The sequence below is a fragment of the Limisphaerales bacterium genome, assembly GCA_014382585.1.
Classification (GTDB): Bacteria; Verrucomicrobiota; Verrucomicrobiia; order Limisphaerales; family UBA1100; genus JACNJL01.
This window is the reverse complement of sequence record JACNJL010000050.1, coordinates 1-107,967: the sequence shown is the minus strand read 5'-3', so window position 1 is coordinate 107,967 and position 107,967 is coordinate 1. Positions and strand designations below refer to the sequence as shown.

Here is a 107,967-nt window from a genome sequence, read left to right as displayed (position 1 = left end):
CAGTTGGCTCGCCGCGGAGGGCACGGATGAGGAACAGACCGACGGCATGATCACCACTGAAGCTATCAAGTTGATGGCGGCTAAAAAGAAGGAGCCGTTTTTTCTGGGGGTCGGTTTCTTCCGTCCGCACACACCGTATGTGGCGCCGAAGAAATATTTCGAGATGTACCCGCTCAAGGACATGCGCCTGCCGTACGCGCCCAAGGGCGATCGCGATGACATTCCCACGGCCGCCTTCGCGCACAACTGTCCTGTGCCGCATTACAACTTGGACGAGCTGACGCTACGCAAGGCGCTGCAGGCGTACTACGCAACCATTTCGTTTGTGGACGCGCAAGTCGGCCGGCTGATGGCCGCGCTGGATCAATTGGAACTGGCCGACAACACCATCGTCGTCCTGTGGAGTGACCACGGGTATCACCTCGGCGAGCACAACGGCATTTGGCAAAAGCGCACGCTCTTCGAACAATCCGCCCGCTCACCGCTCATCATCCGTGCTCCCGGCATGAAAGGCAACGGCACCGCCAGCACACGCATCGTGGAGTTCGTGGACATTTACCCGACGCTGACTGATCTCGCCGGATTGAAAAATCCAAAAGGATTGGAAGGCCGCAGTCTCAAGCCATTGCTAGAAAATCCCCTCGCCGAATGGAACGGCACGGCCATCACGCAGGTGCTGCGCCCGGCAGACAAGCGATTGGCCAAGCCCGTGATGGGCCGCAGCATCCGCACTGACCGCTGGCGTTATAGCGACTGGGCCGAAGGCAAGGCCGGTTTGGAACTCTACGACCACGCCGCCGACCCGATGGAATTCAACAACCTCGCCCTGAAACCCGACGCCGAAGCCAAGGCCGTCATGAAACGCCTCCGCAAACTTCTCGAGCCCAAAGCCAGCGGCAAAGTGCCGACGACCCCGTTCAACCCGAAGCGGTTGTGATGACAAAAAGCACACGCACGTGTTGACATTCGGCACACGTGGGGTAAATTATCTGGGTGTTCGATTGGTCGGATGAAAAGGATGCCAAGCTGCGCCGTGAGCGTGGGGTGGGGTTTCAGGAAGTGGTTTTCCACATCGACCAAGGGGATGTGTTGGAGGTAGCCAAGCATCCGAACCAGCGGAAATATCCGGGCCAAAAAATTTTATTCGTCCGGATTGATAACTACATTTACTTGGTGCCTTGCGTGGAATCGGCGGGAAAGACATTTCTGAAAACGATCATTCCCAGCCGGGTTGCCACACGCCGCCTGCTGAAAGATCAAGATGAAGAAACTGGATAATTACGAGAAGGAACTGCTGCAATTGGAGAAGGATGGCCTGCTCGAAAGCATTGCGCCCAATGCTCGCGAGCAGCGCAAACTTCAGGAGGCGGCGCGCAACACCTTGAACAAGGATAAGCGGATTAACATTCGCATTTCCGCGCGCGACTTGGCGTCACTCCAGCGCCGCGCCAACCGTTTTGGGATGCCGTATCAGACGCTGATTTCCAGTGTGCTGCATCGGTATGTGTCCGGTGAATTTGAAGGCGAGCAACGGCAGTAAAATGGTGGTAATCCACCCGCTTCACTCACTTGCCAGCACCCACCGAAAACCAAAATTGTTAACTCGTTTATGAGGCCCGAATTTCGGCGATGAGATGACAATAGGCTGGCGGGATAGATGCCATACCGAGATCCGCCGCGCATAACGCGCAAGTGGGTGGAATCGCGAACGGCGGGAATTGCGGTGGAGTTTTCGATTGAAGAATACGCGGCCGAATTGGTGCGGGTGGTACGAGAGCGCGTTCGTTCGGGGAAATTATGAATATCCGGTTGCAAAACAGACTAGACTGGTCTAGTTTGTTTGCATGAAAGAGGTTGGGCTGTATGAGGCGAAGACGACGCTGTCGGCGCTGGTGGCGGGAATGGAGGCGACCGGCGAAGGGGTGGCATTGACGCGGCACGGGAAAGTGGTGGCGGAGCTGCATCCGCCCGTGGGCCGGGCGCCCAAGCGGGGTTGCCTGAAATCGACTTCATTTCGGATGGCTCGAGATTTTGACGCGGATGCCATGGGCTTTGAGGATTTCTTCGGTGATGAGCCGGTGGTTTTGCAGGCGGCTGAACCGAAGGGGAGCTACAAAACCAAACGCAAGGGCAGTCGGTGACCGAGCAGGTGGTGGATACGAATGTGCTGCTGTTTTTTGTGCAGGGGCATCGGAGTTTGCCGCGGCGGGCGGCGCGGTTGATTGAGGATGCGTCGCGGCGATCGGTGGTGTCGATGGCGAGCTTGTGGGAGATCTCGATCAAGGCGAGCTTGGGCAAATTGAAGTTTGAACACGCGGATGATCCGGACTTGCCGGAGCTGTTGCGGTCGCAGGGCTTTGACGTGCAGCCGATGAGCTGGGCGGTGATGCAGCGGGCGGCGGCTTTGCCTTGGCATCATCGTGATCCATTTGACCGCTATCTGGCGGCGGAAGCGTTGTCTCGGGGTGCGCCTATATTATCCACGGATGACAAGCTGGATTTGTTTGGCGTGGAGCGGATTGGCGACTAGATTTCGTTGATGCGCATTTTTCTTTTTTTGATTTTCATTTTGGGAGTGACGATTCGCGCGGCGGATTCGTTGCCGCCGCTCAAACAAGTGCCGCAGACTGTGGCGGCGCTTTGGGCGGATTATGATCCGCGGAAGGAGCCGTTGCGCACGGAGGTGGTGCGGGAATGGGAAGAGGATGGCGTGGTGGTGCGGGTGGTGCGTTATTTTATCGGGTCGTTCAAGGGGAAGCCGGCTTGGATGGCGGCGTTTTATGCAGCGCCTAAAGGCGGTAAGAATTTGCCGGGCGTGTTGCACATGCACGGTGGCGGGCAGCGGGCGAATTTGCATTTGGTGAAGTATCATGCGGGGCGCGGCTACGCGGCGTTGTCGGTGAACTGGGGCGGGCGGGCGATGGAAGGGGCGAAGCCGGGTGAGGCGAACACGGACTGGGGCGCGGTGGATCCAACGCAGAATAATGTGCCGGGATATTTTAATGTATTGCCGGGTAAACGTTTTTTGGATGCGCAGGAATCGCCGCGGAATTGTAACTGGTTTTTACTCACGATCGGCTGCCGGCGCGGGCTGACGTTTCTGGAGCAGCAACCGGAGGTGGACGGCAAACGGCTGGGCATTCGCGGGCATTCGATGGGCGGCAATCTCACGATGTACGTGGCGGGCACGGATGCGCGCGTGAAGGTGGCGTCGCCCTCGGTAGGCGGCACGGGATTCCGGCTCGATCCGTACTATCATGTGCCGCCACAGATTCGGCGGGTCACGGGTGATCGTGAATTGTTCCGGCGCACGATGGGCTATCAGTTTTACGCGCCGCGCATTAAGGCGCCGCTGCTGCACTTGGGGGCGAGCAATGATTTCCACGGGCAGATGGATGCCACGTACGCGACCGGCGCGCGGGTGCCAAAGGAGGTGCCGCAGCGGTTTGTGTTCGCGCCGCATTTCAATCATCGCTTCAATCCCGAGGAACAAGTGGCGCGCATTCTGTGGTTGGATCAACATTTGAAAGGCGGCGTGACACTGCCGGACACGCCGAAGAGCGAATTGGGATTGGGCAAAACGGCCGTGTTGTATGTCGACCCGGCGAAGGGGTTGCCGGTGAAGCGCGTGGAGATTTATTATTCGGTGGATCCCGATCCGCGCTCGCGTTTTTGGCGCAGCGCCGATGCGCTGAACCTCGGCGGCCATTGGCAGGCGGGGTTGGAATTGGAGACGTTGGCCCGGCCGTTGTTTGCCTTTGCCAACGTGTATTATGCGTTGCCCAAGCCGGTCAGTCTGCCGCATCACGGGGATGTTTCGGAGGTGTGCATCAGCTCGCAGTTGCATGCGTTGAAAAGCGAAGCGCTGAAGGAAACGCGCGTGCGGCCGATGGGCGTGCCGGAGCGGGTGATCGATGATTTTCAAAACGGCTTTCGCGATTGGTACACGATTAATGGCAATCATCGTCCGCTGTGGCAGCATTGGACGCGTAAGGTGACCGACCCGAAATGGCGCGGGCCGCAAGGCGCGAAGCTGGCGCTGACCATTCAAAGCGAGCAGCCAAATGTCCTCGGTGTGGTGCTGCACGAAAACACCTGGCGGCAGTACCGAGGCAAAAAACGGACGTACGTGGCCGAGATGAAACTGAAAGGCGGCAAAGCTGAGACCTTGTCGCTGGCGTTGACGGATTTTAAGAATGTGACCGATGGCGAGCCGCTCAAGAACTGGGTGCAGCTGGATGAACTTGGCCTCGTGGCCAAGACCACGCTTCGCGGCGCGAAACCGGTGGAAGTGGCCGCTGAACCTTGGCAGGGCCCGCGCCCGGTGTTTAAGCGGTTGGAGTGGGTGCTACCGGTGAAGGATTGACGTAGCGGCCCGCGCAGGCGCACAAATGGACATGCGCTTTTTATTCTGTTTCCTTTTTCTGCTGCACTTGAGTGTGTCCGCCGAGGACAAACGACCGAACATTATTTTCCTGCTGTCCGACGATCAGGCCGTACGTACTATGGGCTGCTACGGTGCGCCGGGCGTGCAGACGCCGCATCTCGATCGGCTGGGTGCGGACGGGATGATCTTCGACGCGCATTACGATACCACTGCTATTTGCATGGCCAGTCGGGCGAACGTGATGACGGGGATGTTCGAGTACAAAACCGGCTGCAACTTTGAGCATGGCACGATGTTGGAAGGGCATTGGCGGCGGAGTTATCCGGTGCTGGTGCGGCAGGCTGGGTATCGCACGGCGTTTGCGGGCAAGTTTGGGTTCGAGGTGAGCAAACAGCCGGGCGGTAAGGACAAGTGGCTGCCTGCGTCGGACTTCGATCGCTGGGGTGGCGGTCCGGGCCAGACGAGTTTTGTGACGTCGAAAAATGCTTCGATGAAGGCGTACGCGAAAAAATGGCCGCACGCGACCTTGTCCTACGGTGCCTTTGCGCAGGATTTCATTCGCGATATGGCGAAAGACGCCAAGCAAGGTCAGGCGCCGTTTTGTTTGTCGATCAGCTTCAAAGCGCCCCATCGGCCGGTTGATCCGGATCCGAAGTTCGATCATGTGTACGCCGGCAAGAAATTTCCCAAGCCGGCCAATTACGGTCGGGCTGCGGGTAACCATTTTTCCAAGCAAAGCACCATGGGCCGGCAGTACGAACGGTTTGGTAGTTGGGATTACGACAAGAATTACGATGGCGTGATGGCGAAATATCACCAGCAAATCTACGCCATCGACGTGGCCGTGGGCATGATCCGCGATGCGCTCAACGAACATGGAGTGGCGGATAACACGGTGATTATTTACACTTCGGACAACGGGTTCCTGTGCGGTTCGCACGGGTACGGCTCCAAGGTGTTGCCGTACGAGGAAGCCTCGCGTGTGCCGTTGTTGATGTTTGATCCGCGCCATTCCAACAGTGGCAAACGTTTGCGCTGCGCCTCGCTCACGGGCAACGTGGATTTTGCGCCGACACTCCTCGAACTGGCGGGCCTGCCCGTGCCGCAAAACATGGACGGCCGCAGTTTGCTGAAGCTCTACAACGATCCGAAAGCCGAGACGCATCAGTCATTGCCGTTGATCAATGTGTGGGGCCCGAAGGCGGTGCACAGCTACTCGGTGGTGACCAAGGATTGGAAATACATTTATTGGCCCTACGCTGAGGGCGAACTGGAGGCGGCCGATGAACTCTATCATCTCGCTAAGGATCGCTTGGAGCTGAACAATGTACTTCGCGATAGTGACGCCCGGGAAGCCCTCGCCGAGATGCGCAAAACCTACGATGCCGCCGTGGCCGCGTGGAAGAAGGAGAGCGTGCCGTATCACAGCTACAAACAGTACGGCATCATCTTCGATCGCCACGTGAAATGGGCCGAAAAACGTGAGGCGTTTCTGGGTCGGCAAAAATGAACGTGGAGGCTTGATTTACTCCGGATGTTCCATCACACTTTTGGACATGGAGAATTTCAGTCCGAACCGGCGGCAATTTCTGAAAGGCGCGGGAGTGGCGATGGCGTTGCCCTTGCTGGAATCGTTGCCAGAAGTGCGCGCGGCGCAGAAGGCCGCCCGGGCCAAGGGGCCGGTGAAGCGGTTTGTTTGTTTGTCGAACAATTACGGCATTTATCGGAAAGGATTTTTCCCGAGCACGGCAGGGGCAGACTATGCGCTAACGCCGACGCTCAAGCCTCTGGAACGCCATCGCAAGGATTTCACGGTTTTCTCCAATCTGGACCACGGCAACACGGGCGGGCATCAGGGCGTGCCGGTGTTGCTCAGTGGCGTGCGGCCGCACTTGGCGGCGGGCTTTCCGGAGGGGAACATCAGCCTCGACCAGAAGATGGCCGAGCATGTCGGCGCGGCCACGCGGTTTCCTTCGCTGACGGTCCGGGTGAATGAAGGAAATCTCACGAGCTTCACGCGCACGGGCGTGCAGGTGCCCGCGATTGATTTACGGCAAACCTATCGCGCCTTATTCCTCGAAGAAGCGGCCGCGGACAAGGCCAAGCAACGGCAGCAATTCAAGCTGCACGGCAGTATTCTCGATGTGGTGCTAGAGCAGGCGAAGGGCGTGAAGGGCCAGCTCGGCAAACAGGATCAGCACAAGTTTGAGGAATACCTCGAGTCGGTGCGGTCGCTGGAAAAGAAGATCGTGCAACAGGAACCGTGGGTGGACCGGCCAAAGCCGAAGACCGACCATCCCGAGCCGCCGCAAGGCAAGGGCACGGAGGCGGACTTGAAGGCGATGGTGGAGCTGATCGCGTTGGCGATCCAAACCGACTCTACGCGCGCGATTACTTTGTCGTCCGGTTTTGTGAATGGCGATTTTGGATTGAACGGAGGGTACCACGGCTTTTCGCATCACGGTAATCGCGACAGCCACACGGCCGCGCTGATGAAGATCGAGGCGAACATGACTGCGCAGATGGCGCACCTACTCGACCTACTCAAGGCGCAGGAGGATCCGATCAACGGGGGCACGTTGCTGGATCACACGATGGTCTTTTTCGGCTGCGGCATGGCTACGGGCACGCACTCCACGCGCAACCTGCCACTGCTGCTTGCTGGCGGCGGCTTCCGGCATGGTGAGTCGAAGATCTATCCGGAAGAGGACCCCCGGCGCGTGCCGGCGGCGAACCTGTTGCTGTCCATGCTGCAAAACTTCGGTGTGGAAGCCGACCGCTTTGGCACCAGCACCGGCACCCTGACCGGCTTCGAGCGGCAGTCATGACGCGGAACGTTCGTTTTCGGACTCGCAGGCTCGTCCCTCCATTTTTCATTGAGGTCGGCCGCGCTTGGCTTGGAGGGACGAGCCTGCGAGTCCGCCAGCGTCTTGTTGCCTTCGCAGGGCTGGCCTGCCTTATAATCCCGCTGGGCTCCGCTCGCGCCGATGACGCCCTCAAGGCGCTCAAGCCGTTTTTGCGCACGCACTGTCTTGAGTGCCACGGGCCGGATAAGCAGAAGAATGAAATCCGCTTCGATACGCTCGACACAGACCTTAGTGACCGCCGTACGCTGGAGATTTGGCAGGATGCGCTGGATCAACTGAACCTCGGCGAGATGCCGCCCAAGAAAGCTGCGCAACCGGAGCGCGCGGATACTGCCAAGTTTATCGATGCCCTCAGTGCGCGGCTGGAGTTGGCGTATGCCCAGCGCAAAAGCACCGGCGGCCAAACGGTCATTCGCCGCCTGAACCGTCTCGAACTGCGCAATACCCTGCGTGATCTGCTTTATCTGAAGGGCGCAGCGTACCGGCCCGGAGCGGTGAGCGGGTTGGTGGACAATAACGGCAACGGGCGGGTGGAACGTAAGGGCAACGATCCGGTGCGGTTGTTTCCTGAGGACGAACTGGACGAGGGCTTTGCCAACATCGGCGACCGGTTGGTGATGTCTGATTTTCTGCTGAAGCTCACGCTGGGTGCCGCGGAAGAAACGCTGGCGGCCGCCACGCACACGGGCCCTAAGCCGGACACCACGCCGCGCGTATTCCCCGCACCGTTTGTGCAGGGTCGCAAACTGGGCCAGCGCACGATCGAGACCGTCGCGCGCGAGGAGTTTGACAAGGAATCCGACCTGCTCACGCAGCGTTATTATGAAGGCTCCGATGGTCGGCTGATGCCCCGCGAACTGGGCGGCGGCGTGAGCACCGCGGCGCGTTATCGCGTGACGGTGGAGGTGTCTGGCCACAACCAAAAACATCCGTGGGATGAACTGGCCAAGACCGACCAGAGTAAGCCGTTTGAGATCGGCCTGCACCTGGCCGATGTGCGCAATGGCGGTATCGGCGGTCCGACATCGCATGCCGTGCAGGTGTGGCAATTGCCTGGTGACGGCAAGCGACGGACGTTCAGTGCCGAGGTGTGGATTGATGACACCTGGACGCCGTGGGTCGGCTGGGAGAACGGTCCGTACGACCGCAACTTTCGCGCCGAGCGGTTGGTGGAACAATATTATCCGGCGCAATTCAAGCCGCGCCCCGATCGCAAGGCGGTGCCGAAGGAAGTGTACGACGCCTGGCCGGTGGAGATGGCGCGCGTGCTGCTCAAGGCGGGCTATGCCGGGCCGCATGTTCGCATTTACAGTCTAAAGCTCGAGCCGCTGATCGATCAATGGCCGCCGCGCAGTCACACGGCGTTGTACGGCACGGGGCCGGTGGGCGAGGCAGATGTCGAACAGCTGTTGCAAACCTTCGCCACGCGGGCGTGGCGCCGGTCGGTGACGGACGCGGAGGTGGCGCCGTACGTGCAGCTCGTGCGCGGCATGATGGCGGATCCCAAGGCGGGGCAAAACAAGGCGCTGGGTGCGATCAAGGATTTGAAATACCGCGTGTATCATGGCAAATGGACCCGGTTACCGAAGTTCGACGAGCTGAAGCCGGCGGCCGAGGGCGCGTTGGCCGGTGGGTTGATCGATCTTCGCCCCGCGCGCAAGCCTGAGCATTACGGCATGGTGTTTGAGGGCCGCCTGGAAACGCCGGTGGCTGGTGAGTATGCGTTTGAGCTGGCGTCGGACGACGGTTCGCGGCTTCTGATCGGTCGCCAAAAAGTCATCGAGCACGACGGCCTGCACGGCGCCTCCAGCAAGCGTGGTAAGGTGCAATTGGCCAAGGGCACGCACGTCATTCGGCTGGAGTATTTTGCCTATGGCCAGCCCAATAGCTTGCGCTTGGCGTGGAGTGGGCCGGGCATTGCGAGTTCGCCTTTGTCGGTGACGCAAACCGCGCCGCAGCAAATTGTCGGCAACCCCGATGAAGCCCGCGCCATTCGCGCGCTACAGGCTGGTTACACCGCGCTGTTGTGTTCGCCGCGCTTTTTGTATCTGCGCGAAAATACCGGCGACCTCGACACCCACGTGCTGGCCTCGCGCCTCAGTTATTTCCTGTGGTCGTCCATGCCCGACGAGACGCTCTTCCGACTCGCGGCAGAAAACAAGCTGCGCGAACCGGCCGTCATGCGCGCGCAAGTGGAGCGGATGCTCAAGGATCCACGCGCCGAGGCGTTCGAACAGAATTTCACGGCTACGTGGTTGCGGCTTGATAAGCTCGGCAAGATGCCGCCGGAGAAGGGCGGTCCGTTTCGTTTTTATCACGACCGCAGAATGGAGCCGATGCTTTCCAAGCAGGCCACGGCGTTTTTTGCGGACGTGCTTGCGCGTAACGAACGCATTACCACCTTCATCCATTCCGATCACACTTTCCTTAACGCCCATATCGCCCGCTGGATGTACGGTCGCGACGACGTGCCAGGCGAACGCATGATTCGCGTTCCCACCGGCGATCCGCGCCGCGGCGGAATCCTCACCATGCCCGCGGTGATGACCGCCACCGCCAATGGCGTCGACACCTCACCCATCGTGCGCGGTGTGTGGCTGCTGGAAAACATCCTCGGCACGCCGCCCGCGCCGCCGCCGCCCGATGTGGAACCGCTCTCGCCCGATCTACGCGGAGCCAAGACCATCCGCGAACAACTCGAACGCCATCGTAACCACGAAGCCTGCGCTAGTTGCCATCGCAAGATTGATCCCATGGGGTTCGCCTTTGAAAACTTCGACCCCGTTGGCCGATGGCGCACGCACTACCGCACCGACGGACGGCCGCAGATTGATCCTGCCACCATGCTCCCCAATGGGGATGAACTCGCCGACATCGTCGCCTTCAAGCAAATGCTCCTCAAACGCGAGCCGGATTTCGCCCGGTGTCTCACTGAGAAAATGCTCACCTACGCCACCGGCCGTCGGTTGGAACCGATTGACCGCGGCGAAATCAACCGCCTCACCACCGCTCTCGCCCAAAACGGCAACCGCCTCCGCGACCTCGTCCACCTCATCGCCACCAGCGAGATTTTCCTGCAGAAATAGCGCCGGAGTGCGGTCAATGGTTCGGCACAGTCCTCGCTTGCCTTGAGCGGATCCATCCCTGACGCTTTGCGACGCATGAAAACGCATCGCTTGTTTCTACTGTTATCGCTCGTCTTTGCCCTCGATGTGGTGGGCGCCTCGAAGTTTGCCATTCCGGCCACGGATAAGGGGTTGCCGGGTGAAGGGCCGATCCGCCGTTATGAGTGGTTCCAGAAATTGTGGGAACGCAAACGCAGCGGCTGGGCGGAGCGCGTGAAGACGGATCAGGGGGCGTTGGTGTTTCTGGGCGACTCCATCACGCAAGGGTGGGGCGATCAATTTCGCGGGCATTTCAAAAACGTGCCGGTGGCCAATCGCGGTATCAGCGGGGACACCACACGCGGCGTGCTCATCCGATTGAAGGAGGATGTGCTGTCGCTCAATCCCAAGGGCGTGGTGATCCTGATCGGTACCAACGATCTCGAGGAAGGTGCCGCACCGGAGGTCATTGCCGCCAACCTCAAGCTCATCATTGCCGCGCTCAAGAAACACAATGCTACGATGCCGATTATTCTCTGCAACACGTTCCCCAGTTCGGCTTCCAAAAAGCGTCCGGCTGATCAGATCAAGAAGATCAATCAGCTGTACTTCGCCGCCGTGAAAGGCGATCCGCAAGTTACCGTACTCGACACGTGGATGCTTTTTGCTGATGCGAAGGGCGACGCCAAGAAGGCGGAGTTTCCCGATTTGTTGCACCCGAACCAGACCGGCTACGACAAATGGGCCGCCGCCCTGCAACCGTTGCTGGCGACGCATGGGTTTGTGGAGACGCTCAGCCCGGCGTTTGAAGCGGAAGCCGGTTTCGTTCGCATTTTCAACGGCAAAGATCTCACCGGCTGGGGATTCCGGAATCAGCGCACGCAGGAAAAGACCGCCATCTTTGACGGCAAAAAGGCCAGCAGCGACGGTCGTTACCGCGCGATCAACGGTCGCCTTGTGGTGACCACACCGCCCGAGGGTCGACGCATTCAGCAGCTCTGGACCACGCGCGAGTTTCCCAAGAATTTTATTTTGAAACTCCAGTTCCGCGCCACGCCCAATGCCGACAGCGGCGTGTTCATTCGGCGACCGCAACTGCAGTGCCGCGACTACATTCTCGCCGGGCCGTGGAAGGAGCTAAAAAAATACAAGCCGCAGGACTGGAACGAAATTGTGGCCGTGGTTAAGGACGGCGTCGCCCACTGCACTTGCAATGGCGAAGTGCTCAACGCCGAATTTAAAGTGCCCGCTACTGGCCCCATTGGCCTCGAAGGCGATCGCGGCCAGATGGAATACCGCAACATTCGCGTGAAGGAATTGAAATAGCTTCGAATGGATTTGGGCATTGGCGGGTCTGATCAGCGCGAACAGTTATGAGATTCATTGGGACAGCAGTGGCTTGGGGGATGTTGGGCGGACTGGCTTGGGCGGCGACGCCGAAGGCGGATTTGGATGGGTTTCGCAAGACGGTTGAGCCGGTGCTGAAACGGGCGTGTGTGAGTTGCCACGGGCCGGACAAGCAGAAGGGGAAATTTCGCGTGGACACGCTGGACCCCGACTTGCTGAAAGGAGAGGACGTGAGCTGGTGGTTGGAGGTGTTCGGCGTGATCGGCAATGGCGAGATGCCGCCGGAGGATGCCGAGGTGCACTTACAGGATGCCGACCGGGCGGTGGTGATCGATTGGCTTTCCCGCGAGATCCAGCAGGCCTCGCGCGTGGCCCGCAGCGCACAGGGGCGTTCGTCGTTCCGTCGCCTCACTCGCTACGAATACGACTACGCACTGCGCGATTTGCTAGGGCTGGACCATTCGCTGGTGGATCGGTTGCCGCCGGAGACGGCCTCGGAGGATGGATTCAAAAACAGCTCGGAGCTGTTGCAGATGTCTTCCATGCAGTTTCAAACCTATCGCGAGATTGGCCTGAAAGCATTGCGACGGGCGATCGTGACCGGTGAACGGCCCAAGACGGTGAAGTATGTGTTGCCGTTGGAGAAGTTATTCGAGCAAACCGCCAAGTCCCAGAAGGCCAAGGTCTTTCGTCGAGACGATGAGAAATACGCCAATCACCGCAAGCGCGCCCATCTGCTGAACCGGGAGACGGGTGTGGGCGTTCCTTTTTCCGGCGGGATGTATCGGCCGCTGGACGATACGGCGGCTGTGCAGGTTCAGCCCTCTTCCAAGGTCTACATGGAGTTGCCGCGCAATAACGAATGGAAGGTCGGGTTGGATCGGTTTCTACCAGACGCGGGCACGATGCGGATCAGCATTCGGGCGGCGCGATCCACCGAGGAACTGAAGGGAGACGCCAGTTTGCAGTTGGGGTTCAGCGCGCACACGAGCAACAATGCGAATTTCTCAAACGTGATCAGCGAGCGGGATGTGCTCGTCAAGGCGCCGGCAGGCAAACCGGAGTTCGTTCATTTCGACATTCAACTGGCCGATATTCAGCGCAATCCATTTCGCAAACTGGAAACCACATTCCCGCGGCGTGATGAGTTTCTGCACATTCGGAATGTGACTCTGGTGAACGGGCTGCACGTTCAGTTTGATCACGTCGAGATCACCGCGCCGTTTTACGCGCAATGGCCGCCCAAGACGCACACGGCGATTTTCTTCGAGACCGGGAATCGCGGAGACGAGGCGGTGTATGCGCGCGAGGTGCTGGAGCGGTTCATGGGGCGTGCGTGGCGTCGATCGGTCGCCCTACCGGAAGTGGCTCGGTATGTTAAATTATTCGACGAATACCGGCCGCAGTTTGAGTCGTTCGAAGGCGCGATGGTCGAAGTGTTGGCCACGGTGCTGGCGCATCCGGAATTTCTCTACCTAGCCCAGCGCGATGCCGGGGCGCCCAAGGCGGCGCCCTCGGGGATCAACGAATTTGAATTGGCAGGCCGGTTGGCGGTGTTTCTCTGGTCGAGCATTCCGGATGAGTCGTTGCTTGATCTGGCCCGTCGAGGGAAATTGCGGGAGCCCAAGGTGTTGGCCGTGCAGGTGGACCGCATGTTGGCTGATCCGCGCGCCAAACGGTTCACGCGGCATTTCGTCAGCCAATGGCTCGGGCTGGACGGCCTGAACAGCGTAGACCATATCCGGGATGATCAGCTCAAGAACGCCATGGCAGACGAGCCGGTTGCCTTTTTTGAAAATGTGCTGCAGGCCAATGGCAGTGTCATGGATTTCATTCATTCGGACTACGTGGTGGTCAACGCCAAGCTGGCGCAGCATTATCGGATTCCCGATGTGCACGGTCTGCATTTCCGTAAGGTAGCCCTCGAGGCCCGGCACCAACGCGGCGGATTGATGACCGGCGCGGCAGTGTTGGCGATGAACTCGGACGGCAAGGATTCTCATCCCCTCAAGCGCGGCGTCTGGATGCTGGAACGCATGCTGCACGATCCGCCGCCTCCGCCGCCGCCCAATGTGCCCGAGGTGGATCTCGCCGATCCGGAGATTGCCAAGATGACCTTGAAGGAGCGCATCGCCGATCATCGCGATGATCCCGCCTGTTATTCCTGCCACGCACGGATTGATCCGTGGGGGATCGCGTTTGAACACTACGACGCGATGGGATCCTTCCGCACCACGATCAAGGGCAAGCCGGTGGACGCCACTTCGAAGTTGTTTAACAAGCAACCCTTGGCGGGCATGGACGGCCTGAAGGAATACCTGCTCGCCGAGCGACAGGATCAGTTCGCCCGCGCCATCACGCATAAGCTGACCGCCTACGCGTTGGGTCGGCACCTGACGTTTGCCGATCGCGCGGATGTGGAGGAATTAACGACGCAGTTCAGGACGCAGGGCGATCGGCTTCGCGATCTGGTGCATCTACTTGTTCAAAGTCGCATTTTTAACTCCAAATAACGGGCCAATATCAGTATACTATTCATGAGATGAGGACATCCATCGCAAGCGCATTCACACGCAGAACTTTTCTGCGCGGAACTGGCATCGCTCTGGCTTTGCCTTGGCTCGAGACTTTTGCGGCAGATGGCCGGAAAGCCAATGCAACGCCGAAGCGTTTTGTCAGCGTCTATCATCCCGATGGCGTCGGGGTGCCCATTCGGAAAGATCCGGCCTGGAAAGACTGGAGCTGGTTCCCACACGGTGGCGAAAAAGATTTCCAACTCACCAAGGTGCTCGATGTCCTCGAACCGCTGCGCAAGGACATTACCATCTATTCTGGTCTCTCTCACCCAGCCGTCCGGCGCGTGCACGGTCACTCCAATGCCGACCAGTATCTGACCGGCGCGGACACCAAGGGCCACGGTCCTTATAAGAATTCCATCTCGCTGGATCAGCTCTACGCCGAGCACATCGGCGACGCCACCCGGCACGCTTCTCTGGTGATGTCCACCAACGGCGGTATCGGCGGTCCGCGCGGTGCGCAGACGCAGTCCTTTAACCGGGAAGGCCGCGCCATCCCGGCGATGAACAAGCCCAAGCAAGTCTTCGACCTGCTGTTTGTCGCCGATGGCAAGGAAGCCGCCGGCCGATTGGCCCGGAGCAAGAGCGCTCTGGATTTGCTGATCGAAGACACCCGCTCGCTCGGACGCAAACTCTCCAAGCGCGATCAGGAAACACTCCAGCAATATCTGGACTCCGTCCGCGACACCGAGGTTCGACTCACCAAAGCCCGGCACTGGTTGGACACGCCGTTGCCGGACATCGATTCGGCGAATCTGCATCTGGAAGCCGGCCCCGCCGAGGCCAAGCAGTATTTCCAGACTATGTACGACCTGATCTACCTCGCTTTTCTGAGCGACTCCACCCGTGTGGCGACGTTCCAGCTTGGCCGGGAAAACGGCGGTGGCCCGCACGATCTGCTTTCCAAGGCCGTCGATCTGGGCGGCGCGCATGGCCTGACGCATGCCGTGAAGAAAACGAACGGTTGGCAAAACCTCGGTACCTATAACCGCTATCAGATGGAAGAATTCGGGCGCTTCGTGAAGAAGCTCAAGGATACGCCCGAACCGACCGGCAAAGGCAACATGCTCGACAACACCTTCGCCATGCACGGCTCGGCCTCCAGCAGTTTTCACCTCTCGCGGAATTATCCCATCGTCTCCGCGGGCGGCAAAAACCTCGGCTTCAATAACGGCCGCTACCTCCAGTACGTCAGTCTGCTTAAAGACGGCAGTCTGCCCGGTGCCGGCGTCATTAGCGACGCGGGTTGGCGCGGCACGGCCAAGGAGGAAGATCAGCCGTTGGGTCACCTGTTCGTCAGCGTTCTCCAGCGGCTCGGCGTCGAGACCGACTCCTTTGCCGGATGCACGGGCACGCTGAACCGCATGTAAGCCGATTTCGGTGACAATTTCTCCAGTGAACTGAAGGCACTTGCCTTCGGGGACGTCCAAGTCATCCTCTGCACGAATCCGTCCGTAGTAAATTGCTATTGGCGGGCAAGCAGTCACGATGATGAGTTCACTACAACGCTGCGCTTGGCGTGTCGGTTTCCCCCTTTGCGTTCTCGGGGTCTTGGCGATGTTATTATTCGGCTCGAGCCCATTGACGGCGACCGAAGCGCCCAAGGCGAACCTGGATGTTTTCCGCAAGGCGATTTGGCCGGTGTTAAAGGCGTCTTGCTTGGAGTGTCACGGGCCGGATAAGCAGAAAGCGAAGTTTCGGGTGGATGCCTTGGATCCGGATTTGCTGAAGGGCAAGGATGTGAGCTGGTGGCTGGAGGTGCAGGGCGTGTTGACCAATGGCGAGATGCCGCCGCCCGATTCGGATGTGAAGTTGGCCGATGCCGATCGCGTGAAGGTGGTTGATTGGCTGGCCGGGGAAATCCGCGCGGCCTCAGAGGCGCGACGAGCGGAGGGCGGTCACACCACGTTCCGCCGGATGACGCGGTACGAATACAAATACGCGATGCAAGATCTGCTCGGATTGCCGCATGACTTTTCACGCGATCTGCCGCCGGAAACCTCGTCGGAGGACGGCTTCAAGAACAGCTCGGACATGCTGCAAATGACCGCCGGGCAATTCGCGCAATACCGTGCGCAAGCACGGCGGGCACTGGAACTAGCCACAGTGCGCGGCGACCGACCGGCACCGGTATATTATGGGCTGAGCATGCGCGGGTTCACCGAACGTTTTGAGGCAAAGTACGCAGCCGCAGTGAAGCGCACGCGCCAGAAGGTGCAGGAGGAAGGGATGCCGGTGGCGGAGGTGTTAAAAGCGGAGAAGGAAAAATTCTCGCTTAATCCCGGCGGGGCGCACTTCAAGGATTTAGTGACTGGGCAGGGCGTGCAGACGAAGTGGGCATACCACGGCGCGAAGTACGCGTGGAAGCCGGTGGCCGAGCGGCCGACCGTGCCGCCGGTTTCGCCGGATGTACTGGTGATGCCGGCGAACTCAAAGTTTATCATCGATGTAGGCGACGGATTGCCGGACACAGGCATCATGCGCGTGCGCATTCGGGCGGCGCAGGAAATGGTCCGAGGCAAAAAATTTCCGACCTTGCGGCTGCATTTCGGTAATCAGGCGAGCAACGACTCGCGCGTGTCTGTGGCGGTCGGCGGGCAGGACCTCACCATCGATGCGCCGCCGGGCAAGCCGCGCTTTTATCATTGGGACGTGCCGCTGGCAGAGATCCCGCGCAACGCATTCCGGCACATTCAACAGCTCGGGCAATTGCCGAACCCGGCCGAATTCATCGAGCTGCGCAACACCTCCAGTACGGCGGTGGGGTTGGTGATTGATTACGTGGAGGTCATCGCGCCATTGAATGAACAATGGCCGCCGGAATCGCACACAGCAATTTTCTTCGCGAGCAAACAGCAGTCGGATGAAACAAAATACACACGCGCGGTATTGGAGTACTTCATGCGCCGGGCTTGGCGTCGGCCGGTGAGCGCTGCGGAGGTGGATCAGAAAATGAAATTATTCAAAGCGCTGCGGCCGCAGTGCGAGGATTTTCAGGAAGCGGTGGTGGAAGTGCTGGCCACCGTGTTGGCCTCACCGAATTATCTGTACCTCGGCCGCGCCCAAGCGAAAGACGCGCCGCGCATTTCGGACCATGAACTGGCGAGCCGGTTGTCGTTTTTTCTCTGGAGCAGTACGCCCGATACCGTGCTGATGTACTTGGCCGAAGCAGGGAAACTGTCCGATCCCAACGTGCTGGAGCAGCAGGCGCGGCGATTGCTGGCCGATCCGCGCGCCGCCCGGTTTGCGCGGCATTACACGCGCCAATGGCTGGGCATGGAGCAGCTGGATTTTGTGAAGATCGATGCCAAGGCGCACGGCAAAATGGATCCGCTCCTGCTGGAGGCAATGAAACAGGAGCCGGTGGCGCTCTTCACCGAGATGCTGCGGGCCAATCGGCCGGTTACGGAGTTTCTTCATGCCGATTACGTGTTGGTGAACGACCGGTTGGCGCGGCATTACGGCGTGCCGGAGGTGTACGGCGATCAGTTCCGCAAGGTGACAATGCCACCCGGGATCCGGCGTGGCGGTCTGCTCACCTCCGCGGGATTGCTGGTGATGAATTCGGACGGCAAAGATTCGCACCCGCTCAAGCGCGGCATTTGGCTGCTGGAAAACCTGTTGCACGATCCGCCTCCGCCACCGCCGCCGGCCGTGCCGGAGATTGATCTGGCCGATCCGGAGATTCTCAAGATGACTCTCAAGCAGCGCATGGAGGATCACCGCAGTGATCCGGCGTGCATCTCGTGCCACTCGAAGATCGATCCGTGGGGCATCGCGTTTGAAAACTTTGACGCGCTCGGCCAATGGCGCGACAAGATCGGTGATGAGTCGGTCGATGCCGCCAGTGTGTTGTTCAACAAGGACGAGCTGCGCGGCATGAAAGGGCTGAAGGATTATCTGCTGGCCAATCGACAGGATCAGTTCGCGCGCGCCATGGCGCACAAGATGGCCGCGTACGCCTTGGGCCGGCCGCTGACCTTCGGCGATCGCGCCGAGGTGGACCGCATTACCGCCGCCCTGCGCAAGCGTGGCGACGGACTGGCGGACCTGGTGTTTCTGATTGTGAAAAGTGAATTATTTCGGCAAAAATAAGTCGGAGATTATGGGGTGATGAACGTGAATTTATCGACATTGGATCGGCGGAAATTTCTCCGCGGCGCTGGGGTGGCGCTGGCGTTGCCGTGGCTGGAATCTTTTACCGGCGCGGCGCAGTCCCCGGGGCAGCGCAAGCGGCTGGCCTGTTTTTATCTGCCGGACGGCGTGCCGATGCCGCTGGAGAAGGATCCGGCGTTTCAGGACTGGAGTTGGTTTCCGCATGGCAAGGGCAAGGATTTCAAGCTCACCAAGTGCATGGAAACGCTGGAGCCGTTGCGCAATGAGCTGACCGTATTTTCTGGCCTGTCGAATCCCGCGCTGCGCCGGGTGCATGGCCATGCCAATGCCGATCAGTTTATCACTGCGGCGGATACCGGCGCTGATGGCGATTATCACAATAGCATTTCGCTCGACCAGGTGTTTGCCTCGCACGCCGGCGAACACACGCGCCACGCCTCGCTGGTGATGTCCACCGATGGCGGCACCGGTTCGCCGCGTGGCGCGCACACGCTCTCCTTCAACGCCCAGGGCCGGCCCATTCCCGCTGAGCACAAGCCCAAGCGCATTTTTGATATGCTCTTTGTGAAGAACGGCCCGGACGCAGCCCGCCGTTTGGCGCTGAGCCAAAGTGCGTTGGATGATTTGTTGGAGGACGCGCGGTCACTGAATCGGTCGCTCTCCAAGCGCGATCAGGAAACACTCGCGGAATATTTGCAGTCCGTGCGCGATACCGAGATGCGGGTGGCCAAGGCCAAGCGGTGGCTGAATATCCCCATGCCCAAGGTGGACACGGACCATCTCAAGCTTGATGTGACGCCCGAGGATCCGCGCAATTTCCTGCGCACCATGTACGAACTGATTTATCTCGCGTTCAAGACCGACACCACGCGCGTGGCCACCTACCAGCTTGGGCGCGAAAACGGCGTGGGCGTGAGTGATTATCTGGCGCGTGCCGTGGGCTTCAAGGCCGCTCACTGGCTGACGCATGAGGTAAAGAAACCCGGCGGCTACAAAAATTTTGGCGTTTATTGCCGCTTCATCAACGAGGAACTCGGCCGCTTTGCTAATCGACTCAAGGCTACGCCCGAACCCGGCGGAGAAGGCAACATGCTCGACCACACCGCCATCCTGTTCGGCTCGGCCTCCAGTGCGTTCCATCTGTCGCGCAATTATCCGCTGCTACTGATCGGCGGCCGCAAGCTGGGCTTCAAGCACGGCCAATACCTCAAGTACGGTCGGGGTAACCAAAAACACCAATCGACTGCCGGTATCGACACCGACGCGGGTTGGCGCGGTGAGATGAACTTTAGCGAACTGCCCACCGCCAATCTCTACCTCACCATGCTCCACAAGCTCGGCGTTGAGGCGAAGCGTTTTGCCGGTAGCACGGGCACCTTGAGCGAGGTGTAGGCAGGCTAATGGATATGTTTCGGGGAGCCTTCAAAACGAACATACCGGCACTGGCGTTTGCCTTGTGGTCGGTCGGTTCGGTCGTCGGCGCGGATGAGGCGGCGCTGCGGGCGGATGCCCAGAAGGTGTTCAAGGAGAAGGTCGGCCCGTTCGTCAACAAGTACTGCACACGCTGCCACGGTTCGCGGGCGAAGGCGGGGATCAATCTTCAATCGGCACTCAAGAATCCGGGCGGCGAGTCGGCGTCCCTGCATTGGAAGAAGGCGGTGGCCAACGTGAAGGTGCACGATATGCCGCCGGAGGATTCCTCCAAGAAACCGACCGACGAAGAACGACGGCAGTTCGTGGAGTGGATCGGCAAGCTCAAGTATCTGGCGCCGCGCGATCCCGGGCCGTTTGTGATCCGGCGCCTGACCAAGGCGGAGTACGGGAACACGTTGCGCGCCCTGTACGGAGTGTCGCCGTCGGTCACCGACAGCCTGCCCGACGAGGTGGTGGGCGAGGGGTATCTTAATTCCATTTCTCCGCTGCAGTCGGAGCTGTTTCTCGAGGTGGCCAACAAGGTGGTCGGGCAGGTCATGGCAGCGGCCGGTCAAGCGCCCACGGAGGTTCAGAAACGGCTCTTTGGCGAGACGCCGTCCGAGGGCGCGGATCTTCGTAAGGCGGCGCGGCAAGTGGCGCGTTCCTTGGCGCGCGATGCGTACCGACGACCGCCCACCGAGAAGGAGTTGGACGTGCTAGTGGGTATCTTCGAGCTGGGACAGGAAAACAAGCTGGATTACATGGCGTCGCTGGGGCTGATGTGGAAGGCGGTCCTGGTTTCGCCACAATTTCTCTTTATCACACCGGCAGGCGCAGTGGACTCAAAGGAATCCATCGTGCCGCTGGACAATTTCCAACTGGCTGCCCGGATTTCCTATTTGGTGTGGTCCGCGCCGCCGGACGCTGAACTGGCCGCCCTAGCGGATCAGGGCGCGTTGCAGAAGCCCGAGGTGTTGCGGGCGCAGGTGAAACGAATGTTGAATGACCCGCGCGCGCGGGCGTTGTACGATGGATTCGGCGCCCAATGGCTGAAGGTGGATGGACTGGACCGGCAGGTATTCGACCCGGACCGATTCCCGCAGATCACGCCGGCGCTGCGACAGGCGATGATGGAGGAGCCCCGTCTGTTTTTTGAAAGCGTGCTGCGCGAGAACCAACGCATCGTGAGATTCGTGGACAGCGACTACACCTTCCTGAACGAGCCGTTGGCCAAGTTGTACGAATTAAAGCAGGACGTGCCGGGGCCCAAGATGCGACGAGTCCAGCTGGCCAATCCTAACCGGGGCGGCATCCTCGGCATGGCGGCCACGCTATCGGCCACGTCGTTCCCCAACCGCACCAGCCCAGTGAAGCGTGGGGTGTGGGTGCTGGAACAGGTGCTGGGCGAGCGCGTGCCGCCGCCACCGGCTGACGTGCCTGAACTCGAAGAGCAGGAGCATCAGGACGTGAAGGGCCTGACGCTGCGCCAGCGGACGGAGCTGCACCAATCCGAAGCCACCTGCCGCAATTGCCACAAGGTGCTCGATCCGATCGGCTTCGGCTTGGAGAATTTCGACGCCATCGGCCGTTGGCGCGTGAAGAACGATGCCGGCGCGGCGATTGATTCGGCGGGAAAATTGCCCGGCGGAAAAGACTTCTCCACGCCCGCAGAATTGAAGAAGCTGCTTGCCCAGCGCGAAGCGGATCTCGCCCGGAACCTGACCGAACGCCTGATGGCCTACGCGCTGGGCCGCCAGTTGGAAGGCTACGACGAGGTGATCCTCGATCAGTTGATGGATCGGATCGCCCGCGACGAGTATCGCGTGCAAACGATTGTCACCGAGATCGCCACCAGTTATCTGTTCACCCATCGCCGAGTTAAACAATGAAAACCATGCATCAAAAATCTTCTGTCGATCGCCGGACCTTTCTGAAGGGCGCGGGTGTTTCCCTCGCGCTGCCGTTTATGGATTCCCTCGGCTGGGCGGCCAATTCCAAGGCTGCCGCCAAAGCGCCTGTGCGGCTCGCCTTCATGTACATGCCGCACGGCGTCATCATGGACCAGTTTTGGCCCAAGGATCAGGAAGCGTTTCGCAACGCCGCGCCGCCTATCCTCAAGTCGTTGAAGCCGATCATGAACCAATGCCTGATGATGAAGGGCATTTCCGGCGTGCCGATCTCGCCGTTCAATGGCGCGCCACACGCGCTGGAGCTGTCCACCTGGCTCACCGGGCGGTTGCCCGATCCTGATACGCGCGGACGCGTTAACATCTCCATTTCCGCCGACCAAATCATGGCCAACTACGTGGGCGCCCACACCTTGCTGCCGTCGCTCGAGCTGGCCACCATGCCGCAGACTTGGAAGGAAAATCAGGAAGGCCTGCATGAGGGGTACTACAACCACTGCAGCTACCGCTCGCCCACGCAGCCTGTGCCCGCCGAGACCGATCCGCGCAATGTCCTGAACCGCCTCTTCGGTAAGCGCGGTCAGAAAGGCAAGGTCACTCAGGCGAATCCGCTGGACCGGCAGATGCTCGACCGAGTACTGGGCGGCGCCCGGGAATTGCGCCGGACGCTATCCAAGATTGACCAGCAGAAGCTCGACGAATATCTCGATAGCGTACGCTCGGTGGAACGGCGCATCGCCGCCATCGAGACCCGCCAGCAGGAGGCTGCACTGGAGAAGAACGGCGTTGGCCCTTCCAAGCGCCACGCCACTGACTCGGCGCCTATCGAGGTGAAGATCCCCGAGGGCGACAAGCGCAGCGAGTACATGCAGGTCATGTGCGACCTCACCGTGCTGGCGTTTCAAACCGACACCACGCGGGTGAGCACCTACGTGGGGTCCCGCCCCAACGGCGCGTCCTACCCCGAGTTGGGCTTCAGTAACCAGCATCACTCGCAGACACACTACGGCAGTGATCAGGAAAAAATCGGGAAGGTCGCGGCCATTAACGAATTCAACGTTGCGCAGTTCGCCTACATGGTGAAGAAGATGCACGCGCTCAAGGAAGGCGAGGGCACGTTGCTCGACAACTGCATTATGATGTGGGGCTCGGGCCTCGAGGACGGCAACAAGCACCGGCGTGACAATCTCCCGTTCATCATCGCCGGTAAAGGCGGCGGCAGCCTCAAGACCGGCCGGTTCCTGTCTGGCATCAAGGGGAATCAGGGCGATCTACTCACTACCTTGCTCGCCTGCGCCGGCGTACCGCTCGACCGCCCCATTGGCATTGCCACGCAACAGATTCACCAAATGAAGGCCTAATGGTTCGCAACCGAACCGCGAGGAAAACGCTTTCATGGATTTGCTGACCCAGGGACTGGTGGGTTCGGCGGTGGCGCAGTCGTTTGCCGGCCCCAAGGCGCAAGGTCGGGCGGTATGGTACGGGGCAGTGGCCGGCATGGCGCCGGACTTGGACGCGCTCATTCGATCGTCGGCCGATCCCTTGCTGAACCTCGATTATCACCGGCACTTTTCCCATTCACTGGCCTTTATCCCCGTGGGCGCCACGTTCGTGGCCTTGTTGATCTGGGGGCTTTCGCGGCGGCGATTCGATTTCCGAGAAATTTGGCAGGCCTGCATGTTGGGTTATGCAACGCACGGGCTCCTCGATGCCTGCACTAGTTACGGGACGCACCTTTTGTGGCCGTTTGCGCTGGAGCGGGTGTCGTGGAATCTCGTTTCCATCGTGGATCCGCTGTTTAGTTTGCCGCTGTTGATCCTGCTCATTCTTGGAGTGAAACGCCGGCAAGTTTGGTTTCCGCGCGCGGCCTCCATTTTTTGCCTGAGCTATCTGTTGTTTGCCCTCACGCAACATCGCCAGGCCGAGTCCGCGCAAGCCGCCTTGATCGAACAGCGCGATCACGCGGCCGACCGGCAGATTGTGAAGCCGAGCATCGGTAATGTGTTTCTGCACCGATCGGTTTATCTGCACGAAGGCGTGTATCACGTGGATGCCATTCATGTGTTCCCCGGCTTGGCGCCCAAGATATATCCCGGCGGCGAAGTGGCGGCTTATGGACTCGGAGATTCCGATCCCGCGCCCGGCGATTCCTCGCGGCTGGCCCAGGATGTGGCCCGCTTTGAACGCTTGTCCGATGGCTTTTTGGGGCAACATCCGGAAGCGCCCCATGTGATCGGCGATGTCCGATACGGGATGCTGCCCACTTCGACCGTTCCGTTATGGGGCATTCGAATCGATCCCGCCCAACCGGAAGCGGCTGCGGAGTTCGTTAAATTTAGAACCATCGATCCCGGCGATCAGGAGGCATTTTATGGAATGCTCTTCCGCCGCGCGCCCTGATGGATTGACTACCACAGCATTCGGCCGAATGATTCGCGCGTGAAACCGTTCATCTCCATTCCCGCCCTAGCGCTCGCGGGGTTGCTTGCCACAACGCTGATGGCGGCCGAGCCGGTTCGCCATTGGAAACTGGATGGCCCGAAGGCATCTGACTTTGCGGTGAAAGGCGGCGAGGTGAAACCGGCCGGCGGCGCGCGCGGGCAATCTCTGGTAATGGATGGCGCGGCGGTGCTGGAGGTCAAGGATTCGGCGAAGCTCGGCCATGGACCGGCGGGCTTTACGCTGTTGGCTTGGGTGAATCCGTATACGCTGAAGGCCGGTCAGCAGATGATTGCGGCCAAAAACGTGTACTCGAAGAACCAGCGCGAATGGGGCGTGATGATCGACAAGGACGGCCGGTTTCGACTCTACCTGCGCCAGAGCGATTGGCAGACCGTTGCCGCCGCCACGCCGCCCAAGCCCGGACATTGGCATCAGATCGGCGTGGTGGTGACGCCCCAGCGCGCTGAGCTGTGGCTCAACGGCAAACGCGAAGGGGTGGGGGAATTGGCGCGGCCACTGCCGCCGACCGCTGCTTCGCTCACCTTGGGCGGCGTGAACGACAACGGACGCATTTGGCAAAATCTCTTTGGCGCGTTGGATGAGGTACAGTTCTTTGATGCGCCGTTGTCCGCCGAGGCGATGGCCGCGCAGTACCGGCCGGTGGCCGCCACCCACGTCGTCCCCAAACATCAACCGCTCGGCGGCGACGTGTTTCCGTTGTGGAACGGATCGCCTTTGCCGCCAGATCCGGCGCGCATTCCGTTTGCCGATGGCATCGTGCATCGCACCATTCACCGACCGGCCGAGGACGGTTATAAATTTCTGCACGGCGCCGCCATCGTGATGCACAAGGGTGTCCTGTACGCCAACTGGGCCAACAGTCCCACCAACGAAAACGGTCCGCACGAAACCCTGCAGGGCCGCCGCTCCAAGGACGGCGGCAAGACGTGGAGCCCGCTGGAGGTCGTCGGCCCCGGCTTCGATGGCGCGGACCGGCACAGCCACGGCGTCCTGTTCCGGCACCGGGGCGAGCTGTGGACCATTTGTTCGCGCTTCGGCACGGGCGAGCCGGGTGGCAGGCGTTTTCGGGGCCTGCGCGGCGAGGCCTTTGTGCTCGATGAAAAGACTGATCAATGGAAAACCCGCGGCATAGTCATGCGCAACTGCTGGCCCTACGACGAGCCCGTGCGTATGGGCAACGGCAGTTACGTCACCGGGGGTCAGGACAAGGATGGCTATCCCGTGGTGGCCGTCAGTCGCGGCGACGATTTCACGAAATGGGATTCCGTGCTCATCCCGTTCCCGCCGCAGCTCCAGCCGAGCTTTGCTGAAACGACCGTCTGGGCCAATGGCGCGCACGTGCTGGCGGTCATCCGCGGCGGCGCCGGCGTGGCTTGGGTGTCCACCAGCGAGGACCACGGCAAGACCTGGGCCAAGGCTCGCCCGAGCAACCTCCCCATGCCCCGAGCCAAGGCCTACCTTGGTCGGCTCAGCACCGGTCAGCTTTACGTCATTTCCAACTATCGCAACCGCGACACGCTGTGCGTTTCCGTCGGCAAGCCCGGCGAAAAAACCCTCAGCCGAATGTGGCGTCTGCGCCACGGCAAGTCCGTCCCACCGCGCTTTCCCGGCGCCGCCAAAGGCAAGCAATGGAGCTACCCCTACGCCCACGAACACGACGGCCAGCTCTACGTCGTCTACTCCATCGGCAAGGAAGATTGTGGCCTGACCGTGGTGCCGGTGGCGTCCTTGGCGCATCCGTAATTTCACCGTTGAATGTCGGCGGGTTTCTTTCCATGCTCCCGCCACCGGATTTAATTCATATGAAACACACTCGTATTGCCTTGGCCTGTCTGCTGGCCGTTTTCTTGTTTGCCGTGGAAACGGCTTCCGCCGCCAAGCCCAACTTCGTGATTATCTTCGCGGATGACCAGGGGTACGGAGACTTGAGTTGCTTTGGCTCGAAGACGATCAAGACGCCGAACATCGATCGCATCGCCAAAGAGGGACGGAAGTTCACGAGCTTCATGGTGGCCTCGCCGGTGTGCACGCCCTCGCGGGCGGCGTTGCTGACCGGTTGTTATCCCAAGCGTGTGGGCATGCACCAGCACGTGCTGTTCCCTGCCTCGACCAAGGGGCTGAACGCCAAGGAGCACACCATCGCCGATCACTTGAAAGGGCAGGGCTATGCCACGGCTTGTTTCGGTAAATGGCATCTCGGGCATCACAAGGAAACGCTGCCGACGGCCAATGGCTTCGATACGTACTACGGCATCCCGTACTCGAACGACATGAACCATCCCGACAACAAGGGCAAACCGCGCGGCGGTTGGCAGGGCATGGACCTTCTTTGGGCCGATCCGGAATCCACGCTTACCAAATGGAAGACCCCGCTCTACGAGGATGAGAAGATCGTCGAACTGCCGGTCGACCAACGCACCGTCACGCGCCGTTACACGCAGAAGTCCATCGATTTCATTAAGACTAACAAGGACAAACCGTTCTTCGTGTACCTGCCGCATTCCATGCCGCACATTCCGTTGTATGTGCCCGATGAAATCCGCGATCCTAACCCGAAGAACGCCTACATCAATGTCATCGAGCACATCGATTCGGAAGTCGGCCGCCTGCTCAAAACGTTGGATGAACTGAAACTCGCCGACAACACCTACATTATTTATACGACGGACAATGGCCCGTGGCTGCCGTTCCTGCACCATGGCGGTTCGGCCGGTCCGTTGCGCGACGGCAAAGGCACCACCTTCGAGGGCGGTCAGCGCGTTCCGTATGTGATGCGCGGCCCCGGCATTCCCGCCGGCACCGTGTGCGATGAACTCACCGGCACCATTGATTTACTCCCCACCATCGCCGCCCTCACCGGCAAACCTTTGCCCAAGAGCAGAAAGATCGACGGCCTGGACGTGACCGGCCTGTGGAAAGGCACCGCCCAAAAATCCCCGCGCACGGAATTTCTCCATTACACTTCCCGCGGAAACATCGAAGGCCTGCGGAGTGGAAGCTGGAAACTGCTCGTGAAAAAACCGCGCCGCGCCAACAACCGCCCGCCGCAGATTTTCCTCTTCGACTTGGCCAAGGATGTCGGCGAAAAAAACAACCTCGCCGAAGCAAAGCCCGAGGTCGTCAAGCAACTCCGCGCCCGCATGGAAACCCTCGACGCCGAGATCACGAAGAACGCGCGGCGGCCGTGGTTCAAGAATTGATTTGTGAATTAGACGACCGCTTACGGACTCGCAGGCTCGTCCCTCCAACCCCTCACAATGGAGGGACGAGCCTGCGAGTCCGCCTTTAGTTTAGCGTAAGTTCAGCGCCGCCGTTTTTTATTGGACCTCTCCCCCGCCACTGGCCTTCGGTTCCCGGAAGAACAGGGCGAAGATAATCAGCACGCCAACTGAGAGATATGCCGGCACGGGCCAAATGCTGGCCCAGTCGTGAAAAGTCTTTTCGGTTCCCTCAACGATTTTGACGTATTCGTATTTTTTCAAAACCGCCCCGGCGAGCATCGTGCCGACGAAAGCACCCACGCCCCAGAGAATGAACGCGATGAAGCCTTGGCAGGCGGCGCGGATTTTTGGGTTGGCCTCATCATCAACATAAAGTTGCCCGGCGATGAACAGAAAATCGTAGCACACGCCGTGCATCAGGATGGCCCCAAAGATGAGCGGGGCCGCGAGGGTGGTGGCGCCGACACTGGCACCGAGGCAAAAGTAGCGGGCAGTCCAGGCAAGGATGCCGAGGAAAATGGTTTTCTTATAGCCAAACTTTTTCAGCATGATGGGCAGGAAAAACATGAAGATAATATCTGAGACCTGTGCTAGGGACGTCTTTACGGCGAGGTTGGTCCAATCCAGTTCCGCCAAGAAAATGCCCAACATGACAAAATAAAAATAAAGCGGGATGCAGATCAGAAACATGCAGCCAATGAAAATTGCGAAAGAGGGTTTTTTCATCAGCGCCAGCGCATCGAGGCCGAGCAGTTCACTGAGACTAATGTTTTCGGCGGTTTTCTTGGGCGGGGTGTGCGGCAGTTTCAGCGAGAAAATCGCCAAGCCGATGGAGACGCCTCCAGCGAGGTAGAACTGAATGGAGGATAGTTCGCCGTCCAGCAGAAATGATAGTGTGAACAACCCGCCAATCCACCCGGCCGCCGACCACAATTTCACACGCGGGTAGGCGGTCTTCGAGTCTTCAAGATGGGTGAGCGCGAGGGAATTGCCCAAGGCAAGCGTAGGCGTGTACAGCGCGCAATAAAGGATGAGCGTGGAGTAAAACGGCAGGAAAGTGGTGAGGCTCGGCAGCAGACAGAGGAGACCGCCCCCAATCAACGAAAACACGGCGAGCAATTTCTCCGAGGCAAAATAGCGGTCGGCCAGAAGCCCCACGAGGAAGGGCGAAATCATCGAGCCGATAGCAAATGCACTGTAAGCCGCGCCCACTTCCTGTCCGTCGAACTTGAGGGTATTCGTGAGATAGGCGCCCATGGTCACATACCAACTGCCCCACACGAAATATTGGAGGAAATTAAAGAACGACAGTTTGACTTTGAGTTGGGTCTGCATGGCGGCGGTTACCCAATCTTGTACGAAGCCTTGCCCGGGATGGCGGTGCGAATGCTGTGCAGGTGCGCGCCGCTTGTGATGTAGAGCGTGCGCAGGTCGGAGCCGCCGAAGGTGCAGTTGGTGAGGGTGTCGGTGGGGGTTTGGCGAAAGGCGATGAGTTTGCCCTGCGGCGAGATGACGTGGATGCCCGGACGGGTGTCGAGGGTCTCGCTGGTGCGGCGCGTCTTGTGCAGGCCGGCGGCGACGTAGAGGTTGCCCTCGGCGTCAATGCACATGCCATCGCCACTGCGTCCGGGATAAAAGTTGATGTGCGTGCGGCGATTGGAAAGTTGCCCGCTCTGGTCGAGGTCGAAGGCGAGGATGCTGCGGTTGCGGTTGGCGTCCGGATGCGCCTCGATGAGGTACAGCGTCTTGCCGTCGGGCGCGATGACGATGCCATTGGGCATGTGCACCTTGGGCCACGCCAGCGGCTGGTGCAGCTTGCCAGTGGCGAGGTCGAGCCGATAGACGGCGTTTGGATTGCCCTTCTTCGGGTCGGGCGTGCCGGGGCGGCTGGTGAAAAACAACTTGCCACTCGCGGTCAGCTCGAGGTCGTTCGGTGCCGCCAATGGAAAGTCGTTGAACTTATTTGCCAACACTGAAATTTTCCCGGTGGCCAGGTCCGTTCGCGTCACGCGCCCCGCTCCGCCCTCGCACGCGAGCAGCCGTCCCTTCGGGTCAAACAACAACCCGTTCGCCTTGTTCGATTTCTCGCGGAACGTCGCCAGCTTTTTCCCCTTCACCGACCACCGCAAAATCTTCTCCATCGGCACATTCGTAAAAAACACATCCCCATCCGCCCCCACCGCCGGCCCCTCCAAAAACACTTTCCGATCCTCCACCGTCGCCAGCGTCTTCACCTCGCCAAGAAATTTGCCACTCTTCAATCCGGCATACTGCCCGCTGATGCCTGCGGCACGCGCGGGGGTGTGGATGGCGAAAGCGGCGGTCGCGCTGGAGGTTTGGAGAAATTTACGGCGGGAAAGTTTGCGATGGAATTTCATGGCAGCGCCCAAGGCTACTGGGCTGAGTAGCGGCGTCAAGGCTGCCGATGATTGACCGCACGTGATATTTCTGGAAAACTCGCGCTATGAAACGCCTTTTGCTTTTTGTGTTCGCGTGTTTCGCGCTCGATGGTTTCGGCCAAGGGAAAATTCAGTGGCACGATGTCACGCAATGGGGCGTGGAAGGCCGCGGTTGGGGTGATCAGGATCGGGTGCGGTGGTTTGACCGGTTCCCGGCGAAGGCCGAGGAGACGGTGACCAAATCAGTGTGGAGCTTGAGCCGGCACAGCGCGGGAATGATGGTGCGGTTTAAGACCAACGCCAACGCCATCCAAGCGAAATGGAAAGTGCTGAGCCCGAATCTCGGCATGGCGCACATGCCACCGAGCGGGGTAAGCGGGCTGGATTTGTACGCGCGCGATGCGAAAGGGAAATGGCGGTGGGCCGCCGCCACGCGACCGAGCAAACAGGAGATGCAAGTCACGCTGCTCAGCGGCATTGCATCGGGGTTGCGCGAGTACGCGATTTATTTGCCGCTGTATAATGGCACGGAGTCGCTGGCGATTGGTGTGCCGACGGGGGCGAAGTTTGAACGGCTCGCGCCGCGCAAGGCGAAGCCGCTGATTTTTTATGGCACGTCCATCACGCACGGCGCCTGCGCCTCGCGGCCGGGCATGGTGCACACGGCGATCCTTGGAAGGCGGCTGGAAATGCCGGTCATCAATATTGGCTTTTCCGGCAACGGCAAAATGCACAAGGAAGTCGGTGACCTGATGGTGGAGGTGAATGCCGCCTGCTACATCATCGATTGTCTGCCGAACATGAACGCGGCGATGGTCACCGAGCGGTGCGCGCCTTTGGTTCGGCAGCTTCGCAAGGCGCGTCCGCACACGCCGATTTTGCTGGTGGAAGACCGTCGCAACGCCGGTTCGTGGCTGACGCCGGCGCGAGCAAAACATCACGATGACAATCACGCTGCATTGCAAAAAGTTTTCAGGCAATTAAAATCCGAAGGCGTGAAAAACCTCCACTACCTCGGGGGCGACTTGCTGCTGGGCGACGACGCCGAGGGCACCACCGACTCCTCCCATCCCAACGACCTCGGCTTCTTCCGCCAAGCCAACGCCTTCGAACCCGTGCTGCGCAAGGCATTGAACATTGAATGAGCGTAGATGCTCATGACGCACAGGGTTTTTTACCCTGCTCATCTGTGTTTAAATCATTCTGTTTTTCTTGTGCTACGCACGGGTGTGCGGGATGCTTCGCGACTCTATGAAACACTTTTTGATTTTTGTTGCATTTATGTTTGCGGTGTCCGTTCAGGCGGCGAAGCAGAATATTGTAATTTTTTTGGCTGATGATATGGGCTATGGGGATGTGCAGGCGCTGAACGCCAATTCGAAAATTCCCACGCCGCATCTCAATCGGCTCGCAAAGGAGGGGATGACGTTTTCCGATGCGCATAGTCCTTCGGCGGTCTGCACGCCCACGCGGTATGGAGTTATCACTGGGCGGTCTTGCTGGCGGTCGCGGTTGAAGCGCGGGGTGCTCGGCGGATACAGCGCGCCATTGATTGAAAAGGATCGGCCGACGGTGGGTTCGGTTTTGCAAAGCGCGGGCTACCATACTGCGGCGATTGGTAAATGGCATCTTGGGATGAATATGACGCGCCGCGAGGGTGCCAAGCCGGGGCCGGAACGTTGGGATGGCGATGGCAACGTGGATTACACCAAGCCCATCGCGGATAGTCCGATCACGCGCGGTTTTCACGAATACTTCGGTGTGAGTGCGTCGCTGGATATGGCGCCGTATGTTTGGATTGAAAATGATCGCTTCGCAAAGGCACCGACGATTCAACAGGCGGCGGTGAAGTTCCCCGCGTTCATTCGCAAAGGTCCGCGTTCGGATGACTTTGAATTTGAAAAAGGCCTCGATGTGTTGGCCGCGCGCGCGGCGGGATTTCTTGAACGGATGGCGAAGGAGGAAAAAACTTTCTTTCTTTATCTGCCGCTCACTGGCCCGCACAAACCGGTGACGCCGCATCCGCGTTTCAAGGGCAAGACCGGCCTTGGCCCGTACGGCGATTTTGTGATGAACGTCGACGACACCGTCGGCCAAGTGCTCAAGGCGCTGGACGAAACCAAGCTCGCCGATAATACACTCGTCATATTCACCAGTGACAACGGGTCCTTCATGCATCGAATTGACGGCGAGCCTGATCACGTCACTGAACCGGGCAAACAACAATACAATTCCAAACACCACACCGCCAACGGCCCGTGGCGCGGCACCAAAGCGGATATTTGGGAAGGGGGCCATCACGTACCATTCTTCGTGCGCTGGCCGGGCAAGGTGAAACCGGGAAGCCAAAGCGCACGCGTAATCACACACACAGACCTCTTCGCCACTGCGGCCGCTGTGGCAGGCGCGAAGATTCCCAAGGGCGCGGCAGCGGACAGCTTTAGTTTTTTGCCGTTGTTGTTGGGCGATGAGAAAAAATATTCGCGGCCACCGGTGATTCATCATTCTTCCGGTGGAATGTTCGCCATTCGCGATGGCGATTGGAAGTTGGTGCTCGGCAATGGCTCGGGCGGTCGTCAACAACCGAAGGGCAAATCATTCGGAATACCCTATTTTCTAGCGAATATGAAAACCCATCCGGATGAACAAAAGAATTTCGCGCCCCAGGAAAACGGAATCGTCGAACGCCTTGAGCGTACCTTCCAAAAAATCCACAAAACAGAACAACGCTGAGATCGATTCGAGGAAATGCCCAATTTAGTGAGTATTTTTGAATACCTGCAAATGTGACTCAGTCTCAAATAATGCTTGCCTTGCCATCGGTTTTGCCCGATGTCTGGGTCGCTTTCGCACGATGGCAACGATTTTGGACATGCCCGCGCAGACGCGCACGCAGTCAGCCGACACGCTGATTTGTCACTGTTATCAGGTGACGGCATCGAGCATTCGCGAGGCGATAGACGAGGGCGATGCGGAAACCATTGCGGAGGTCACGCAACTGACGGAGGCCGGCAGCGGTTGCGGCAGTTGCCAGTGCCGCATCCAGCGGCTGATCGCGGGTTTGCCGGCGGAGTGCGGGCCGTGCGCGTTGTGTCCCGGCTGCGGGCACATCCAAACGCTGTGCCATTGCAAGGCGGCGTAGTTTTTTTCTGGGAATGAGTCTCGGTAGCAGACATTTTTATTTTTTCACTCGCCCAAACTGTGCTACCGTGCTGGCTTGTGTTTATTGAAAACGAATTAACCGCGACTCACCGCGGCAACCATTAAAGAATTATGAAGGGTAACGAACAAGTCATTGAAGCATTAAACGCCGGGCTGACCATTGAGTTGACGGCGATCAACCTATATTTTATCAACTCCAAAATGTGCCGCGACTGGGGGCTCAATAAGTTGGCGGATCATTTTCACGCGGAGTCGATTGAGGAAATGAAACACGCGGACGAGGTGATCGACCGTATCCTTTATCTGGACGGCGTGCCGGCAATCTCCCGCTACCATGTCATCAACGTGGGCGACACGCCGCAAGCGCAAATCGAAAACAGTCTCGAGCTGGAGACAAAGGGCGTGGCGACTTACAATGAGGCCATTAAACTTTGCATTGAGTTGAAGGATGCCGGCAGCCGCGAGTTGATGGATCGAATGGTGGTGGAGTCCGAAGACAGCGTGGACTGGGCCGAGGCGCAGCTGGACCTCATCCAGATGACCGGCCTCGAAAATTATCTCTCGCAGCAAATGCACAAGGCCGGCGGTTGAATCTTACCGCTTCTTTACGTGCAGCAGAATAGGCTGTGACACAATGCCTTTTTCGGAACCTGTGCGGAGGTGGAAACGGCGGGTCATTTCAGGCACCCATTTGTCAGCGGTGATGAAAAATTCGCGTTCGGTTTGGCCTTCAACGATGAGTAAACCGCTGAGGCCGATGTTATCCACATAAATCCCGTGGGGGAGGTTGCGTCCGGAATCGTGGCTGCCAAAGCTAACGCGGCCTTTGGTTCCATTGCGTTCGATCACCACCCGGGCCGAAATAGTTTCGCCCGGCGCAATAGTCAGCTCGAGCGGTTCGCCCGGCGCAAGTTTCCCGCTGGCGGGCAGGACTTGCACTTGAAGCTTGGGCTGGGCGATGAGTTTCAAGCCGCTTAGATTGTTGACGGGATGGATGACGTCTTTGCCGTTGATGCGGGCGGTGGCAGTGACTTTGGCAAAGCTAGCGGGGGCGGCGTCGGCAAAGGAGAGGGAAGTCTCCGCGAAGCCGGGGCCTTTCCAGCCGACATATAATTCTTCCATTCCCGCCGCCTCAAGGTAGCTCACGCGGATAGCGTGTATTCCCGCCTTCAAATCTACTTTGCCGCTTTTTCGCACATTGCCGTGGAGGCCGTCGTTGTCCACGATTTTTTTGCCATCAATAAATAGCAGAGACCCGTCATCGGATGCCAAAATAAATTCGTAGCTGCCGTCCTTCGGGATTTTAATTTGGCCTTCAAATTGCATTCCAAAATTGTCCTCACGATCGGCGGGTTCAATGTTAAAAAAACCGTGTTTCAATTCGCCGATCTTGACCGGCTTGAGCGCGCTCCAATCGGGAACTTTGGGCCAGGAGCCATGGAAGAGTTTCCACGTAAGTTTGTCGATCGCAGGATTGGGCGTTATCGGTTTGGGCGTGCCCGGCTTTCCGGGAGCGTGATACACCGCGCCGTAAGCCTGTGTTTGTCCCGCCTCAATGGTGAGGGGCGTGGTGACGCGGAATCCTGCCGGCACATCGGTGATGTCTACGCGGATGGGGCCATTGAAATGATCCATCCGCACCGCGCGCACGCTGAATTCGCGGCCGCTGCCTTTGGGGACGTCGGCAATGCCGCTGAGGCTCACGGAAAAATTCGGTCGTCGCGGGCGGATGGTGAGCGTGTATTTGTGGTCCTTGCCCTGCGCGCCACGCACATCGGAAACACGCGCGATAAATTCTCCGTCTTGAGGCGCGGTGAACGTGAGCTTCGAGTCTTTGCCCAAGCGCCGCTGGCTGTCGTCGTCGTTTTCAAAATAAACTGGGAAGGTCGGCAAGCCGTTGGCCGGCGGTGTGATGCCCGCAGCTAAGGGTTCCACAATGTACGCGAACTGCCCCAACGGGTGTGCCAGCGGCGTGGTGTCAAAAAATGTATGCCGCGTGCCGCTACCGGGGTAAACAAGGTATCCGCTGTCGGGCCCGCGTGGGTAATGCCAAAGCTTCACCACTTCGCCATTGAGATAAAGAAACTGGTTCAGCGTCATTTCGCGCCACTTAAACACGCGAAAATCGCCGGACGTGCTGGAGTCTTTACCGCGAAAGGTAAGCCACGATTTGCGCACGGCTTGCAGTCGCACGCGTTCGATGGGCGCGCCGGTGGCGTCGAGCACTTCCACTTTGGAATCAAGCGGCGACTTGCTGCGCGCGGCGTTGATTTCGAGCACCCACTGTTCGCCGGCTTTGGCGCGAAACCGAAAGAGATCGGGGTCATCAAGAATCACACCGGAAATTTTTGCGGGCAATCTAATGGCCATCGCGGTCTTTGGCGCGTTGTTGGGTTCCTGTTCAGTGAGCTCCACCAATGATGCCTCGGCGATGGTCGTGTGTGACTGCGTTTGAGTGACGGCGGTTTGGATGGCGCCGGTGTTGAGTTGGAGCTGCGCGGTCGAACCATCCATCCGGCCAACAATCAGCGATTTTCCATCGGGCGCAAAGGCAAGGGCGGAGACCACGTCAGATTGATGGGCAAAGGTTTGTGCAGGGGTGAGGTTTGGTAGTGTCCAAATTTTTATTATGCGATCGGCCGAGGCGGTGGCGAGGCGTTGGCCGTCGGGGCTGATGACCAGGTCGGTGATTTCATCCTCGTGCGCGAACCGCACGCGCACGAGCGGATTAATGCGCGGCTTTGTTTTGCTCATCCAACGCCAAAGGCGGATTTGTTTGTCGGCACCGGCGGCAATCACAAATTGGCTGTCCGGCGTGAACCTCACGATAAATTGTTCGCCCGTCGGCTGCCCAAGTGTGTCGAGGCGTTGGCCGGTTTTTGTGTTCCAAAGTTTTACCGCCGAATCGCCACCCGCGCTAGCGAGCACGGTGCCGTCCGGACTAAATGCAATGCCGTGCACCGCGCCGTTGTGCCCTTCCAAGGTGCGAATCCGTTGGCCGGTGTTTACATTCCAAAGTTGAATCAACCGATCATAACCCGCCGTGGCGAGCACGTGATCATCTGGCGAAATCTCCGCGCCATAAAGCGTATCGCGATGGCCTTCGCCGAAGGTGCGCACGCGTTTACCGGTTTTGAGATTCCACAGAACCGCTTCACCGCGCAAGCCGACCACGCCGGAGGCGGCCACTAAAAAATTCTCATCCGATGAAAATGACAACGCATTAACTTTGCCTGAGTGTCCAGTGAACGCGCGTTTGCCAACCAGCACTTTGCCATAAAACGCAGTCGACCGAATGCCGCCGCGCGACATTGCCAACGCGGTGACCGGAGGCTTCGCCGAATGCGCGGCAGCCACCTTCGGCACATTGAGCGTGGCGAGGATGGAGCGGTCATGCGCTGGCGGTTTTGCCCCGCCATCAATCCAAGCCTTCAGCGTGGCGAGGTGTGCGGCAGTGAGCTGCGGCTCCTTGCGAGGTGGCATGTGCGGTTTTTTTTGTTGGGTGAGTTGCTGCCAAAAATGCGAGCCCGCCGCTTTGCCCGCCACGATGCCCGCGCCATTTTCGCCGCCTTTCATCAATGACCGAAACGTCTCAACCGAAAATTCGCCTTCGAGGTCATCGTCATTGTGGCAGCCCGCGCAGTACTCGCGCAAAATCGGCGCGACATCTTTGTGGAAATCCGGTGGCGCCGCGATTGCCGAGGTTGCGACAAGCAGAAGAATGGATTTGAAAAGTTTCATTTTTTAGGCACGGATTTCACGGATGGCTGATGTGCGGTCGGCATCTTGCCGACAGGCCAACACGCAACATCTGTCGGCAAGATGCCGGCAGCACATTGAGGCGCAACTCCTTCTAAAATTCATTTCAAAAACAATCCGTGTTAATCCGTGAAATCCGTCTCTTTTATTCTTTAATGTTGGAACAAAAATTCGCGACTGGTCATCAGTGCCCAGAATAAATCCTCGGCGATGGCACGGCGTTCAGTTGCGGGCGCGTTGGCGAAGACGGCCAGAAAGCGTTTGCGTTCACCGTCGCTGGGCGGGCGGGCGAGGCAGAGCAAATAGGCTTCGTCGATGAGGGCGGGGATTTCTTTTTTGAGCAATCCGGTGACGCGACTGTTTTCGTTTCTGAGGTTGGCGTTGAGCGTGTTTCCGTTGGAGAGGTGCAGCACCTGAACCATACTCGGTTTGTTGGAACGTTCGCATTCGCAGGTGATTTCGCGTGCGTTGCGGCCGAAGGTTTTCAGAAAATATGAGGTGACGGCGGAGTCGTGCAGTTGGAGCGCGCGGGTGCCTTCTGTGTACAGGGCCGTGTTTTGTTTGCTGCCATCGGAGAGGGTGAGGGTGATGAACTTGGGGGACATTTGCGTGACCGATGTGATGGCGTCCTGCAATACTTCGGCCATTAGGCGGCGCGGGTATTGGCGGGCGTAGTAGCGCGAGTCGCCGATGTTTTCGGGCAGTGGCGTGCTGCTGCGCTGATACGTTTCACTTTGCAAAATCATCCGCATAAGCGATTTGAGGTCATATTTATTTTCCGCAAGGTGCGCCGCGAGGGCTGCGAGGAGCGGGGCGTTGGTGGCGGGGTTGGAGATGCGCAGATCATCGACTGGGTTCACAATGCCGCGCCCGAAAAAGTTTGCCCACACGCGGTTGGCGATGGAGCGGGTGAAGTACGGGTTGTCGGGCGAGGTGAGCCAATCGGCCAAAACCGCACGGCGGTCGGTGTTGGCATTGGCCACCGGTGCGCCATCAAGCGGCGCGGGGGGTTGGGGTTTGCCGGTGCGCGGCTGGAGAAGGTCCCCGCGCGGTGCAATGAACAACGTGCGCTCGCCGCTACCATTGCGGGCATCGCCGCCCCAGCCTTTCACCCGCACGCGGGCAAATAGATTTGCAAACGAATAGTATTGGTCATTCGTCCATTTTTCCAGCGGATGATTATGGCATTTGGCGCAGCCGATGGAGAGGCTCATAAACGCTTGGCTGACGTTCTCGGCCATCGTCTCGGGTTCTTGATGGACGGCATAAAAATTCGTGGCGCCGTCGGTCATGCTATCGCCGCGGGCGGTGACCACCTGCCGAACGAGCTGATCCCACGGCGTGTTATTGGCCACCTCGCTGCGCAGCCATTTGTAGTAAGCCTTGAGCGCGTTGGGGCGGAGTTTTTTGCCGCTGATCAAAAATAAATCAGCCCAGCGGTAGGTCCAGTAATCGATGAATTCGGGCCGCGCTAGAAGTTGATCAATGAGTTTATCGCGCTTGTCCTTGGCGGTGCTGGCGAGGAAGGCTTTGGTCTCGGCGGGCGTGGGCAGCACGCCGATCACATCAAGATGCGCGCGCCGGATAAACTCGCTGTCGGTGCACGGCGGCGAGGGTTTGAGATTGAGTTGGCGCAACTGTGCGAGCACCCGTTCGTCGATGAAATTTCGCTTTGGTGCTTTATTGAAAACGGCGTCCGCAATCTTGTTCGGCCAAGGCGATGTGATGCGCGCGATGGCGATTTGGCCGGAGTACCACGCGGTGATTGCACCCTGCCCAAAACCCACCACCTCGGCCTTGCCGGTTGGTTCATCGACGATGGCTACGGACGCATCGGTTGAACTGAACCGTGCCCACGATGTCACATCGCGCCGTGTGCCATCGCTAAAATGTGCGGTGACTTTGAGTTGCTGCGAGTCGCCTTTTTTCAATCGGGAATTGCCGGGCGAAAGCTCCACGCGCGCCAGATTTACATCCGCATCGGTCGGCCCCGGCGCGCCTTGCTGGATCCATTTCACGAGCAGTTGGTAATCCGCCGAATCCTCGTGCAGCACTTTGCCGCCTTTGTGCCGCACGGCGGCGGTGGGTTTGATGACAAACAGACTGCGCGCCGGATCGCTGAACTCCACCCGCCGTCCGCGCATTTCGCGCGTGATGTTATAATGATCGCTCGCCGGATCGTACGCATTGAGGCTCAAGCGAAACCCGCCCTTGCCCGCCAACGCACCGTGGCAACCGCCGCTATTGCAACCCGCCTTGGAAATCACCGGCAGTACATCGTGGCGGAAACTGATTGGCCGCTCAGCGGCGGGGGTTGCGAACGTCGTTGCAACAATGGTTATTAAACATAGTGCGTTCAGTTTGCGGACGAGCTTACGAGTCCGTGGTTTGCTGAACAAAAAAAATGTTCTCATCAAAACAATTCCTTAATGGGTTCGTTGCCAAAATCCACCAGAGGGAAGGGCCTTCCCGCCGGGCCGGGGAGCATCGCTTGGGGGTCGAGGCCGAGGCTGTGAAAAATGGTGGCCACCACGTCGCCCGGATCCACCGGTCGTTCAGCGGGGAAGCCGCCCACCGGATCGCTTTTGCCCACCACGCGACCGCCCTTCACGCCGCCGCCGGCAAAGCTGCACGTGAAACATTGGGGCCAATGATCGCGTCCGCCCGCGGGATTCACCTTCGGCGTGCGGCCGAATTCCGCCATCGTGGTCACCAGCGTGTTGCCCAGCATCCCGCGTTGATCCAAATCCTCGATCAACGCGCTGTAGCCTTGATCGTACATCGGGGCCACTTGATCCTTCATTTGTTGCACGGAAATGAATGGCTTCGATCCGTGGATGTCCCACGAGAGCTGATTGAAGACCGTGAGAAAACTATTTAGCGTTACTACCCGCACGCCGTTTTCGATGAGCCGCCGCGCGAGTAGACAACATTGGCCGAAGCGGTTCATTCCGTAACGCTCGCGCACCGATTGCTTTTCCTTTGTGAGGTCAAACGCCGAGCGTGCTTGTTCGCTGGTCATCATTCGGAAGGCGGAATGAAACGTGTCGTTCAATAAACGCGCATCCTCGCTCGCCTCAAAATTTTTCACCGCGCCATCGACAATCTCGCGCATACTGCGCCGCCGCTCCAAGCGCGCCGCGCCAATTTGATCCGGCGGCAGTAAATCCGGCACCTTAAAATTTTCCTTCGACGGATCCGCATTCAACGCAAAGGGATCGTGCGCCTTGCCGAGAAAACCGCCCGCCTGTCCGTTGGGCAAATTGCCGCCGCCGCGCCCCATCAATTCCGGCAGCACCACAAACGGCGGCAGATCACTCTTGCGCCCGAGCAAATGACTCGCCACCGCGCCGACGTGCGGCGTCTGCACCCCCCCGGCAAAGCGCCGGCCTGTTTGCATAATTTGCCAACCGGCATCGTGCACCGCCGCGCCGCCGTGATGCACCGATCGCACCAACGAAAATTGATCCGCCACCTTCGCGTGCATCGGCAGAATTTCGGAAATGTCGATGTCCGGCGACTTGGTGCGGATCGGTTTGAATGGCCCGCGATACTCCGCCGCCGCCTCCGGTTTCATATCCCAAAGGTCGACATGGCTCGGCGCGCCCAGATTAAAAATCATAATGCACGCCCGATCCTCGTGGCCCGGCCGTACCGCACCCGCTTCCTTTGCCGCCAGCAACTGCGGCAGCGACAACCCCGCCGCCCCCAACGCGCCCACCTGCAAAAACTCCCGCCGCTTCAAGTGACTCCCGCCACAAATCGACGCATCCTGTTCTGCCAAAAAATCAAACATTGCTGTGCTTCTGTTGCTTCCCCGGAATCATACGCCGATTCCGCTAATTGTCTAGTTTGCCTTTGCTCGACAAAAAATAATTCCGGACACGGAACTGCATGCATTGAGATTGACCAATTGAGGGCATAGCGGGAATCTTTCGCCATGCGATGCGTATTAGTTTTTCTTACAGCGATGGGTCTTCTGTCGGGTTCGCAAATACAGGCGGCGGACAAGGCGAAGGTGGTTTTTATTTCCGGCAAGCCGAGCCATGGGCGGTTGGCGCATGAGCATCGGGCGGGAAACATGATTCTCGCCAAGGCGCTGAATGAATCGGGGTTGCCGGTGGAGGCGGTGATGGTGCCGCATTATGGATATCCGAAGGACGCGGCGGTGCTGAAGGATGCAGACACGATTGTGATTTTTTGCACGGGCCACGGGGGGCATGTGTTGAACCCAAAGCTGGAGGAGTTTGATGCGTTGATGAAAAAGGGCACGGGCGTGGTGATGATTCATTGGGCGACCGAGGCGGTGAAGGGCGATCCGGGCGATAAGTTTCTAGAATGGATGGGTGGCTTCTGTGATTTAAACTGGAGCGTGAACCCGCACTGGACGCCAAAGTTTAAGCCGGTGAAGCACGAGATTTGGAATGGCGTGAAGCCGTTCAGCGTGAATGACGAATGGTATTATCACATGCGCTTTGTGAAGGGGATGAAAGGCGTGACCCCTATCCTCACGGACGTGCCGCAGGCCGCGACGTTGCGGCGCGGGGACGGCGCACGCAGTGGCAATCCCACCGTGCGCAAAGCGGTGGCCAACGGGGAAACACAGCACGTGGCTTGGGCTTATGAGCGTTCGGGAGGTGGAAGAGGTTTCGGCTTCACCGGTGGTCACGTGCATATGAATTGGCAGAGTGACGACAATCGCAAGTTGATGCTCAATGCCATTCTGTGGACGGCAAAGGTAAAGATTCCCAAGAATGGGGTTCTTTCAAAGACTCCGACTAAAGAGGAGATGCTCTCCAATCTGGATTAGTTCTAATCAGAGAAAGCATGATGTTGTTTCGCTGTCTTCCGTTTTTTTATTTTTGGTGTCAGGCTTGTTTGCCAAGGCGCCGGCCTATGGAAAGCAATTGGCCCGTGAAATCTACGATTCTTCCGGTGGGAGGAATTTTGCGGTGAAACCGGATGGGGATCAGGAACTCTATGACCACAACTGTGATCTCAACGAATGGACTAACCCCGCCTGCATCCCCCGAAAATAGTGAAGACAAGTATGAAAAAATCAGTGCTATTTGTCGTGTTTATTCTAATCACTTTGCCGTTGGGAAACTTCACTTTCGGCGCGGAGAAAAAACGGAAGCCCAACATTGTATTTTTTCTCGTCGATGATCTGGGCTGGGCGGATGTGGGTTGCTACGGGAGTACATTTCACGAAACACCGAACATTGATCGGTTGGCCAAGGAAGGGATGCGGTTCGATAATGCCTACGCGACCTGTCATGTTTGTTCGCCGAGTCGAGCGAGTATTTTGACGGGGAAATATCCGGCCCGCACTGATTTAACGGAATGGCTTGGGGGACGCCCCGAGCGTGACTTTGAAATGCTTCACAGCGCCCAAAAACGGATATCACTGCCTGACGAAGAAATCACTTTGGCGGAGACATTGAAGCAACACGGATACGCCACGGCGAATTACGGGAAGGCTCATTTGAGCAAAGATCCCAAGACTTACGGGTTTGACGAAGCCATCACCGGTTGGGTGCGCTCCTATTACCATCCTTTCTCTCCGCAATATGATAAATCGCTTCCGGCGAAAAAAGGGGACTATTATACAGATAAACTTACCGACGCCGCTCTCGACTTCATAGAGCGCAACAAGGATCGGCCGTTCTTTGTCCATCTCGAGCACTTTGCGGTTCACGACCCGATCCAGGGGCGCAAGGATCTCGTTGAAAAATACCAAAAGAAACTCGCCAGCATGCCAAAGCGAAAAGGGCCCGAATATATTTTAGAACCCAATCCCGACGGCCCGGCTCTTTCCGTTGACGAGCTCAAGGCTCTCAAGAAAAATGACAACCTCAATCTTCATCAGGACAAGCGTGTCTGGTGGGTGAAGCAACAGCAGGACAACGTCGAGTTTGCCGGGATGCTGGAAGCCACCGATGAAAGCCTGGGCAGAATCCGGGCCAAGCTTAACGAACTCGGGTTGGCCGAAAACACCATCGTCATCTTCACGGGGGACAATGGGGGCATGTCTGCATCGAATCAGTATCGGGGAATTCACCACCCTAGAAAGCAGCTTGATCGTCGCTTCGCTTCATCGAATCTTCCCTTGCGCGGGGCCAAAGGCTGGAATTATGAAGGCGGTATCCGCGTCCCCTTGGTTGTTCACTGGCCTGGAGAAACCAAGGCCAACACCACCTCGCATGCGGTGGTTACTGGAACCGATTTTTACCCAACCCTGCTGGAAATGATGGGACTGCCCATCCTGCCCCGGCAGCATGTGGATGGAATGAGCTTCCTTCCTGCACTTAAAGGCAGGAAGTATGATCGCGGCGCTATCTATTGGCACTTTCCTCATTACAGTAACCACGGATACCAGAGCCCGGGAGGTGCGATCCGTTTGGGTAATCACAAGCTGCTGGAGTATTACGAACACGGATCTGTTCAGCTGTTCGATCTGGAAAATGACCTTGGCGAGCAGAACGATCTTTCCAAAGCGAAACCGGAGATTACAAAAAAACTTTTAAAAATGCTGCACGACTGGCGTCGCGAAGTGGACGCAAAAATGCCGCAGGAGAAAACCGCTGCTTCCCGGAGTAAGTTGAGTTCAACGGCAGCCATCTCCTCCACATTACCGGTCGATGTCGAAACCTTCGCACCCGGCTGGAAGGTTCGTGATTGGGGCGGGCCGATGATGAAACCCGGTTTGCGAACCGAATGGGATGGACGTAAGAACGTCCTGCTTACGCATCCGCTAAGACAAACAGTTCCTTGCGTGCTGTCTCGGAAGGTCGAGGTGCCTGCGGGAAAGAAAACCACCCTTGAGTTGGAGGTCACCAATCATCCGAAAGGCGACTGGAAGCTGGTGGTTTTAATCAGCGGACAGGAAGTCCTCACCAAAGACATCGAAGAAACGAAATGGCAACGATTTCAAATCGACCTTAGCAATTACGCCGGAAAAAAGGTGATCATCGAATTGGAGAACCGGGCGACGGGATGGGCTCATGAAGCGGCATACTGGAGCCGGATTAAAATCGTTCACTAGAAACGTTGAAGCGGAATGAAATCGGAAGTGGTGGAGTGCTCCAAGGAGCAACGAAGTTCTGGAAAGATTGGCGGGAACCCCTTATGATTTTTGGAAATTGAAAGATCGGCCATTCACTTAACTTTATGAGAACTTTTAAAATAACTATTCCGGCGAGCGTTCTGATCGCCCTGACAACTTCAATTTGGGCAGAGAACCTCAAGCTCAACTTGCGCTCCCTGAGTAAAAGTGGAGCCGATGCCAAGGTGAAAATAGAACGGGTGACTTGGAAGCCGGAAAAAACCGCCATTATCGTCTGCGACATGTGGGACGATCATTGGTGCAAGTCAGCTTCGCGCCGTGTCGGTGAGATGGCGCCGGCATTGAACACCGTGCTCAAAGCCGCTCGCGCTCAGGGCATCTTCGTCATCCATGCGCCGAGCAGCGTGGTCGATTTCTATAAGAACACACCCCAACGCGAGCTCGCACGGAATGCTCCGTTTACAAAAGCCCCGGTCAAGCTTTCAACTGCCTTGCGTTGGGGGACAACCTGGTGTTGGACGGATCCAAAATATGAAGGTGTCCTGCCAATTGATGACTCCGACATGGGTTGCAGTTGCCAGGGGCAGAAGTGCGAGATTCGCGAAGCATGGAAACGCCAGAACAAACTGATCGTTATGGTCAAGGGTGATGCTGTAACAGACAGCGGCCAAGAGACCTACAACTTGCTCGCAGAACGGAAGATTGACAATGTCATTTTATGTGGCGTGCACCTCAATATGTGCGTGCTCGGTCGCCCGTTTGCGATCCGCCAGATGGTCAAGCTCGGCAAAAACGTGGCCCTGATGCGAGACATGACCGATACGATGTACAACCCGGAAAGACCACCGGGTGTCGACCATTTCACGGGGACCGATCTGGTAATTGAGCATGTTGAGAAATTCTGGTGCCCGTCATTCACCAGTACGGACATTACCGGCCAGGGAGCCTTCCGCTTCAAAGAGGACAAGCGCAAGAAATACCGAAAGTGATGTGTCAATTTCTGACGCAGTACATGGCCGGTCTCAAGGCGCACGATGTGGAGATAATCGGAGCATCACTGGCCGAGGAAGTTCGGTTTGTCACTCCGGCGAAGACGATGGATAAACCCATGATTCTGGAATTCCTAGCCGCACTCTATCGTGGATTTCCTGATTGGAATTATGATCATGACGAACCTGAACCGCTTGAGGATCGTTCTTTTGCTGTACTCTGGCGGCAAGGCGGTACCCACACAGGCACGCTGTCTTTTCCTGACTTTGATGCCGTGGAGGCTACTGGTAAATCCGTGAGGATTCCGCCGCATCATTTTTTTTACCGCGTGAGTGAAGCTGGCCTGACTGAAATTCGTCCCGATCCCATTCCCGGGGGAGCCCCCCGCGGTATTTTTGAACAGATCGGCGTGGAGTTGCCACCGGTTTAACTTTCGGGCAGGCTGTTGCCCGTGATCCGTTTTTTTTTGATTCTCTGTCTGGTTGCGTTGTCCGTTCGTGCAGCTGATAAGCCCAATATCATTTTCTTCATGGCTGATGATATGGGGATGGGCGATACCAGCGCCTTTCAGGATTTTACGGGCAACGCCGATAACGTGCAGTTGCACACGCCGCAGATGGAACGGTTGGCGCGGATGGGTGTGCGGTTTACTGATGCTCATACGCCCTCCTCACGCTGTACGCCCACTCGTTATGGGCTGCTTACGGGTCGTTATCCATGGCGCAGCCGGATGAAATGGTGGGTCCTTTTCGGGGCTCAAGGAGATCCTATGATTGAAGCGGGCAGGCCAACCCTCGCAACAATGTTACGTGATTCAGGATACGGCACCGGCATGGTAGGGAAATGGCATGTGGGTCTGCGTTACCGCCAACGTAACGGGAAGCCAGCAGCGGGTTGGCAGGATGCGGATCTTAGCCAGCCTTTACATACGACGCCTCTGGATCATGGGTTTGATTTTGCGCGGTTTACCTCCCGTTCTCACGGGACTTCAGGCCCTGATGCGGCACACAGGAACCGAGCCAAGCGTAATAACCCAAATCAAGCGGTGGGCCCCGGCCATATTCATGGGCGCGTTGCGATTGGGGCGACCAAGAATGGAAAGCAATTGGTGGCCGGCGGGCCCAAGGCTTACATTTTAAAGAAGCTGGGTAGTCGCCATTCAGATCATGCACTGGAGTTTTTGAATGGCCATATTCAAGAGAAGGGAACGAGAATGCGGCCTTTCTTTTTATATTACCCCGCTAATTCCAACCATACCCCTTATACACCCGATGATAAAATCGGGGGCAAACCGGTGGCGGGTGCAGCCCGTACCAAAAGCGGGGCACCCATGGATGCACGGCATGATTACCTTTATGAAAATGACGTGGCTTTGGGGCGACTAATCGACTGGTTGAAGGCAACACCCGATCCAAGACAGCCAGAGAGCCGGTTGATTGAAAATACCTTGGTCATTTTTACCAGTGATAACGGGGCGGAAAAAAACAGCAACATTGCCACCGGCCCCTTTCGCAGTAACAAGGGGAGTTGTTATGAGGGAGGGCACCGGGTGCCTTTCATCGCTGCTTGGCCAGCAGGTCGGGTTGGGGATGGTAAAGCTTCAACTCCCGGAAAAATAAATCGTTCGGTGATTGGGTTGACCGATATGTATGCCACGTTCGCTGAGATAATAGATAGTCAGCTCCCTGACCTAGCCAAGGGTGCGAAGGGTGCTGAAGATAGTGTGAGCGTTTTGGAGTCGATGCGGAGTGGTGCTGAGTTTAAGAGCCGCCCGCCGTTATTCTTTAATGATCACAAGGAAGCCAAGGAAGACCCGGCTGTCGTCGCCATGCGATTGGATTCACCGGAGGTGGATGGCAAAACATTCACCGGACAATGGAAGATCTTCTTCAATGCTAAACTGCTTCGCGAGGGCAAGGCTGAACCCTACGAACTCTTCAATCTTGCCGACGATCAATGGGAGAAGATAAACCGGATCGATGACACCGACCTGAAACCTTTAGTCGCACATCTCGGGCAACAGGCGCTTCTCTATCGCAGCGTCGGTGGCAATCGTCTGATCGATGCCGGCACAGAAAAACGCGTCACGTTCGATTGGCGCAAAGAAGACAAGGGAAACCGGCTCGATGACTTGTTCAAACCCGCTAAATCGAACCGTCTCGTTATGAAATCGAAGTGGTTAAGCATCACCGTGATCGGCAAAGGCGAGCAGGGTGTCACCATCAGTCCCAACTTTCGCGGACTTGGATTAAGTGGCGGAAAGTTTGAACAGGTGGATGGCGGGGAATCTCTCCACATTCAATTTGATAAGGATGTCATTGTCGAATCAGTGGCGATTGTGGCGGGCAAGGGTGTGTGTGGTGGATTCTACCAAATGGGTAAGGCGGCACCGTTGGCTATCTATTGTGTGGACGCCGATAATGACGCGAAGACTCAAGAGGGGGTCATTAGTGATCTGGGGGTGCTGCGTGCCGGTCAAACCTTGAAATTGGATAGCAGTCCGCATTACGGAGTGGAGACGGCGGGTCAGTGGCGTTTGGGTGCCATCTCAGTACGGATTTTAAAATGATAAGATTGATCCAAATCAAAACTTTTTTTCCTCTCCTTTTTCTTTCGGGGTTCCTCCACGCTGAAAAACCGAATGTGCTCTTGATACTAGTCGATGATTTGAAGCCGGCTATGGGTTGCTATGAGGACAAGCATGCGATTACCCCGGCCATGGATGCTTTGGCGAAGCGCGGGATGCGGTTTGATTTGGCCTACTGCAATCAGGCGGTGTGTGCTCCCTCACGCTTTACGTTGATGTTGGGTTCGCACTCCACCTCCACGGGCCTTTATGGACTGGGGAGCCAGTTGCGTCGGGTTTTACCCAATGCGGTGACCATGCCGCAGTATTTTGCAATGCACGGTTACCGCACTGAATCGTTGGGCAAGGTGTTTCATATTGGTCATGGTAATCTCGGTGATCCCAAGTCCTTCAGCATCCCTCATTTTCATGACAAGGTAATTGAGTATCTTGATCCTGAGAGTACCGATGGCGGCAAGCTCACCCGTGAGGAGGCTCTCTTCACCAATCAGAAGCTTGGAAGCATTCGTTCATTGCCGCGGGGCGCGGCATTTGAAGCTCCGGTGGCAAAAGATGATGATTATGCCGATGGCCGCGTGGCAACTGAAACGATTGCTCGGTTGCAGGCTGCCAAGGCGCGGTGTGAGAAGAGTGGCATCCCCTTCTTTATTACTGCCGGTTTCGTGCGCCCGCATCTGCCGTTTTCCGCGCCAAAAAAATACTGGGACATGTTTGATCCGGCCAAGTTGCCCATGCCCAAGATTAAAACTTTTCCTAAGGACGCTCCACCGGTGGCATTGAAAAAAGCGGGTGAAATCTCTGCCTACAAACCGGTGCCGGTCAATGGACAGGTAGATGAGGCACTTACACGTGAACTCATTCATGGATATTATGCGAGTACAGCCTATGTGGATGTGCAGATTGGTAGAGTAACAGCAGCACTTAAACAATTGGGATTGGAGGATAACACCATTGTCGTTCTTTGGGGGGACCACGGCTGGCACCTGGGTGACTTAAGTATTTGGACTAAGCATACGAACTATGAGCAGGCCAACCGCATTCCCATTCTGATTGTGGCACCGGGCGTGGCCAAGGCGGGCAGCGTTACCCGGCAACTGGCTGAGACGGTGGATATTTACCCGACGGTTGCTGAACTAGCCGGTTTGCCTTCGCCCAAGGGTCCACAGTCCATTGATGGAAAAAGTCTCGTGCCGGTATTGAAAAACTCTAAAGCACGGGTGCGGGACCATGCCTTTCATGCTTACCCGCGCCGGCGGTTAGGGCGCGCGATTCGTACTGAACGCTACCGGTTGGTGGAATGGCGCAACCCCGGCGAGCCGGTCAATAAAGCAGAATATGAGTTATACGATTACTCCACGGGAAGCGTAGAAACAGTGAACCTGGCCAAGCAGAAACCGGCGTTGGTGAGGCAATTAGCGGCCACACTGGCTAAATATCCAGAGCCGGTGTCACGCGACGGGCGCAAACCAAAAAAGAATAAGTAAAAATCCTCCTCGGCACATTCCTCGACAGGTTTGCAAGGGTCTCCATAAGCGTTAAAAAACCCAACAGAGCTTCCTTTTTTCCGGTCGGTGCGTCATGGTTTCGCGCATGCAATCACTCTCTCGACGGACCTTTATTCGTAATACCGCACTGGCTGCGCCGGTAATTTCATTCGCACCCACACTTTTGGCCAAGGACAAGAATGATCCGAACCGTTTTCAAATTGGTATTCAGGAATATACGTTCCACCGCTGGATTGGGGCCGGGAAACTCGACCACTTGGACTATCCCGCGTTGGCCAAGGAGAAGTTGGGCATCACTTATATTGAGTACTGGAACCGACCTTTTAACGGGAAGCATACTAATCAATCATACATGAAGGAGTTGGTTAAGCGGACCACGGGTGAGGGTATGAAAAATGTCCTCATTTTGGTCGATGCCAAGAACCAGCTTGATTCGCGGGATGCCAAGGCACGGACCCGCGCGATTGATGAACACAAGGGCTGGGTGGATTGCGCTGCGCAACTTGGCTGTGATGCGATTCGTGTTAATTGCCGATCGGGAGGTGATCGCGATGAGAATCTTGATCAAGCCGCCAAGGGGTTGGGTGCTTTGTGTGATTATGCCAAAGGCACCCAAGTGAAGATTGTGATCGAGCCCCATGGCGGCAATTCACAGGATCCGGATTGGCTTCTGGCTGCGATGAAAAAGATCAACCGTCCCAATGCGGGTCTGTTGCCTGACTTCAACAACTTTGGCCGGTACAACCGTTACGAAGGCGTTACCAAAAGCCTCCCCTTTGCTCCGGCCGTGTGCGCCAAGGCATTGAAGTTCGATGCCAAAGGCAATGAAACCAATACTGACTACTATCGGATGCTGAAGATCATTTATGAGTCCGACTACTCCGGTGTCATCTCGATCGAGTTCGAAGGCGGCGGCGTGGATCCCATCCAGGGCGCGCTCAAAACCAAAGCGCTGATCCAAAAAGCCCTCAAGGCTGCGGCAGCCTAATCGGATCTAAGCGATCTAAACCCGAATTCCATCGACGGATTTACCCTGACGGTTGGCCGGGCCAAGCCGCGTCTTCGCGCCCATCGCGCCGAGCATCGTGTTGTAAACGTCAATGCCTTCGGCTTTCACGTCCATGATTTGGCCGGTCTTGAAGCGGTCGTTGGCGCCGGTGATGGCGTGGAAAATTCCCGATAGCTCGCGCTTCACATCGTTGTGGCGGCCATCGCCCGATTCGGTTGAAATCGTGATCATAGAGTTTTCCAAAATGCTGCGGCCGTTTGATTCCTTCGTGCTGTCGAGCCGTTTCAAAAAATACGCCACCTCATTCATCTTCAAATGTGCGTGGGCGCGGAGCTGCTCGTTCTTTTTCGTTTCGTTGAACTTGTGCCACCACTCGTGGCTGCAACCGGCCGAGCCACCGCGCCGATGCATTTTTGAATCATCAAATGTGAAGCGCGAACGGCCATTGAATTTATAATTGCCCGTGAGGCGAATGCGTTCGCCCGCGGCGAGGAAGGTGATTGAGCCAAACCGCGCGCGATCCATTTCAATCGCCAACGCATAAAGATCGGCGAGCAACCGCCATTCGGTGGTGAGTTCCTCCAGCGTAATATCGATGCCTTCGCCGCCCGGATCGGCCGGCCCACCGTGGGGCACGCGCGAGCGCGGCGGCAATCCGGGGTTACCTTTTTGATGCTGCATCGCAAAGGCGCGTTGCTCGAATTCCCGAATGCGATCGAGATGATCCTTCACGCGCGATTTGGAAGCCGCGCCCAACGGTGAGTTGGGGCCGCTGTAAAAACGATATTGATCCACCACCGAATCGAGCACACTGCGCTTGAGCCGTTGCGCGCGGGCATCGGCATTGTTGGTGCCGCCGAATGTGCCAAACACGCGGTCAAATAAATCGCGTGGTTTTTCCTGCATCCGCGCCGCCACCGTGCCATCGAGATTATAACTGTGATGATAGCGCCCCACGCGACTGCGCCGGAAAAACGTGCCGCCCACCAGCGTGGGAACCATCCCGGTCGGCAACCCTTTGGGATGATGCGCGTGCCGCACCACTTGATCAATTGAAGGCCCGCCCGCCTTGGCCTCGCCGCCCGCGGGTTGGGCGGTAAACGATCCGGTTGCCCCATCAAAATGCGCATTGATCCCGCGCACATCGCAGCGCACGTGATCCACGTTGCGCAGGATGAGCAACTTTTTGCTGAGCGATTGCAACGGCTCGAACACATCCGCAAACCCCTCGGCCTGCAAGGGCGCCGGAATCCCCAGTCCAAAAAAAACATTAAACGCCCGCACCGGCACCGCCGCCTTCGCCGCGCCCAATGCATTGCTTGCGATCATTTCTTCGATCAACGGCAAGCCAATGCCCACCGTGCCAAGGCCCTTTAACATGTGTCGGCGATTGATTTTGGTTGTCATTTGCTGTGCTCAGTTTGTGTGGTTCGCATCAAGTCGCTCATTGCGATGGCGGTGATGAGGGCGGGGTAAGTGCCGCCTTGTTTTTGGGCGGCGAGGTGAATTTTGTCAACGGTGTGTGCATCGCGCGCGCCGAGGGGGCGGCCGAGGGCGAACTGGGTAAGTTTCCACGTGAGGCTATGGCGGACGCGATCGCTGGCGGCAAGTTGATTCATGAGTTCGGCGGAGGTTTTGTAGGCGATGGATTTCGCAGCGCTGGGGAAAAGGATTTGGCCGTCTTCGCGCAGGCGGTTGCCGTGCGGATCTTTTTCAAAAAACGCGCCGAGGCCATCGTATTTTTCCAGGCCAAAGGCGAGTGGTTCAAATTTACTGTGGCAGCCGCCGCATTTTTTGTTGGCGATGCGTTGCGCGGCGATGGCGCGTTGGGTGAGGCCGGGTTTGGTGGGCACCGGGGTGGTGTCCACGCAGGGTGGCGGATCTTTCACCACGCCGCGCAGCAGATCGTGCATCACGAAGAGGCCGCGCGTGACCATCGAGGCCCCATCGCCGCCCACCGTGAGCACGCTGCCTTGCGTGAGCAACCCCCCGCGCGCGGGGATGTCGGCGAGGTCGTAGCGGGTGAGATTGTTTCCGGCGGCAATGTTCGGCATCCGATAATGCCGCGCCAATGCGGGCGTGAGAAAGCTGACCTGCGCATTGAGCAAATCGGCGAGCGGACGATTTTGTTTCCAAGCCACTTCCGTAAAAAACGCAATCGTCTCCGTTCGCATATCGGCGGCCAACGCGGGGGTCCAGTTGGGGAAACGTTTTTTGTCGGGGCGAAGGTTGGCGAGGTGATCGAGGTTGAGCCATTCGCTCACGAACTGCACCGAACGATCCACCGCGCGCGGATCCTTTAACATCCGCCGCACGTGCGCCTGCAGTTTTGCGGCATTGGCCAGCTCGCCCTTTTCGGCAGAGGCGTATAGCGCGGCATCGGGCGGCGCGCCCCAAATGAGATAGCTCAAACGCGAGGCCATTTCATAGCCATCCAACGGCCCGTCAGTTTTTTGATTCTCGATGCGATAAATAAAGCGCGGCGATTGCAGCATCGCTTCAATCACCAATCCGATGGCTTCATCAAACCCGCCGCCATTGGCCACCACGGTGGTGGTGATGCCGCGGTACACGACAATCTCACGGTCGTTCAACGGCCCGCGCAGCAGCCATTTGCCCATCGCCTCCACCAGCGGACGCATCACTTTATCGGTCATATCACGACTGCGCGAAAAGCGCGCGGCAAATTTTTTGGGATCAATGCGTTTTGTAATCATCGCGGCCAATTGCGCGTACGCGTTGATGTGCTTGAGGCCGACGTTGAGATTATAGGAGGTGTTTGAAAACCCATCGGCGCGCACGTCCGGCGGCAACAGGTGGCGCGCATCCGTGCTGATGTCCACCCCCGTCGCGGCGCGCACGGTGGCGATGTACTCGGGCACGGTGAGTCGGCGAATCCAATTCGCGTGCGATGACTCACCGTGCGTGTACACGGCGGGATCAATGCGCGCGAGCGACCACTGCGCGCCGCCGTCGATCCATTGCTTTAGCGCGGCTTTTTCCTCGGTCGAAAGCGGCGGGCGTTTCTTCGGCATTTCATTTTCCGAAACCACTTCCCAAATCAAGCTCGCGGTCGATTTGCCCGGCACAATGGTTTCGCTATCGGCAAAGGCGGTTGCTCTTTGCGTGAGATCCAGCTTGCCCTTGCGTGTGGCGGGGTCGTGGCATTCTAGGCAATGCTTGGCGAACAGCGGCGCGATTTTAGTTTCGAATAACTCGATGCTTTCGGCTTTTGCAATGGCGGCGCGATCCACTTTGCCTTGCGGGCCGGCTTGGAAATTTTGCGTCACTTCCGTCGACGAAAGACTGCGGTCATAAATCGCCACCAGATGAAACGTCCCCCGCCACGGCCGTTCATTGCTCAGTTCATTGCCCAGCGCGAGGGTGTAGCCGTTGTTCCAGTTGGCGAAATTGCCGGCGATGGTTTGATCGGCGCGGCGTTTGCCATCGAGAAAAATGGTGGTGCGCCCCGCTCGGTCGCGCGTAAACACCACGTGCGTGAGTCGCGCGGCAAGACTGCGCGCGGGCGTGGCGGTGGAGGGGATGCCGTTGTTACTCGAACGGCTTGTGCGCAGCCGCACGTCGAAGAGATTTTTTTCCTGGCCGAGCGTGAAGTTGCGTTCGGAGGTGTCGCGCGAAAGGGTGATTATTCGTGCCGGGCCATCCTGCGTTGTGTTGGCCGGTTGCAGCCACGCTTCAATCGTGATTTCGCCCGACCGCTTCAAGGCGTTGATGAGCCGTGCGGGCGGTTGCGCCGAGCGAATCACCGTGCCCTTGCTAATCTCCAGAGAGCCTTTCGCACGCTGCACATTTTGCAGAGCGGCAATTTGCAAATCAACGGCCGGCTTCACACCTGAACGATCCCGCACCACCGCGCCTTGCGCCGATCCAAAATCATAAAACACCACCAACCCCGAAGCCACCCGCGCCGCGCTCGCTGAGATCACCACCCCAAAGCAAGCAATATAAAACACCAATCGCATTCCAGAATTTGGACTCATCATCTCGCAACCCCGTTCAGCGAACAAAACTGCCACGCCCCGCCAAGACAAGGAAGCGTTTTCAGCGGGACAAGAGCGGGGTGGGGCGGTACGTTTAGCCCGTGAAACGTCTTTTCTTTTTTGCCTTGGCTGTGATGGCTTTGGCAGGGCCTGCGGTGGCGGCACCGAAATATAATGTGCTGTTTATCATTTCTGATGACCTCACGTCCACGGCGCTGTCGTGCTACGGCAATACGGTTTGCCAAACGCCGAATATTGATGCGATTGCCGCCCGCGGCACACGCTTTACGCGGGCGTATTGTCAGGGAACGTACTGCGGGCCGTCGCGGGCTTCGTTGATGTCCGGATATTATCCGCACGCCACCGGAGTGTTGGGCTACAAGAATCCGCGCCCGCAGATTGGGGAACGGGCCACGTGGTCGCAGCATTTCAAAAACCAAGGCTACCACGCCGCGCGCGTGAGCAAGATTTTTCACATGGGCGTGCCCGGCGGCATCGAGGGCGGCGGGCACGGCGCGGATGACGCGGCAAGCTGGACCGAGCGCTTCAATAGCCCCGGTCCGGAATGGAAAGCGCCCGGCAATGGCGAGACGCTCGAGGGCAATCCCGATGGCAAACGCCCCGTGGTGGGCGGCAACACGTTTGTGGTGGTGGAGGCGGAAGGCAATGACCTCGTGCACTCCGACGGCAAAACCGCTGACAAGGCCGTGGAGTTGATCGGCAAATATGCCGGCCAGGACAAGCCGTTTTTCCTCGGCGTGGGTTTCGTGCGACCGCACGTGCCGTTTGTGGCGCCGGCAAAATATTACAAACCCTTTTTACCGTATTCAAAAATGAAGCTGCCGGAAAAGCTGAAAAGTGATTGGGACGACATCCCGAAGGCGGGCATCAATTACAAAACCAGTGTGAATATGAAAATGGATATTCGCCGCCAGAAAAAAGCCGTGGGCGGCTACTACGCTTCGGTGGCGTTTATGGATGCCCAGGTGGGCAAGGTGATGGCCGCGCTGAAACGATCCGGCGAGGCCGATCGCACCATCGTCATCTTCACTAGCGACCACGGCTACCATCTCGGCGAGCACGATTTTTGGGCCAAGGTGAGTCTGCTCGATGAGTCCTCGCAAGTGCCGCTCATCATCAGCGTGCCCGGCCAAAAACCCGCCGTGTGCAAATCGTTTGTCGAGTTACTTGATCTCTACCCTACCTTATCCAGCCTATGCGGCTTGCCGGCTCAGGCGCGTTTGCAGGGCAAAGACATTTCAACTATGCTGCAGGATCCCAAACACGAGGTGCGCAATACCGCCTTCTCCGTGGCCCCAATGCGACAAGGTTTTCTGCTGCGTGATGAAAACTGGGCGTACATTCAATATGGCGAAAATGCAGAGCGTGGCATCGAGCTGTTCGATATGAAAACCGACCCAAACCAATTCACCAACCTCGCCAACAAACCGGCCCATCAAAAAACCGTTTCCCAATTCAAAACCCGCCTCGCCGCCAAACTAAAAGCCCTTCGCGACAACGATTTGAAGCGCCCAACACCGTGAGTTGCCAAGCCCCGCGGTTGATGCCGACTTTCTCCGGCGTGTCCGACAGCCAAAAATGGTTTGTCTCCAACGGTTCAAACCGCGCGTGCCGATAAAAGATGGCCATGAACTCCCCGCGCTGGCCGCCTTCGCGCCCGATGCCGATCAACAGGGCGAAACCCAACATCGCGCGGGCAACATTAGTTGTCATAGGGTTAAGTGTCCGGTCGCACGGAGTATTCTTCAAGCGGGAAACATCGGACTCTTGCCGGTTGAGGTTTGACCTCCATTCGCGACTGCCCAATGCTTCCCTCATGACACGTTGGTTTCTCGTATGGTTGCTGGGCGTCACCGGATTGTTGAGCGCGGCGCCGCCGAACATTATCGTGTTCATGGTCGATGATTACGACAAATACGAAACGAGCGTGTACGGTGGCAAGGTGCTCACGCCACATCTCGACCGGCTGGCCCGGGAGGGGATCACTTTTGAAAACGCGCACGTGACCTCGACCGTGTGCACGCCGTCACGATACACATTCCTGACCGGCCGCAATGCGGGGTCAGCCTACTCGGCGGAATTTTTGGAGCTGTTCCCCAAGGGCCAACAAAGCCTGCCGGGCTTCAACGTAGAGCTGGAACCGGACAACCAAAACGTGGCGGCGCTGCTGACTCAGGCGGGGTACGCGACGGGCATGGTGGGGAAGTTTCATGTAGGGCCGTCGCTCAGTGATGCGGAGTTTCGGCGGAAATACGGCTTGCACGAGATTGAGAAAAACGTGCCCTTCACGCCGGAACTCAATCGTAAAAAATTTGAAAATGAGAAAGGGTACCGGAAGGCCGTGAAGGATTTCGGATTCACGTGGGCCAAGAATATTTATTGGGACAATATCAAGGCGCCTTTCCAAAATCATAATCCCGAATGGACGGCGGCGGCGGCGATTGAGTTTATCGAGCGCCACCGCGAGGGACCATTCTATTTGCATTACTGCACCACGCTGCTGCACGGGCCGAATGGTTCCTGGCACAAATCGCTGGATAAGCCGAGGGTCACCGGCGAAGGCATCATCGACGCGGATTTAAACGTGATGCCGCCGCGAGAGTCGGTCATGAAACGAATCGAGAAAGCCGGGTTGACCTCCAATCAAGCGGGATACCTGTGGATGGATGATTCGCTCGGGGTGATTCTCAATAAGCTGGATCAATTGAAACTGGCGCGTAACACGATCGTGTTGTTCGTGGCCGATCATGGCTCCGCCAACAAAGGATCGTTGTACAAGGCCAAGGGCACGGAGGTGCCGTGCATCATGCGCTGGCCAGCCGGCATGAAGGCGGGCGTGCGCAGTGAGGAGTTGATTCAAAATACCGATTTTGTGCCTACATGGTTTGAGCTGGCTGGCGTGAATAAGCCGGCCGCCTACCGGATGGATGGCGTGAGTTTGGCCCCGCTCTTTCAGGCGCCGCACCAACCGGTGCGCGATTATGTGTACGCCGAGATTGGCGCCGCGCGTTCCATCAAAACGAAAACGCACAGTTACATTGCTCTGCGATATACGCAGGAACAGGTGGCCGGCGCGCAGGAGCAGCATCGGCGAACCGTGAAGGCGTTGACCGGCTTGAGCGGCGGCGTCTCGCGTTCCATCGCTACGCATCCACACGCATACACCGGCGATCAGTTATACGATTTGAAACGGGATCCGGATGCGCAGAAAAATCTCGCTGCCAATAAACGCCATGCCGAGACGTTGATGCAAATGAAGCGACAGCTTGCGGCAGAACTCAAAAAATTCCCCGCCCGCCCCTACGGTGAATTTGTGCCAGGCGGCAATGCTCTGAACGGTGGCGGATACGAAAAGGTGTTTGAAACCCTCCGCCGGGCGGCGGCCGACAAGAAACCCAAACAATAAATCATGCAAAGCAAAGCCAAGACCGTGAAGCAATATTTCGCCGAGTTGCCGCCCGATCGGCGGAAGGCGATGAGTGCCCTGCGGGCTGTCATCAACAAAAACCTCCCCAAGGGCTTCAAGGAAGGCATGCAATGGGGCATGCCCGCGTGGTACGTGCCGTTGTCTGCGTACCCGGATGGCTACCATTGCCAGCCCGACGAACCGCTTCCCTTTGCCGCCATCGCTTCGCAGAAGCAGCACATGGCCTTCTACGGCATTGGATTGTATATGGATCCCGAACAGGCGGCATGGTTTGTCAAAGCGTGGGAGGCGACCGGCAAGAAACTGAACATGGGCAAGTCCTGCGTGCGGTTCAAAAAAATCGAGGACGTGGCGCTGGAGGTGGTGGGCGAAGCAGTGCGCCGCATCTCCATGAAAGATTACATCGCCGGCTACGAGGCATCGCTGGCGCAAAATAAGTCCGGCAAAAAAGTCGGCGCCAAACGCTCCGCCGCCCGAAAGAAGGTGGCCGCCAAGAAAAAAGCAGTGAAGAAAACGGCGGCCAAGAAAAAGTGATGCGTTGGAGTTGGGCCATCTTTTGCTTTGTCGGGGCAACCCTCTGGGCACAGCCCGTGGTGCCGGGGCTGTTGCATGAACGGCATGGGTTGGATGCAGCCGGGCAGGGGCGGGTGTTGATCGAGGAGCTACGCTGCGCCTGGTGCCATGCGGGGCCGGTGCAGCGCAAGTTGGGGCCGGATTTGTCGGGGGTAGGCGCGCGGGTGGATGCGGGTTATCTGCGGCGGTTTTTGTTGAACCCACACCAGGAAGATCCGGGCACGCAAATGCCGGATGTGCTGGCGGCGGTGCCGGCCGATGAACGCGAGGCCACCGCGGATGTGTTGACGCATTATTTGACGAGCTTATCCGCCGAAAAATTTTCGCGGGCCAATGTAGACGGCTCGATGGTGGGTGCAGGCAAAAAACTGTTCCAACGTGTGGGCTGCGTTACCTGTCACTCGCCCGGTCAAGGGGTGGGGCTGAAGCATGTGCCGGCCAAGTACGGGCTGGATTCGTTGTCGGCGTTTCTATTTCAGCCGCATCACGCACGGCCGGCGGGGCGCATGCCGGATATGAATCTCACGCGCGACGAGGCGCGCTCCATCGCGGCTTTTTTATTGGGGGCGAAGGAATTAAAGGTCACCGAGCTACCGCCCAATCCAGCCAAGGTGGCGGCGGGCAAGGCGGTATTTCGCAGCCTGAACTGCACCTCGTGCCACAAGTTGCCGAACCAAAAGTCGCAATTGAAATTACCGATGGCCAAGCTCAGAGCGGGCCGGGGATGTCTGGCGGAACAGCCGGATGGAGTGCCGGATTTTCATTTGTCGGCCTTCCAACGGGATGCCATGGGCAAGGCGCTGACGGGAATTCAAAAGCCGTTGCCGGATCGACTGCAGGTCCAGCATACGATGACGGCTTTCAACTGCATTGCCTGTCACACGCGCGATGGTGCAGGCGGCGTGAGCAATGCGATGTTTCAGCACTTCGGCACGGACGAGGAGGGGCTGGGCAATCCCGGCCGTATTCCGCCGACGCTGGACGGCGTGGGTGCCAAGCTGCGGCCGGAATGGCTACGCAAGGTGTTGTTCGATGGCGCAGCGGTGCGGCCGTACATGCACACGCGCATGCCGCAATTCGGCGAGGCCAACCTGCGGCATTTGCCGGGGTTGTTCGAGAAAGTGGATTCGTTGCCGGTGGTGGAATTGCCGGAACCCAAGCGCGAGGATCGGCGCCGGGTTCGCGAGGCCGGCCATTTATTGGTGGGCGATCAGGGATTGAATTGCGTGGCCTGCCACAACTTCAATGGCAAACCGTCGCCGGGATTGAAGGGGGTGGATTTGCTAAATTCCTTTGAGCGGCTGCAGCCAAGTTGGTTTGCGCACTTCATGCGGAACCCGCAAAAATTTCGGCCGGGCATTGTGATGCCGAATTTCTGGCCCGATGGCAAGGCGGTGCGGGCGGATGTGTTGGAGGGCCAAACGGAGGCGCAACTGCAGGCGTTGTGGCATTACTTTTCGCTGGGCCGGTCGGCGCGCGATCCCTCGGGCATTCGCTCGGTGGGCACGGATTTGGTGGTGAGCGATCGCACGCGCGTGTATCGCGGCCGCAGTCGGGTGGCGGGTTATCGCGGGATTGCGGTGGGTTTCCCGGGCGGCATGAATTACGCCTTCAACGCGCAGAACGGCACGCTCAGCGCGCTGTGGCAGGGTGAGTTTGTGAGCGTGTTCTGGGGCGGACAAGGCGCGGGAAATTTCAATCCGAAGGGGCGCGCGATCGAGCTGGCGCAGGACGTGACGTTTTATCGCTTGGCCAAGGCCGATGCGCCGTGGCCGTTGCGGCCGCAGATGACCAAGGAGAATCCGGTGAACCCCGATCCGCTCTACCCGCGCAATCGGGGTTATCGGTTTGGCGGCTATCAACTGGATGCCGATGGGGTGCCGACTTTCCTGTATCGCACGGGAACGGTGAGCGTGGCGGATCGCTCGCAGGCGGTGGTGTCCGATCGGCTGAATGGTTTGGTGCGTACGCTGCAACTGGAAACGCCCAAGGCGGAAACGGTTTATGTGCGGGTGTTGACCGGCAAGGTGCAACGGTTGGCGCCGCGGCAATATGGCACGGAGTCACTAAAAGTGTGGCTGCCGGAAACCGAAGTCCTCCTTCGCGGCGCCGGTGAGACGAAGGAGTTGTTGATGAAATTAAATCTGCCCAAAGGCAAATCGGAATGGGGAATACGGTATGAGTTGTTGCGTTAACTGGTTGGGACTCGTGCTGGCCTCGGCGATCGCTTCAAGCGCAGTTGCCGAGGAGGTGGGCGCGCGTTGGGGGACGGAGCAGCGGGAGCGGGAATATTATCGGGTCGTGAGTGTGCCGATTCCGAAAGGGCAGGTGATTGAAGCGGGGTCGTTTGAGTTGCTACCGGATAACCGCATGGCGATCGGCACGCGGCGCGGGGAGATTTATCTGATGAGCGGGGTGGATGACGCCAAGCCGCGGCCGCGCTTCGAGAAATTTGCCGAAGGACTGGATGAAATCTTCGGGCTGGCGCATCGCAAAGGCGAGAAGGATGCGTTGTACGTGACGCATAGCGCGGAGCTGACACGGGTGCGCGATACGAACGGCGACGGCCGCGCGGATCGGTTTGAGACGGTGTCCGACGCGTGGGGATATCGTAATTATCACGAGTACGCTTTTGGCTCGAAGTTCGATGCGCAGGGCAATCTCTACGTGGCGTTGGGGTTGTCCAGTTCGTACCACTCGCGTGCGCTCTTCCGCGGGTGGGCCCTGAAGATTACCCCGGAAGGCAAGAGCATCCCGATCGCCAGCGGCCTGCGCAGTCCGGGCGGCATTGGCCCGAACGAACATGGCGCGTTGTTTTATATAGAGAGTCAGGGACCGTGGAATTCCTCGTGCAGCCTGAAATTTCTCAAGCCCGGCGGGTTCATGGGGCACCCAGTGAGTTTCAACTGGTACCCGTACGCCCCGGGCCTTCCGCGGCCGGTTGCGCCGAAGAGCGGCACGCGCATTGTCACGGAAAAGGAAAAGGTAAAGGAACTCGTGCCGTATGCGGTGGTGTTTCCCTACATCCGCATGGGGCGCTCGATCACCGGGTACGTAGTCGATCAAACAGGCGGCAAGTTTGGGCCGTTTGAAAATCAAATCTTTCTCGGCGACTACACGCAATCGATCCTTATGCGCGCGACCACCGAGCAGATCAACGGCGTGTGGCAGGGCGCGTGTTATCCGTTTCGCGAAGGGCTTTCCACCGGCATCCTGAATGTGCAATTCACCCGGCAGGGCCGCCTGTTGGCCGGCGGCACGAATCGCGGTTGGCCGGTGCGCGGCATCAAGCCTTTCGCGCTGGAGCGACTGGATTGGACCGGCAAAATGCCCTTCGAGATCAAGCGCATCCACATTACGCCCGATGGATTCAAAATCCTATTTACCAAACCGGTCGAGACCAAGACGGGCAACGATCCGAAGAGCTACAAGGTCAGCACTTTCACGCACATTTACCACGGCGGCTACGGTGGGCCGGAGGTGGATCAGACTACGCCGGAAATAAAAAGTGCCAAACTCGCGCCTGACGGTTTGAGTGCGCAGATTGTTTTAAGTGAACTCAAGCGCGGCCACGTGCATGAGTTTGATCTGGGCGCCCTGCGCGGGCGCGGACAGGCGCAGGAACCGCTGCTGCACCGCCACGCCTATTACACCGTCAATGAAATCCCCAAGAAATAAAATGCGCCTCGGCTGCTGCCTTCTCATTTTCGCCCAGATTGTGCTGGGGGCGGAATGGACGTCCGTGAGCCAGTGGCCCGCGCCGGAGGCGCATCAGGCGGCCGCAGCGGATCAGCGGTTCTTCTACGCCATCACCAGTCGCGCGGTAGCGAAGTATGACCGAGCGTCGGGCAAGCGGGTGGCGGTGAGCACAGGCGCGGCGCGGCATTTGAACAGTGGGTTTTTCTGGAAAGGCCGATTGTTGTGCGCGCATTCTAATTATCCCTTCAAGCCCGAGCGCAGCGAGATCATGGCGCTCGATGTCGACACCATGAAGTTGTCGATTTTCAAGGCGTTTGGCAATGTCGGCGGCTCGCTGGTGTGGGTGCTGCGCAAGGACGATCATTGGTGGTGCAACTTTGCCCACTACGGCGCGAGCAACGCCAAGACGTTTCTCGCCAAGTACGATGATCAATGGCGCGAGGTGGCGCGCTGGACATATCCCAATAAGGTCATTTCCCAACTGGGCCGCTACAGTTTGTCCGGCGGCATCTGGCTTGGGAATGAATTATGGGTGACAGGGCATGATGATCCGGTGGCCTTTCGTTTGGCGGTGCCCAAGAAGGGCGGCGAGCTTCAGTACCTCGGCCAACAGGCCGTGCCGTTTACCGGGCAGGGATTTTCCAATGATCCGGTGACCGGCGGGTTAATTGGCATCCATCGCGCCAAGCGGCAGGTGGTGTTTGCCGAGCGCAAGGCGACGCCGGTGCGGTTGCGGGTGTTGTGCTATAACATCCATCATGCGGCGGGCGTGGACGGCAAGCTGGATGTGCCGCGTATTGCGCGCGTGATCCAATCGGTGAAGCCGGACTTGGTGACGTTGCAGGAGGTGGATCGCAACACGACGCGCACGGGCAAGGTGGATCAGGCGGCCGAACTGGCGCGGCTCACCCGAATGCATCACGTCTTCGGCGCCAACATCGCGTTTCAGGGCGGCCAATACGGCAATGCCATCCTGTCGCGATTCCCGATCGGCGAGCATCGGAATCATCTGTTGCCCAACGTGGATGATGGCGAGCAGCGCGGGGTGTTGGCGGCGACGGTTCAAGTGTCCAAGGGCCGGAGCCTTCGGTTGTTGGCGACGCACTTCGATCATCGCCGACCCGATGCGGAGCGGTTGGCTTCCGCAAAATTCGTCAATCAATTGGCGGCGAAACGATCGGAGATGCCGGCAATCTTTGCGGGGGATTTAAATGATGACCCCGAGAGTCGGGCCTTACAGGAAATCGGCCGGGTCTGGGCCCGGACCAATGCGCGCATGATGCCGACGATCCCGGTGGGCAAACCGGCGCGGCAGATCGATTATATTTTCGTACGACCGAAAGCACGCTGGACACTGGTGGAAACACGCGTGCTGGACGAAGCCGTGGCGTCCGATCACCGGGCCATCTTCGCGATTGTTGAATTGCGCGAGTAGGCAAATTGCGCGTGAACGTCGCGTAGCAGAGAATCGCAAGTAGCACAATCGACACGGGAGCGTCGCGTAGCGACAGCACACCTTTAGCCGTGGGTTTCAACCCACGGAATAGGTTGCGGCATGATTGGTTGGGCGTCGCGTCAGCGACCGCTCAACCTTGTGCCGGCGAACCCTTGAGCGGTCGCTGACGCGACGCGGGGCTTGTTCGCGCGAACACCGTGGGTTGAAACCCACGGCTAATTTTGAGTGGTCGCTACGCGACACTCTTGGGTTTGGTAAGGCCGGTTTGTAAAAATATCCGTGAACGTTTCGGATTTGTCCGAACTCACCGCTTCTATTTCTTCGGCTTCTTATTCTTGATGACGCTTACCTCGTCCCATGGTTTGGCCCCGACGCGGTGGGCCCAGGCTTCGTAGAGTCGCTTTAGCTCGGCGGCTTTTTGCGGCATGGATTGGGTGAGATCGTGGAGTTCGCTGCGGTCCTTGCGCATGTTGTAAAGCTCCCACGGGGTGTTGTGTTGGGCGACGAGTTTGTAATCGCCCTGACGCACGGCGCGGTTGCCTTCGTGTTCCCAAAAGAGCGTGCGGGCTTGAGGACTGTCCCTGGTAAACACCGGCAGCAAGGTTTGGCCTTCCATGCCCTTGGTGGATAGACCGGCGGCGTTGAGGCAGGTGGGGGCGATGTCGATGATGTGGCCGGGGGCATGGCGCAATTTATTGCGGTCCTTCAAGCCGTCGGGCCAATGGACGATGAGCGGGGTGGCGACGCCGCCTTCGTGGGTGTAACGCTTGTACATGCGGAACGGGGCGTTGCTAAGGTTGGCCCAGCCGCGGCCGGAGCTGGAGGTCCAGCCGCCGAGGCGGCCCCATTCGGGATAATTGTCCACGCGGGTCTCGGGATTCCGACCGTTTTTGGCGAAGAGCCCGCGCCAATCATGCACGCCCGTGCCGGGCACGCCGTTGTCCACCATGAACAGAAACAGGGTGTTGTCCAGCCGGCCGGCGGCGCGAAGCTTCTCAACGACGCGGCCAATGTTTTGATCCATGCGATCGATGATCGCGGAATAGAGCGCCATCTTCAGGTCGAGCTCATCGCGTAGCTTGGCGTCGTAGGTTTCCCACTTGGGCACGTCAGCCGGCGAGAGAGCCCAGCTCTTGTCAATGAGCCCGAGCTTCACCATGCGTTCGTAGCGTTGTTGGCGGAGCTTGTCCCAGCCGGTGTCGCGAAAGCGGCCGCGATATTTTTTGGTGTCCTCCTCGCGCGCGTGCAGTGGGAAATGCGGCGCGTTGTGGGCGATGTACAGGAAGATCGGTTGGTCGCTGTGCTGCTTAAACGCCTCGTCCATGAAATGCAGTGCGTAATCGGTGAAGACATCGGTGGTGTACCATTCCTGATCGGGATGCAGATGGTTCACGGGCGTCTCCGTGCCGGGCAGCACGATTTTGTCATCGAGAAACACCGGGCAATGCTTGAGCACGGTGAAGTAGGAATCGATGAAGTTGCGCGTGCCATAAAAGCGATCAAACCCGCGCGCGATAGGCGATTGCTTGGGCTCCGTGCCGAGATGCCATTTGCCGGTCATCATCGTGCGATAGCCGCCTTGGCGCAGCCGCTCGGCGAGTGTGGGTACATGGGGCAGAATGGTGCCGCTGTAGCTGGGCAGGCCGCGGTCGCGCGTCATGTGGCCCATGCCGGCCTGATGCGGGTACACGCCGGTGAGCAACGCCGCCCGCGACGGACAGCATCGGCCGGTGTTATAAAACTGCGAGAACCGCAGGCCGTTGGCCGCGAGCTTGTCCAGCACGGGCGTTTCAATCTCGCCGCCGTAACACCCGAAATCCGAATACCCGGCGTCATCCGCCATGATCACGACAATATCCGGCTGCCGCCGCTCGTCGCCGAGGCCGGTGAGGTGAACGAGTATGACCGCAATAGTGAAAAAAAGTTTCATAGAGAAATTCGAGTAAAATGGTCTCAACCCACGCGAGCCGGAAACTAATCCGCCCAACGAAAAGGCGCAAAGCTTTTGACTGTAATTACTCAACTCACGACGAATGCCACGCAGTGGCAAAGCAATTTCAGCCCCGGGTTTTAACCCGGGGAAAAGCCACGAACCGAGGTTGCGCCCTGTAAGGGCGCTGGAGGATGCGTAAATTTTCTGCGCCCTTACAGGGCGCTCTCAATTTTGGCGATTGGAAACCCCCATGCTGAAGCAAGGGGCTACAGTTACCCAGCCACTGCGTGGCTTTATATCGGAGTGTGGTTATGGTGAAAATGTGAATACGGTGTAATCAGCACTAAATCCATTAGCCCTCGATATACAACTCCACCGCTTCCTTGAGATTCGCAATCGCTGCCTCGCGCGTGTCGCCGAAGCTGGAGACGTCCACGTTCAGGCATTGCGCCACGAAAAACTCCTCCTCGCGATAAACCACATAGGACATCGATTTCATGCGGCAAAATTACCACCGATTATCAAACGGCGCAATCCACTACCCCAGCGCCGCAAGCGCCTCGTTGAAGACTGCGTTTGGCCGCATGGCGGCAGCGGTTTTGGCTTCGTCAGGTTGATAGTAGCCGCCGATGTCCATCGGTTGGCCTTGGAGGGTATTGAGTTCCTCGACGATGGCGGATTCGTTTTCGGCGAGGCTGGCGGCGCAGGGAGCGAACTGAGTGGCGAGGTCGGCGTCTTCGGTTTGGGCGGCGAGCGCCTGGGCCCAGTAGAGAGTGAGATAAAAATGGCTGCCGCGGTTGTCGAGTTCGTTGACCTTGCGCGAGGGGGATTTGTTTTCGTCGAGAAACTGGCCGATGGCGTCGTTGAGGGTTTGCGACAGGACAAGCGCCTTGGCGTTGCCGGTCTTGGTACCGAGATCCTCGAGCGACACGGCGATGGCGAGAAATTCACCGAGCGAATCCCAGCGCAAATGGTTCTCGGCATTGAATTGCTGCACATGCTTGGGCGCGGAACCGCCTGCCCCAGTTTCAAACAAGCCGCCGCCGGCGAGCAGCGGCACGATGGAAAGCATCTTGGCGCTGGTGCCGAGTTCCAGAATCGGAAAGAGGTCCGTGAGATAATCGCGCAGCACGTTGCCGGTGACGGACACCGAATCGAGGCCGGCCTTGCAGCGTTGGCAGGTAACGCGTGTGGCCTCGACGGGCGCAAGGATTTCAATGTCGAGCCCGTCGCCGTCATTGCCAAGGTGGCTCGGCAAATATTCATTCACCTTCGCGATGAGATTGCGATCGTGCGCGCGGTGTTCGTCCAGCCAGAAAATCGTCTTGGCGCCGGTGGCGCGCGCTCGGGTGACGGCCAGCTTCACCCAATCGCGGATGGCCACGTCTTTGGTCTGGCACATGCGCCAAATATCGCCGGCCTCCACTTCATGGCTGAGCAGCGTCTTGCCGTCGGCATCGACCACACGCACCGTGCCGGCCCGCGGGATCTCAAAGGTCTTGTCGTGTGAACCGTATTCCTCTGCCTTCTTGGCCATGAGCCCGACGTTGGACACGTTGCCCATGGTCGGCACATCGAAGGCGCCATTGGCTTTGCAGAAATCAATGGTCTCGCGGTACACGCCGGCGTAGCTGCGATCGGGAATCACGGCTTTGGTGTCGCAAGGTTGCCCGTCCGGGCCCCACATGCGGCCGGAGGTGCGAATCATCGCGGGCATGGAGGCATCGATGATCACATCGCTGGGCACGTGCAGATTGGTGATGCCGCGATCGGAATCCACCATCGCGAGGGCGGGGCGTTCCTCGTAAAGCGCATCGATGTCCGCGCGGATGGCGGCCTGTTGATCTTCGGGCAATTCGTCGAGCTTGGCGTACAAATCGCCAATGCCGTTATTCGGTTCGAAGCCGATCGACTCCAGCGCCGCGGCGTGTTTCTCCAACACCTCCGCATAAAACACGCTCACGCAATGGCCGAAAATGATGGGATCGGAGACCTTCATCATGGTGGCCTTCATGTGCAGCGAAAAGAGAATGCCCTGCGCCTTGGCGTCGGCAATCTGGTGCGTCATGAACTCGCGCAGCGCCCGGGCACTCATCACGCCGGCATCAATCACTTCACCCTCGAGCAGGGCGAGGCCGTCCTTGAGCACGGTGGTTTCGCCGTTGCCTTCAAGTTCGATGCGGACCGCGCCGCCGGCGGCCATCACGTGCGATTGTTCGCTGCCATAAAAATCGCCGCCGTCCATGTGCGCCACGTGGCTTTTGGAATCAGCCGTCCACGCGCCCATCGAGTGCGGATGCTTTTGTGCGTACGCCTTCACCGGCGCGGCCACGCGGCGATCGGAATTGCCCTCGCGCAGTACCGGATTCACCGCTGACCCCAGCACCTTCGCGTAGCGCGCGCGGACGGTCTTTTCCTCATCGGTCTGCGGTTCCTCAGGAAAATTCGGCACAGCAAAGCCATTCGCCTGCAGTTCCTCAATGGCCGCCACTAACTGCGGAATCGAGGCACTGATGTTCGGCAGCTTGATGATGTTTGCCTCCGGCGTGGTGGCCAGCTCGCCCAGCTCGGCCAAGGCGTCGGGGATACGCTGCTCCTCGGTGAGGTGTTCCGGGAAATTGGCGAGAATCCGGCCGGCGAGCGAAATATCCTTCAGCTCAAACTCAATGCCGGAACTCCGGGTGAATGCGCGCAGGATCGGCAGCAGCGAATGCGTCGCCAGCGCCGGCGCCTCGTCGGTCTTGGTGTAAATGATCTTGGCAGTGGACATGCGGTTTCCCTTGGAAGGGACGAGGTGTCTACCAGTTCCGGCCCATTGTGTAAACTCTTGCCGACAGGCATTGACCCCAAGGCCAGTCTGCGGGAAGACTCGGGGCGTGAAACGTATCGTTCTATTGTTGGCGGCGCTGTGGGCGTTCGGGGGTATCGAGGCTCAGGCGGCGGGGCGGCCGAATATTGTGCTGATCATGGCCGATGATCTGGGGTTTGCGGATCTCGGATGTTACGGCTCGGAAATCTGGACGCCGAATCTGGATGCGGTGGCGGCGAAGGGGCTGCGGTTCTCGCAGTTTTACAACACGGCCAAGTGCCATTCCTCGCGCGTGAGTTTGCTCACGGGATTGTACTGCGATCAGGCGGGCAGCGGGAGCCTGAGCCGCGGGGCGACGATTGCGGAGGTGTTGGGCAAGGCCGGGTACTTCACCACGATGGTCGGCAAATGGCACTTGAGCAAGCAGCCGACGGATTTCGGGTTCCAACGTTACTGGGGGCACTTGTCGGGTGCGTGTAATTTTTTCACGGGCGACAATACGTTCCGTTACAACGGCGAACCGTACACGGTGCCGAAGCAGCTCAATGGCCGGCCGTTTTATACCACGCACGCGATGGGCGATTTTGCGCTGAAGTTTTTGGATGAAGCGACGGCGAAGGAGGATCCATTTCTTTTGTACGTCGCCTTCAACGCGCCGCATTATCCGCTGCACGCGCCGGAGAAGGATGTGAAGAAATGGGAAGGCGCCTACGACGGCGGCTGGGATGCACTGCGCCGCACGCGGTATGCAAAACAGCTCAGGCTCGGCATCATTCCGGAGAATACAAAACTCAGCCCGCGGCCGGCGCATGTGCCGGCGTGGAAAAGCCTGAGCGCGGACGAGCGCCGGTGGGAGGCCGATCGCATGGAGGTGTTTGCCGCGATGGTGGAGGTGATGGATACGAACATCGGCCGCATTATCGCCAAGCTCAAGGCGAAGGGCGAATGGGAGAACACGTTGTTTCTCTTTTGCGCGGACAACGGCGCGTGTCCGTTCGAGCGCACGCGCGGGCGCAATCTCAAGCCGTGGGATCCGGAATCCTATTGGACCTATGACGCCAGCTGGGCGCATGCGGGCAATACCCCGTTTCGTCTCTACAAACAAAACCAGCATGAAGGCGGCATCAGCTCGCCGATGATTGCGCATTGGCCCGCAGGGCTGAAGGCCGAGCCCGGCAGCATCACGCAACAGCCGGGGCATCTGATTGATTTCATGGCCACCTTTCTGGAGGTGGGCAAGGCGAAGTACCCCCAGCAGGTGGGCTCGCGCAAAGTGGATCCGCTGATGGGCAAGAGCCTGCTGCCGATTTTTCAGGGCAAAGAGCGTGAGGGCCATGAGACGTTGTACTTTCACTTCGGCACGGACCGCGCCTTGCGGCAGGGGCCGTGGAAACTGGTCTCGGCCAAGCTCGGTCGCTGGGAATTGTACAACATCGATGAGGATCGCTCGGAGCTCAACGACCTTGCCGGTAAACATCCGGACCGGGTCAAGGCGATGGCCGCCAAGTGGTTTGATCTGGCCGAGAACACCGAACGTCTCAAGGGGAAACATCTCAGCCCGGTGAAAGACACGATCAAGGAACTCGGCTTCCGTAAAGACACTTCCAATCAATTGAAGAAATGATGAGGCGGCTTGTTATTCTGCTCACCGGCCTGTTGCTGGGTTTGGGCGTGTTCGGGAAGGAACGTCCGAATTTCCTAATCATCATGGCCGATGATTGCACGTACAACGATCTGCCGTTGTACGGCGGACAAAACGCCAAGACGCCGAATATCAACCGGCTGGCGGCGCGTGGGCTGACGTTTAACCGTGCGTACTTGGGCGTGGCGATGTGTCAGCCGTGCCGGTCGGAGCTGTTCACCGCACAGTACGCGATGCGCAACGGCTGCGCTTGGAACCATTCGGCCAGTCGACCGGGCCTGACGAGCATGCCACATCATCTGGGCGCGCTGGGGTATCGCGTGGGCTTGGCGGGCAAGGTGCACGTGAAGCCGCCGGCGGTGTATCCGTTTCAACCGGTGGCAGGGTTTGATCCCAACTGCGTGCGCAATCCCACGCGCGCGCATGAGGTGGCTGGCATCACGAAATTCATGGGCCAAGGCGAGGAACCGTTTTGCCTGGTGGTGGCGTTGGTGGAGCCGCATGTGCCGTGGGTGATGGGCGATGCCTCAAAGTATCCCCCCCAGCAGCTGAAGTTGCCGCCGAACCTCGCGGACACGCCGCGCACGCGGATTGATTTCTCCAAGTACCTCGCCGAAATTACCTACATGGACGGGCAGGTGGGCGAGATTCTCGCGGCACTGGAATCCACTGGCAAAGCGCGAGACACACTGGTGCTTTTCACCTCCGAACAAGGATCGCAATTTCCCGGCTGTAAATGGACCAACTGGAATACTGGCCTGCACACCGCGCTGGTGGCGCATTGGCCGGGCAGCACGCCGGTGGGCCGACGCACCGACGCGCTCGTGCAATACGCGGACATCCTGCCCACGCTGTTGACCGCCGCTGGCGGGGATCCGAAAGGGCACGACTACGATGGCACGAGTTTTCTGCCTGTGCTGAAGGGGCAGGCCAAGGCGCATCGCAAGTATGTCTACGGCATTCACAATAACCTGCCCGAAGGTCCGCCTTACCCTATCCGCAGCGTGAGCGACGGCACCTTTCATTACATCCGCAACCTGCGCCCGGATGAGTTGTACATTGAGAAACATCTGATGGGCGGCAAGGGCGATGCCGTGCTCAAGAATCCCTACTGGCAAACGTGGATGCGCGAGACCTGGACCAATCCGCACACCTACCAAATGGTGAAACGCTACATGCACCGGCCGGCGGAGGAATTATACAACACGGTGAAGGACCCCTACGAACTGGCCAACCTCGCCATTACGCGGAACCACGTTAACCAGTTGAACACGCTGAGCGCGGAACTGGATCGTTGGCTGGCCGAGCAGGGCGATCCAGGTCGCGCGGTGGACATGCCGGACGCCCTCAAGGCCGCCCGCGAAGGCAAACATCTACATGGGCGTAAGCCTAGGAAGACCGACTGACATGATCGACGCCCATCAACATTTTTGGCAACTGGACAAGCCCTTCGATTACGAGTGGCTCAAGGCGCCGCCGCATGCGCCGATCAACCGCACTTATTTGCCGGCGGATTTGCGGCCGCACCTGGACGCGACCGGCATCGCCGAGAGTATCTTTGTGCAGACGCAGCATGATCTGGAGGAAAACCGCTGGGTGCTCGGTATGGCCGAGGAACACGATTGGCTGGTCGGCGTGGTCGGCTGGGTGGATCTCGCCAGTGAAGCGTGCGAGGAGCAGTTGCTAGAATTTAAGGATCACCCGAAGTTCGTCGGCATCCGCCACATCACGCAGGACGAACCGGATGACGATTTCATTGTGCGCCCGGACATCCTGCGCGGCCTGAAGGTGCTGGAGAAGCATGGCGTGCCGTTTGATCTGCTCTTTTATGTGCAGCACCTGAAACACGCCGAGCGGTTGGGGCGCGAACTGCCGGAGTTGCCGATGGTGATCGATCATCTCGCCAAGCCGCGCATCAAGGATCAGTCGTTTGACGATTGGCTGCCGCAGCTGCAGGCCGCCGCGCAGCACGACCATATTTTCTGCAAACTTTCCGGCATGATCACCGAGGCCGATTGGGGGAATTGGAACCCCGCCGATCTCAAGCCGTACGTTGAAGCCGCGCTGGAAGCGTTTGGGCCGGAGCGCTGTATGTACGGCAGCGATTGGCCGGTGTGCGAACTGGCCGGCAGCTACGAGCAGGTGCACGGCGCCTTGACCGAGGTGCTCGGGCCGATTAGCGCCGATGAGGCGCACGCAATTTTCGAAGGCACAGCCCGTAAGTTTTACGGGATCGCAACATGATCGATCGTCTGGAATCGCTGAAGCTGATCCCGGTGGTGGCGCTGGAACGCGCGGCCGATGCAGAGCCGTTGGCCGATGCCCTATGCGCCGGCGGCTTGCCCTGCGCAGAGATCACGTTGCGCACCGAGGCGGCACTGGACAGTCTGCGGGCGTTGGCCGGGCGCGAGGAGTTTCTGCTCGGCGCGGGCACGGTGCACAGCGCCGAACAAGCGGCGGCCGCGGTGGATGCGGGAGCGCGGTTTGTGGTGACGCCGGGATTCAATCCGCGCACGGTGACGTGGTGTCAGGAAAATCAGGTGCCAGTGTTTCCCGGCATTGCCACGCCAACGGATTTGGAACTGGCGCTGGAACACGGTGTGCAGACGGTGAAATTTTTCCCGGCCGAAACCTTGGGCGGCGTGAACACGCTGAAGGCGTTCAGCGGTCCGTACGGGCAGATGCGCTTCATCCCGACCGGCGGTATTCACGCGGGTAATTTGGCTGATTATCTCGCGCTGCCCAGCGTGCTGGCCTGCGGTGGGAGTTGGATGGTGAAAGCGGGGGATTGGCCCGCGACCACGCGGCTCACCATGGAAGCAATGAAATTGGTAGATGCATGAATTCTCACGCAGAGACGCGGAAATAAAAACAAGTGGGGCAAGGTGGAACTTGCCCCTCCCGGGAGGGACGAGTTCCACCTCGTCCCTTTCTAAAAAATCCTCAGCGCCCTCGCGGCTCTGCGTGAGTATTTAAAATGAAAATCCTAGTCACCCTTTTGTGGACCGCGTTGGCGGTGTGGGCGGAGAAGCCGAATGTCATTCTCGTGTATGTGGATGATATGGGCTACGGCGATGCGTCGTGTTTGAATCCGAAATCGAAATTCAAGACGCCGCATCTGGATCGACTGGCGCGCGAGGGGATGACGTTTACCGACGGTCATTGCTCGGACACGGTCTGCACCCCGTCGCGTTACGGGCTGCTCACGGGACGTTACGCGTGGCGCACGACCTTGAAGCGCGGGGTGATGGGCGCGGAAGGTGCGTGCCTGATTGCCGACGGCCGCGTGACGCTGGCTTCGCTGCTGCGCGGGCAGGGCTATGCGACGGCGATGGTGGGGAAATGGCATTTGGGGATGGACTTCCCCGGTGCATGGGGCAAGCGCGATTGGACGCAGCCGGTGAAGGACATGCCGTTGGATAAGGGCTTCGATTATTTCTGGGGCATTCCGGCCTCAATGAACTACGGCGTGCTGGCGTGGTTTGAAGGGCGCTTTGCCAAGGTGCCGCCGACGCAGTACACGGCCAAGAAACCGAATGCGATTGCCATCAGCGATTACCGCATCAAGCCGCCGTACGCCAAGGTGCCGCCGAAGAATCGCACGCCGCAAGATCTCGAGGTGGCGCCGGATTTCGTGGATGTCGAATGTCTCGATCGGTTCACCACGCAATCGCTCAAGTGGCTTGATGGCCGGGCGGCGGCGGCGCGGGCGGGCAAGCCGTTCTTTCTCTACCTACCGTACACCTCGCCGCATAAGCCGGTGATTCCGCCCGAACAATTTCGCGGGCAGGGCAAGGCCGGGGCCTACGGGGAATTCATGATCGAGACCGATCATCACTTGGGCCGCATTTTAAAATGGCTCGATGACGAGAAACTCGCCGACAACACTATGGTGATTTTCACCAGCGACAACGGCCCGGAAACCACCTGGCGCGAACGCATTAAACGCTTCGGCCATCACAGCAACGGCATCTATCGCGAAGGCAAACGTTCGGTGTACGAAGGCGGCCATCGCGTGCCGTTTATCATCCGCTGGCCCGCGCAGGTGAAGGCGGGCTCCCAATGGGATCGGCCCGTGTGCCAGACCGATCTGCTGGCGACCTTTGCGGACATGACCGGCCAACGGCTGCCGGCCAATGCCGGCGAGGATAGTCTGAGTTTTTATACTGTGCTCAAGGGCTCGCGCGAAAACAGTGTAGCCCACCGCGTGGCCATGGTGCATCACGGCATCCAGGGCCGGTTTGCGTTGCGTGAGCGGAATTGGAAACTGGTGATGGAAGATGCCCGCAAGGGAAAACGTGAACTGTACGATCTGGCCAAAGACCCCGGCGAAGCCACCAACGTGATTACCCAGCACCCCGACGTGGCCGCGCGCTTGGTCGCCAAGCTAACCTCGATCGTCCGCAACGGCCGCAGCTCTCCGGGCCCCGTCCAGAAAAACGACACGCCGCCGTGGAAAGAGTTGATTTGGATGAAGAAATAATCTCACGCGGAGCCGCGGAGGCGCGGAGGAAAAAAGCAAAGTGGACTGGTTTTACATTTCTCCGCGTCTCCGCGTGCGAATTCAGCGCTCCGCTTGCGAATTTCAGTGCTGAATTTATTCGACGTGGGGGCGGTCGAACTTTACACTTTCGGCAGAGATGAACGGAAACATGCTTACTCGCAGAGATATTTTGAAAGGAATGGCCGCGGCGGCGGTGTTCGGGCCGGCGATTTTGCCGGGGTTGACGAATGCCGCCAAGGCGTCGGCCAAGAAGGGCTCGCCCAAGCGCGTCATTTTCTTCATGCAAAATCAGGGATTCGATCCGGCAACGGCGATTCCGGCGGGGATGAAGAGCAGCGGTTCATTGGCCAAGGTGAAATTGCCCGAGCCGATTCAGGCGCTGGAACCGTATAAGGAGCGACTGCAAATCATCAACGGGTTGCATGGCACCCACACCAGCCCGTCGCACAGTGCGTTCTTTGGGGCGTTGGGCGGATACCGCGGCAGCGACGGCGTGCCGCCGAGCGGGCCGACGATTGATTACACGTTGAGCAACGCGTTGCCCGAAACGCTTCTGCCGCATCTGTGCATCGGCATGGACTCGATCGAGAACATGAAGGCCAAGCCGACGGTAGCGAATCTTTCGGCCAGCGGCGCGGGTCAGCCGATCTTCATGCACTCGAATCCGAATCACCTGTACCAGATGCTGTACGGCGGCATTTCGACGGGCGCGATTCGCAAGCAGCACGAGGCGCGCTCGAGCATGTTCGATCGCATCGAGCAACTGGCGGCGGCCAAGGGCGGCAAGTTGCCCGGCGCGGACAAGCAGCGCTACGGCCAGTACGTGCAGGGTTTCAACGACATCAACGGTCTGCGCGAGCGGCTCGGCACGGTGTCCAGTCATCTGCGTCGGTTTGCGCCGCCGGTGGACGACGCCTACGCGAACCCGGAATTTGAAACCGACTGGCACGATCGCCTGTTGGATCTCGGCATCTCGGCGCTCAAGTCGGGCATCACCAGTGTGCTCACCATCGGCTCCGGTCGCGGTGAAATCTTTGGCGCTTGGAAAGGCCTCGGCGTGGAACAGCAGGGCCACAACCTGGGCCACATGAAGCAGCCGAACAATCCGATCTGGATCAAGATCCGCCAGTATAACAGCCGCATGTTGGTGAAGCTCATGCAGGAGCTGGAAAGCGTGCCCGAGGGCAGCGGCACGATGATGGACAACACGCTCATTGTGTACACCAGCAACAACGCGGATTATCAACACACCTCCGGCAAGAACTGGCCGGTGATGTTGCTCGGCAATTACGATGGCGCTTTCAAGACTGGTTGCTTCACGCAGCTGGACGGCAAGCGCCCGCTCAACGCGTTGTACACCTCCATCCTGCGCGCTTCTGGCGTGGAGGTGGATCGCTACAACATGTCCGAGAAGATGGCGGCCAAGTTTGATTCCGGCAGCGGACCGCTCAAAGAAGTGATGGCATGAACAAGCTGACCTTCACCCTCGGGGTGGCGGTCTATGCCGTGCTCGGCACGGCTGCTCAGGCTGCGGACATCTACACGCCCGGCGAACCTGCTCGGGGTAATTTCAAAAACTTCGCGGCGGAGTTTCTGGACAGCCATTGTCTGGACTGTCACGACAACGAAACCAAGAAGGGCAATCTCTCGCTCGAGGATCTCGGGCCGGTGGATGAGACCAATGCGGCCACGTGGAAATCCATTTGGGCGCAGGTCTCGCTGCAGGAGATGCCGCCCAAGAAAAAGTCGCAACCGGAAATCGTCGAGCGCCTGCGTTTTTCCGACTGGATTGTCAGCGAACTGAAACGCGAGATGGCCGGCAAAGGTGGGTTCCAAGCGCACTTGGACCCGAACAAGGGAAACTTCATCGCGCACGATTTGCTCTTTGGGCCGTTGCCCAAGAATATCCGGCTGGCGCCGACCTACACGCCCGCGCGCATTTGGCGGGTCACGCCGCAGGAACACATCACGCGCCTCAATGAATTGATCAACCGGGAACCAGCCTATGACTCAGCCCGTCCCGGCCAACGCACGCGCGGCGATGTGGTGCCCACCAATCACGGCGGCGAGTTGAAACTCTACTTCGGTACCGACCGCATCCTGCGCTGGGAAGGCGGCACCGTCGCCTACGCCACGGCCGTGAAGAGCGTGCCGGTGGTGCTGTCCTCCGCTCGCAAGCATGGCCTCGAAAATTATCCGGACTTCTACACCGTCAACAGCTCCGAAGCCACGCAGATCATGGGCAAAGCCGAGGACATTTTGAAATACATGGCCTATGGCCCGATGAGCTTGGTCGGGTTGCCCGAGCAGATCACCGACGACCCCAAGACCTACGACAAGGTGAAGCCCAAGGGCGACCTGCGCGGTCTGCCCACGGCGATTGTTTACAGCACCAAAATCGCCCGCCCGATGACGCCCATTCATGATCTGATGAAGGAAGACGGCGTCACCGACGAGCGCCTGCGCAAGGCGGTGGAGTTCCTCTTCGAAGCCCTGACCTTCCGTCCGCCCACCGCCGAGGAAACGAATGACTATCTGCAGATCGTTAAGGATTCCATCGACAAGGTCGGCAAAGAGGACGGCGTGTTCATGGGGCTCTCCGCCATCTTCCTCGATCGCGACGCGCTTTTCCGGTCCGAGCTGGTGGAAAAAAACAAGGTGGATGCGCACGGCCGCGCGATGTTGCAGGACTGGGAACTTGGTCTCGCCGTCAACCACGCCCTCAGCTACATCCAGCCCGACGCCCAACTCCGCAAGGCCATCGTCGAGGGTCGCCTGCGCACGCGCGAGGATGTGGAACGCGAAGTTACCCGCATGCTCGCCGACCAGAGCATTCGCAAGCCGCGCGTGCTGCGTTTCTTCCGCGACTTTTTCGACTACGACCTGGGCGGCTACATTTGCAAAGACAACGCCGCCCTCGGCCAAACCGGTGTCAGCACCCGTGGCACCAGCCATTACCGCGCGATGTTCGATGCCACCGCGAGCACCGATCGCCTGATTGAGCTGATTCTGGAAAAGGATCAGGACGTCCTCAAGGAACTCCTCACCACCCAGCTAATCGTGGCCACCCGCAGCGATAGCACGTACTTCGGTCGTAAGAATAATCCCGAGGAACGCAAGGCCGCACAGGAAGCCAAGCGCCTAGCCGACGAAGCGCAGGCCGAAAAGGAAGCGGCCGAGTTGGAGGGAATGGAAACGGCCATAGCCAAACTGGAAGAAGAATTAAAGGCCGACCCAAAGAATAACCAGATTTCAAAATCGTTGGATCGCCAAAAGAAATCGCTGGCCACGGCCAAGAGACGCATCGCCACCGCCCAGAAACGCCGCCGCGGCGGGGGCAATGTCAACGTGGCGACGGCCAATCTGAATGGATCCAAGATTTACGCCCGCGTCGGCCGTCGCTCTTTTGGGGCCGGCTCGATGAAACCCGACCGCACGCTGGCCACTGCTCCGGAAGGCCAGCGCCTCGGGTTACTCACGCATCCTTCCTGGCTCGTGTCGCATTCCGATGCCATGGACAACCACGCCATTTTGCGTGGCCGCTGGATTCGTGAACGCCTCCTCGGCGGCGGCATCCCCGACGTGCCCATCACCGTCGACGCCATGTTGCCCGACGAGCCCAACACCACGCTGCGCCATCGTATGCGCGTGACCCGTGAGACCTATTGCTGGACCTGCCACGAGAAGATGGATCCGCTCGGGCTTCCGTTTGAGATGTACAATCACGCCGGTCTGTTCCGGACCACCGAACTGGACAAGCCCGTGGACACCTCCGGCGAGATCATCAACAGCGGTGATCCCGAACTCGACGGCCCCGTCAAGAATGCCCTCGAGATGATCGACAAACTTTCGAAGAGCGACCACGTCGAACAGGTCTTCGTCCGCCACGCCTTCCGTTTCTGGATCGGCCGCAACGAGACGATCAATGACGGTTCTGTGTTGCAGGACGCCTATCACGCCTACCGCGAAAAAGGCAGTATGAACGCCCTCATCACCTCGCTGCTGACTTCCGATGCCTTCCTGTACCGTAAGGTGGAGCGCGGTGAAACGACAATAAACGACAAAGCAAAAAAATAAACCGACGCGCAACGACCGCCTATTCAGTCACGCGATGATCGGTGCATCTGCATCAGAGAGGGAAACTATTTCCAACGTTTTATTTGAGGAATGTTCGCCAGCCGTCGGATTCGGCCAAGGCTTTGAGTGCGCCGTTGCGTTGGAGTAGAAATTTTTTCATGTAATCCGTCAGAAATAATTTCTCCGCCAGCCAACCGAGCGGCCCCAAGGGTGCGGTAAATTCGAAAGTGTCGCGCATCAGCGTGCCGTCGCCATCGGCGGTGAATTCGTGCCGATGCCGCATCGAGGCGAACGCGCCTTGTTGCATTTCATCCACAAAAAAATTCGGCCGCTCCATGGCTGTTATTTTCGAGGTCAACCGCTGGCGAACGCCGAGGTGCCTCGCTTCCCACGTCACCGTTTCGCCGGCCTCGATTAATCCGGAAGTTCGGCCATCTACCGCGCGCTCGCCGGTGCCCTCAGTGGTATTTGTGTGCGCCTCAATACTTCGCGCCAAATCGAACACCCGTTCAATGGGCGCGGCGATGTTCGATTCCAGTTGAATGATCGGCATGGCGACTGAATTCGATAAGTGACAAAACCGTTCAATTACAAGCGGTTTTTTGCAGAGCTTGACGTAGGCTAACGCATAATTTTTATCGGCGACTCTATATCCGGCAAGGACAACAACGGCCTGCGCAAGACGCGTTCGGGGAAGTTTAATCTGCATCATCCGCCGAAGAATTGTGGGGCGAGCACAAGGGGAAAAATGTTCATTTTGGAGGTGAACCGGCTGACAAACTCGGTTACTTTCTTGCCGAACACGAATTGATGGCGATGATGAACTGCTCTTGCCAACTGGTATTGAGATAAGAAAGAAGCAAATAAAACAAAATGGAGAAAATAGTATTTAGCTTTGTCACCTTAACCCTCGCCGTTGCCTCATATGGATTCGAGAGAGACTACGTGCCACGCGCGATTCTCACGAAGGATCAGGAGCAAACAGTGATTCAGCTCGCGAAAAAATCCGGGATTAAAAAGATCGCCAAAATATCATCGCATAATATGTTCCCGAGCCCCTTCCGGGGACTGCGCGTGCAGGGAGTTGAGCAGATTAAGGGCCGCGAGGTTTCTTATCAGGTTTTGAGTGTAAGCCATGGTGAATGGTTGCAGTCCGGTGCAAAGCCGCTCAAGGGTCAAATTCAGATGGGCAATTTCTGGGCGGGCAAACCCTACACGCGAAAACAAATCACTCTCAAGGTGGGCAAAAAAGAATATCGGACGGGATCAATGATGGGCATGAACGCTGAGGAATGTGAAAAAATCTTGAGCCAACTTATGTCAGAAGATTATGACATCGGGCCACAAGTGAACGAAAAGACCCTCAAAGAGGTTGACTGGACCAAGCCCAGCCGGTTTTCAAAACGGGGTGAAATAATTTCTGCTGGATTTCTGCACAAGGCCAGAGGCGGCGGCTTTTTTGATCTGCAGATCAAGCAGGATGGTAATGTGTTGACCATCAACCAAATGCTACAAGCGATCCCCTAATGACTTCAGGTGAATGAACAGGATATTATTAACTCTGGTAACGCTCGGATTCGGGTTGGGTTTTCAGGCCTCGGCACAGGCCCCCCCCAATATTCTTTTCATCTTTGCCGATGACTGGGGTTGGGGCGATCTCAGTTGCCATGGGCATCCGTATGTCCAGACACCCAATATCGATCGGCTGGCGAAGGAGGGGACTGACTTTCATCGCTTCACCACCGCCAGTGGCGTGTGTTCCCCCAGCCGAACAGCGGTAATGACCGGGCATTTTCCGGCGCGCTATAATATTAATGGGCACTTTGCCTGGGTGCCCAGCAATGCCAAGCGCAACATGCCCGATTGGCTGGACCCCAAGGCCCCGCTGTTATCCCGTTTCCTGAAACGGGCCGGCTATGCCACCGCGCACTTTGGCAAATGGCATCTTGCCAATGACATGATCCCGGATTCGCCGCCACCCAGTCAGTATGGCTTTGATGTTTACGGAGCCTTCAACTGTTCGGGCAAACAAATGCCCGTTCACGAGGATGCCAAAAATGCCATTGCCTTCATCGAGAAAAGCCGGAAAGCAGGCCAGCCCTTTTTCATCAACCTTTGGTTACACGAGCCGCATACGCCATTCCACACCGTGCCCGAATATCGAAAACGCTTTCCCGAGCTGAAGGAGCGCGATAATATTTATGCCTCCGTTCTCTCCCACGCCGATGACCGGGTGGGTGAAGTGTTGAATGCCTTGGACCGCTTGAAACTGACCGAAAACACATTGGTCATTTTTAGTTCAGACAACGGTCCGGCCCGGGCGCAACCGGGGGCCGCCTTAAAGACGATGTTTGATACCGCCACCGGAGAGGGCTTCAACATTGCCGCAGCCCGGGGCATCACCGGAGGGCGCAAAGGATACAAGGCCGCCCTATTCGAAGGCGGAGTGGGGGTCCCCTTTATTGCACGTTGGCCCGGAAAAATTACCGCCGGCAAGGTGGATAAGACCTCGATTTTTTCCGCGGTGGATTTGCTGCCGACATTTTGTGAAATTGCCGGAGCTAAGCTGCCGTCCGCCTACCGGCCGGATGGAATCAGCCAGGTGGCCACCCTGAAAGGCAAAGGCAATGCGCTTCGTGACAAGCCGCTTTACTGGAAAACGGTGGCCCCATGGCCCGCTCAAAAAACGAAGCCCGACCACTGGGTTTCCTATGCGATAGTGAGCAAACAATGGAAGCTCGTGGCCAATCGGGATCTCAAGCACATTGAACTCTACGACTTGGTCGCTGACCCACTCGAAAAAATTAACCTGAAGGACAAGCATCCCCAGCACGCCATGCACCTCAAACAAATGCTGGCAGACTGGCAAAAGTCATTGCCCGCCAAGCCTTCCGGCGGTGTCTTTTCAAATTTACGAAACAAAGAAACCAAGAAATAATTAAAACCAAATGAACCCCAAAAACTATCGCTTCCAATCACTCACTGCCATCATCGTGTTGATTGCATTAACCCTTTCGGTTTCCGCCAAAGGACCTAGCCTGAATGCTAAGCCCGCGGATATGACAAAACAGGTTAAGGTTTTCATCATCATGGGCCAGTCAAACACGCTTGAGATGGGCAGGGTCAAGGGCGACAAGGAGGGCTCGCTTGAACACGCTGTTCAGAAAGAGAAGCTCTATCCCTTCATGGTTGATGACGCGGGTAACTGGATCACCCGGAAAGACGTGCGTAATGTCCACACGATGGGCAGTGGCGGGCCGGGAGGTCGCGGCGGCGTTCGACGTAACGACTGGCTGACAGTCTCCGGGGGTAAGATCGGCATTGAGACCGGCATCGGTCATCAACTTGGCAACGCGCTGGATGAACCCGTGCTGATTCTCAAAAGTTCGATTGGCAACCGGAGTCTCGGCTGGGATCTCCTTCCCCCGGGCAGCCCACGCCACGAGGTGGAGGCAACCGACAAGAAGACCGGAAAGAAGATTACCCTTGTTACTCCGGCCTATAACGATGAGGTGCGTCATCCGAGCTGGACGAAGGGCGAGGTGCCCGAGCCCCCCAAGCACACCTGGCACGCCGGTTTACAGTACGCCGGCGACGTCGCCCGGGCCAAGGCCGTGCTCAAAGAGCTCGATAAACACTACCCCGGCGGCAAAGGCTACGAGGTGGCGGGCTTCTTGTGGTGGCAGGGAGACAAGGATCGATACAACGCCGCGCATTCAGCCGTGTATGGCAAAAATCTGGAACAACTTTTCAAGGCGCTTCGCAAAGAGTTCAACGCGCCCAAGGCCAAGATGGTGGTCGCCACGCTCGGCCAAACCGACAAAGCCAAGGCTACCGGCAACGAGAAGCTGATCATCGACGGCATGTTCGCCTTTGGCAAGGCGCACCCGGGTGAGGCGGCGGTGGTGTACACGCATCCGCTGAGCATGGGCTCCAGCTCCAACGCTCATTACGGTGGTAATGCCAAGACTTACATGAACGTGGGGCTGGGCATGGGCAAGGCGATGGTGGAGCTGCTCGGAAAAACCAAGTGATTAATGATGAGGGGATTCCTCACCATATGCACCTTGAGTTTGATGGTTTCCCCCCCCCGCTTTTTGCCGAAGCAAATCCTTCTCGATCAAAGCTCGGTGAGAATGCCTTTCGGAACTTTGAGCAGTACTGTTTTGATTGTCACAATGGGGAGACGAAAAAGGGTGGTTTGGATTTAACCCAAGTTCTGGAACGGGAGGGCTCGGATGGATCGTTGGTGTTCGAAAACCTGATCACGGCCAAGATGCCGCCGGCCTTTTTCGGTAACCCGACCCGGCGCGGGCCGATGGTTAATCAGGCCGGCAACGGCGTGAAGACGCTGCGCGATGGCCCGTGGAAAATTATCTTCGGCCAGGGCCCTGATCGCGTGCGGCCGGCCGCCGGCAAAGGCATGTTGTTCAACTTGAAAATCGATCCGTTTGAGACCACCGACCTATGGGATCGGCATCCCGAACGCGTGAAGGCCATGCATGCACTGCTCGCCAAAATACAGGGCGATGGATAGGGCTTGAACGGCGGATAAAACGCTCATTGCTCGACATGAAAAAGAAACTGGAAATGCACTTATGAATACCTCAACCAGAGCCCGACTACTGTTCTTTCTATTATGCGGCATTTCTTTTTGGAGCACTGCAATGATCGCGAATGCGAACGAGGTGAAGGCAAGCCAGATCATTATGCTCTGGCCCAAGGATACAGCGAATCAAGACGGCACAGGTATGGGAACGCCGAAGCCCGATCGTGGTGATGGGCACATACGCCTCACCGATGTAACCAAACCTTCAATGCGCTATTTCCCGGCTCCCGCTACGAAGAAGCCTGGGCCCGCGGTCATTTTATGTCCCGGGGGAGGATACAGCCATCTTGTAACTACGAAAATGGAGCCGATTGCCAAGTGGCTCAATCAACACGGAGTCTCTGCCTTTGTCTTGATATACCGGGTCCCCCAAAAACGCAAAGATGCGTTTGAGGATATTCAGCGAGCTGTTCGCATTGTCCGCTCGCGAGCATCAGAGTGGAACCTAGACCCAAAGCGGATTGGCGTAATGGGTTCTTCAGCGGGAGGACACCTGGCGGCCCGGGTCAGTACAGGTTTTGATATTAAAACCTATCAGGAAGTAGATAAGCTCGACGCTGTCAGCTGCAAACCAGACTTCACGGTTTTGCTTTATCCGGCCTATATGAACAAGGGGAAGGAACTGAGTAAGGACTTTACTGTTTCCGATGAAATCAGCCCAACCCTGATTGTATCAGCCAAAGACGACAAGGGCTTCTTTCCCGGAAATCCAATTTATGCCAATGCTCTGAAAGAAGCCGGTGCATCTATTCGTGTCCACTTTTTTGAGAAGGGCGGTCACGGATTTTCCCTTCGGCCAAAACAGTACCCGCTTTCCACTTGGCCGGATCTTTGTTTGCAATGGTTTAGGGACAAGAAAATTATAGAAGAGGAAGCCGAACAAGAGAATGCATCTGGCAAGAAATAGCTGTGCCATTTCAGGCCGGCTGGTAGAGGCTTGTTCGCGTTTTCGCGCATGAGTATAAATGAGCCCGATGATTAAACTTCTTCGCAAGCGATTCTGCATCCCCTTGTACGCATGGGCGATGATGTGGAGTGCGGAGGCATTTGGCATCGAGGCCAAGCGGCCGCCGCGGGATTTTGCGGAGGTGGCTCAGGAACATTTTGAGCAGTACTGTTTTGATTGTCACGATGGGGAGACGAAAAAGGGTGGTTTGGATTTAACCCAGCTTCTGGAGCGGGACGGATCAGACGGGGCGTTGGTGTTTGAAAACCTGATCACGGCGAAGATGCCGCCGGCGAATAAGAAGCAGCCGAAGGCCGAGGAGCGACAGTTGATGCTGCAGTGGCTGGCACAGCGGCAGAAGGCGTCAGCACCCAAATCGTTTCGGCGGATCAGTCGGCATGAGTTTGTGAATTCGGCCAATGATTTGCTTGGGGTGAAGCTGGATTTGACCGGCGAGATTCCGGAAGACCGCGGCACACGCAATTTTGATTCGGATCGGCGGGTGCAGTTGACCAAGGAAATGCTCACGGCCTACTTCACGGCGGTGGATGATCTGCTGGAGTTTGCCCTACCGGCGAAGGGGTTTGAGCCGGAACGCGTGTGGGTGACGAGCAAGCTTAAGGACAGTCACAAGTCGTACAATATTTACACTCGGCCCTACGAGGACGGCATTCTCTTTTCCTGGACGCGCGCCAATAACGGCAACAGTTATTCTTTTTTCTACGACAACTTCGATCCGCCGGTGCCCGGTTGGTACGAACTGACCTTTGATGCGCTGAAGCTTGGGGCGTTCCCGGAGGATGTGAGCCTGATGGTGTACGCGGGCAAATATTATTACGCCGATGACCGGCCGCAGCCACAGCGTTTGCTGGACGTGATTTCGCTGGGCAATCGCGAGATGAAATCTCACACCATCCGCGCCTTTTTGCGTCCGGACGAAAATGTCTCAGTGCACTGTTATTCCAGACATAACTTTCGTCAGCAGAACGGCAAGGTGGGCGCGTACATCAAGCAGTTGAAAGCGCGCGGGCCGGTGCATGAGCAGTGGCCGCCACAGACTTATCGCGATGTGTTTGCGGGCTTGCCGTTGCAAGCGCCGCCGCGTGAGGCGGTATCGGCGGCGGTTTCGCAAACCAAACTGAAGGCCATTGGCGGGCGCATCACTGTGAGCAGTTTTCAAAAGGGGATGGAAAAGGAGCGCATGCAGGATGGCTCCAATAGGACCTTCTGGCACACGCGCTTCAAGCCGACGCTCGCCAAGCCGCCGCACTTTGTGGTGCTGGAGAATCCGAAAGGCAAATCGATCGACGGGCTGTCGTACGCCACTTGGTCGGGCGGCAACGGCAATGGGCAGGTGAAGGCGTACGCGATTTATGTTTCCGATGATGGCAAATCATGGGGCAAGCCGGTGTTGGCGGGGAACTTGGAGATTCGGTTGGCCAATGAACAGCCGATCGTGTTTCCCAAGCCGATCGCTAAACGGTTTATTAAATTTCTGATCACCGACGCGTTTACAATTGATGGCCGCTCACTGGCATCCATTGGTAAACTGGATGTAATGACGGCGTTGCCGCAAGACGATTCCACGCTTGCGGTTTCGGTTGTGTCTGAATCGGTTGATGAATTGAAACGCGTGATTCGCCGGTTTGCCGAACGGGCATTTGCCTCGAGCCTGACGGAGGCCGAGTTGGCGCCGTATTATGCCATTAGCCTAGCGGCGTTCCGGGAGCAGGGCGATTTTGTGGCGGCGACGCGGTTGGGCTTGAAGGCGGTGCTGGGGTCGCATCGGTTTCTCATGGCACCGGGTGAACACGCCAATGCGTCCTACGCCAAGGCGGCGGCATTGTCGCGGGTGCTGTGGTTATCCGTGCCGGATGCAGAACTATTGCGGCTGGCGAAAGTCGATCAATTAGAGGGCAAAACGTTGGCCGCGCAAATCGATCGGCTGCTGCAGGATCCGCGGAGCGCGCGCATGATCCATTCGTTTTGCGATCAATGGCTCAACCTGCGGGAGTTCAACAAGGTGTCGCCGTCGCTGAAATTGTATCCGATTTACGATGATCTGCTGAACCGTTATCTGCCGAAGGAGACCGAGGCGTACCTCAATCATCTCATTCAAGAAAACCTGTCAGTGAGCCATTTGATTGATTCGGATTTTTCATTCCTCAACCAACGCCTTGCCCAGCACTACGGCATTGACGGCGTGATTGGCCAACAGATGCGCAAGGTGACCTTTGCGCCTGAGGTGCCGCGCGGCGGGCTCTTGACGATGGGGAGCATTCTCAAGGTGACCGCCGATGGTTTTGAGACTTCGCCCATCCGGCGCGGCGCGTGGGTTTCCAAGACGATTGCGGGCAACACGCTTTCGCCACCGCCTGAAAGCGTGAAGGCGATTGAGCCGGATCACGGGCCGGCCGCCGCGACGTTGCGCGAGCAGATTGAGCAGCACAAAAACAACGCGGCCTGTTTCGCCTGCCATAAGAGTATCGATCCCTATGGGTTTGCACTGGAGAGCTTTGATGCCACCGGCCAATGGCGCACGCAGTACCGCATCAAGCTACCGCATCGCGGTACGTTCCAGTATCGGCCGAAGGGATATTTTAAACTGACGGGCAACGTGGATGCTGCCGGAGAGGTGGGGCGAGCCAAGTTTGAGGATGTGTTTGGGCTCAAGAAAATCCTGCTCTCGAAGCACCGAAAGGTCGCCTACAATTTTGCAAAGACGTTTTTTGAGTACGCCAATGGCTATACGCCAAATCTGCAGCAGCGCCTGCACTTGTACGCAATGATCCCGGCCGAGGCAGATGCCTGTGGGATGAAAGACTTGATCCGCCAAGTCTTGGTCTATTCACTGGAGGGCGAAGCGGAATGATCAGTCGCAATGAATTTTTGAAGATGGGGATGGCGTTGCCGCTGGCGTTGCAGTCGCTGGGGCAGCGGGCCGAGGCGAAAGACAAGGCCGTGCCGCGCCGGATCATTTTCATCAACAGTTGTTTGGGATTTTATGAGCCTTATTTCTTCCCCAAGAAACGCGGCGATCTAGGCACCTCCGATTATTTGAAGGGGATGAAGACGCTGGAGAAGATGACCGTGTTCCAGAATCTGTTTCATCCCGGCATGGAGACGAGTAATCACGACTCAGAGAAATCGTTTCTCACCGGCACGCCCAGCCCAGAGTCGCCCAATTTTGTGAATGGCATCTCGCTGGACCAAGTGTTGGCCAGAAAGATGAGCAGCGACACGCGGTTTCCGTTCCTGAATTTCAGTATCTACGACCGTGGCTGGGGGTGTTCATGGAACGACCGTGGCGCGGCCATCCCGCCGATGCACGATGAGGCGAAGATTTTTGATCTGCTGTTCAAAGACGAGGATTTGCAGGCCACCAAACAGCGGCTGCGCAATGACCAAAACATCCTCACCAACCTCCAGCGCGATTTGGCGAATTTACGCAAACAAGGCTCGGATCCCGGCAAGCTGGAGAGCTATCAAACGGTAATTGCCGAGCTGGAAACTCAGCTGAAGCACGAACAGTTTTGGCTGAACACCAAAAAGCCGAAGGTGGCCAAGAGCCTGAGTGCTGACGCGGAGTTTCCGTTTTCCACCAAGATTCGGAATTTGTTTGAGCTGGCGAAGCTGGCTTTGCAGACCGATTCCACACGCGTGATCACTTTGTCCATGGACTGGATCTACGGCGCCATCAAAGTGCCCGGAGCCACTGGCGGTTGGCATACCCTATCGCATCACGGCGGACGTAGAGAGGTCATCGCCAAGCTTAAGCAAGTTGAGGTCGATACCTTGCGCCATTTCAACCGGTTTCTTTTTGAAATGGATCAGATCAAGGAGAGGGAAGGAACCCTGCTCGATCATACGACGGTGGTCATGGGCAGCAACTTTGGTGATTCCTCCAACCACACCTGCAACAACCTCCCCATGATCGTGGCTGGCGGCGGTTACCGCCATCAGGCCCACACCGTGTTGGACGGCCCGACTCCACTCTGCAACCTCTACCTAGAGTTGCTGCACAAACACGGCATCGACGCCGAGCGTTTCGGCAGCAGCCAGAAGGATATGGGTTTGTTAAAGGGCTGAGACGCCGGGTGTTCGGGAATGGGCGTTTTGCGGGAAGTCGAAGGTCAACACCAGAGGTTCGGAGCCGGTGTTTTCAATTTCCACGCCGCCGTTGTTGAGCGCGGATTGAGTGATGAAGCCGATCTCGGGGTAGAGTTCGCCAAGCTTCATGTTCTGGTGGTAGTTCACTGCGAACTTTCCAACCCGGCCGCTTCCACCATTGGTATGGAATAAGGCCGGACTCTCGGGGCAGAAAGTGGTCTTGTTGCCGGGCTCCACCGTTAAACGAAGAATCGAGGCTTTCTGGTCGCCAAGGAAATCTCCGTAGACAATCCACTGTGCGTCTACCCCGTCACCTGCGAATTCTTCGGCGGTGACCGCTGGACGCGAGTTCTTCTTTACGAAGTCCGGGTCTTGGTTGGCTTCGAAGTCGAACTTTTCAACCAAGTACTCCCAGTCTTCGTGCCGGTCCTTCGGGTAGTCCTCTTCCCGGCAGGCGTAGAACGCATCGGCAGCTCCGATGCTTCCATCAAGCGTGAGGTCCTCTGCGAGGAAGTGCTCATCCATCGTAACGTGCAGCTCGTGTGTGCAGAGGTCGGTCGGTGAGTGCAGGACACCGTTCGGCATCACGAAGCCGTTATCCAGCTGCATCATAGTGTGCGGCGACAAGTGCCGGACGCCGTTGTACTCGCCCTTTCCGAAACGCTTCATGCAGGCGAGAAAATCGTCCTTGGTCACAAACGGATACAGCCCCATGGCCGTGGTGTGATAATGCGACGGACTGACACCGGGATTGTCGAAGGAGTTGATGTCGTAGACTTCCCACTTCGCCCAGTGGAGGTGATGTGGGATCGGATTCAAGTTGTCGAACTTCTTGGACACGATCGGCCAGGTCGGGTCACCGTACAGTTCTTCGGCAAAGGCCGTGACCTTCTCCCCCATAACCGCTTTCGGATTGGCGAGGATCAAATCCTGCAGCGAGATGACTTGGCCGCCGGGAGTAAGGACGTGAGCTTCTCCTTCGCGGAACGGGGCCTTACCCGTGCGCGTGTCGATGACTCCTGTCACGATAGGAGCAGTGCAGCACATCCAGAGTTCATCGAGCCCTGTACCGCCCATGTAATTCGGATAGTAGGACTCCTCATCGAGGCGAATCCGTTTCCCGGGGGTACAAAATGTTCGGCCGGCGTAACGGTGCAGAAGTTGCAACACTCCGCCGTTCTGGTCCAGGCAGTCATCAAGAACCGCCGCGGATCCTCCACCGGATCCGTCGATCACGTCTTGTTGGGGATACTCGTGAAGTTTATCTTCTAAAAGGGTTGTCGAGGCGGACATGAGCGGCGGACTTTAGGTTAGGCGAGAAAGCGCGTCAACCATGATGGAACCTACGAGCATCAGAAGTCCCCGATGGCTTTCCCAGTGATAAGCTTGGGCCTAGGATCACCTTTAAAGGTAGCCTGGAATTTGAGATTATTTGCAGGAAGTTTCAAAGTGCCCGTAATCACCTGAAAATAACCCTAGTATTTTTTTGTCCAAATTCGGACTGTTTCGCGGACCTGTATAGAAATTGGCTTGGCTACTCAAAACGACCATGGATCATCAAAACAACCACGAGCGTTTCACGCGGCTGCTTCTAGAGGCGGAGCCGGTGATGTTGCGTTCGGTGCTTGTGATGGTGCCGAACCGTTCAGACGCACGGGATATTCTACAGGAGACGGCCGTGGCTTTGTGGCGGCAGTTTGACTCTTATGACCCGCAACGGCCGTTCGTGAATTGGGCGATGGGGTTTGCGCGGATTGAGACGCGGCGCTTTCTCGCGCGTGCGCAGCGTCGCGCCCAGCTCTCCGAGAAGGCGATGGCGGTGCTGGAACGAGAAATGGCTGGCGAGTCCGGGTTTGCCGTTGAGGTGGAACGGCATTTGGCCACCTGTATGCAAAAACTTGGCGAGAAACAGCATGCCTTGATTAAGGGATATTACCACGAGAACCGAAGTGTGGAGTGGCTTGCCGAACAAGGCGGTCGGTCGGTCGAGGCAGTTTACAAGGCAATCCAACGCACACGCCTCGATTTGCAGACGTGTATCCAAAGGCAGATTAGAAAGGAAATGACATGAGACCTTCTCAAGATTGGGACGCACTCATCCAGAAACATCTGGACGGTCAAACGACAGAGGAGGAGGCGCAGGCGCTTTCCACCGGGATTGAGGACGATGCCGAGGTGCGATCGCAATATCTCAAGGCCGCACAGATACACGGTGCGTTGGCCGATGAAACGCTGGCCTTGGACGTGGAATCAGAACCGGAGGTGGGAGCAGCTGCGCCGGAACAGCAAAAGGTGGTCGGGCAGTTTGCTTGGCCCCGCCAGATCGCGGCGGGTTTGGTAGCGGGAATTTTCGTGGGGCTGCTCGGTGTCGGCATGATTTGGGCAATCGGTTCGCCCAAATCGGAAGCGCGGGTGTTCGACATCGCCCACGGTGATTTCGAGACCATGGCCGAAGGGCCGACTCCGACGCAGTTCCCGGTACGCTTCGGCGAATGGGCCGGTAATCCCGCCGAGGTGGTCAAGGAGGCGGATGGAAACAAGGTTCTGCGATTTGTCCGGACCGCCAACGTGAAGAGCGATCCCGACGGCTTTGCTTCCAACTGCTCCGTATTCCAGTTGGTCGACCTCACTGCCCTGCGCCAACAGTTGGAAGCGGAACCTTCGCAGGGAAATTATTCTCTCAAACTTTCAGCGCGTTTTCGACGTGATGCATCTCTTTCCGATAACGAACTACGCAATCCCAAAGCAAGCCTCCGCATCTTTCTGTTTCAGGGAGAGCCCGAGTCGATTGGTGAAACTTGGCCTCAGGTGGTTCGGCAGGCCGAGGCGCTTGGGAAGAAATCCATCAAGCTTCAACCGGGAAGCGACGCGGCGACCATTTCCGCCTCCTGCATCCTGGAATCGGATGCGACGGTTGCCCTCATCGCAGTGGCCGCCACCGCGGGTTACAACTCCAAGACGCCTGTTCCGTTAGGCGGTTTCTTTGTGGACGACGTCCAACTCACCGTGATCAAACAACCGAAACTGCCGATTGAAGTTGTGAGCAAATGAACGAAACGAATTTCCGAATATGAACGCCTCATTCAATCGTCGTCACTTTCTACGTGGAGCCGGAGCGTTCATCGCGCTGCCGGCATTGGAGTCCATCGGCTTTCGTCGCCTTGCCTCGGCCGCTGCGGCAACGCCTCCCAAGAGAATGATCTTCATGGGCATTGGCTACGGCGTCACCTCGGAGACTTGGTTTCCCGACATCAATGACAAGGGATCGGGCTATACACTGCCCTTGGGGCTAAAGCCTTTGGCTCGTCACAAGAAGGACCTTACGATTGTCCAGGGCTGCAAACATCAATTCAGCCGTCAGGCGCACTGGGGAAGCACGTATTGGCTGACGGGCGCGAATCAATACGGCACCCCGGGGCAGTCCTTTTCCAACACCATCTCCGCCGATCAGGTTGCCGCCGCGCAGTTTGGCGAGCACACCCGCTACACCTCCATCCAACTGGCTAGTGACGCCAACGACAGGAATGGGCATGGTCCTGGGAATTCGCTGGCATGGGACCAACGTGGAAAACCGCTTTCGGCGTGGAATTCCCCGATGGAAACCTACCTCAAGCTCTTTGCGGCAGATGACATCCCCCTTGCTCAGCGTCGGGCAATGTTGACGGAGGAACGCAGTGTCCTGGATTCCGTGATGATCGAGGCAAAGGACATGCAGAAGGGTTTGACGAAGAGTGATACCGACAAGCTGGACGAGTACTTTCAAAGCATCCGCGACATCGAAACCCGGTTGAGCAAATCGGAAAAATGGATGGACGTGCCCAAATCAAAGTCTCCTCTGGAGGAACCGGATGCCGCGTTGGTAGGGCGCAGCGAAATCGAGATGATGTACAAGCTCATGGTGGCGGCAATCCAGACGGATAACACTCGGGTCATTACCTATCGCGAACCCGGGTCACGCCTGCTGTCCAGTATCGGTGCCGGCGGAAATCCTCATAATGTGAGTCATTATCGTCCAGGAGGCGAAACGGAAGTGTCTTCCAAATTAAGGGACAAGGCACATAGCGAACTGTTGGCCGGTTTAATCGATCAGTTAAAAGCCACCAAGGAAGCCGATGGCAGCAGTCTGTTTGATCACGTTGCGATGGCCTTTGGTTCCAACATTCGTTCGATTCATTATCTCAACAATCCACCCACCTTGATCTCCGGTGGCGGTGCCAATCTCAAACTGGGGCAGAACCTCGTGCTCAATGAAGGCACACCGCTGAACAATGTCTGGCTGACTATGTTGCAGGGTGTCGGTGTTGACGTGGATCGGCACGGCGACAGCACGGGTGTGGTGTCGCAGTTGCAGGCGTAATCAATAATCCCTTACGATCTATGAAACCTACACGCCTTACCCTTGGCACGATGTTTGCGGTGTACTTCGTCACCTTGCTGACCGGTTGCGGGGAGGAAAACAAAGGCAACCACCCGCAAGGTGTCCCCAGTGACGATTCGCAAGGAACTTCCAATGCGGACGAAGCCCAGATGGCAACTGCTTCCGTCGCCAAACCAAGAGTCGTATTCCCCGAAAAGCACGCGGCCTTTCTGGATGCCTATTGCATGGATTGTCACGATGCCGATACCGAGAAGGGCAGCGTCAATCTCGAAGGCCTTTCATTTGATATTGAAACGATCGAGCAGGCGGAGACCTGGCAGAAAGTCCTCAATGCCCTGAACTCCGGGGAGATGCCGCCGAAAAAGAAGAAGCAGCCCGAACAAGCGGAGAAGGCGGATTTCCTGGATGACCTGGCGCTCACGATGGTGACCGCCCGCAAGGCGCTCGGTGATTCGGGTGGCAAGATCACCATGCGGCGGCTCAACAAGCGCGACTACCAGAACACTATCGAGAGCTTGCTGGGTGTGCGACTCGGTAAGGAACTCCTTCCCGATGATGGAAGTTCCGGGGACTTCGATACGGTCGGATCTTCACTTTTTATTTCCAGTGACAAGTTCGAGCAGTATCTGAAACTCGGACGCCACGCCATCGATGAGTTCTATGAACGAAGAGCTGCTCGAGGTGCCAAGCCTTTTGTCTATCGCGTGGAACCGGAAAAAACGCTCAATGTCGCTTTGAGACAGGGAGTCAAACGAAATGACGACTACCTGAAACGCTATGCGGCACTGGATGCGGAAATGGACAAGGCGCTCGCTCGACCAGAGAACAAAGGCTTCGAAGCACGGTTGGGCACCAAGGGTAACCGCGGGCAGCTTTACCGTGCAATTGGTCCTCACCTTAAGAAGCTGAAAGGAGCGCCCAACCCGAGGGACCATGGGTTCCCGAATTTTGGCCATGCCGCGAAGTTCTTTCCCAAGTATGCTTCCTACAGTAAGCACTACGCCGACCTTCCCTACAATGATACAGGGACCTGGATTCAGTTGACGGCCGGTTCCACCATGGTCGTCCTAAACCCGCCCAACGACATGCCCGTCGGAACCTACACGGTGCGAATCAAGGCGGGGGTCACCCACGAGGCGCCGGCGTTTCGTCACTTCCTCGAACTGGGTCACCCCGAAACGGTTTCCAGAGGGCTACTGGATGGCTTCCCCCTGAAGGCGCTGCACGTGACCGGCAGACCGGCCGAGCCAAAACTGATCGAAACCCAGGTGACGGTGAACAAGGATACGAAACGGCAGTTTGCGATTAGAGAACGTCAGCCTGCGTGGGGCCCCTTACTCAAGAAATTCTTCAACCCCTTGATGAATGAAAATGGTTATGGCCATGCCCCCTCAATCTGGGTCGACTGGGTTGAGATCGAAGGCCCGTTGCCACAGGGACAACCTAGTCCGCTTGAGGCGATCTTTGACGCCAACCCTGCCGGAGGATCTCCGTCGGAGTTGAATCGGGCCAGGAACATCCTTCACCAGTTCGCGGTCAAAGCATTTCGAGAAAGCCGACCCACGCCCGAATTCATCGACTCCCTCGTCGAAGTCTACAAAAACCGATTGGTGATTGATCAAAAGTTCGACATCGCGATTCGCACCCCGCTCAGCATGATCCTGGCGTCTCCCCGGTTTCTCTTCATGAAAGAGTCCGGTCAGGACGGTGTGCCTCGTGCCCTGGATGATCTCGAACTGGCAGTGCGACTGTCGTATTTCCTATGGAGTTCTCCGCCCGATTCCCAGCTATTGGAGTTGGCGAAAGCGAGGCAGCTGCGTGACCCTGCTGTCTTACGTGCTCAAGTGGATCGTTTGATTCGAGACCCGAGAGCGCACCACTTCGTTTCTGGTCTCGCTCATCAGTGGCTGGACATGAAGCGATTGGATTTCTTCCAATTCGATGTTGCCCGACATCGCGAATTCGATGAAAGCACGCGAGCGGCAGCGCGGGAAGAAGTTTACCAATCGATCCTCCACTTGTTGCGGTCGAAGGATCAGGGACAAGTACAGAACCTTCTCAAGAGCGACTACGTCGTCGTCAATGGTCTCATGGCCGCTCACTACGGACTAAACGGCGTGGTTGGCGATCACTACCGCAAAGTCAGCCTTCCGGAAAATTCGCCGCGCGGTGGACTTCTGGGAATGGCTGCGATCCATGCCATGGGCAGCGACGGCATCCAAAGCAGCCCGGTTGAGCGCGGGTCCTGGGTGCTGCGCCACCTTATGCACTCGCCGCCTCCCCCGGCACCGGCCAATGTGCCGCAGCTTTCGCGCCTCGACGACAAGCCCCTCACCAAGCGGCAGAAACTCGCCGCCCACATGGAGGAAGCTCAGTGCGCCAGCTGCCATCGCAAGATCGATCCCATCGGCTTTGGCCTGGAAAACTTCGATGCCGCCGGCAAATGGCGCAGCAAGGAATACCGATACACTAAGAACAGAAAAGGCAATATGGTGCCCAGTAGAACCGGCACCCCCATCGACACCTCTGGCGCGTTCCACGACGGCCCGGCATTTGCCGACTTCATTGAACTGCGTGAGTTGATTGCCACCAAACATCAGGAGGAATTCGCCCATGGCTTCACGGAAGCCCTGATCGAGTACGGTCTCGGTCGCCCGTTCGGCTTCACCGATGAAGACCTTGCGCTGGGCATCATGAGCTCAGCCAAAAACAAGAACTACGCCCTGCGTGAATTCGTCCACGCCCTCGTGCAAGCCAAGCAGTTTCAATCGAAGTAATATCTGATCCTAATCATCGCCAAAAAATCAATTTTATGAAAACCAATCTGACACTCATCCTTGTTGCTTTCTGCCTGATCATTGGTAGCGTATCGTACGCCACCGAGGATGTCCCAGCCCCCTCGAAGCCACCCAAGGCCTACGTCGGCAAGATGCCGGACAACGACAAGCTCAAGGTGCTGGTGGAGCACAAGGCGATCGCCACATTCCAGGACGTGAAGTTTCACACGTGCAGGGGCTCGACGGGGAGTTGCCCGGATCGTTGTGGGAGCTCGGGGGAATACGCGAACTTCGAAATAACCGACTACCTGCACTACCAGAAGATAGGGAAGGGCGATAAGCAACGGACATACTCGGTTCATGTCACTGATTTCCACCGCAAACCCATAGGCGACTTGGTGCTCGGTGCGTATATCAAAACGCTTAAGACCGGCGACCAGGTCGTCATCGAGTGGAAGCATCTGTATGGCGCGGTGGCGCCGGGCGTGAGTGGCCCGGTGCGGTCACTGCTTCTGTTAAAGAAAATCGACAAGGCCGAGGCAACGCGACTGATTGAAGCCAAGGCGATTGCCCAGCGCACTGAGGAGGATCGGCGCAAGCGTGGGCTGCACCTGACGCAGGGGGCATTCCTCAAACGGCTACGCACCTTGGACCCCAAGCAGTTCTCCAAGACGAAGGCGAAGGAATTTGCCAAGCTGACCCAATTGCGCCTGAATGATCTGACCCTGACCGACGATGACTTTCTCTGCCTGGTGAAATGGATGCCGGCCCTGGAAAACCTCCATCTGTGGTCATGTGATTTCCCGAAACCATCGCTTGAGCACCTAACCGGGTTGAAGGACCTGACGAAGCTATCCCTGCAGTTCTGCAGTCTTGGCAACGAGTCCATGGGAACCCTGTCAAAACTCAAAGCCCTTACATCTCTGAACCTGATGGGCAACTCAAACGGATTTACGGATGAGGGACTAGAAGCCTTGGCCCGACTGGAGCATCTGGAGCACCTGGATTTGGAAGGGATCAGTCTGATCAAAGGGCCCGGTCTTCAGCACCTGGTAAAGCTAAAACATCTGAGCGAACTGGACTTAGGGCAGATTTCGCGGGGAGGCGGAATCAGAGACGAAGGCTTTGACAATCTGGCCAAGATGACCGCCTTGAAGAAACTTAGCCTGCGATATTGTGAGGAATTTTCCCCCGAGAGCCTGGACAAACTTACCGGGCTGAAGAACTTGGAAGTCATTGATTTCTCCGATGCCTTCACCTATCGGGATGACAAAAAAGGGATCCGACCGGCCCTGGCCAGTCTTCAGAAAGCCCTGCCTGACTGCAAACTGCTTGTGTCCAAGAGGTTTGAAAACGAGAAATGACCGACCCTTTTGACTGACCGAGTCCTATTAAACTTTAAAACTAGAATACAATAAGATGAAACCATGAAAACCCACCTGACTATCAGCCTTGTTGTTGTCTGCCTGACCTTTGCCTCGAGCGAAATTGCCGCCCAGGAAAAGAAGGGGGGGATACTACATGGTGTTGTCGAATCCGTCGACGGAAGCACCGTCACTGTAAATTACCGCAGGAAAAGCCGGACCTTCACGCTAGGCGACAAGTTGAAGATCAACTACGTCAGCTTCCTGAAGGCGAAAAAGGAAATCAAACCGGGCTTCTTCGTTCGCGCACACGTCGATGACAAGGGGCGCTGCAATCAACTCTGGGTCACGCTTCCGATCCCGAAGGAAAAGCTCAAACCCAGCGCTGAGATGCTCAAGATGACGGCCGCTGAGTTGCACAAGATGGCTGACACCAATAGCGACGGCGAGGTTTCCTATGTCGAATACGCCACCGCCATTTACCGTTCCCCCAAACATGGTCCGATTGGGTTTGGAAAATCCGACAGGAACAAATCAGGAACTCTGAATCTCAAGGAATTCGAATCCAGGCTCAAAGGCATCAAGTGGTATCGCATCTCCCGCAAAACTCCCGCCCAGTGGCACGCCGAATTTGATGCCAATTCCGATGGCGCTCTCAACAAGCAGGAGTTCGTTGCATTCCTAGGTTCCTCCGCTCACATCGACACCTTCCTCAAGAGAGCAGACAAGGACAAATCCGGTGGCATCTCCGTGGAGGAGTTAGCCGGCTTCATCAAAACCATCCTGGAAGAATAGCCATCCAGCAATCCCCTGCAAAATGAACCGACCTAGACGCAGCGGAATTGGACCCTTTAAACATACCCAGAGAAATCTCATGAAAACCTTCACATATCTTATTCTATTCGCCTTGCTGTTTCCGGTGTCGCTCTTGGCCGAGCGACCGAACGTCATTCTCATCATCAGCGATGATCATGCCTGGACCGACTACGGATTCCTGGGCAATGAAAAGATTCGATCCCCCCATATCGACCAACTCGCCGCGGAAGGTCTGACCTTCACCCGTGGCTACGTCACCACTGCGCTCTGCAGTCCGTCCCTGGCCACCATGTTGACGGGGCTATACACCCATCAGCACGGCATCACCGGCAACGATCCCGTCAAAGGAAAGGATCGCGACGTCTGGCTCGATCGTTTCTTCGAGAACCCCATGTTGCCGAAGTTGTTGGCCGATGCCGGTTACAACACCATGCATACCGGAAAATATTGGATGGGGAAACCTGCTGCCGCTGGCTTTACCCACGACAACGGAGAAACGGGCCGACACGGCGGAAAGTCCCTCGACATAGGCCGCAAAACCATGAAGCCCATCTACGACTTCATGGATCAATCGATCGAGAACAAGAAGCCCTTCTTCGTCTGGTACGCGCCGTTTCTGCCGCATACGCCCCACAACCCACCGCAGCGTCTTCTGGAAAAATACGCCGACGTTCAACCGATCAAGAAGGCCAAGTACTACGCCATGGTGGAATGGCTCGACGAAACCTGCGGCGACCTGATGAAAAACCTCAAAGACAAGGGTGTCGACGACAACACCCTAGTGCTCTACCTAGCCGACAATGGCTGGAATGAGTTCGGCAAGGCGTCCCCCTACGAAAACGGTATCCGGACTCCGATCATCGCCCGCTGGCCCGCCAGGATCAAAGCGCACAAAGAGGAGATGAAGCTGGCTAGCAACATCGACGTGGTTCCGACGATTCTCACTGCCTGCGGAGTCAAGGTCCCCAAGGCAATGCCCGGAATCAACCTGCTTGATAATAAGGCCGTTTCCGACCGAACAGCCATCTTCTTTAACAACTTCTCCCACAACATGATTTCGGCTCACGAGCCTGGTAAAAGTTTGTGGACCCGCTCCGTCATCCAGGGAAAATGGAAGCTCATCACCTACCAGGATCCCCTGCCGAAGGAGAGACCAAACGCGGGCGGTCACAACCGAAAGTACCCCGATCAGAATCAGGAGTTGTTTGACCTGTTGGCGGATCCTCACGAGACTAAGGATCTGTCCACGGAGCATGCAGCAGTGGTTTCCGAGCTGCAGGCCAGGATGAACGGTTGGTGGGATCCGAACAAAGTGGAGAATAAATGATTAAAAAACTCTCTTGCCTATTAGCCACCCTGTTTGGGGTTACTACAGCCCTTCAGGCTGATTCACCAAATATCATTCTGATTCTGACCGATGACCAGGGTTGGAGTCAGCGGTCGGGTTTGATGGATCCAGACAATCCACAGACCGGGTCCAGCTATCTTCATACTCCGGCGATGGATCGGATAGCGAAAGAGGGAATGCGTTTTACTGGGGGCTATTCACCCGCTCCGCTTTGCACCCCGACCCGGCGCAGCATCCTCTGCGGGACGAGTGCCGCTCGTTCTGGAACGGAATTCGCCAGCAAGTGGGTGCCGACTGATCATATGACGCTGCCACGAGCACTAAAACTGGCGAATCCTAAATATCAGTGTGCCCATTTCGGAAAGTGGGGAGAGAAGATGATCTCTTCTCCGGAGGAGTGCGGCTACGACGTGAGCGACGGGCACACCGGAAATGTCACAGGAGGTATGGCAGACAAGATGCAGCCAGCCCACATCGTCGAAGATCCCAAACGGACTGGCTCAGTCACGGATCGGTCGATCGAATTCATCCGCAAACAAATCAAAGTCGGCAAACCCTTTTATGCGCAGGTCAGCTACTATGCCGTGCACTTGCGCACGGAATTGCAGCAAGCCTCATTGGAAAAGTATAAAAAAAAGGGCGCTCCTGATCGGGCTTATTCACAAGGTTGGGCCGGCATGCTTGAGGAGCTGGACAGGGGCATCGGCAGGCTCCTCGACGAATTGGATACTTTGGGAATATCTGACAATACCTATGTGGTTTTCACGACGGACAACGGCGGCCGCGGCACCGTCCCCGGTGGAAATACAAAGAGCCATGCGCCGAACGTTCCCTTGTCCGGGGCCAAGCATTCCCTGCTCGAAGGGGGCATTCGCGTACCTTTAATAGTTCGAGGCCCTTCGATTAAAGCGGGATCGGTTTGCCGAGTCCCAGTGGCAGGCTACGACTTTCTACCTACCTTTTATGCATTGGCAGGAGGGAAAGGTGATCTCTCCGAAGAACTCGATGGCGGAAGCTTTGTCCCTCTTTTTTCTGATCCGGAAACCGATTCGGTGAAACGCCCGATTGATGGCCTGATTTTCTCTCGGCCTCGGCAGCGAATGGCGGCTATTCGGGCCGGTAAATGGAAGCTGCTGGCAGAGGTGAATGCTAAGCGTGAAATTCAATCGTCCAAACTCTTCAATGTAGTTGAAGACATCGCCGAAAAGAATGATCTATTCACGACACAGGCTGACAAAGCCAAGCAACTACAAGCACGCCTTAAAACTTATCTCGAAACCGTGGTTGATCCATCTCCGACAGCGAAGCAGAGAAAGAATGCAAAATGATAAACTCACGAACTCTCATCAAATTCTTACTTTCAGTTTTCTGGCTTCTCTTTGCGGTATCTCCAGACTTCGCCATTTCCGCGGATGCCAAGCGCAGTGCGACTTCCCCGGAGCAGATTCGTTTGCCCGACGGATTCAAAATCGAGCTATTGTATTCCGTGCCACGAGAGGACCAGGGATCGTGGGTCGCCATGTGTCAGGACGACAAAGGTCGTTTGATCGTTAGTGACCAACATGGCGGGCTTTATCGCTTTCCGATTCCCAAGTTGGGCGAACGCGTTGATCCCGCAAGTATCCAGCCCATCACCTATTCGATTGTCGGAGCCAAGGCCCGGAAAAGTATCACTGGAACGGACCCCAAGCCTCTGACGGGAGAACTCGCTAAGCTTCCGAAGATCGGCCATGCACAAGGTATCTGTTATGCTTTCGACAGTCTCTATGTGGTGGTCAGTTCGCGCAGTAGCACCATGGGGTGTGGCGTTTATCGTCTTCTTGATACGGATGGTGACGACAACTTTGACAAGCTCGTTAAGCTTAAGTCCCTCGGTGATACGGCCGGTGAGCATGGTCCACATGCCATCATACCTGCCCCTGACGGCAAACACCTCTACGTCATCATTGGAAACCAAACCAAGGTTCCGGTAGATTACACTCATTCACGTGTTCCTGAAGTGTGGGGAGAAGATCAACTTCTGCCCTCTCTGCAACATTTCATGAAAGGTGCCGAGGCTCCGCTAGGACATATTGCCCAAATCGATCCCGAGGGAAAAACTTGGGAGATTGTCGCCACCGGCTTCCGTAACCAGTACGACGCTGCCTTCAATCGCGAAGGCGAACTGTTCACCTATGACGCCGACATGGAATGGGATCTCAATACGCCGTGGTACCGCCCAACGCGGATTAATCACGTTATTGACGGCGCTGACTATGGATGGCGGACCGGTTCCGGGAAGTTCATGGATTTCTGCTCAGACACTTTCGGAGCCGTGGTTGACGTTGGCCCAGGGTCACCCACTGGCGTCTGTTTCGGGTATGGCGCGAAATTCCCAGCCAAATACCAGAACGCCTTTTTTGCCTGTGATTGGTCCTACGGAAAACTCTATGCCGTCCACCTGAAACCTAAGGGCTCTACTTATACTGCAACGGTTGAAGAGTTTGCCTCCGCCCAGCCCTTACCGATCACGGACCTGCTCATTAACCCTGATGATGGGGCCATGTACTTTACGGTTGGCGGTCGTCGCGTTCAGTCAGGTCTCTATCGGGTGACCTACATCGGCAACGAATCCACTGCGCCAGCGCGATCTGTCCCAGGCGGCAAATTAGGACGACAGGACCGCCATTCACTTGAGGTCCATCTACAGCGGGATGCAGCTGCTGCAAGCGCGTCCGATCTAGACCATATTTGGGACTCATTGGGCTCAGCCGATCGCGGTATTCGCCATGCAGCCCGGGCGGCGCTGGAGAAACAAACGGTCGGGAAGTGGAGGGGCCGGATCAAAGGTGAGGCGAACCCGGTCACCACTACTGCCGCTTTGATCGCACTCGCACGCGTGGACGCGACGAACTCGGCGGTGGAAATCTTTGAAAAGGCGATGAGTATCAATTACCACCAGACCAGCTCTCACCAGACACGTCTCGATCTGCTGCGCGGCGTTACCCTGGCATTGACTCGCGGCGGGCAACCGAAAGAAAAAGATAGATTAATCCAATGGCTTGGTGGGATCTACCCCGCTCGGACGCCGGAAGAAAACCGGGATCTATCCGCCATCGCAGCATTCTTGAATGCTCCCTTTGCCGTCGAGCGAGGCATGAAGTTGCTTACGAACGCATCCGGCCAGGAGGAGCAGATCGGCTACGCCCTCAATCTCCGCTACCTTCAGGACGGTTGGACTCCTGAACTGCGCGAGACATACTTCCGATGGTTTGTGCTTTCCGGAAACTACAAAGGCGGCGCGCGACTTGCCAATTATCTGGCCGACATAAAGAGGCATGCCACGGAATCCGTGCCTGAGGCAGACCTGACGCCTGCGCTCAAGAAACTGATCCAGACCCAACCCAAGAGCAGTATCCCTCAGTTCACGCTTGAGACCCAATCCTTCGTCAAGAACTGGACGTTGAAGGATTTCGCCGGCGATTTGAATGCTGAAGTAAAATCCCGGCGCGACTTCGCGAATGGTAGAAAAATGGCTCGCGCCGGTGCGTGTTATGTCTGCCATCGCTTTAAGGGGGAAGGGGGCGCGGTCGGCCCTGATCTGTCTGCTGCCGGTGGTAAGTTCAGCGCCTACGACCTGCTTGAAGCCATCATCGATCCCGGCAAGGAGATCAGTGACCAATACGGAGCGACCAATTTTAAAATGAAAGACGGAAGCGTGATCAGTGGGCGCATCATGAATCTCAGTGAGGATCGCTACCAAGTAAATACGGATATGATGAACCCCAGTTCGAATACCCTTGTCGATGTCAATGATCTGGCATCGATCGAACCCTCGCGTATTTCGATGATGCCGGCGGGTCTGATCAATACCATGAGTAAAGATGACGTCTTCGATCTACTGGCATATCTTATTTCTGCCGGGGATCCGAAGCATCCTGCTTTTAAGAAGTGAGGTGGCTCGGCCCTTTACGCACGATCGTAAAGGCAAGAATGCACAGAGATAATCAAATATTTTGTCCAATCCTAATGGGTTTCTAGGACCTGTATTCAAAACATGAACTTAAACAACATCAAATTCTGGTCGCTTACTTTTCTCGTCACGCTTTCGGTGCAACTCCATGCCAAAGAACCCAAGTTTAAGTCCGAGCTATTTAACAACGGAAAGCTGGTCTACTCCGATGATTTTGATGGTGAACTGAACCGGGAACGTTGGGGGCAACCCAAGGGAAAGAGCATCAAGGATGGAAAATTAATCATCGCTCCTCTTTTCAAAACAAAAGAGGAGGCGATCAAGGTTTTGAAGAGGGATCATCATCTCGGGCTCGAGCCAGTCGCTCATATCAACCGAATTCCGGAGAAATTCGTTTGTCATTTACGCTATAAGTTTTCCAAGCCTGAACTTACTCCGGGTCGCCCCTCTTTCCAGATCGGCCATCACATGATTAATCTTGGTATTTCAAAGGATGGGGGTCACAGAGTCAAACTTCCGGATGGGCCATCCTTTTCGGAGCCCGAATCTGAGATGGCGTTAAACAAGTGGATCGATCTGGTGATCGAATACGAATTGGGAAAGATTCGGGTCGTGGTTAACGGCAAGGGTAGAACTTACGAGCATGAAAAGGTCACCATCATAAACCCCAAGGCCAACGGGAAGCACAGATTTACCTTCAAGGGTGGAACTGAGTGTGAAATTATTTTCGACTCGGTCAGGATTTGGGAGTGTAATTAGCAGCAGCTTAATTTGAAAAAAGGTAATGGATCAAACTATGAGCACCAAACTACATCGTCGTCACTTTCTTCGTGGCACTGGAGCCCTTATCGCGTTACCGGCATTGGAATCTATCGGGTTCCGAATGTTTGCCTCGCCTACTCCTAAAGCAACGGATGGTATCCCTAAGCGGGCGGTCTTCATGGGGATGGGTTTTGGAGTCACCAAGGAAACCTGGTATCCGAATTTAAAAGACACCGGAGCGGGCTACAAATTAACCGAAGGATTAGCGCCTTTGGCACAGCACAAAAAAGATTTCACCGTGTTGCAGGGTTGCTCCAACCAGTATAGCAATGAAGCTCACTGGGGTAGTACCTTTTGGTTAACCGGCGCCAACCGTTACTCCGTTCCCGGTCAGAACATGGCCAATAGCATTTCTGTGGACCAAGTGATTGCCCAGAATCTAGGGCGGGATACCCGCTTTGCTTCCATGCAGTTGGATAGTAGTGATGGCAGCGCCTCAGGTCATGGGCCGGGCTTGTCCTTGTCGTGGGATCAACGTGGTAAACCTGTGGCAGGTATGAATGATCCGCTACAAGTTTTTCATAAACTGTTTTCGGCCGATGACCTCCCGTTGGCTCAAAGGCAGGCGGCTATTGCTGAGAAACGTAGTGTGTTGGATGCAGTGTTCACGGAGGCCAAGCGTGTACAGCGCGGGCTTACCAAAACCGACAACGATAAACTCGACGAATATTTCCAGGGTATTCGCGATATCGAAACCCGCCTCGGCAAGGACGAAGACTGGCTCGACGTGCCCAAGGCCAAGGCGCCCATAGCCGAGCCTGCGCCCGGGCTGAAGGGCAGGGACGAAATCGAGATCATGTACAATCTTATCGTGGCCGCCCTGCAAACCGACAGCACACGGGTGTTGACCTACCGCCTGCCCGGTCAGGAATTATTGAAGAGCATGGGCGTTACTCTGAGCGCTCATAACATCAGCCACTATTCTCCCGGCGAACGCATGGAGGCCTCCAAGGCGCGGGACAAGGCGCACGCTGAATTGCTGACCGGCTTGATCGATAAGCTCAAGGCGACCAAGGAAGCTGACGGATCGAGTCTGTTCGATCACACCGCGTTGGCCTTTGGTTCGAATATTAGTTCGATCCATTATCTCGACAACTGTCCCACCATACTCACCGGCGGCGGCGCCAACTTGAAATTAGGCCAACACCTCGCTTTGCCGAAAGACACACCGCTCTGCAACGTGTGGCTGACCCTGCTGCAAGGTTTGGGCATTCAGACTGAGCGCCATGGCGATAGTTCCGGCGTGGTGAAGGAACTGCTGGCGTGAGGAAATTATCTCTTTCAACGGTAACAGCCTTTCTAGGGCTGGTTAGCTTTGCCGGCGCGGCCGATTTGGAGGTGGAGTTGCCGAAGAAGCATTTTGCACTGATCGAATCCTATTGTCTGGATTGTCACGATGGGGAAACGCAAAAAGGGAAGGTCAACCTCGAGGCGTTATCGTTCAAAGTGGGCACCCTTGAGCAGGCGGAGTTGTGGCAGAAAGTGCTCAACGCCATGAATTCGGGTGAGATGCCGCCGGAAAATAAACGGCAACCGAAGAATGAGGAGAAGGCCGATTTCCTGGATGACCTAGCACAAACCATGGTGCTTGCCCGGAGGAAACTCTCTGATTCAGGTGGTAAGATTACCATGCGTAGGTTGAACCGCCGCGAATACCACAACACGATCGAATCGCTTACTGGCGTTAGCTTGAATGTTGAATCGCTACCTTCAGATGAAGGAACCGGCACTTTTGATACGGTGGGGGCTTCCCAGTTTATTTCCTCGGACCAGTTTGAGCAGTATTTGAGACTTGGCCGGACTGCGATTGACGAAGCCTTCGTCCGCCACTCCACTCGTGCAAAGCCCACCAAGGTTTTCCGGGTAGAACTTGAAGAATCCGTAAACCCGAAGAAATTGGAAATCGTTAAAAAATTGGAGGAAACATATCAGAAGAAATGGCTTCCATGGAAAGAAGGGGTCGACAAGGCCGCAAAAGCTCCAGAGAACCAACAGATTGTGGCCGAGCTTCGTAAAAAGCATCCCAATTATGATACCGATCCTGTCCTTAAGTATAAAATGGCTGGTCTTCTGAAAGGAGCCCCCGATCCTCGCGACTATGGCGGCAGCGATCCAATCAATGCCGTAGCCGCCTTGTACAGCCCCTACCGGCGATATCACAGCTACATGAAGCACTACGCCAAGCTTCCTCACAACGATCGGGGAGCCTACCTGCAACTTTCACGGGGGATTCAACGCTTTGACATTCACCCCGATCCGAAAGACGTTCCTTCGGGCACCTACAAGCTCAGGATCCGGGCCGGAGCGGTCAAAGGTTCCGATCCTTCCCGCCATTTCATCGAGATCGGTCATCCCCAAAATCTCAACGGAACCTCACCCGGCTTCACCAAACTGCTCAGCATGCAACAGATATCCGGCACCATTGAGAATCCGGAGATCATTGAGGTCTATGTTGAATTCGGGGAACGCACGCCGCGAGTAATCGGCATCCAGGAACGCCAGCCCAAGTCGGCAAAACTTGTCAGAGAAGAATTCGACCGTCACAAGCAGAAGAACGGGTACGGTACGCCGCCCGCGATTTGGGTCGATTGGATGGAGCTGGAAGGTCCCATCAAGGAGACCGCGGGGCAGACTTTTCGGGTTGAGCCTGAGACCACCGTCAACGTTCAAAGCGCGAAAGCCATGAAGCAAATGGAGGAGACCTACAAGCGCTACCTTGGCTGGAAGGCTGGAGTTGATAAGGCTGCTCTCGCTCCGGAGAATCAGAAAGCCCTCGAGCAGATTCGTAAGAAGCACAATCTTACCGACCTGACTGATAACATCAGACTCTACCAAAACGCCAACCTCCTCAAAGGGGTGCCTGATCCTAAGAAGTTCGGTTTTAAAGATGCCAACGACGCCTCTTTTTCATATCAGGGTGGGTACGGGCGAAAGTATGCCTACCTCAAGCACTATGCAGAACTTCCTTTGAGTGACCGTGGAACTTACCTAAAGCTTGGCTGGGGGATTCAACGGATTGATGTGACTCCGCCCAAAGATAAACTCGTGCCCGGAACCTACAAACTTAGGATTCGGGCTGGTTCAGTGAAAGGTTCCGATCCAAAGAGACATTTTATCCAGATTGGGCACCCGCAACGCCTCAACGGAATTATGGCTGGCTTTGTCGGCAAACCAATCAACGGTCACCAGGTCAATGGCACGACAGAGAATCCGGAAATTATCGAAACTACTGTGAAAATCGGAGCGGACACGCCACGTGAATTCGGTATTCAGGAACGCCAACCTGAGGACAGAAATTTACATCGTAAAGAGTTCTACCGCATCAAGCAGGAAAATGGTTATGGCTACCCTCCTGCGGTTTGGGTCGATTGGATCGAACTGGAAGGTCCCTTGCCAAAAGCAGGCACGAAGGTCGGGCTGGCTCGAATTCTCACCGATAATCTAGTCGGTCCCAAAGAATCCGAATCGGAACGGGCCCGAAAAATCTTGTCGGAGTTTTCCCTGACCGCTTTTCGCCAGGTCAAACCAGCACCCAAATTCATCGATCAACTATTGGCCTTGTTCAAAACCCGCCGAACTGCCGGTGAACCTTTTGAAGTCGCTATTCGCACACCCCTTAGTGTGATTCTTGCCTCTCCCGGTTTCCTTTACTTAAACGAGCCGAATGTTGAGAAGCAACGCCGCACCTTAACTGATCGCGAACTGGCCGTGCGGCTGGCTTATTTCCTCTGGAGCGCCCCGCCTGATGCAGAACTACTTGCCCTCGCTGCAAAGAACGCCCTCCACAAACCTGCAACGCTGCGCCAACAGGTGAGTCGCCTACTGACCGATCCGCGTTCTGATGAATTCGTTTCCGGCTTTGTGCATCAGTGGCTGCACATGGAGCGGTTGGACTTCTTTCAGTTCGATACTAAGCTCCATCGAGAATTCGACGAGAGCGTTCGTGCCTCTGCCCGTAGGGAGGTTTATGAATCCTTCGCCCATCTCTTGCGTGATCCTGACTCTGGTCGCCTTGGTAAACTCCTGAAAAGCGACTACGTTTTTATCAATGGTCTGTTGGCCAACTATTACGGTATCGAAGGAGTCACGGGAGAAGAATTCCGTAAAGTAAAACTGCCGGTGGGTTCTCCTCGCGGTGGGTTGCTCGGTACCGCCGCTATTCACGCTATGGGCAGTGACGGCGTTGAGAGTAGTCCCGTCGAGCGCGGTGCCTGGGTGTTGCGGTATCTATTGAATGATCCGTCGCCTCCTGCGCCGCCCAATGTGCCGCAACTCTCACGTCTAGCCGACAAACCGCTCACCGTCCGCGAAAAGCTGTCAGCCCATCAGGAGGAAGCCCAGTGTGCCAGTTGCCATCGCAAGATTGATCCCATTGGATTTGGCCTTGAGAACTTTGATGCTGCGGGTAAATGGCGGACGACCGGAGTCAATCGGACTAAAGCTGGAAGGAATTGGAAGACAAACAAGACTTGGGAAATCGACGCCTCCGGAGCCTTCCACAAAGGCCCGGCCTTCGCCGATTATTTCGAATTGCGCGATCGAGTTGCTGAACGCGAACCAGATTTTGCTCGCGGCTTCACCGAAGCCCTCATCAGCTATTCCCTTGGTCGTCCCTTCGGTTTCACCGACGAAGATCTCGCCAACGAAATCCTAACCGCCGCCAAAGCCAACCAATACAGCGTCAGCGAATTCATCCAGTCCTTGGTGCTTTCCCAGCCGTTTCGAATGAAATAAATCGGTTCACCGCCTTCAGTTTCTTCACCCACCTCCATCAATCCAGACGAAGGCTTAACGCCGTGAGTTTGAGTGCGAATAAAAGCGGATC

The 107,967-nt window shown here is 57.3% G+C and carries 75 protein-coding genes; 62 read left to right on the top strand and 13 right to left on the bottom strand.

The window, feature by feature from the left end:
- From H8E27_11810 to H8E27_11720, 19 genes are all read left to right on the top strand, one after another.
- Nucleotides 1-937, top strand: a 937-nt coding sequence (locus tag H8E27_11810; GenBank protein ID MBC8326299.1) for a sulfatase, incomplete at its 5' end; no start/stop codon positions are given.
- 50 nt (nt 938-987) lie between these two features.
- The gene (locus H8E27_11805) at nt 988-1,278 is read left to right on the top strand and encodes a toxin (protein ID MBC8326298.1); all 291 of its coding nucleotides are present in this window, start codon (nt 988-990) and stop codon (nt 1,276-1,278) included.
- Entirely contained in the window at nt 1,256-1,540 is a 285-nt protein-coding gene (locus H8E27_11800) for an antitoxin (GenBank protein MBC8326297.1), read from the top strand. Before H8E27_11805 ends, H8E27_11800 begins: the two co-directional genes overlap by 23 nt.
- 304 nt (nt 1,541-1,844) lie before the next feature.
- Nucleotides 1,845-2,141, top strand: coding sequence for a type II toxin-antitoxin system Phd/YefM family antitoxin (locus H8E27_11795; protein ID MBC8326296.1), 297 nt, complete (start codon nt 1,845-1,847; stop codon nt 2,139-2,141).
- On the top strand, nt 2,138-2,530 hold the full coding sequence (locus H8E27_11790; protein ID MBC8326295.1) for a type II toxin-antitoxin system VapC family toxin: 393 nt from the start codon (nt 2,138-2,140) through the stop codon (nt 2,528-2,530). Before H8E27_11795 ends, H8E27_11790 begins: the two co-directional genes overlap by 4 nt.
- A 9-nt stretch (nt 2,531-2,539) precedes the next feature.
- Complete coding sequence (locus H8E27_11785; protein ID MBC8326294.1) at nt 2,540-4,366, top strand: acetylxylan esterase; 1,827 nt, start codon at nt 2,540-2,542, stop codon at nt 4,364-4,366.
- 25 nt (nt 4,367-4,391) lie between these two features.
- Nucleotides 4,392-5,897, top strand: a complete 1,506-nt coding sequence (locus H8E27_11780; GenBank protein MBC8326293.1) for a sulfatase — start codon at nt 4,392-4,394, stop codon at nt 5,895-5,897.
- A 46-nt stretch (nt 5,898-5,943) separates the two neighbouring features.
- On the top strand, nt 5,944-7,215 hold the full coding sequence (locus H8E27_11775) for a DUF1552 domain-containing protein (GenBank protein MBC8326292.1): 1,272 nt from the start codon (nt 5,944-5,946) through the stop codon (nt 7,213-7,215).
- On the top strand, nt 7,212-10,340 hold the full coding sequence (locus H8E27_11770) for a DUF1588 domain-containing protein (GenBank protein ID MBC8326291.1): 3,129 nt from the start codon (nt 7,212-7,214) through the stop codon (nt 10,338-10,340). The genes H8E27_11775 and H8E27_11770 overlap by 4 nt, the downstream gene beginning before the upstream one ends.
- A 75-nt stretch (nt 10,341-10,415) precedes the next feature.
- The gene (locus H8E27_11765) at nt 10,416-11,684 is read left to right on the top strand and encodes a DUF1080 domain-containing protein (GenBank protein ID MBC8326290.1); all 1,269 of its coding nucleotides are present in this window, start codon (nt 10,416-10,418) and stop codon (nt 11,682-11,684) included.
- Between the two features lie 47 nt (nt 11,685-11,731).
- Complete coding sequence (locus H8E27_11760; GenBank protein MBC8326289.1) at nt 11,732-14,218, top strand: DUF1592 domain-containing protein; 2,487 nt, start codon at nt 11,732-11,734, stop codon at nt 14,216-14,218.
- A gap of 29 nt (nt 14,219-14,247) precedes the next feature.
- Nucleotides 14,248-15,651 (top strand): DUF1552 domain-containing protein, encoded by a 1,404-nt coding sequence (locus H8E27_11755; protein ID MBC8326288.1) that lies wholly within the window; start codon nt 14,248-14,250, stop codon nt 15,649-15,651.
- Between the two features lie 118 nt (nt 15,652-15,769).
- Entirely contained in the window at nt 15,770-18,376 is a 2,607-nt protein-coding gene (locus H8E27_11750) for a DUF1592 domain-containing protein (protein MBC8326287.1), read from the top strand.
- An 18-nt stretch (nt 18,377-18,394) separates the two neighbouring features.
- Complete coding sequence (locus H8E27_11745; protein ID MBC8326286.1) at nt 18,395-19,789, top strand: DUF1552 domain-containing protein; 1,395 nt, start codon at nt 18,395-18,397, stop codon at nt 19,787-19,789.
- A gap of 8 nt (nt 19,790-19,797) precedes the next feature.
- Nucleotides 19,798-21,699: a DUF1592 domain-containing protein gene (locus tag H8E27_11740; protein MBC8326285.1), complete on the top strand. Its 1,902-nt coding sequence runs from the start codon at nt 19,798-19,800 to the stop codon at nt 21,697-21,699.
- Complete coding sequence (locus tag H8E27_11735; GenBank protein ID MBC8326284.1) at nt 21,696-23,078, top strand: DUF1552 domain-containing protein; 1,383 nt, start codon at nt 21,696-21,698, stop codon at nt 23,076-23,078. The genes H8E27_11740 and H8E27_11735 overlap by 4 nt, the downstream gene beginning before the upstream one ends.
- Nucleotides 23,079-23,112: 34 nt before the next feature.
- Nucleotides 23,113-24,117: a metal-dependent hydrolase gene (locus H8E27_11730; GenBank protein MBC8326283.1), complete on the top strand. Its 1,005-nt coding sequence runs from the start codon at nt 23,113-23,115 to the stop codon at nt 24,115-24,117.
- 39 nt (nt 24,118-24,156) lie between these two features.
- Nucleotides 24,157-25,923: an exo-alpha-sialidase gene (locus tag H8E27_11725; protein ID MBC8326282.1), complete on the top strand. Its 1,767-nt coding sequence runs from the start codon at nt 24,157-24,159 to the stop codon at nt 25,921-25,923.
- A gap of 59 nt (nt 25,924-25,982) precedes the next feature.
- Nucleotides 25,983-27,380 (top strand): sulfatase, encoded by a 1,398-nt coding sequence (locus H8E27_11720; GenBank protein MBC8326281.1) that lies wholly within the window; start codon nt 25,983-25,985, stop codon nt 27,378-27,380.
- Between the two features lie 117 nt (nt 27,381-27,497).
- On the opposite strand, the gene H8E27_11715 is transcribed toward H8E27_11720, so the two are convergent.
- Nucleotides 27,498-28,736, bottom strand: coding sequence for an MFS transporter (locus H8E27_11715; GenBank protein ID MBC8326280.1), 1,239 nt, complete (start codon nt 28,734-28,736; stop codon nt 27,498-27,500).
- A gap of 8 nt (nt 28,737-28,744) precedes the next feature.
- Nucleotides 28,745-29,779: an SMP-30/gluconolactonase/LRE family protein gene (locus tag H8E27_11710; protein ID MBC8326279.1), complete on the bottom strand. Its 1,035-nt coding sequence runs from the start codon at nt 29,777-29,779 to the stop codon at nt 28,745-28,747.
- Between the two features lie 86 nt (nt 29,780-29,865).
- Here H8E27_11710 and H8E27_11705 point away from each other — a divergent pair, with 86 nt between their 5' ends.
- From H8E27_11705 to bfr, 4 genes are all read left to right on the top strand, one after another.
- On the top strand, nt 29,866-30,945 hold the full coding sequence (locus H8E27_11705; GenBank protein MBC8326278.1) for an SGNH/GDSL hydrolase family protein: 1,080 nt from the start codon (nt 29,866-29,868) through the stop codon (nt 30,943-30,945).
- Between the two features lie 91 nt (nt 30,946-31,036).
- Nucleotides 31,037-32,533: an arylsulfatase gene (locus tag H8E27_11700; GenBank protein MBC8326277.1), complete on the top strand. Its 1,497-nt coding sequence runs from the start codon at nt 31,037-31,039 to the stop codon at nt 32,531-32,533.
- A 121-nt stretch (nt 32,534-32,654) separates the two neighbouring features.
- Complete coding sequence (locus tag H8E27_11695) at nt 32,655-32,942, top strand: (2Fe-2S)-binding protein (protein ID MBC8326276.1); 288 nt, start codon at nt 32,655-32,657, stop codon at nt 32,940-32,942.
- Between the two features lie 131 nt (nt 32,943-33,073).
- Nucleotides 33,074-33,553 carry a bacterioferritin gene (gene bfr, locus H8E27_11690; GenBank protein MBC8326275.1) on the top strand — a complete coding sequence of 160 codons (480 nt, stop codon included), beginning with the start codon at nt 33,074-33,076 and terminating at the stop codon, nt 33,551-33,553.
- 3 nt (nt 33,554-33,556) lie between these two features.
- On the opposite strand, the gene H8E27_11685 is transcribed toward bfr, so the two are convergent.
- The 3 genes from H8E27_11685 to H8E27_11675 all read right to left on the bottom strand — a co-directional run bounded on the left by H8E27_11685 (nt 33,557) and on the right by H8E27_11675 (nt 40,517).
- On the bottom strand, nt 33,557-36,703 hold the full coding sequence (locus tag H8E27_11685; protein ID MBC8326274.1) for a hypothetical protein: 3,147 nt from the start codon (nt 36,701-36,703) through the stop codon (nt 33,557-33,559).
- Nucleotides 36,704-36,873: 170 nt separating this feature from the next.
- A complete protein-coding gene (locus tag H8E27_11680) occupies nt 36,874-38,988 on the bottom strand; it encodes a DUF1553 domain-containing protein (protein MBC8326273.1) in 2,115 nt (704 codons plus the stop codon).
- A gap of 146 nt (nt 38,989-39,134) precedes the next feature.
- Nucleotides 39,135-40,517: a DUF1501 domain-containing protein gene (locus tag H8E27_11675; GenBank protein MBC8326272.1), complete on the bottom strand. Its 1,383-nt coding sequence runs from the start codon at nt 40,515-40,517 to the stop codon at nt 39,135-39,137.
- 144 nt (nt 40,518-40,661) lie between these two features.
- Here H8E27_11675 and H8E27_11670 point away from each other — a divergent pair, with 144 nt between their 5' ends.
- The 7 genes from H8E27_11670 to H8E27_11640 all read left to right on the top strand — a co-directional run bounded on the left by H8E27_11670 (nt 40,662) and on the right by H8E27_11640 (nt 49,857).
- On the top strand, nt 40,662-41,531 hold the full coding sequence (locus tag H8E27_11670; protein ID MBC8326271.1) for a ThuA domain-containing protein: 870 nt from the start codon (nt 40,662-40,664) through the stop codon (nt 41,529-41,531).
- A 240-nt stretch (nt 41,532-41,771) separates the two neighbouring features.
- On the top strand, nt 41,772-43,766 hold the full coding sequence (locus H8E27_11665; protein MBC8326270.1) for a sulfatase: 1,995 nt from the start codon (nt 41,772-41,774) through the stop codon (nt 43,764-43,766).
- Nucleotides 43,767-43,891: 125 nt separating this feature from the next.
- Nucleotides 43,892-44,776: an isochorismatase family protein gene (locus H8E27_11660; GenBank protein MBC8326269.1), complete on the top strand. Its 885-nt coding sequence runs from the start codon at nt 43,892-43,894 to the stop codon at nt 44,774-44,776.
- A 23-nt stretch (nt 44,777-44,799) separates the two neighbouring features.
- Nucleotides 44,800-45,207 (top strand): nuclear transport factor 2 family protein, encoded by a 408-nt coding sequence (locus H8E27_11655; GenBank protein MBC8326268.1) that lies wholly within the window; start codon nt 44,800-44,802, stop codon nt 45,205-45,207.
- A gap of 21 nt (nt 45,208-45,228) precedes the next feature.
- Complete coding sequence (locus H8E27_11650; protein ID MBC8326267.1) at nt 45,229-47,346, top strand: arylsulfatase; 2,118 nt, start codon at nt 45,229-45,231, stop codon at nt 47,344-47,346.
- On the top strand, nt 47,343-48,848 hold the full coding sequence (locus tag H8E27_11645; GenBank protein ID MBC8326266.1) for a sulfatase: 1,506 nt from the start codon (nt 47,343-47,345) through the stop codon (nt 48,846-48,848). Before H8E27_11650 ends, H8E27_11645 begins: the two co-directional genes overlap by 4 nt.
- 106 nt (nt 48,849-48,954) lie before the next feature.
- Nucleotides 48,955-49,857 carry a TIM barrel protein gene (locus tag H8E27_11640; protein ID MBC8326265.1) on the top strand — a complete coding sequence of 301 codons (903 nt, stop codon included), beginning with the start codon at nt 48,955-48,957 and terminating at the stop codon, nt 49,855-49,857.
- A 15-nt stretch (nt 49,858-49,872) separates the two neighbouring features.
- Here the strand turns inward: H8E27_11640 and H8E27_11635 are convergent, their stop codons facing one another.
- Nucleotides 49,873-51,285, bottom strand: a complete 1,413-nt coding sequence (locus tag H8E27_11635) for a DUF1552 domain-containing protein (protein MBC8326264.1) — start codon at nt 51,283-51,285, stop codon at nt 49,873-49,875.
- On the bottom strand, nt 51,282-53,861 hold the full coding sequence (locus H8E27_11630) for a DUF1592 domain-containing protein (protein MBC8326263.1): 2,580 nt from the start codon (nt 53,859-53,861) through the stop codon (nt 51,282-51,284). Before H8E27_11630 ends, H8E27_11635 begins: the two co-directional genes overlap by 4 nt.
- A gap of 152 nt (nt 53,862-54,013) precedes the next feature.
- On the opposite strand from H8E27_11630, the gene H8E27_11625 reads away from it, so the two are divergent.
- Nucleotides 54,014-55,423, top strand: a complete 1,410-nt coding sequence (locus H8E27_11625; protein ID MBC8326262.1) for a sulfatase — start codon at nt 54,014-54,016, stop codon at nt 55,421-55,423.
- Here H8E27_11625 and H8E27_11620 read toward each other — a convergent pair.
- Nucleotides 55,356-55,613 (bottom strand): hypothetical protein, encoded by a 258-nt coding sequence (locus H8E27_11620; protein ID MBC8326261.1) that lies wholly within the window; start codon nt 55,611-55,613, stop codon nt 55,356-55,358. The genes H8E27_11625 and H8E27_11620 overlap by 68 nt on opposite strands.
- 103 nt (nt 55,614-55,716) lie before the next feature.
- On the opposite strand from H8E27_11620, the gene H8E27_11615 reads away from it, so the two are divergent.
- From H8E27_11615 to H8E27_11595, 5 genes are all read left to right on the top strand, one after another.
- Nucleotides 55,717-57,306, top strand: a complete 1,590-nt coding sequence (locus tag H8E27_11615; protein MBC8326260.1) for a sulfatase-like hydrolase/transferase — start codon at nt 55,717-55,719, stop codon at nt 57,304-57,306.
- A gap of 3 nt (nt 57,307-57,309) precedes the next feature.
- Nucleotides 57,310-57,861 (top strand): DUF1801 domain-containing protein, encoded by a 552-nt coding sequence (locus H8E27_11610; GenBank protein MBC8326259.1) that lies wholly within the window; start codon nt 57,310-57,312, stop codon nt 57,859-57,861.
- A complete protein-coding gene (locus H8E27_11605; protein ID MBC8326258.1) occupies nt 57,861-60,095 on the top strand; it encodes a hypothetical protein in 2,235 nt (744 codons plus the stop codon). The genes H8E27_11610 and H8E27_11605 overlap by 1 nt, the downstream gene beginning before the upstream one ends.
- Nucleotides 60,079-61,578, top strand: coding sequence for a hypothetical protein (locus H8E27_11600; protein MBC8326257.1), 1,500 nt, complete (start codon nt 60,079-60,081; stop codon nt 61,576-61,578). Before H8E27_11605 ends, H8E27_11600 begins: the two co-directional genes overlap by 17 nt.
- A gap of 310 nt (nt 61,579-61,888) precedes the next feature.
- Nucleotides 61,889-63,034, top strand: coding sequence for an endonuclease/exonuclease/phosphatase family protein (locus H8E27_11595; protein MBC8326256.1), 1,146 nt, complete (start codon nt 61,889-61,891; stop codon nt 63,032-63,034).
- A 334-nt stretch (nt 63,035-63,368) separates the two neighbouring features.
- Here the strand turns inward: H8E27_11595 and H8E27_11590 are convergent, their stop codons facing one another.
- The 3 genes from H8E27_11590 to H8E27_11580 form a co-directional block, all read right to left on the bottom strand.
- Nucleotides 63,369-64,985 carry an arylsulfatase gene (locus tag H8E27_11590; GenBank protein MBC8326255.1) on the bottom strand — a complete coding sequence of 539 codons (1,617 nt, stop codon included), beginning with the start codon at nt 64,983-64,985 and terminating at the stop codon, nt 63,369-63,371.
- A 355-nt stretch (nt 64,986-65,340) separates the two neighbouring features.
- Entirely contained in the window at nt 65,341-65,487 is a 147-nt protein-coding gene (locus H8E27_11585) for a type II toxin-antitoxin system HicB family antitoxin (protein MBC8326254.1), read from the bottom strand.
- Nucleotides 65,488-65,526: 39 nt separating this feature from the next.
- Nucleotides 65,527-67,758, bottom strand: a complete 2,232-nt coding sequence (locus H8E27_11580; protein MBC8326253.1) for an NADP-dependent isocitrate dehydrogenase — start codon at nt 67,756-67,758, stop codon at nt 65,527-65,529.
- Here H8E27_11580 and H8E27_11575 point away from each other — a divergent pair.
- The 7 genes from H8E27_11575 to H8E27_11545 all read left to right on the top strand — a co-directional run bounded on the left by H8E27_11575 (nt 67,757) and on the right by H8E27_11545 (nt 78,020).
- Entirely contained in the window at nt 67,757-69,421 is a 1,665-nt protein-coding gene (locus H8E27_11575; protein ID MBC8326252.1) for an arylsulfatase, read from the top strand. The two genes, H8E27_11580 and H8E27_11575, sit on opposite strands and share 2 nt — an antisense overlap.
- Nucleotides 69,418-70,845 (top strand): sulfatase, encoded by a 1,428-nt coding sequence (locus H8E27_11570; GenBank protein MBC8326251.1) that lies wholly within the window; start codon nt 69,418-69,420, stop codon nt 70,843-70,845. The genes H8E27_11575 and H8E27_11570 overlap by 4 nt, the downstream gene beginning before the upstream one ends.
- 1 nt (nt 70,846) lies before the next feature.
- On the top strand, nt 70,847-71,683 hold the full coding sequence (locus H8E27_11565; protein ID MBC8326250.1) for an amidohydrolase family protein: 837 nt from the start codon (nt 70,847-70,849) through the stop codon (nt 71,681-71,683).
- A complete protein-coding gene (gene eda / locus H8E27_11560; GenBank protein MBC8326249.1) occupies nt 71,680-72,282 on the top strand; it encodes a bifunctional 4-hydroxy-2-oxoglutarate aldolase/2-dehydro-3-deoxy-phosphogluconate aldolase in 603 nt (200 codons plus the stop codon). Before H8E27_11565 ends, eda begins: the two co-directional genes overlap by 4 nt.
- 134 nt (nt 72,283-72,416) lie before the next feature.
- Nucleotides 72,417-73,922 carry an arylsulfatase gene (locus tag H8E27_11555; GenBank protein MBC8326248.1) on the top strand — a complete coding sequence of 502 codons (1,506 nt, stop codon included), beginning with the start codon at nt 72,417-72,419 and terminating at the stop codon, nt 73,920-73,922.
- 169 nt (nt 73,923-74,091) lie between these two features.
- Nucleotides 74,092-75,411, top strand: a complete 1,320-nt coding sequence (locus tag H8E27_11550; protein ID MBC8326247.1) for a DUF1552 domain-containing protein — start codon at nt 74,092-74,094, stop codon at nt 75,409-75,411.
- Nucleotides 75,408-78,020 carry a DUF1588 domain-containing protein gene (locus tag H8E27_11545; GenBank protein ID MBC8326246.1) on the top strand — a complete coding sequence of 871 codons (2,613 nt, stop codon included), beginning with the start codon at nt 75,408-75,410 and terminating at the stop codon, nt 78,018-78,020. Before H8E27_11550 ends, H8E27_11545 begins: the two co-directional genes overlap by 4 nt.
- A gap of 79 nt (nt 78,021-78,099) precedes the next feature.
- Here H8E27_11545 and H8E27_11540 read toward each other — a convergent pair whose 3' ends face one another.
- A complete protein-coding gene (locus tag H8E27_11540; GenBank protein ID MBC8326245.1) occupies nt 78,100-78,573 on the bottom strand; it encodes an SRPBCC family protein in 474 nt (157 codons plus the stop codon).
- A gap of 320 nt (nt 78,574-78,893) precedes the next feature.
- Between H8E27_11540 and H8E27_11535 the strand changes: the two genes are divergently transcribed.
- The 7 genes from H8E27_11535 (at nt 78,894) to H8E27_11505 (ending at nt 87,664) form a co-directional block, all read left to right on the top strand.
- Nucleotides 78,894-79,547 carry a hypothetical protein gene (locus H8E27_11535; GenBank protein MBC8326244.1) on the top strand — a complete coding sequence of 218 codons (654 nt, stop codon included), beginning with the start codon at nt 78,894-78,896 and terminating at the stop codon, nt 79,545-79,547.
- A gap of 13 nt (nt 79,548-79,560) precedes the next feature.
- Complete coding sequence (locus H8E27_11530; protein MBC8326243.1) at nt 79,561-80,958, top strand: sulfatase-like hydrolase/transferase; 1,398 nt, start codon at nt 79,561-79,563, stop codon at nt 80,956-80,958.
- A 121-nt stretch (nt 80,959-81,079) separates the two neighbouring features.
- Nucleotides 81,080-82,054, top strand: coding sequence for a sialate O-acetylesterase (locus tag H8E27_11525; GenBank protein MBC8326242.1), 975 nt, complete (start codon nt 81,080-81,082; stop codon nt 82,052-82,054).
- Nucleotides 82,055-82,221: 167 nt separating this feature from the next.
- Complete coding sequence (locus tag H8E27_11520; GenBank protein ID MBC8326241.1) at nt 82,222-82,557, top strand: hypothetical protein; 336 nt, start codon at nt 82,222-82,224, stop codon at nt 82,555-82,557.
- 61 nt (nt 82,558-82,618) lie between these two features.
- Nucleotides 82,619-83,536: an alpha/beta hydrolase gene (locus H8E27_11515; protein MBC8326240.1), complete on the top strand. Its 918-nt coding sequence runs from the start codon at nt 82,619-82,621 to the stop codon at nt 83,534-83,536.
- Nucleotides 83,537-83,603: 67 nt separating this feature from the next.
- Nucleotides 83,604-86,447, top strand: a complete 2,844-nt coding sequence (locus H8E27_11510; protein MBC8326239.1) for a DUF1592 domain-containing protein — start codon at nt 83,604-83,606, stop codon at nt 86,445-86,447.
- On the top strand, nt 86,444-87,664 hold the full coding sequence (locus H8E27_11505) for a DUF1552 domain-containing protein (protein MBC8326238.1): 1,221 nt from the start codon (nt 86,444-86,446) through the stop codon (nt 87,662-87,664). The genes H8E27_11510 and H8E27_11505 overlap by 4 nt, the downstream gene beginning before the upstream one ends.
- Here H8E27_11505 and H8E27_11500 read toward each other — a convergent pair.
- Entirely contained in the window at nt 87,653-88,978 is a 1,326-nt protein-coding gene (locus tag H8E27_11500; protein ID MBC8326237.1) for a hypothetical protein, read from the bottom strand. The two genes, H8E27_11505 and H8E27_11500, sit on opposite strands and share 12 nt — an antisense overlap.
- A 256-nt stretch (nt 88,979-89,234) precedes the next feature.
- Between H8E27_11500 and H8E27_11495 the strand changes: the two genes are divergently transcribed.
- The 12 genes from H8E27_11495 (at nt 89,235) to H8E27_11440 (ending at nt 107,876) form a co-directional block, all read left to right on the top strand.
- Entirely contained in the window at nt 89,235-89,756 is a 522-nt protein-coding gene (locus H8E27_11495; protein ID MBC8326236.1) for a sigma-70 family RNA polymerase sigma factor, read from the top strand.
- Entirely contained in the window at nt 89,753-90,736 is a 984-nt protein-coding gene (locus H8E27_11490) for a hypothetical protein (protein MBC8326235.1), read from the top strand. The genes H8E27_11495 and H8E27_11490 overlap by 4 nt, the downstream gene beginning before the upstream one ends.
- A 19-nt stretch (nt 90,737-90,755) precedes the next feature.
- Nucleotides 90,756-92,042, top strand: coding sequence for a DUF1552 domain-containing protein (locus tag H8E27_11485; GenBank protein ID MBC8326234.1), 1,287 nt, complete (start codon nt 90,756-90,758; stop codon nt 92,040-92,042).
- A 245-nt stretch (nt 92,043-92,287) separates the two neighbouring features.
- The gene (locus tag H8E27_11480) at nt 92,288-94,840 is read left to right on the top strand and encodes a DUF1592 domain-containing protein (GenBank protein ID MBC8326233.1); all 2,553 of its coding nucleotides are present in this window, start codon (nt 92,288-92,290) and stop codon (nt 94,838-94,840) included.
- 35 nt (nt 94,841-94,875) lie between these two features.
- The gene (locus H8E27_11475; protein MBC8326232.1) at nt 94,876-96,204 is read left to right on the top strand and encodes a hypothetical protein; all 1,329 of its coding nucleotides are present in this window, start codon (nt 94,876-94,878) and stop codon (nt 96,202-96,204) included.
- Between the two features lie 63 nt (nt 96,205-96,267).
- On the top strand, nt 96,268-96,999 hold the full coding sequence (locus H8E27_11470; protein MBC8326231.1) for a hypothetical protein: 732 nt from the start codon (nt 96,268-96,270) through the stop codon (nt 96,997-96,999).
- 79 nt (nt 97,000-97,078) lie between these two features.
- Nucleotides 97,079-98,347 (top strand): sulfatase, encoded by a 1,269-nt coding sequence (locus H8E27_11465; protein ID MBC8326230.1) that lies wholly within the window; start codon nt 97,079-97,081, stop codon nt 98,345-98,347.
- 74 nt (nt 98,348-98,421) lie between these two features.
- Complete coding sequence (locus tag H8E27_11460) at nt 98,422-99,696, top strand: sulfatase-like hydrolase/transferase (GenBank protein ID MBC8326229.1); 1,275 nt, start codon at nt 98,422-98,424, stop codon at nt 99,694-99,696.
- Nucleotides 99,693-102,302: a c-type cytochrome gene (locus H8E27_11455; GenBank protein MBC8326228.1), complete on the top strand. Its 2,610-nt coding sequence runs from the start codon at nt 99,693-99,695 to the stop codon at nt 102,300-102,302. Before H8E27_11460 ends, H8E27_11455 begins: the two co-directional genes overlap by 4 nt.
- Nucleotides 102,303-102,404: 102 nt before the next feature.
- A complete protein-coding gene (locus H8E27_11450; GenBank protein MBC8326227.1) occupies nt 102,405-103,079 on the top strand; it encodes a hypothetical protein in 675 nt (224 codons plus the stop codon).
- A 37-nt stretch (nt 103,080-103,116) separates the two neighbouring features.
- Complete coding sequence (locus H8E27_11445) at nt 103,117-104,409, top strand: DUF1552 domain-containing protein (protein MBC8326226.1); 1,293 nt, start codon at nt 103,117-103,119, stop codon at nt 104,407-104,409.
- The gene (locus tag H8E27_11440; protein ID MBC8326225.1) at nt 104,406-107,876 is read left to right on the top strand and encodes a DUF1592 domain-containing protein; all 3,471 of its coding nucleotides are present in this window, start codon (nt 104,406-104,408) and stop codon (nt 107,874-107,876) included. The genes H8E27_11445 and H8E27_11440 overlap by 4 nt, the downstream gene beginning before the upstream one ends.
- Nucleotides 107,877-107,967 lie beyond the last annotated feature (91 nt).

Bases quoted from the DNA above. Each gene is read 5' to 3' on its own strand.
- H8E27_11730 (MBC8326283.1), top strand. From the start codon at position 23,113: ATGGATTTGCTGACCCAGGGACTGGTGGGTTCGGCGGTGGCGCAGTCG.
- H8E27_11685 (MBC8326274.1), bottom strand. From the start codon at position 36,703: ATGAAACTTTTCAAATCCATTCTTCTGCTTGTCGCAACCTCGGCAATC.
- H8E27_11740 (MBC8326285.1), top strand. From the start codon at position 19,798: ATGGATATGTTTCGGGGAGCCTTCAAAACGAACATACCGGCACTGGCG.
- H8E27_11540 (MBC8326245.1), bottom strand. From the start codon at position 78,573: ATGCCGATCATTCAACTGGAATCGAACATCGCCGCGCCCATTGAACGG.
- H8E27_11510 (MBC8326239.1), top strand. From the start codon at position 83,604: ATGATTAAACTTCTTCGCAAGCGATTCTGCATCCCCTTGTACGCATGG.
- H8E27_11445 (MBC8326226.1), top strand. From the start codon at position 103,117: ATGAGCACCAAACTACATCGTCGTCACTTTCTTCGTGGCACTGGAGCC.
- H8E27_11530 (MBC8326243.1), top strand. From the start codon at position 79,561: ATGAACAGGATATTATTAACTCTGGTAACGCTCGGATTCGGGTTGGGT.
- H8E27_11455 (MBC8326228.1), top strand. From the start codon at position 99,693: ATGATAAACTCACGAACTCTCATCAAATTCTTACTTTCAGTTTTCTGG.
- H8E27_11465 (MBC8326230.1), top strand. From the start codon at position 97,079: ATGAAAACCTTCACATATCTTATTCTATTCGCCTTGCTGTTTCCGGTG.
- H8E27_11575 (MBC8326252.1), top strand. From the start codon at position 67,757: ATGCGGTTTCCCTTGGAAGGGACGAGGTGTCTACCAGTTCCGGCCCAT.
- H8E27_11550 (MBC8326247.1), top strand. From the start codon at position 74,092: ATGCTTACTCGCAGAGATATTTTGAAAGGAATGGCCGCGGCGGCGGTG.
- H8E27_11555 (MBC8326248.1), top strand. From the start codon at position 72,417: ATGAAAATCCTAGTCACCCTTTTGTGGACCGCGTTGGCGGTGTGGGCG.
- H8E27_11595 (MBC8326256.1), top strand. From the start codon at position 61,889: ATGAAGTTGTCGATTTTCAAGGCGTTTGGCAATGTCGGCGGCTCGCTG.
- bfr (MBC8326275.1), top strand. From the start codon at position 33,074: ATGAAGGGTAACGAACAAGTCATTGAAGCATTAAACGCCGGGCTGACC.
- H8E27_11715 (MBC8326280.1), bottom strand. From the start codon at position 28,736: ATGCAGACCCAACTCAAAGTCAAACTGTCGTTCTTTAATTTCCTCCAA.
- H8E27_11630 (MBC8326263.1), bottom strand. From the start codon at position 53,861: ATGCGATTGGTGTTTTATATTGCTTGCTTTGGGGTGGTGATCTCAGCG.
- H8E27_11765 (MBC8326290.1), top strand. From the start codon at position 10,416: ATGAAAACGCATCGCTTGTTTCTACTGTTATCGCTCGTCTTTGCCCTC.
- H8E27_11750 (MBC8326287.1), top strand. From the start codon at position 15,770: ATGATGAGTTCACTACAACGCTGCGCTTGGCGTGTCGGTTTCCCCCTT.
- eda (MBC8326249.1), top strand. From the start codon at position 71,680: ATGATCGATCGTCTGGAATCGCTGAAGCTGATCCCGGTGGTGGCGCTG.
- H8E27_11500 (MBC8326237.1), bottom strand. From the start codon at position 88,978: ATGTCCGCCTCGACAACCCTTTTAGAAGATAAACTTCACGAGTATCCC.
- H8E27_11770 (MBC8326291.1), top strand. From the start codon at position 7,212: ATGACGCGGAACGTTCGTTTTCGGACTCGCAGGCTCGTCCCTCCATTT.
- H8E27_11760 (MBC8326289.1), top strand. From the start codon at position 11,732: ATGAGATTCATTGGGACAGCAGTGGCTTGGGGGATGTTGGGCGGACTG.
- H8E27_11620 (MBC8326261.1), bottom strand. From the start codon at position 55,613: ATGACAACTAATGTTGCCCGCGCGATGTTGGGTTTCGCCCTGTTGATC.
- H8E27_11625 (MBC8326262.1), top strand. From the start codon at position 54,014: ATGGCTTTGGCAGGGCCTGCGGTGGCGGCACCGAAATATAATGTGCTG.
- H8E27_11480 (MBC8326233.1), top strand. From the start codon at position 92,288: ATGGATTGTCACGATGCCGATACCGAGAAGGGCAGCGTCAATCTCGAA.
- H8E27_11570 (MBC8326251.1), top strand. From the start codon at position 69,418: ATGATGAGGCGGCTTGTTATTCTGCTCACCGGCCTGTTGCTGGGTTTG.
- H8E27_11665 (MBC8326270.1), top strand. From the start codon at position 41,772: ATGAAAAAATCAGTGCTATTTGTCGTGTTTATTCTAATCACTTTGCCG.
- H8E27_11695 (MBC8326276.1), top strand. From the start codon at position 32,655: ATGGCAACGATTTTGGACATGCCCGCGCAGACGCGCACGCAGTCAGCC.
- H8E27_11775 (MBC8326292.1), top strand. From the start codon at position 5,944: ATGGAGAATTTCAGTCCGAACCGGCGGCAATTTCTGAAAGGCGCGGGA.
- H8E27_11615 (MBC8326260.1), top strand. From the start codon at position 55,717: ATGACACGTTGGTTTCTCGTATGGTTGCTGGGCGTCACCGGATTGTTG.
- H8E27_11640 (MBC8326265.1), top strand. From the start codon at position 48,955: ATGCAATCACTCTCTCGACGGACCTTTATTCGTAATACCGCACTGGCT.
- H8E27_11705 (MBC8326278.1), top strand. From the start codon at position 29,866: ATGAAACGCCTTTTGCTTTTTGTGTTCGCGTGTTTCGCGCTCGATGGT.
- H8E27_11505 (MBC8326238.1), top strand. From the start codon at position 86,444: ATGATCAGTCGCAATGAATTTTTGAAGATGGGGATGGCGTTGCCGCTG.
- H8E27_11545 (MBC8326246.1), top strand. From the start codon at position 75,408: ATGAACAAGCTGACCTTCACCCTCGGGGTGGCGGTCTATGCCGTGCTC.
- H8E27_11490 (MBC8326235.1), top strand. From the start codon at position 89,753: ATGAGACCTTCTCAAGATTGGGACGCACTCATCCAGAAACATCTGGAC.
- H8E27_11675 (MBC8326272.1), bottom strand. From the start codon at position 40,517: ATGTTTGATTTTTTGGCAGAACAGGATGCGTCGATTTGTGGCGGGAGT.
- H8E27_11585 (MBC8326254.1), bottom strand. From the start codon at position 65,487: ATGAAATCGATGTCCTATGTGGTTTATCGCGAGGAGGAGTTTTTCGTG.
- H8E27_11645 (MBC8326266.1), top strand. From the start codon at position 47,343: ATGATAAGATTGATCCAAATCAAAACTTTTTTTCCTCTCCTTTTTCTT.
- H8E27_11660 (MBC8326269.1), top strand. From the start codon at position 43,892: ATGAGAACTTTTAAAATAACTATTCCGGCGAGCGTTCTGATCGCCCTG.
- H8E27_11605 (MBC8326258.1), top strand. From the start codon at position 57,861: ATGCGTTGGAGTTGGGCCATCTTTTGCTTTGTCGGGGCAACCCTCTGG.
- H8E27_11515 (MBC8326240.1), top strand. From the start codon at position 82,619: ATGAATACCTCAACCAGAGCCCGACTACTGTTCTTTCTATTATGCGGC.
- H8E27_11590 (MBC8326255.1), bottom strand. From the start codon at position 64,985: ATGAAACTTTTTTTCACTATTGCGGTCATACTCGTTCACCTCACCGGC.
- H8E27_11450 (MBC8326227.1), top strand. From the start codon at position 102,405: ATGAACTTAAACAACATCAAATTCTGGTCGCTTACTTTTCTCGTCACG.
- H8E27_11580 (MBC8326253.1), bottom strand. From the start codon at position 67,758: ATGTCCACTGCCAAGATCATTTACACCAAGACCGACGAGGCGCCGGCG.
- H8E27_11475 (MBC8326232.1), top strand. From the start codon at position 94,876: ATGAAAACCAATCTGACACTCATCCTTGTTGCTTTCTGCCTGATCATT.
- H8E27_11525 (MBC8326242.1), top strand. From the start codon at position 81,080: ATGACAAAACAGGTTAAGGTTTTCATCATCATGGGCCAGTCAAACACG.
- H8E27_11655 (MBC8326268.1), top strand. From the start codon at position 44,800: ATGGCCGGTCTCAAGGCGCACGATGTGGAGATAATCGGAGCATCACTG.
- H8E27_11670 (MBC8326271.1), top strand. From the start codon at position 40,662: ATGCGATGCGTATTAGTTTTTCTTACAGCGATGGGTCTTCTGTCGGGT.
- H8E27_11485 (MBC8326234.1), top strand. From the start codon at position 90,756: ATGAACGCCTCATTCAATCGTCGTCACTTTCTACGTGGAGCCGGAGCG.
- H8E27_11785 (MBC8326294.1), top strand. From the start codon at position 2,540: ATGCGCATTTTTCTTTTTTTGATTTTCATTTTGGGAGTGACGATTCGC.
- H8E27_11565 (MBC8326250.1), top strand. From the start codon at position 70,847: ATGATCGACGCCCATCAACATTTTTGGCAACTGGACAAGCCCTTCGAT.
- H8E27_11600 (MBC8326257.1), top strand. From the start codon at position 60,079: ATGAGTTGTTGCGTTAACTGGTTGGGACTCGTGCTGGCCTCGGCGATC.
- H8E27_11495 (MBC8326236.1), top strand. From the start codon at position 89,235: ATGGATCATCAAAACAACCACGAGCGTTTCACGCGGCTGCTTCTAGAG.
- H8E27_11795 (MBC8326296.1), top strand. From the start codon at position 1,845: ATGAAAGAGGTTGGGCTGTATGAGGCGAAGACGACGCTGTCGGCGCTG.
- H8E27_11710 (MBC8326279.1), bottom strand. From the start codon at position 29,779: ATGAAATTCCATCGCAAACTTTCCCGCCGTAAATTTCTCCAAACCTCC.
- H8E27_11535 (MBC8326244.1), top strand. From the start codon at position 78,894: ATGGAGAAAATAGTATTTAGCTTTGTCACCTTAACCCTCGCCGTTGCC.
- H8E27_11780 (MBC8326293.1), top strand. From the start codon at position 4,392: ATGGACATGCGCTTTTTATTCTGTTTCCTTTTTCTGCTGCACTTGAGT.
- H8E27_11755 (MBC8326288.1), top strand. From the start codon at position 14,248: ATGAGGACATCCATCGCAAGCGCATTCACACGCAGAACTTTTCTGCGC.
- H8E27_11700 (MBC8326277.1), top strand. From the start codon at position 31,037: ATGCTTCGCGACTCTATGAAACACTTTTTGATTTTTGTTGCATTTATG.
- H8E27_11635 (MBC8326264.1), bottom strand. From the start codon at position 51,285: ATGACAACCAAAATCAATCGCCGACACATGTTAAAGGGCCTTGGCACG.
- H8E27_11610 (MBC8326259.1), top strand. From the start codon at position 57,310: ATGCAAAGCAAAGCCAAGACCGTGAAGCAATATTTCGCCGAGTTGCCG.
- H8E27_11745 (MBC8326286.1), top strand. From the start codon at position 18,395: ATGAACGTGAATTTATCGACATTGGATCGGCGGAAATTTCTCCGCGGC.
- H8E27_11470 (MBC8326231.1), top strand. From the start codon at position 96,268: ATGAAAACCCACCTGACTATCAGCCTTGTTGTTGTCTGCCTGACCTTT.
- H8E27_11720 (MBC8326281.1), top strand. From the start codon at position 25,983: ATGAAACACACTCGTATTGCCTTGGCCTGTCTGCTGGCCGTTTTCTTG.
- H8E27_11735 (MBC8326284.1), top strand. From the start codon at position 21,696: ATGAAAACCATGCATCAAAAATCTTCTGTCGATCGCCGGACCTTTCTG.